Raw genomic sequence first — 115343 nt, 5'->3', positions numbered from 1 at the left:
GGTCCCTCTAGCAAAGCACGGACCATTTAAAGGCTTGTACCCAGAAATTGTGGATTTTAATGTTTTTGAATCTTATCAAAAACAAGGGGTAGGCAGTCAGCTTTTAAAAGCAGCCGAAGAAAAGGCACGAGAAATAGCTGCCGTGGTGACATTAGGGGTAGGTTTACACAATGGTTATGGATCGGCCCAGAGACTGTATGTAAAACAAGGCTATATTCCAGATGGATCTGGTGTTTGGTTCAATAATCAAAATTGTGCGATGAATGTGCCTTGTTGTAACAATGACGATCTTGTTCTTTATTTGTCTAAGGAACTTTGACCCTCCCGTGGTAAGTACCTTTAAAAAAGGATTAATCCCGCAGCTTGTTTGCATGTTCTCATCACCTGTTCAACAAGCTAGCTCGCTACTTTCGTATAAGCGAATTTGGGGAGTTTTTGAAAAAATAGCCATAAAAAATGACTAGAAACGATCAGTTTCTAGTCATTTTTTTGTAAAGAAAGTAAGGACAATGTTTTTGTATCAATAAAATATTCATTTAGGACAGTGCAATAGGCGCTTATATTTCTTTTAAAGTGATTTCGACCACTGGTACCAACACATCTGGGGGGCAGACGGGTAAGCTGAGAACAAGGTCCTCTTTGTTGATGATGGCTTCCGTTGACGTGAGAACTTCCTCGGGATCAAATCCTCGATAAAACAACTCGGAGCCATCATGTAAGAAACGGATATGCTTCACGCATCCTGCAAGTCCCGGAAGATGCAAGGATTTGTAGGGGTAGGAGAAGAGGTGCAAGTAAAGTTTATTCCCGTTTTGGGTGTAACGACTGTCAATAGGCGGTTGAAAAGTGCTGGCACCACAGCCGATAATCGCTTGCTGATGATAATGCATCCATGAACCGATGGCTTCTAAATGGCCGCGAGTTGGTAAGTTGATTTCTCCACGAGCATTCGGACCGATATTTAAGAGAAAGTTCCCATCTTTTGCTACTGTGTCAATCAGCATTTTGGTCATCATTTCACTGGATTTCCAGTGCTGAGCATCACGATCATAGCCCCACGTTTCGTACATCGTTTGGCACGCTTCCCATATTAAAGGCAATCCATTCGCTTCTAATGGTTTGTCTGGTTGGAATTGCTCAGGGGTGGTAATCCCTCGGCCCAAATCCAAACGGTCATTCAGTAACATCTCCGGCTGTAGACTTCGGCAAATTTCTTCGATCCGCTTACTATCCCAATCGGCGGCACCCTTGCCTTTTGACCAGCCCCAATCTCGATGGCTATAAGGAAAATCAAACCACATATAATCGATGGTTCCATAATTGGTCAATAGTTCGGTGACTTGACCAGCCAAAAAATCTTGATAACGGCGCATGTCCCGCTGGTCATTGGCTTGACGGGCTTGAATAGTCTCTCGTTGCGGATGCAGGCCGTCGAGCGTGAAATCTGGATGATACCAATCGATCAGCGAATGATACAGTCCGACCTTAATGCCGACCTTGCGAAATGCCGGCAGCAGTTCTGCTAAGAGGTCTCGCTTGAATGGGGTGTTGGTTACTTTGTAGTCGCTGAGAGCGGTGTCCCAAAGGGCAAAACCTTCATGATGTTTCGTCGTGAAGACCATGTATTGAAAACCAGCCTTCTTTGCGGTTTGAGCCCATTCCTCCGCGTTGAAAAGATCAGGATCAAACTGAGAAAAATAGTTCTCGCGATAGGTGGTGGGTTCAATTTTTTCTGTCGTCATAAACCATTCGTGTCGAGCGCCAATACTGAATAGGCCGAAATGGATGAATAAGCCAAACCGATCATGGAGGAACCAGTTTGGATCAGGGTAGTTGGCAGGCCAATTCTTATACGTTCTCATTAAAAATCACTCCTTTTTCACTCACTTAAAGAAATTCTGTATTCGTCATGACTGTTTCTTGAATTTTCCAGCCATCTGCTTCCTTAACGAAAGTATGGTAAGCCTCTGTGATGTGATCACGGTAGGAAGAATCTTTTGGGCTGATCGTTTTCTGCTGCGCCGCGACCAGCATGGATCCTGTCTCTTGTTTAACGACTTCAAAAGAAAGCAGCGTGTGCTGCAGCTGTTCTTCTGCAAAAAAATCAGCCAATTCTTGGCTCGTCTCTGCTCGCGCCGCTGCCACGAGCGTGGCGGCATAAGCTGTCGCATCTTGGTCAGAGGCTGCTTGTAAATTTTCTTTCAGCACTGCCAAACAAGCCTCCGCCGCTGCTTGATTTGTAATATTACCTGTCATCTCCAGTTTTTCTGAAGGTTGGGCATGAACTGGAGCAGAAGAATCGGTTGTTAGAAAATAGAGAAAGAATAGGCTAACAACAGCCAGCAAACTCACGATGATGGTTCGGCGCAGCAAGGATGTTTTCATAATTTCTCACTCCTTCTTTTAAACATCAGAAATTTTCCCCGCACTATAGATTCCATGAAATAAATTGCGACCCACAGAAGTGTTGCCGCTGAAAGGGGTCACCATTGGTAAGGACGGTTGAGTCAATTCTTCCAAAGTATCGAGCTCCCCGTCCAAGAAGGCAGTAAGCCGCCAGAGTGTCGTGTCACAGCGCATCAGCAGGGCCCCATAGCGCAGATCGATAATCTCAAAACCGAAAGGTCGATTCCAGTCGAACCAGACTTGACGATGGGCTTCATAAAGGGATTGCAAGGCGGATTTATAGACACTGAGCTCATCGACTGCTTGGCGCAATTCCGTGAAGTCCTTGCTTTTATAGGCACTGGTGATTTGGTCGGTAATACAGGCTTTTTGTGCCAAAACATCAGCCAGCTGCTGATAAAAGGCAAACATCGTTTGTGTGTCCCGTGTTGATTTCACAGCGGCCAACTCTTGAGCCAATCCTTGATAGTGGGATGCTAAAGAAAGATCGGTTAAGTTTTCTTGATACAAGCCATACAGCAAGTCTTGGTAGAGCAGTAGCTTGCTGGGGTTTTCTCCGTGAGGATTGTTTTCTGGTACACCTGCAGTTTGATCAAAACGATCAAGCAGCAAGAAATCGCTACTAACTGACTGGTGAAAGAGCTGAAATTTTTTAGTTAATTTCTCTAACGAAAGGTCGTTTCCAAACTGCGCTTCACTGAAATATTGCAAACCTAGTAGCGCAGCAATCAATGGTGTTTCGGCTCCGTCGTCGCCCCAAAGTGTGGCATAAACTTCCTGAACATCGTTTTCTTTGGCGGCTTGCAAGGCATGACGCATGGTGGCAAAACTTTTGCCATAGTTCGGCGCCAAACCGTTCCAAGTCCAGATACCTCCAGCAAAGACGATCGGCTGTTTTAATTCCCGATGTTTCGCAAACATTCGCTGATAAGAGGCATGATCATGGTGGTAATAATCCCAGTAAACCATTTTGACAGCAGGAAGGTCAGCAAACAATTCTGTTGGAAAACACACGTCTGGATCGTAATAATCACCAGTAGGTGCACCGATCCTAAAAAACATATCGCTCCACATCATCGGCTTAAAACCCACTTTTTGACAAAGCGCAGCTACCCGCTGCAGATGTTCGGCCATAATCGAGAAACGGTCTTTTAAACCGTGCAATACCAAATATCTTCCTTTCCCCAATTGGTGTGCTTCATCCATGCCAATGTGTAGCTGATCCGTCGTAAAACACGAACGGATCGAACGGATCGCTGCTTCCAAAAAGGTATATGTTTCTTCTTCTCCCACCAGTAAAATATCTTCCGTGTCCCGAATGTTTTTAGTAAATCCCCATTTTAAGGGATTCGTTAAGTGTGCCAATGTTTGAATCGCCGGAATCAAAGTTACACCTATAGATTGCGCGTAGCTATCAAGCTTCTTTAACTCACCTTGTGTATAACGGCCTCGTAAATGACCAAAATAAGGATACTCTGGAATTTCATAAGTGTCTTCCATATAAAGCATGAGGCGATTAAGCCCCATCTTGCTTGTCAATAGAATAAAGCGTTGCAGTTTTTCAACGGTCATTACTGCATTGCGGGACAGATCGATCATTGGTCCAATTGCTTCAAAATGCGGCTGTTCTTCTAAGACATAGACTGGGCGGTCTTCATGCACCCATAAAGTTAATGCCCGAAATAAATGGGCCTTTTCTTGATAGTAAATGATTGTTGCTAGCGGACCATGGCAAATTTTCAGAGAACCGGGCCGTTGAATCAGCTGTAATGGATGCCCTTGCGGTGATTCTCGCAACGCTAGTTCCGGTAGTATGTTACTAAAAAAATCATCAAGATTTTCATTACTTTGGATAAAAATGTCTTTCATTACGAACGTCCCTTCTTAAGTTTCTTTTATCAGCAATGATTCTGAACGTTGGATCGCTTGAAAAGAGAACCAACTATTTGGAAAAAGGAACAAAGGAACAAAGCCGATGACTAATAAAATCGGTAAAAAAGTCAAAATGATTGTAGTTACTAAGATTCCCAAAATCATCGCAATCGTTTGGGGAATACTGATAACCATCAGTATTACTGCTTGCTTAAAATAGTGAAGAAGGGGCAAGTCATAACGCAAATACACTGGCAGCAGATACAAGCTGATCAAAAGGGCACTGATAAACAACAGCAGCAAAAAAAAGTGAATCAAGCTATTTTGGATAAAGGTACTAGAGATGCGCAATTCTAGCCATAAGAAAAGCAGCAAACCCGCTTGCATGGCTCCTAATTGATTGGCGCGACGGAAATTTTTTTTCACGACAGTTCTGAACCAAGGCTTCAAAGCCGCTGGTCGTCCCTTTTTTTGGAAACTGTTGAAAAAAGCTTGGATAATCGTAGCGGTGGCAGGGAAAATGCCTAAAAATATCCCATATCGAAATACCCAGTAAAACCAAAGAAACTGCAATTTTAGGCAATGGAGGAGCCATTCACCGACTTGATAGGAAACATGATAAAGACCATTGGATTGTTTCATAAAATCCTCACTTTCTTACGGATAACCATTTTGTATCCGCTTTAATTGTTGTCCTTATCGTACCATTGATCCATGGATAATGGGCATGGATGAAAAAATCACACATCCCATACAGGAAAAACACAGCAAATATATTTGATCCGCTTTATTTCTCCTAACGCTTTTATGGAAGGAAGCTTTTTTCGTTACAAATTTTACAAACGCTCTTGCTTGGTTTAACACAGTAAAAAAAGTTACATATTGTTAGATGGACTTTTTTTCGTTTACATTTAGAACAAAGAAAGGAGTGCAAATGTATGATAAAAATTCGCGGCGATATTGAAGAAGCCAAGGAGAGAGAGCAAGCAGCGTGGGTCCCGGAAACAGAAATGCTCAAGCAGCGTCTGGAATGGTTTCAAGACTTGAAATTCGGAGTAATCTTCCATTATGGGCTGTATGCTGAAGCGGGGATCGTTGAATCATGGCAATTATCTGAAAAAGATGAATGGGCTAGAGAAAACCAGCCCTATCGAGAAACTATCGAAGCACTGCGTTTGGATTATTGGCAGTTGATTAATCGATTTGAGCCGAAGAAGCTGGATACCCGTAAATGGGCCAAGATCTGTAAGAAGGCGGGATTTAAGTACTGTTTATTCACAACAAAGCATCATGATGGGTTTTCGATGTTTAACACAATGGAGTCAGAGTTTAAAATCGGCGGGAAATTAAGTCCCTTTAAACGCGATATTTTACAAGAAGTGTTTACGGCGTTTCAAGAAGCAGGGATTGCAACAGGAGCCTACTATTCTAAAGCTGACTGGTATTCTCCTTTTTACTGGTTGGATGATGATACCGTCAAAGGCCGTCATGCCAGCTATGACACCCACCTTCACCCAGAAATCTGGGCGCGCTATGTGTCATTTGTGCATCGTCAGATTGTAGAGATTACTTCCAATTACGGAAAAGTCGATTTTCTTTGGCTAGATGCCGGTTGGTGCGGGCAAGGAAAAGAAGACCTACAAATGGATCGTTTAGCTGAGATTGCACGTGAGAAACAGCCGGAATTGATCATCGTTGATCGAATGATGGGTGGCCGTCATGAAAACTATGTGACACCAGAACGCAAAATTCCTGCATTAGCAGAAATTCCTAAAAAAGTTTGGGAAAGCAATATCCCGATTGGGAATGATTGGGGATATGTGCCGAATGATACCTTCAAGAGCAGCCAAGAACTGCTGGAAACCTTGATTGAGGTAGTCAGCAAAGGGGGAAATTTGATTTTAGGTGTCGGCCCAACACCTGATGGCGAATTTACATTCGAAGAGACCCAACGCTTAGAAGAAATCGGCAATTGGTTGGCGCTATATGGTGAAGGCATCTATGAAACGCGGGCGAACCCAATAGCTTGGCCAAATGAATGGCATTTGACCTATCAAAAAGAGGGCAAGGCTCATTTTGCATTTCGCAGTATCGCTGCAGGCGCTTTCGAACAGATTCCTTTAACAGAGATTGGTGCAACTGAAGAAGACGAGCTAATTGATCTAGCCACTAAAAAAGCGTTACCAGTCTATAAAAACGCTACCGAACCGTACCTCTTATGGTCGGATATCAGTCAGCCGAACGTTGGGGCAGTTGGGATTCGCGTTTCGACACATAGGGAAAAAAATACACATTGATTTGAAAGCGAATACAATTCATGATAAGGCTAACACCAAGCAAGGAGGAGGAAGAATGGAAACAGCGCCAATCAGACAAACCGTTTCAGTACCTAAAACAAAGAAACAAGATATAAAAATGAAGATCAAGAAAAATCGGCAATTGTACTTGTTTGTGTTGCCAGCATTTTTGATTATTTTGATTTTCTCTTATGGACCGATGTATGGAATCATTATTGCATTCAAGGATTATATGCCTTCATTAGGGATTTTGGGCAGTCCTTGGGTTGGATTTAAACATTTTCAACGTTTCTTCGATTCCTATTATTTTTGGGAACTCATCAAAAATACTTTAGGAATCAGTATCTATTCGTTGGTTGTCGGTTTTCCGCTGCCGATCATCCTGGCATTGGCTTTGAATGAGATCAAAGACGGCCCGTTTAAAAAGATTACCCAAACAGTCACTTATGCCCCAAACTTTATTGCTGTGGTGGTCATGGTTGGTATGGTCATTGCTTTCTTATCTCCTTCAACAGGGATCATCAATCACCTATTAGAATTTTTGGGTTTCGAGCGGATCAGCTTTATGACTAATCCCCGTTGGTTTAAAACGATTTATGTCCTGTCCGGAGTTTGGCAAGGAACGGGATGGGGGTCTGTGATTTATCTGGCAGCTCTATCTGGAGTCGATACGCAACTGCACGAAGCGGCAACGATCGATGGCGCTTCTCGTCTGCAACGCGTTTGGTATATCAATATTCCAACGATCATGCCCACGATGGTGATCTTATTGATAATGAGCTTCGGCAGCTTGATGTCAGTTGGGTTTGAAAAAATCATCTTGATGCAGAATCCTTTGAACATGCAATCCTCGAATGTGATTGCGACCTTTGTTTACCAGCAAGGGCTGTTAGATGCGCAGTACAGTTTTGCTGCGGCAGTCGGCCTATTTAACTCATTGATCAATTCCGTATTGTTGATCGTAGTCAATCATATTGCCAAACGTTTAAGCAATTCTAGTCTATTGTAGGAGGGAGGACCAAAAGTGAAAACAACTTCTTTAATAAAAGATACCCGTGCTGATAAAATCTTTTTGATCTTTGTTTATGTGTTTTTAGCAATTTCATTGCTGATCGTTTTATATCCGCTGATCTATATCGTCAGTGCTTCGATCTCAAATCCGCATCTGGTAAACTCAGGTGAAATGTGGCTTTTACCAAAAGGAATCACCTTCGAAGGCTATCGAACATTATTGGGCAACAGCAGTATCTGGCGTGGCTATTTGAACACGATCTACTATACAGTGTTAGGAACATCGATCAATCTCTTGGTAACTTTGCCTTGTGCCTATGCGTTATCGCGAGAGGATTTTTATGGGCGACGGGCCTTCACCAATTTTATGCTGGTCACCATGTTCCTGTCTGGTGGCTTGATTCCCAGCTATTTGCTGATTCGCAGCTTAGGCATGCTGAATACCGTTTGGGCATTGGTGATTCCAGGGGCCGTCTCAGTTTACAATGTGGTTGTTACACGAACGTTTTTTCAATCCACAATTCCGCGAGAGATGGAAGAAGCAGCGATTGTGGATGGTTGTTCCGATTTTCGGCTATTCATGCAGATCGTTTTACCATTATCAACGCCGATCATTGCGGTAATGGCTTTGTTCTATGGCGTCGGACATTGGAACAGCTTCTTTAACGCATTGATCTATCTTTCTGATCGATCGATGTACCCGCTGCAGATGATTTTAAGAGAAATTTTGATTCTTCAAGATATGTCTTCAAATACCGTCAGCAATGTGACTTCAGAAATGGCGAACATGCTATACAGCAAACAGCAACTCGCTCAAGTCATCAAGTACGGTGTCATGATCGTTTCTTCGTTGCCGGTAATCATCGTCTATCCGTTCTTACAAAAGTATTTTGTCAAGGGCATGATGGTCGGTTCAATTAAAGGATAAAAAAATCAAAGGAGGAAGAAAATGGGATTAAAAAAGAAACTTTTAGGAATGGCGGGTGTCGCTTTATGCAGTACCCTCGTCTTGGGTGCCTGCGGCAATTCTTCAGATGAGGGAACTGGAGAAAAGAAAGAGGTTGCTATCAATCATGACAGCCAATTTCCAATCATCAAAGAAGGCGAAGAGCTGGCCTTGAATATCATGGCACCAGGTGTGGGAATGGCCGAGTGGGAAGACATGCCGACGCTACAGGATTACCAAGAAAAAACCGGTATCAAACTGACTTATACGACACCGCCATCGGCTGACTTTAGTACGAAACTGAACTTAGCCTTTGCTTCCGGCGACTTGCCGGATATCGTTTACGGTGCTGGTTCGCAAGCACTGACGGCTTCGATGGAGATCGATTACGGTTCACAAGGGATTTTACTTCCCTTAGAGGAGTATATCACGCCAGAAATCATGCCAAATCTTTATGCACTGACGCAAGAAGATCCCTCAATCTTGAAATCGATCACCACGCCAGATGGGCACATTTACTCCTTACCAATGATCTCTCGGAATGCGACTTCAATCTGGTGGCAAGGCCCGATGTGGTACAACGGCACGTGGCTAGATAATTTAGGCGTATCAGAACTGCCGAAAACCACAGAGGAACTGCAAGAATTGTTGACGCGTTTCAAAGACGAAGATCCTAACGGAAATGGTCAAGCAGACGAGATTCCATTGACGGATGTCGATATGAACTCGACACGTGTTTGGTTGATGGCCGCCTTTGGCTTACGGACTCGCGGGATTCAAGTGGACGATGATGTGGTCTCCTACACACCGACATCAGAAAACTACAAAGCATTCTTGGAATACATGAATACACTTTACGATGAAGGCTTGCTGGATAAAGAAGTTTATGGACAGTCAGATGAGCAGAAAAAAGCGAAGGGTGAAAACAATCAACTAGGGCTTTTTGCCGACTATTTCAGCTTCTTTACTACTGGTCGCAGTGAGGCAGAGGCGATGAACGATCCGATGTTCCAACCGTTGACCTCTGAATGGGCACCAGAAGCCAAGATTCCTGGCAGTCCACGAATCTCTCGGGGAACTTTTGCATTGACCAATGTCAATCCTTCCCCAGAAGCTTCCATGCGTTGGGTGGATTACTTCTATTCGGAAGAAGGCACAAAATATATTGAACAAGGGCCAGAAGGTGTTCTTTGGGAGTACCAAGAAAATGCGGATGGCGAAAAAGTCCGGGTTTATGTGGATGGCATTGATACAGACAACACGGAAGACGAACGCGGCAAAATCACGCCGGCATATGGATTGACTACACCAAACATTGTCATTGATACAACAGGTGAATACCATATTCGCAAAACGGCTGATGAAGAACCAGATACTCGTTTTAGTGATTGGGTTGCACAAGAAACGGCAGAAAAGATGGAAGACATCGCTGAAGTACCATTCCCGCTACTGTATTTAACGATTGAAGAAAATGACAAAGTAGCAGCCACTGCCACTGATTTGACAACTTATGTAGAACAAATGGAAGCGAAGTTTATCACAGGTGTCGAGCCATTAGACAATTGGGACGATTATGTGAAAACGATCGAAGCAATGGGCATTGACGAATATGTCGAAGTCTATCAAACGGCCTATGACCGTTGGAAAGCAAACTAATATCATACGATAAGGGAAACGGGTCGAGACAATCAATCTCCACCCGTTTTTTTTCAAAAAATAGATAGAGGAGTCAAATGAAAAATGAGAGTTATGCAGCCTTACGAGTTTGAACGCATCCGAAAAATTTTCTACAAATTAAAACAGTACCGTGTACGCTATCAACAGCCAATAGACCCGCTTTTTTTAAAACAAGAGGATTGGGTACCGTATGAGCAAGGGAGTTATTTCGGAGAAAAAAACACCTATTATCAGCTGAAAGGCAGCTTTCAAGTTCCCAATGATTGGGTAGGGAATCCTTGTGTCTTACAAGTCTATTCAAGCCTCTCAGAGTGGGACAACACCACCAATCCCCAAATCAAAATTTATTTGGACGATACCTATGTCCAAGCTATCGATGTCAATCATCGAGAGGTCACTTTGGCTGAAGGATATCAACAAAAAGCAGTCAAACTGAAGATTGATCTGTTCTCGGGCCGTTCCGATAAACCATTCCCACTGCATATCAACTTATTGGCATTGGATCCTGTCGTCAATGAACTCTGGTTTGATTTTTATACGCTGTTTGATAGTTGGCGTGCCATTCGTGCGTTTGGCGGTGACGAAGCATTTTATCAACAAGTTCTTGGTCAAGTCGCCAATGTCTTGGATTTTCGTACGCCCTACTCAGCGGCATTCTATGAAAGTCTCGCAAAAGCCAAGCAACTGCTTGCGTCATGTTACTTACCAGCGCATACACCAAAACAAAAAGTGACGGCTGTCGGCCATACCCACATCGATCTGGCGTGGCTTTGGACGGCACAGCAAGCAATTGAAAAAGGTGAGCGCAGTTTCCAGACGGTCTTGAAATTGATGGAGGAGTATCCAGATTACACGTTTTTTCAAAGCCAACCACAACTGTATCTCTCCATGAAAACACATTATCCTGAACTTTACGCTGCAATCAAAGAAAAAGTTCGAGAAGGAAGATGGGAAGTTGACGGGGCGATGTGGGTGGAAGCCGATTGCAATTTGACTTCAGGGGAATCGCTGGTTCGTCAGATCCTTTATGGCAAACGGTTTATGAAAGAGGAATTTCAAGTCGATAGCCGCATCTTATGGCTACCGGATGTCTTTGGTTATTCAGCCGCCTTGCCGCAAATTTTACGCAAAACAAATACGCCCTACTTTATGACGACGAAGCTGTCATGGAACCAGTTCAATCAAATTCCTTATGATTCCTTCTATTGGCAAGGAATTGATGGCAGCCGCGTTTTGACGCATTTTATTACCACCATCAGTGAAGGATACAGTCCAAGAGATTATTATACGACGTATAATGGATTGCTAGATCCTTACACGATCAAAGGCAGTTTTGAACGTTATCAGCAAAAAGATCAGCACGACGAAATTTTGATTGCCTATGGGTACGGTGACGGTGGCGGAGGCCCGACGAAAGAGATGCTAGAAGTCCAGAAACGGCTGCAAAAAACATTGCCGGATATGCCGACGATTACTGGCAATCATGTGGGGGGCTTTTTTGATCGACTGGCAGATTCTTTTAAGGAAAAATCTGGCCCAGTCTGGTACGGCGAATTGTACTTTGAATACCATCGTGGAACACTGACTTCGATTGGCAAAAACAAGAAGGCCAATCGCCAAGGAGAATTTTTCTTACAGACGATTGAAAAACTTTATAGTATTTGTGCAATCAATCGTTATCCGCAAGCTGAATTAGAACAACTTTGGAAACAGCTGCTATTTAATCAATTCCATGACATTCTGCCGGGAAGCTCGATCAAAGAAGTTTATGATCAGACGGATCAAGAATATCAACAGCTCTTTGATAAAGGCTGCAAGCTGATCGAAGCTTTGATTCCAGCGGCGCAAGCAGCCGAAGCTACGTCATGGCATGTCTTTAATCCGCTGGGACAAGAGCGGACGGGTCTGGTCTATTTAGACGATCAGACAGGGATCAAAGAAGCTTACCTGACTCAGCGGACCCATGATGACCGACTCTTAGTCAAAATTCTCGCCATGGCTGGATTGAGCTGCAAAACATTGACCCCTGTCTCAGCTGTGCCTTTATCAAAGCAAGTGGCAATGCGGCTGGAGGAATCGTTTGAAACGGCGGATTTTAAAGTGATTTTTGACAAACACTTTGACATCATCTCTTTATTTGACAAACGGCAGCAGCGAGAAATCGTGCCAAAAGGCGAGCGGTTGAATCAGTTAGTGGCTTACGAAGATCTGCCAATGGATTATGATGCGTGGGACATTGATATTTATTACCAGAAGAAGCCTTATCCTGTGAAGGAAGTTCTCTCAGCCGAGGTCGTTGAGCAAGGGGAGATTCGCGATACCTTGAAGATCAAACGTCAGTTTGAAGATTCTTTTATTACGCAATGGCTGCATTTTTACCATGGCACGGGAAGAATCGATTTTGAAACAACGGTTGATTGGCACCAGCATCAACTGCTGTTAAAGGCATTGATGCCGATTGATGTTAACACATTGGAAGCAACGTTTGATATTCAATTCGGGCAGGTAAAACGGCCTGTGCATCAAAACACGACATGGGACCAAGCGCGTTTTGAGAGCTGTGGACAAAAATGGGTAGATCTCTCAGAAGGGAATTATGGGGTTAGTATTTTGACGGATTCGAAATATGGGTTCAATACGGATTATCAAAAAATCGGGCTTTCTTTGATCAAATCGCCGATCGATCCGTATCCTGAAGCGGATCAAGGCCTTCATGAGTTTACCTATTCCTTGTACGCCCACGAAGGAACTTGGCAAGACGCGCAAACGATGGAAGAAGCTTTGGCATTGAATGTTCCCGTTCTAACCGTTCCAAGTGTGCCACAACTATCAGCAGAAGCTTTTCTAGCAGTCGATCAAAAGAATGTCTTGCTGGATACGGTGAAAAAAGCCGAAGATGAAGAGGCACTGATCGTGCGGTTGTATGAATATCACAATCAAACCACCGCCTGTCAATTGCGTTGCCAAAAAAGAATCAAAAAAGCGGTTTTAACGAATCTTTTGGAAGAAACCGTCGCTGAACTGCCGATCGAGCCGCTTGATGCCCAAAGCATCACAATCCATTTCCAGCCATTTGAGATCCAGACCATCATGCTTTATTTAGAAGACTAAATAGAAATGGAGAAGCATATGATTGAGACACTTTTACGACAAATGACATTGAAAGAAAAAATCGGCCAGCTGAATCAGCGTCTGTATGGTTGGGAAGTTTATGAAAAAACTAACGGAAAAATTATGTTGACTGAAACCTTTAAAAAAGAAGTAGCTCGTTTTGGCAGTCTTGGCTGGATTTACGGCGTGTTTCGAGCTGATCCTTGGTCAGGTAGAAATCAGCAAACAGGCCTGACGACCACGGAGTCCTATGAGCTATCACTTATGATTCAAACTTATTTGCAGGAGCACACTCGGCTGGGGATTCCGGCCCTTCTCAGTGAAGAGTGTCCTCACGGGCACCAAGGTTTAGAAGCGACGACGTTTCCGGTCAATTTTAGTGTTGGTTCTAGTTGGAATCCAGAGCTGTATCAAGCGGCCCAAACCATCACTGCTCAAGAGATTCGGGCAAAAGGAGCCCATGTTGGCTTGGTTTCCGCATTGGACATTGCTAGAGATCCTCGTTGGGGGCGAACAGAAGAATGTTTCAGTGAAGATCCGTTTTTGACCAGTAGCTTTACCAAAGCAGCCGTCAGAGGATTACAAGGATCAAAAACAACGATAGAAAAGCAGAACGTTTTAGCGGTATTGAAGCACTTTGCTGCCCAAGGTGCAGGAATTGGGGGACACAATGCAGGGCCAGTGGCAATTGGTGATCGGGAATTCCGCGAGATCCATCTGCCACCAATGAAAGCGGGGATTGCTGCTGGGGCCTTGGGGTGTATGGCTGCATACAATGATCTAGACGGTATCCCATGCCATGCCAATGCTTATTTGCTGCAAGATGTTTTACGAGAAGAAAGTGGCTTTACGGGAATTGTGATGGCCGATGGGTGTGGGCTGGATCGAATTGCTGACTGGCTGGGGAGCCACCCACAAGCGGCCGCCAAATCCTTGACCAGCGGTGTGGATGTTAGTTTATGGGATGAAGTTTTCCCAGTGTTAGAAGAAGCTGTCCTTGAGGGGCTACTTGCGGAAACGGCGATCGATGATGCAGTCCGTCGTGTGCTTCTTTTGAAAGAAAAACTTGGCTTGTTTAAAGAAGCAACGCCCCGTGTTTCATTGCCCCGTAAAGAAAAGGCGCAACAAGTTGCCTTGAAATTGGCGGAGGAATCGATTGTTTTACTAGAGAACAATGGTATTTTGCCTTTGAAGAAAACGCGACAAAAGATTGCCGTCATCGGTCCTCACGTTAAACAGCTCTATCATCAGCTGGGGGATTATACGCCATTCAAGGAAGAAACAACATGTACGACCCTTTGGGAAGGTTTGACCAGTTTAAGTACGCATCAAGCTGACTTCTTCTACGAGAAAGGCTGCGAAATCTCTAGTGGCACACTGGCTCAACGAAGGCAAGCCTGTCAGATTGCAGAAAAAGCGGATGTCGTCTTAGTGACGATCGGCGGCTCCAGTGCCCGTGATTTCACAACGGATTTTGACAAAAACGGTGCCGTCTTAAGGGGATCTCAGGAAATGACCAGTGGAGAAAACATCGACTTGGCTACCCTCGATTTGCCGCAATGCCAGTTGGATTTACTGTTTGCGTTGAAGAAGAGTAAAAAGCCGCTGATTGGGATCGTGATTTCCGGTCGACCGCATTGCTTAGCTCCTTTGCAAGACTTGTTCGATGGGGTGCTTTACGTTGGCTATCCCGGCCAATATGGAGGGGAAGCGATTGCTCGGATTCTTTTTGGTGAAACGGTACCTAGTGGGAAATTAGCAGTTTCTATTCCTGATACAGTTGGACAACTGCCTGTCTGTTATAATTATCGCAACACAGCGTTTCAAAAAGACTACCTCGATCAAAAAGGCGCACCAGTATATTCTTTTGGTTATGGGCTTAGTTATGCCTCTTTTATTTGCAGCTCGGTTTCGGCTGAATATGCAGGGGAAGGCATTATCGTCAGTGGCACACTTGAAAATCATTCTACTGTGTCTGGTAAAGAAGTGGTCCAATGCTATCTAAAAGAGTATACAAAAGCATATGTGCCGAGGAAAAAAGTCTTATGCGGCTTTCAAAAAGTATGGGTGCCTAGTCAAGGACAAGCAACTTTTCAACTCGTGATCGGTGAAGCATCATTGCAGCAGCTGGCAATTTCCTTGGAAGAAACAACATCGTTTTGTCTGGAAGTCGAAACAGCAGGTCAGCAGTATCGATTTGTATTTCAACGGTCCAACCCTGACCGCACGTGGCAGGTAATTCAGAAAGGAGCAAAAGAATGATTCACTTTCCAAAAAACTTTTTATGGGGAGCGGCCGCGTCAGCACCGCAAACCGAGGGGGCCGCAGTGGTTGACGGCAAAAGTCCCTCTACATGGGACAAATGGTTTGAGTTGGAGCCGTCACGCTTTTACGATGGTGTCGGACCAAGCGACACCTCAAATACCTACTATCAATACCGGGAAGACGTAGCAAACATGAAGGCCATGAACTTGAATTCCTATCGGACATCGATTGCATGGACCCGCTTATTACCAGATGGAAAAACATTGAATCAGACGGCAGTCCGGTTTTATCGGGCATATTTTCAGGAAATGCTGGATCAAGGCATCGAACCGATCATTAATTTGTTTCATTTTGACATGCCTTGGTGGCTGATGGAAAAAGGAGGTTGGGAGGCACGGGAATCCGTGGACCATTTTGCATTTTATGCAAAAACTGCTTTTGAACAATTTGGCGATTTAGTGAAAAAATGGGCGACCTTTAATGAACCATTGGTGCATATTGAATGTGGGTATTACGGAGATGCTCATTGGCCGCAAGTGCGTGATTTCAAGCGGGCAATTCAAGTTGGTTATCATACCTTGTTAGCCCATGCGAAGGCAGTTGCTGAGTTTCGTAAAATCGCACTTCCTGATGGAGAAATCTGTATCATCTTGAATTTGTCACCTGTTTATCCAAAAAGTCAAGAAGCGGCTGATCGAGAAGCCGCTGAATGGGCAGATCTCTTGTATATTCGCAGTTTTTTGGACTGTGTCGTTTATGGACAATTTCCAGAAAAGCTAACGAGCTTATTCAAGGAGCATCAATTGTCCCCTGAATATGAAGCAACAGATGCGGAAATTTTTCGTGAAAATACCGTAGATTTTATTGGTTGCAATTATTATCAACCGTTGCGGATCCAAGCACCACTTCCGCAGAAGGCAGCATCCGGTCCCTTTGAGCCACGTCAGTTATTTCGTGGGTACGATTGGCCAGAGAAAAAAATCAATCCTCATCGCGGCTGGGAAATCTATCCAGAAGGGATTTACGATATCGCGATGCGTCTAAAGAATGACTATCAAAACATGCCATGGTTTGTTTCCGAAAATGGCATGGGGGTATCTGAGGAAGAACGGTTCATGGACGCCACGGGGCAGGTCAATGATACGTATCGGATCGCCTTTGTTGAAGACCATTTGCGTCAGCTGCATCATGCAATCGAAGACGGGTCTCCTTGTTTCGGTTACCATATGTGGACCTTTATGGATTGCTGGAGCTGGTTGAATGCATATAAAAACCGTTATGGGTTTTATCGAGTGGATTTGAAAAATGACTTCAAGCGTTATCCCAAAGCGTCCAGTTTTTGGTTGGCAGAAGTAGCTGCCAAGAATGCCCTTGATTGATCAAAGTGTCCTTAGAAGAAAAAATACCGCAGGAAAACTTTCCTGCGGACTTCTTTGGCTATGAATATTTTATAAATACTTCTCACGAAAATCGGCAATGGCTTGGCGTGAGGCATAGATATTGCGTGCCAGCTTTTCATTCTTGCTTAAAAAGACATAGAAAAGGACATCGACCGCCAATAGGTGGGCGATAATCGAATTCGTAGCAGCACTACGTTGGTTGGCTTCTTTGGAACGGGACACTTGCAGGGGAACATCCGCCAACTTTGTTAACGGATTACTGCCAAATCGGGTGAGTGACAGAATCGGGACGCCAAGATTTTTAACGATTTCTGCTAAGTGAACCATCTCAGGCGTGTGTCCACTGTTGGAAATGACCCAGAGGAGACTTTTTTTCTCGTTTTTGACGAGTTGCGGCAACAAGAGATTGTAGTCATTTTCAAACACGACGATTTTGCCTAAACGGGTCCATTTTTGTTGGATATCTTGTGCGATCAATGAAGAAGCACCGATCCCGCAGACAAAGATTCGCTCACGAGTCGCGATCAGTTCAGCGGCAGCCAACATCAGCTGTTCTTCTAACAATTGGGCCGTCTCATTCATAGTCACCTGTGCATTGTGGCTTAATTTAGATGTGATGGCATGAAAGGGCTCATTTAATTCAACATCGGCATAGCCCAAGTTTTCATTGGCATTTTGGCGCAAGCCGGATTCCGCAGATAATTGTATTTTTAAATCTGTCAAACTAGCAAAGCCGGTTTTTTTCGCAAAGCGTACGACAGTCGGCGCACTGATCCCAGTGGCTTCTGCTAATTGACTCGCAGTCATCGACGGCACTTTTTCAGGATTGGCCTCCATGAATGCGAAGAGTTTCTTCTCAGAAAGCGATAATTCATTTTTCATGCTCTCGATTCGGGAAAGAACGCTCATCCTTACACTTCCTTTAGATAGAGTAGTATCCTAAGTATAACATAAGTTTTGGAGGAGCTTTCAAAAGAAACGAAAAGAATAGGTAGATAAACTTGCTTTTTTCCTTAGAATCAAGTAAAGTAATTACGTGTGAAAAGCACAGTACCTGTTACTTGGTTTAACGAATCACCAACGTTTTACTCAGTCGCAGGGGAAAAAGAAAAAGAGGTGAAAAACATGGCAATTTCAAAAGAACGCAAAAACGAAATCATCAACAAATTTGCACGTCATGAAGGAGATACTGGTTCTCCAGAAGTTCAAATCGCTGTTTTAACAGAAGAAATCAACCATTTGAACGAACATGCACGTATGCACAAAAAAGACCACCATTCATACCGTGGGTTGATGAAAAAAGTTGGACATCGTCGTAACTTATTAGCTTACCTACGTCAAAAAGACGTACAACGTTACCGCGAATTAATCCAAGCTTTAGGATTACGTCGTTAATCAAACAAAGAAAAGTGAGGTTCAACCCGAATCTCACTTTTTTGCTATGAATCACTGCGACTGGGCGGCGCAAGCCGCACAGAGCAGATGATGAATAGTACTAGGCGATGGAAACGAGCGTAGTGACCAAGCAGCGGAATCGCTGCGACTGGGCGGCGCAAGCCGCACAGAGCAGATGATGAAACCTACTAGGCGAGAGCAGCGAGCGTAGTGATCAAGCAGCGGAATCACTGCGACTGCAGTGTCGGCTAAAACAGCTGATGCAGTCTGACAGGTGATCTCGAGCCATCTAAAAAGTGAAACACCGAAAGAGCGGCCTTTTGACTGGTGAATCAAAAAGCGCAGCTAAAAAGAATTTTGGGTCCTTGTAAGCAGCATCCTACTAACCAAATGAAAGCAGCGGAACGACATTCCGATTTTTTCATTTGTTTAGTAGTGACTTGCTGGGATCCGATGAAAAGGAGCAGAACATGACAGAAAAACAAGTATTCAAAACAACTTGGGGCGGCCGCCCATTAGAAGTAGAAGTTGGCCAATTAGCCAAACAAGCAAACGGAGCTGTATTGGTTCGTTATGGCGATACGGTTGTCCTAAGTGCAGCGGTTGCATCTAAGGAAGCAAAAGATACCGACTTTTTCCCATTAACAATCAATTACGAAGAAAAAATGTATGCTGTAGGGAAAGTACCTGGTGGCTTTATCAAACGGGAAGGACGTCCAAGTACGGAAGCAACCTTGACTGCCCGCTTGATCGATCGTCCGATCCGTCCAATGTTTGCGGAAGGTTTCCGTAACGAAGTGCAAGTAACAAACATCGTAATGAGTGTTGAGCAAGATTGTACGCCAGCAATGGCGGCAATGTTAGGTTCTTCTTTAGCATTGTCTATTTCAGATATCCCGTTTGACGGACCGATCGCTGGTGTTGATGTTGGTCGGGTCAATGGCGAGTACGTCTTGAATCCAACAGTAGAACAAGCAGAACAAACCGATATCGAATTGACAGTAGCTGGAACGAAAAAAGCCATCAACATGGTTGAATCAGGCGCGAAAGAAGTTTCTGAAGAAGACATGTTAGGTGCGTTATTATTCGGTTTTGATGCTATCCAAGAATTGGTTGCCTTCCAAGAAGAAGTTGTCGCAGCTGTGGGCAAACCAAAAATGGAAGTCAAATTGTTACAAGTAGATGCTGACTTGAAAAAAGAAATTTTCGACGGCTACTACCAAACAATGAAAACTGCTGTTATGACTGAAGAAAAATTGGCTCGTGAAGACGAGATCGATAAAGTCAAAGACACAGTGAAAGAAGTGTATGCAGAAAAATTTGCTGGACATGAAGAGGAAGCACAATTCTTGAAAGAAGTGAAACAAATCGCGGAAGATCTTGAAAAAGATGTGGTTCGCGAATTGATTACTATCGACAAGATTCGTCCGGATGGTCGTCAATTAGACGAAATCCGTCCACTGGCATCAGAAGTTGGCTTATTGCCACGTGTTCATGGTTCTGGTCTATTTACTCGGGGACAAACCCAAGCATTGTCCGCTTGTACGTTAGCACCTTTAGGAGAACACCAAATCATTGATGGATTAGGGGTTGAAGAATCAAAACGATTCATCCACCATTACAACTTCCCTCAATTTTCTGTTGGTTCGACTGGTCGTGCCGGCTCACCAGGACGTCGTGAAATCGGTCATGGTGCATTAGGCGAACGTGCCTTAGCACAAGTGATTCCTGATGAAACAGACTTCCCTTACACAATCCGTCTCGTTGCAGAAGTATTAGAATCAAATGGTTCTTCTTCTCAAGCAAGTATCTGTGCAGGAACCTTAGCATTGATGGATGCAGGGGTGCCAATCAAAGCACCAGTTGCAGGTATCGCAATGGGACTTGTATCTGATGGTGAAAACTACACGATCTTAACTGATATTCAAGGCTTAGAAGATCACCTTGGCGATATGGACTTTAAAGTTGCTGGAACCAAAGATGGGATCACTGCGTTACAAATGGATATCAAGATTCAAGGAATCACTGAACAAATCTTGACAGAAGCATTAGATCAAGCGAAAAAAGCACGGATGGAAATATTAAATGAATTGACATCAACATTGGCTGCTCCTCGTGAAGAGTTAAGCCAATACGCACCGAAGATCGAAATGATCCAAATCGATCCTGCGAAGATCAAAGATGTAATCGGTAAAGGCGGCGACACCATCAATGGCATCATTGATGAAACTGGCGTGAAAATCGATATTGATCAAGACGGAAAAGTTTCGATTGCTTCTGCTGATGCAGAAATGATCCAAAAAGCTATCAAGATCATTGAAGAATTGACGAAAGAAGTAAAAGTTGGCGAAGTGTACCTTGGGAAAGTTGTCCGTGTTGAAAAATTCGGCGCGTTTGTCAACTTAATCAAAGGCAAAGACGGCTTAGTTCACATTTCACAACTTGCGAACGAACGGGTCAACAAAGTAGAAGACGTTGTCAAAGAAGGCGACGAAATCTTAGTGAAGGTCACAGAAATCGACAAACAAGGCCGTGTGAACCTTTCAAGAAAAGCACTATTGAACGAAGATAAAGCAGAGCAAAAATAAGCTGCTACTTCTAAATCATAAGCAAAGTCTAGGAAACTGGACTTTGCTTTTTTTGTGTCTAAGTAGCACATCTTCAAAAGGGTCTTACTTGACAGGAGTTATTTTTTGCGTTACCGCGAAAAATAAGAGATAATTCAGAATATTGTCTTTGCCATGCAAGCAATAATTCTAAGATGTTAAACGCATCTTATTTAGGATAAGGAGTACGATATGAAACAAACATTTCCAACTGATTTTTTATGGGGAGCATCGATTTCCGCTCACCAAACCGAAGGAGCGTATCAAACCGATGGCAAGGGACTGAGTGTCCAAGATACTCGTCCAAGAGACAACCACAAGATCGCGGATTTTACTGTGGCTGTCGACCATTACCACCAGTACAAAGAGGATATCGCCTTGTTAGCAGAAATGGGGATCAAAATTTTCCGCTTTTCGATCGCTTGGTCGCGAATTTTTCCAGAAGGGCGCGGTACTATTAATCAAAAAGGCTTGGATCATTACAGCGATGTCATTGATGAATTGCTGAAACACGGCATTCAGCCCTTTGTAACGTTGAACCATTTTGACTTGCCGCAAGCATTGGAAGACGAAGGCGGCTGGACAAAACGCAGCACCGTTGAGGCATTTGCCGCATACGCCAAAACGCTGTTTACAGCCTATGGGGATCGAGTGACGCACTGGCTGACGATCAATGAACCAAATATCATGCTGCTGGTGGATCAAAAAATATTAGGGAAAAAGATTCCATTATCAGAAAAATACCAGCAATTTCATCACCTGATGATCGCTGAAAAATATGCTTTCGAAGCGTGTCATGAAATCGTACCGAATGGCAAAATCGGACCGGTCCCAAATATTTCCTTGGTCTATGCGGCGACTAGTCGACCAGAAGACAACCAAGCAGCGTTGTATTTCAACAGTGTCCGGAACTGGGCGTACCTTGATTTCGCCTGCTTCGGTCGTTACAATACGGTCTTTCAAGATTATTTGAACCAAAATGGGCTCACGATTGACTTTGGTCCGGAGGATAAGGCGTTGATGGAACGGGCTAAGCCTGACTTTGTCGCGATGAACTTCTACACCACAGTGACAGTGGAGCAGCCGACGGAAGCTGGGGACATGAAGAACGGTATCAGCGATCAGCAAAGTGAAGACATTATGGAGCGTGGTTTTTACAAAGGGTTCACCAATACGTTCTTGAAGAAAAATGCCTTCAATTGGACCATCGATCCCTTGGGGCTGAAAACGACGTTGCAAACACTTTATGATCGTTACCACTTACCGATCATCATTACCGAAAACGGCTTAGGGGCCGAAGACCATCTAGAAGCAGATGGCACGGTTCATGATCCGTACCGCATCGACTATTTATCGCAGCATATCAGCCAATGCTTAGCCGCAATCAATGCTGGGGTGGATCTGATCGGATACAGTCCGTGGTCTGCCATTGATTTGATCAGTGTACATGAGGGGATTCGAAAACGGTATGGCTTCATTTACGTGGATCGCAATGATGCACAGGAAAAAGAACAAAAACGAGTGAGAAAAGACAGCTTTTATTGGTATCAAAAGCTGATTGAAGAAGGGGCGATCCCTTCGTTGGAGGAGTAACGATGACAAGTGTTTTTACCTTTTTAGAAACGCGTTTGATGCCGCCTTTGAATAAGTTGGCGAATTTACGCTTTATTCGCGCAATCATGCAAGCAGGGATCATTACGGTCCCTTTTACGATCGTCGGATCGATTTTTTTAATCATCAATAATTTACCACAAATCATTCCACCACTGGCTGGCTTTTTTGAACAAACGATTTTACGATTTTCACCACTTTATAGTGTCGTAACTACCATGTCTGTTGGCTCGATTGCTGTTTTTTATTGTTTAGCAACAGGGTATTATTTAACTGAGATTTATCATAAAGAAGAGCATTTGACTATGAGCAGTTTTGTAGGGGCGTTATTAAGTTTGTTTGCCTTTTTAATGACGATCGTCCAAGTCGATATCACAGATGGTGCGGCACAATTGCTGCAGTCAGAAAGCGAAACCGCCATTGTTTATAATGGGGTCGCTTTAGGCGGTTGGATCACTCGCTTCAGTGGAGTAGGGATCTTCATCGGGATTATCACTGCAGTACTTGCTACGTCAGTCTATCGTTTTTGTGTAAAAAGAAAGATCACCATCCAGATGCCTGAAGGGGTTCCCGATGGAGTCAGCAAAGCATTTGCGTCATTGATCCCAGCGATTTTGATTGCCTTTTTGATGGTGGCGATCAATGGAGTACTGGCGGTTTTCCACACGGATCTTCACGGATTGCTATCCAAACCATTTGAATTCGTGAAGGAGTTGACGGGTTCTTGGTTAGGAATCATCGTGATTATGCTCCTTATCCACCTCTTATGGGCAGTGGGGGTTCATGGGACGGCAGTTATTAAAAATAGTTTCATCAATCCCATCCTATTGGTGGCTCTAACTGAAAATATCGATGGTGCCAATAATATTTTTGCTGGGGATTTTGTGAACATGTATATTTTTATGGGCGGCGCAGGAAGTACACTTGGATTGGTTTTATTGATGCTGTTTGTGGCAAAATCACAACAGCTCAAAGTCTTAGGAAAAGCAGCGATCTTACCGGGGCTTTTTAACATCAATGAACCAGTGATCTTCGGGGCACCGATCGTCTACAATCCGTATTTGATCATCCCCTTTATCGTAACACCTTTGATCAACGTGACGATTGCTTACTTTGCTAGCTCGTTTGGCTTTGTCGATAAAGTCATTACGGGAATTCCCTGGATTTCACCGGTGGGCATAGGGGCGTTTTTAGGAACCGGCGGTGATTTCCGAGCCATCCTGATCGCTTTGATCAACTTAGGGGTTTCCATTCTCTGCTATTATCCATTCTTTAAGATGTACGATGGCAAACTCTACACGGAACAACTTGCCAATCAAGCATAAGTAGAAAAAACAGCAAAACGCCCGTTGATGGACTTCTAGTGAAGTGCCAACAATGGGCGTTTTTGCTAGTGCAGATAGTGGTCACGTATGCAAAGACTGTTGATACAAGACACAATCATCGCAATCTTTGCGGGTTGGTTTGGCTTGCTGGGGTGTTTCTTTGTGTAATGGCAAAAGCATACGCAATCCGTTTAAGATAACTAAGATCGTGCTTCCTTCATGACCCACGACCCCTAGAGGTAGCGTGAGAAATTCAAGGAAGTTTGAAGCGATCAGCAACAAGATGACACTGATAGAAAAGACGATGTTTTGTTTGATGATCCGCTGTAATTTCTTAGCCAAACGGTGACTGTCGACCAAGCGCAGCAAATCATTTTTCATCAAGACGATGTCCGCCACATCCATTGCGACGTCGGTTCCTTCGCCCATAGCGATCCCTACACTTGCGGTCGCTAAGGCGGGGGCATCATTGATCCCATCACCGACCATCGCATTGATTTGGTAGGTTTCTTTCATTTCTTTGATCCGAGTGGTTTTCTCATCAGGCAGGCAATCACTTTCGTAGTCAGACAAGCCGATTTCTGCTGCGATCACTTTAGCAGTACCTAAATGATCACCCGTCAGCATCGTCGTGTGAATTCCTTGCTTATTGAAGTAGGCAAGACTCTCACGAGCTTCAGGACGGGGCTGATCCAATAGTGCTAAATACCCTGCTAATACACGGTCTCGATTGATATAAATCAAGGTTTTTCCGGCTGCTTTCAATTCTTGGATGCGGGTTTGCTCACTGGCAGCAACAGAGGTTAAATCGACTTCTTTTCCAATCGTCCAATGGGCAGCTTGGTAAGTGGCGGCTAGACCGATCCCCGCTTGTTCTTCCACGGCTAATTCCAATGGCTTTTCATCGTGAAAATACGCCAAGATCGCTTCAGCCAATGGGTGATTTGATTGTTTTTCCATCCCGACGATCAGTTGGGGAATAAAGGGTTCATCCAGCAACAGATGAACATCAGTGACAGCAGGTTTGCCTCGAGTCAGCGTTCCGGTTTTGTCAAAAGCGATCGCTTTGACATTGGCAAAGGCATCCAAGGCTTGTCCGCCTTTGCATAAAACGCCCAAACGAGCAGCGTGAGAAATGGCTGCTAACGTCGCAGGAGTAGCAGAGGCGACTAAGGCACAAGGGGATGCCACTACTAGTAAGACCATGCCACGATAAAAACTTTCTTGGAACCCCCAATTCGTGAAAAACGTACACAAAACGATCATTAGTGGGACGGCGATCAGGACGATCGGCACATAGATCCGTTCGATTTTTTCGATCAGGGTCGCCGTTTGACTTGGCATTTGCTGCGCTTCTTCCACCAATTGAATGATTTTTGCAAAGCGGGTGTTTTCACTCGTTTGAGTAACTTCAATGTACAATGGCTGCCCAAGGTTGATGGTTCCCCCAAAGACTTCACTGCCTAAACGTTTCTCGACAGGAATGGATTCGCCACTGATGGCCGCCTCATCGACACTGCTGGTTCCTTGGATCACGATACCGTCGATCGGGATCGCACTGCCTTTTGCCACCATAATCGTATCTTTTAACTGAAGGGCTTCGACTGGTACTTCGACGAGCTCCCCAGATTCAATCATTTTTAAGGCAGTCGTTGGTTGCAGTGCCATTAATGAACTAATTTCTCGCGTACTTTTGTTGGTCGTATATTCCTCAAGGGCACCGCTCAAACAAAAGATAAAGGTCAGCATCGCCCCTTCAAACCAATGGCCAATGATACAGGCACCAATGGCGGCTAACGCCATCAGTAGATCGACGTTCAACCGTTTGTCGTGCACCAATTCTTGCGTGCCTTCCCAGGTTTGTTTCCAACCCCCGGCAAGAATCGCTAATAGATAAGGGACAAAGCTATAAGGAATGGAAAAAGATGCCATAAGAAAGCCAGTTGCCATCAATAGCAAACAAGCAATCGTTGAAAAAACAGCCGACGATTCGGATTTACTCATAAGAAACGCCTCCTTTTGAATGTAGTCTAGGAATGAAAAAACCGATCCTTTTCTCAAGAAACAATCGATTGTTCCTCCCTCAACTTGAGCATAGCACATTCGAAAACAAGATGGTAAAAAAACAACGTACCTGATAATGAAAGTGATTATCAAGTAGCGATTAAATAACGCTACTATCCAAATGATAAATGGAAACTCACTATTATAGAAAAAAGAACACAAAAAAAGCAGCACAATAAAAAACGAATTGTACTGCTTTTACTTATTTGATGTGGTAGTCAGCGATTGGATCTCTCAACGCAAACTATACTTTGCTAAGGGAATTTGACGTGCTTCACACCACTCTTTGACAGCGCCAGAAAAAATCAGCTGAACCTTGGTGAGGTCTTTAGTGCTTGTCTGTCCTGCCATTGTGTAGAGCATCTGCAGCTGTTCCTTCCATGATTGTAAGGTGACGATGGTTTCTTCTTTGCCTTTTGACAAAAGCAGCACGAGGATCGTGGCGGATAGTCCTACACTATCCGCACCAAGGCAAAGTGCTTTGAAGATATCGTAAGCATCCCGAACGCCGCCTGAAGCGATGCGGGTAAAGGGCTGTTGGATCTCATTTGCTTCCAGCAAGGAAATCACGGTGGATTGACCAAAGGTGTCTAAATACGCCAATTCACGTTTTTTTCGACGAGCATTTTCGATTTGAGTAAAACTTGTGCCGCCGCTGCCAGCAACATCAATCGTTTGTACGCCGATCGCCAGTAACTGCTGAATCGTTTCACGGGACATCCCAAAGCCGACTTCTTTGACGACAACAGGAACGGCAACGGAAGCAATCGTTTTTTCCAATAAGGACAGCCATTGGCTAAATTGACGATCGCCTTCGGGCATCACTAATTCTTGTGGTGCATTAAGATGGATCTGCAAGGCGTCGGCGCCAAACAGTTCTACTGCCCGTTGTGCATTTTCAACGGGACTGCCCGCACCAATATTGGCTAATAAGAAGCCGTCAGGATTGGCTTTGCGGACGATGCGGAAAGAATCGGCGACACTTGGGTCTTTTAAGGCAGCCGAAACGGAGCCGGTTGCCATCATCAAATCACAGGCTTGCGCGATCTCTGCTAACTCTTGATTGATTTTTAAGGTTTTTTCACTGCCGCCTGTCATGGCATTGATGAAAAAAGGGCTGGAAAATGAGCGGTCAAAGACAGTCGTCGTAATTGCCACATCAGCCACGTCAATTTGCGGAAAGGACTGGTGGACCAAGCGAACTGCATCAAAATCGTTGCTGTGTTCTTTATGGAACGCTTTTGCTAAGGAAACATGTTCATCTTTTCGATTCATGATAGGTCCTCCCGGTAATGGTAAACATGCAGCGGCAAGGGGGTGATCTCGGCTTTTTCCCACGCACTCATCAATGGTAAAATACCGGTTTTCTGGTCAACGATCACGATGCCGCAATCGCCACCGCCGGCACCGGAAGATTTGGCTGCACCACAATAATTTTCTGCTAGATCACAAAGCTTTTTAAGTGCGGGGGTTTCAATCGGTACACCAGTTAGTGCGGACAACTCCCGCAGGAGCTTTCGATTTTCCGTGATCATTTTTTTGATCGTGCGACTGTCTTCATTTAAGAAGCCGTCGATCAATCGATTGACGCAGTCTTTGCTGGCTGCTAAAAAGGCAGCATAGGCGTTTTCTTTTTCTTCTTTGGATTGATAGACTTGATCCACTAAATCAGAGGTGGAGGCAGGAGAGCCTGTCCAACCAATCAATAGTCGAAGCGATTTCGGAACCGTCAAGGGACGGATCGATAATCCTGGCCAATCGAAAGCGATCAATTCTGTTAAGGTATGGTCCTTTTGTTTGGCTAAGACCCAGTCGTGATCGAAGGTTGAAAAAGCGATCCAGCCGCCATAACAAGAGGCCGCAATATCACCGCACGACCCATTGCCTTGAACAGCGAGATGGGCAAGAGCCGCAATTTTGAATTGGGTCAACCGATCCATTTCCATTTGATAGTACAGATTCAATGCTTTGACCGTGGCAACAGTCACGGCACCGCTGGAACCGAGGCCATATTTGCGACCATTCGAGTTATCCAGTTCACTGGTCACTTTTAAATCGTAAAAGGAAAGGGGGATGCCTTTTTCTTGGGCATATTTTTCCGTCAGACGAATGGCTGCCAAAATATAGTGGAAAGGATTATCCCGATGGTCTAAGACTAATTCGCCTTTGCGACGCGTCCAGCGAATCGGCAGGTCGCTGTATTGGGCAGACTGGATGCTGCCGTTTTTACGGGCCTCTTCCACATTGACTGTAATAAATTGGTCAACGGCAACGATGATTGCAGGATGACCAGGTTCGACAACGGCGTATTCACCAGCAATAAATAGTTTTCCGGGAACGGATAGTTCAATCATTTCGACACTCCTAATCGATGGCTTCTTAATGGCTTCTTAGTTGATGGCAGAAGATTCTTCCACCGGTAAAAAGGCTAATCCTTTACCCGCGTGAGCAGTTACTAATTGTTCTGAGGCAAAGTGAGCACTTAATTCACGTAAAATCGTTTGTTCTTCTTGTTTTTGGCATAAAACTTTGACATTGGGACCAGCATCCATCGTGAAATAGCAAGCCAATCCTTTTTTTCGCAGCATTCGGACACATTCCATGGCTCGTAAAGATTCAGAAGACCAATAAGTAAAAGGTGGTTCGGCGGCTAAGGTCGTTCCATGCATTTTCAAGGCGTTGGCCTCGGTCGTTTCACCTAAAGCAGTAAAGTCTTTCTCGGCAATCGCTTGTTTCATTTTCACGAGATCAGTTGCGGTGGCAGTAAGCCAACCCGGATAAAAACTCGAGGTTTCAACGGTTCGACGCATCCCCTCACGACTGGAAACTTCTTTGGCTTGTGCGTTGATCAAAATAAAGATCATACTCAATTCTTCTTCCCAGCCATTCGACGGCACTTGCGTGGCAAAAGAAGTCTCATCGGTGCCTTGATGCCATTCAGCAAAGCCGCCGTAGATACTCCGACACGCCGAACCAGAACCGCGACGGGCCAAACGGGATAACTCTTGCTCCGACAAGTTTAATTCCAGTGCTTCACTACAGGCACCCGCCAAGGCCGCTAATCCACTGGCAGAAGAGGCAAGTCCGGCAGCGGTTGGAACAAAATTTTGACTTTCCACCGTGGCATACCACGGGCAGTCCGCTTTTTTTCGTACCAGATCCAAAAAGTCCGCAACTTTTTTTGTGGCAGCGTCTGTTTGAACCACGCCATCCAATGTAAAGCGATCTTGCGTAAAATCGGGTGAAAAAGCCACCGTTGTTTCTGTGTAAAAAGCATCGAGGGTCAGGGACAAACTATTGTTCATCGGTAAAATGAAAGTTTCATCTTGTTTTCCCCAATACTTGATCAATGCGATATTCGTGTAGGCGCGAGCCTTTCCCTTATACATGTTCATAAACTCCTAATCCTTGTATCCATGCCGCACGAGCGCCATTGGACAATAAAATACGGCTGATATTCTCAGCCTGTTCCTTCGTTTTGGTTAGTGCAATCATACAGCCGCCCCGGCCCCCGCCGGTCAGCTTTGCCCCGTAAGCACCGTGTGCCAACGCTAAGGAAACCAACTGATCCAGTTGCTGATTGCTGACCCCTAGCTGCTGCAGGGCCTGATGGGCGTTGTTCATGCTTTCACCTAATACTTCTAATTGATTGGCTATGATGGCCTCTTTAGCTTTTTTGGTTTCGATCCCTAAACGCTGGATTGCTTGACTAGCCAGCTGCTTGCTGGTTTCAAAAAGATGGGCGACACTTTTGACTGCTTCTCTCGTTTGCCCTTTGATTCCAGTATCAGCGACGAGCAAATAACCGTCGATCGTGAGGGGAAACGAAGTGATGGGATGCCCTTTGATAAAGTAAATGGCATCTGTCCCACTGGCTGCCGCAGCATCGATCCCGCTAGGATTGCCATGAGCGATTTTTTCAGAAAAGTTGACATAGGTCATCAATTCTTCTTTTGTAAAGTCTTTTTTGATCCAATCAAAAAAAGCGCGAGTCAGTGCAACAGCGACCGCCGCGCTAGAACCCATTCCCCGTTCAGAAGGGATAGTGCTGACGATGGAGGTTGCAAAAGGACCCGTGTGGAAGTCTTGTTGCAGACGATGCAGCAAGTCTTTGACATTTTTTAAGTGGTTGGGGACTTCTTCAAGCAGACCGTGATAGTAACTTGAAATCAAGGTGTTTGTTTCATTTGCTGTGATCTCGACTTGTACTTTTGCTCCCGCAAAAGGGAAAGCAATTGCTGGTTCACCGTAAACAACTGAATGTTCACCCATTAAGATGATTTTTCCTGTAGCTATGCCAGTACCAATTGACATTATTTTCCTCATTTCTCTAGGGAGCTTACCCCACATGATTCATTTATCGTTTGTCAGTCAATTGTAACTATCTCCTGACAAAAACACAATTTAATTAAAGATCCTTTCCTATTTTACTAGAAGAAGGCTCTTTCGTTAAGCATTCCGTATGAGATTTCAAAAAAAAGCAAAAATCTTTAAACTTTTATTGAAAAAATTCTTGATCTGTGCTTCAAAAGTTTCAGTTGACGGCACAAGATATAGTGTTGTATAGTTGATATCGCAAATGCAACATACAATATTTAGTGATGAGTGAGTTGGGGGATATGAGCGTGATCGTATTAGCAGGAACGATTGGTGCCGGTAAATCAAGTTTGACCGCATTGATCGCCAATCATTTTGGCAGTCAAGCCTTTTATGAATCGATCGATGACAATGAAGTATTACCATTATTTTATGCAGATCCAAATAAATATGCGTTTTTACTGCAAATCTATTTCTTAAATAAACGATTTGAAAGTATCAAGCAAGCCATGAAAGACGACAATAACGTCCTGGACCGTTCCATTTATGAGGATTCACTGTTGTTCCATTTAAATGCGGACCTTGGGCGAGCGACCGATACCGAGGTCAAAGTCTATGATGAATTGTTAGCCAATATGTTAGAAGAGCTGCCGTATGCAGCTCACAAAAAGCATCCAGATCTTTTGGTGCATATTCGCGTTTCTTTTGAAACGATGCTCAAGCGTATTGAAAAACGTGGGCGGGAATATGAGCAGTTGACCTTTGATCCTTCGTTATACGACTATTACAAAGAGTTGAACAAACGCTACGATCAATGGTACGAAGAGTACAATGAGAGTCCAAAGATCCAGATCGATGGCGATCAATTCAATTTTGTCGAAGACCCGCAAGCGGCACAGGCCGTTTTAACGATGGTGGAAGAGGCCTTGAAAGACGCCCGTAAATAAGTAATAGCCGATACAGCCAGGAAAGTCCTTTGATTGGGCTTCTGGCTGTTTTCTTTTATAATAGAAGAAAGCAAGAGTGGAGGATGGATTGTGGAAAACAAACATGTCTTTTATGACGGAAACTATGAATGGATTCAAGTCGACCAACAAGACGCAAAAAGCGTGATGGCACTGCAAAAACAATATCATTTGTCTGACGAGATGCTTACGTACTCTTTAGATAAAAACGAACGCGCGCGGGTCGAATATGATGCCGAAGAGGAAGCATTGCTGCTGGTTTTCAATGTACCTCAGCAAGAAAAGCGTGAAAATCATTTTGAGACCAGCCCGATGACGTTTATTTTAAAAAGGAAGCAACTCTTTACTTTTGCATCCCACAATACCCGTTATGTGATTCCAATGATGGAGCGCTTGATCCTGCAAAACCCGCTGCAAACGCCCATTCATTTTTTGTTTCAAAGCTTGTTCTTGATTTCTGGCACGTTTTTTCCGTTAGTCGAAGAAGTCAATAGTGAGCGGATTCGCTTGAATCAGCGACTACGGGAAAAAACAACCAATAAAAACTTACTGCAAATGTCTGATTTGGAAGTTGGACTGGTTTTTTTAGTGTCTGCCACGAAACAAAATGCGGTCCTCTTGGAGCAAATCAAAGCATTGTCCATTTATCGTTTGATGGATGATGATGAGCGGGAACAACTGGATGATGCCTTGATCGAAGCCAAACAGGCAGTGGAAATGACCCAACTGGCATTCCAAATTTTGGAACAATTATCTGGTACCTACAATAATCTATTAAACAATAACTTGAATGATACCATGAAGTTTTTGACCGTTTGGTCCCTCTTATTGACTGTGCCTTCCATCGTCACCAGTTTCTTTGGCATGAATGTTCCGCTGCCTTTTACCAATAGTATTTTCGGTTGGGGGATTGCCTTGTTGATCAGTTTAGTGTTATCCGTCTGGATGTTGATTGCTTTATGGCGCAGAATTCGTTAGTCGATCACCAAACCTAGACCGGCGGCGATGACCAAGGCTTGTTCTTGATCGACTGTTAGTCCTCGCAAGTGTTCAAAGGACAAAGCGATCTTTTGAAATTGATTGGTCCGAAAATCTAAAGTTGCTAATTTTGTGTGAAACCAGTTGCTATTGTTCAACTGGTTTTCTTGTAGCGTCAAGTGTTTCCAATCCATCTCATAAAACTCACTGTCGCTTAGTTGGCTCTGACGAAACAGCATCGTCCGTAAATTGGTATTGCTAAAAGAAGCAAAGTTTGCCACGCAATCTTCAAAGGTACAGTCACGGAAATAGCTTTCCGCAAAATTCGTACCAGTCAATTTACACTGTTTAAAGTGAACGCGATGAAAGCTGGCACCAAAACATTCCAGATTAGAAAAATCGCAGTTCTCAAAGAGAACATTTTGACACTCCCATTGACTCAAGCGTGTTTTTTGCATCGTCACTTTCTTGAAATGACATTGCTTCAAGATAAGGTTTTTGCAAGTATCATAGCTATAATCACCGCCTTCGAACAACCCACCTTCGAAAAGCAGTTCTTCTTCTAAATAAAAATCCTGTGGCTCTAATGCCGACAATAAGGGCGGTAGTGGCAATACGATTTTTTTCTTCATCAAGATCCCATCCTGTATGTTTTTCTCTCAGTATAACACGGCGAATCGATGCCGCGATAGTTACGAAAAAGCGGTGGGGTATTGTGAAATTTATTCAATCGGTTTGCAGAATGCTTTTATAACAAGGAAAACCTTTGATTTTGAATACATATTTTTTCACAATCTTTTTACTTGCAAGACGAAAATAATTTTGATATAGAAACTTAACCCGATGAAAGTGACGTATATCAACGAAAAACTGTCACAAATTTTTAAAATCGCGAAAAAGTTGATAGTTTTCAAATTCACAAGCGAGCTATAATGACAATGTAAACAAAAGGAGGAAATTTTCCATGACAAAAACAGTTATTATCGGTGCAAACCACGCGGGGATTGCAGCTGCCAATACACTATTAGATAACTACAAAGACCAAGAGGTCGTAATGATCGACCGTAATACAAACTTAAGCTACCTAGGTTGTGGGACTGCTTTATGGGTTGGACGTCAAATCGATTCATACGAAGGCTTGTTCTATACAAAACGTGAAGATTTTGAAGCAAAAGGTGCAAAAATCCATATGGAAACAGTGGTTGACCATATCGATTTTGAGAAAAAAGAAGTACACGCTGTGACCAGTGAAGGTGAAACGATCGTTGAATCTTATGACAAAGTTGTCATCGCAACTGGATCTGTTCCGATCTCACCCAAAGTACCTGGACGTGACTTGAAAAACATCCATTTCTTGAAAAAATTCCAAGATGGACAAACGGTTGATAAAGAGTTAGCCTCAGAAGACGTGAAAAACGTTGCCGTTATCGGTGCTGGTTACATCGGTGTTGAAATTGCTGAAGCAGCAAAACGCCGTGGTAAAAATGTGTTGCTTTTTGATGCAGCGACACGGGCATTGCCAAACTACTACGACAAATGGTTCACAGAAGATATGGACAAAAACTTAGCTGACAATGGTATTGAATTGCATTTCGGTGAATTAGCACGTGAATACAAAGGAACAGAGAAAGTAGAAGCAGTTGTAACAGACAACGGCGAATACCCAGTTGATCTAGTGATCAATGCGATCGGTTTCTTACCAAACAATGAGCTAGGCAAAGATCATTTGGAATTGTTTGCTAACGGCGCGTACTTAGTGGACCGCCATCAACGGACAAGCGATGCAGATGTTTACGCAGTCGGTGACTGTGCAACTGTGTACTCAAATGCTTTGCAACAAACAACGTATATCGCATTAGCAACGAATGCCGTACGTTCAGGGATCGTCGCTGCCCATAATATCGGCGGAACGTCTCTAGAATCAACAGGTGTTCAAGGATCAAACGGGATTTCGATCTTCGGCTACAACATGGTTTCAACTGGCTTGTCAGTCGAAGCTGCCGAACGTAATGGCATGAAAGTGAAATACTCTGATTACGAAGATACCCAAAAACCAGGCTTCATGAAAGAAAATGCGACAGTTAAGATCCGTATCGTCTATGAAGAAGAAACACGCCGCATCGTTGGTGCACAAATGGCGTCACGTACATCTGAAATCGCAATGGGCATCCACATGTTCTCACTAGCGATCGAAGAAGGCGTAACGATCGACAAGATGAAGCTATTAGATATCTTCTTCTTGCCTCACTTCAATCAACCATACAACTACATCACGATGGCTGCGTTGAAAGCAGAATAAGAAACACGAAAGTCGGAGCGTATGCTCCGGCTTTTTTTTGAAACAATCATGAAAACTGTTGACAATAAGAGGAAAAAGCAGTATACTATAAAAGTTGAGAAATAAAAGCAGAAGCACCCGCTTCTCGCCTGAGTGAAGATATCGCTGGGCAGAATAGGATTCCTACCATTTATTTGTGTGGAGTACGTGCGGGTTCGTGAAGAACTCGTTTTTTTATTGTCTGATTTCGAATCGACAAGCTTTTCTTTCTCTCAAAAAACTCGGAGGTGAATGACCATAGCAAAGGATATGATGGTAAACGACGGCATTCGTGCACGTGAATTGCGTTTGATTGATCAAAACGGCGAACAACTTGGTGTAAAGAGTAAAGCTGAAGCATTGCAAATTGCAGAACGAGCAAACCTTGATGTGGTATTGGTGGCACCAAATGCTAAGCCGCCAGTAGCAAGAATTATGGATTACGGGAAATTCCGCTTTGAGCAACAGAAAAAAGACCGTGAAGCTCGTAAGAAACAAAAAGTAATCAACATTAAAGAGGTTCGTTTAAGTCCAACGATCGACGTCAATGATTTCAATACAAAATTGCGTAATGCACGTAAATTCCTTGAAAAAGGGGACAAAGTGAAAGCTTCGATCCGTTTCAAAGGCCGTGCCATTACCCATAAAGAAATTGGTCAGAAAGTGTTAGATCGTTTGGCGGAAGAAACTGCTGATTTGGCAACTGTTGAGCAAAAGCCAAAAATGGATGGCCGCAGTATGTTCTTAGTATTAGCACCAAAAAACGATAAATAATGACTCACTGAGTTTCAGTTTAAAGTCAGATAACGAAAGATTTTGAGGAGGAAATTAGTTATGCCAAAACAAAAAACACACCGCGGATTAGCAAAACGCGTAAAACGCACTGGCGGCGGCGGATTGAAACGCTTCCGTGCCTTTACCAGTCACCGTTTCCACGGCAAAACAAAAAAACAACGTCGTCAATTGCGTAAAGCTTCAATGGTTTCAGCTGGCGATTACAAACGTATCCGTCAACAACTAGCACGCATGAAATAATTGCGTAACCCAAGCTTCACGTATACAAACAATTATCGATTTTCATATTAGGAGGAATTATACATGGCACGTGTTAAAGGTGGAACAGTAACTCGTAAACGTCGTAAAAAAGTGCTTAAATTAGCAAAAGGTTACTACGGTTCTAAACACACTCTATTTAAAACAGCAAAAGAACAAGTAATGAATTCATACAACTACGCATACCGCGATCGTCGTCAAAAGAAACGCGACTTCCGCAAATTGTGGATCGCTCGTATCAACGCAGCGGCTCGTATGAATGGCTTAAGCTACTCAAAATTGATGCACGGCTTGAAATTAGCTGAAATCGACATCAACCGCAAAATGTTAGCTGACTTGGCTGTAAACGATGCAACAGCATTTACTGCATTAGCTGACCAAGCAAAAGACGCTTTAAACAAATAATCAATCGTTGGCAACAACGTTAGCCCCGCTCTTTGAGCGGGGTTTTTTTGTTTTTCTCGATGACCGAGGAATGGTTTCTCACTATCTTTCATACGTTTCTTTCCATTAAGCGAAAAATAGATTATACTTTTGAAAGCGGTTATTTTATTTATCTCACGACTTTTCCACGAACACTGCAGCAAAAGGAGCTTACGATGGCGATTGATTTATGGCGGCATTTTAAAAAAGGATTGACGGTATATATTGGGATTGGAATTGCGGTCTCATTTTTGAGTGCCGCGAATGTCTTTTATTTTCAAAAATTACTCGATTCATTTGGCAAGACATTTGATTGGTCAGTTATTTTTATCTATGGGTTAACGCTTGTACTGGTACCGCTTTTGTCCTATCTCGAGCAGAAACCCAAAACGAAATTGCACAACAGCATGTATTTCTATCTCAAAGAACAAGCTTTAGTGAAAATCAGCAAGATTGCCTATTCTGAATACTTGCAGATTGGCTCTGGAGCACTCTTACAGAAAACTGAAGCGGGAGCAGCGGCGGGTAGAAATATCCATTTGAATTTTTATGGACGCTTGTTTAAAGAATTGCTTCCCGAAACACTGTTTAACTTAGCTTTTATTGCTATGATCGATAAAAGGTTGATTCCAGCGATCCTTGTGGGCTATCTAATGGTGTTTATCGTGACCAATTTGCTTTTGAAAGTTTTACGCTCTCTCAAAGAACATGCGCTAGTTTCAGAAGAAGCCATGAACAGCACCTTTATCCGCGGATTAACGGAAATGGTCACGTTTCGGATCAATAAACGGTTTGAAAAAGAGATCGCACAATATAAAAATATGTCTGCTGATACAACAGAACGTTTGACGAAAATGACGATGATCCATGAGTTTTTCTTTGGTTTTTTTGCAGTTTTAGTCGCATTGATCAAAGTCGCAATTGTGGTATTGGCATTTACAAATCAGATTACGGTCAGCTTGGGTGGTTTAGCAGCATTGATTATTTATGTGGATCGAATCTACACGCCTGTTGCAATATTTAACGTGATTTTTGTTCAATACAGCTTAGATAAAGTTGCCTTTGCACGGTTAAATGAATTTTTCTATCTGCCAGAGGACAAAGCATTAACACAAGGAGATGCATTGTCTGAAACCATCAACTACATCACAGTTAAGGATCTATCCGTCATACTTCAAGAAAAGAAAATCTTAACCGATAGCACACTGGAGCTGAAGCGGGGAGCGATTTATGGGTTAGTAGGAGAAAGCGGCGCAGGAAAATCAACGCTGGTCAAAACGATTTTAGGCTTGTATCAGCCGACGACCGGTGCGGTCCTGATTAATCACAAAAATTTAGTTGCTTACAACTTAAATGATTACTATCAGCATGTCTTTTATCTATCGCAAGATGCGCCAATATTCCAAGGAACGCTGAAAGAAAATATCATTTTTGATAAGGAAATCGCAGACGAGGAAATCATAGCGGTATTAGAAAAATGTCAATTAGGCGCATTCTATCAGGCACTCAAGGGAGGACTGTCTGCTGAAATTGGAGAAAAAGGAGCCAACCTTTCTGGTGGGGAAAAACAGCGGATCGCTTTTGCCCGATTGTTTTTCACAAACGCAGAAGTCATTGTCCTTGATGAAGCCACATCGGCTTTAGATGAAGCAACAGAAGAAAAGCTTTTTGCAGCGATCAAAGACCAATTAAAAAATAAACTAGTCATCATGATTACCCATCGTCCGAAAAACTTGGTTTATGCGGATGAGATCATTGAATTGAAAAAAACACAGGTTGAAGCGGCTTCATCATAAAAGCAGCTTCAACCTGTGTTTTGATCAGCGCATCAGTAAATGCGGCAGTGTACTAAGCCATGCGATGATGCCGACAATCAAGGCAAAGACCAAGACGATGACTGTTTTTGAGAGGAAATCTTTTTTGATGTCCCGCTTTTTCCTAATGGCATCGAGGTCTTGATTTTCCATGAAGGCAACGATCTCTTTATACGTTTTGATATTTTGGGTTTTCTTGATTTTTTCGATCTTCAATGCGGCATACATGGAGACGAGCCAAAAACATAGAGGCGGGGCAATCCACCAGTGTCCTGGTAAAAAGAGAGCAGGCCCAACAGATAATGCGGCCAACAATGTAAAGACCAACATTGTTTTCGTGTAGCGATCCATTGCTGTTTTCTCAATCGTTTCTTTCATTTGTTCAACATCCCCTTTGACTAATTCATCTAAAGAAACATCAAATAGAACACTGAGCAATAATAAGTTGTGAACATCAGGATAACTTTTTTCATTCTCCCAATTTGAGATCGTTTGTCGGGAGACATAAAGTTTTTCTGCCAGCCCTTCCTGAGAGAGACTTAATCGTTCCCGATGTTTTTTTATTTGTTTGCTTAAGTTCATTTTATCCGCTCCTTCTACCATTAGTGTAGGCCAATGTCTGCTTTTTAACGATCAAATGTCTTTGACAATGCCTTGAAATCAAGTGTCAAAATGTTTTTACAGTTGGGTTTGGACTTTTTATAACAATATTATTTTTAAACTTAAGATAATAAGCAAAGGTATTTTTTTCTTCACTTTGTTTTTTATTTGTATCGATCTTTCTCTAGTAAAAAAAGAGAATTTGAACTATCTAGTATCATCTTATATACTCGATCTTTCTCTATTATTCATCAAATGAAGGGGGAAAGAAAGGAAAAGAGAATATTTATTTTCCTATCTTCTGTACTACGATTTTTAACATAAAGGAAGAAAAATGCTTTTTAACAGGAAAAGACCAATCTAGTAACCACGCTAGATTGGTCTTTTTGTAAGTTTAGCAAGATACTCGAATAAATAGGCGACTTCCTCAATACAACCCAAAACTAGCTAACCAAGCCAGAATCACTGCTAAGGGACCAGTGAGTAAGCGAGAGAACAAAACGGCAGGGACACCGACTTCTACGGTGTAAGGCTCAGCTTCGGCTAATGTGAGACCGACAGGGGTAAAATCTGCACCGGCTTGAGAATTGATTGCAAAAAGAGCGGGTAGTGCCATGGCGGGAGCGATCGTGCCTTTGCCAATCTCTACTCCTAACAATACGCCGACGACTTGAGCAATGACGGCACCTGGGCCTAGAACGGGTGAAAGAACTGGAATTGAACAAATAAGAGATAAGATCACGAGACCAACGATACTACCAGATAAGGGAGTGACACCGCTAGCGATGATGTCGCCAATGCCTGTATAATTGATGATCCCTACTAACATACTGACAAATGCCATGAAGGGAAGAATATTTTTGATTACGATTTCGATCGTATCACGACCCGCTTGGTAAAAGATTCCCACAATGTTGCCGACGGAACGACCAAGGCGATTGATGAAACCTAGAAGCCCTCCTTGTGATTCAGCGACTTTTGCTTTAGCAGCAGTGACCTGTTCTTTTTTAGTAGGTGTTGGTTCTTCCACTTTTTCGCTTGTTACCGAAGATTCTGTCATTGCTTCATCAGAGCTGTAAACGTCATCTATGGTGACGCCTGAGACAAAATTCTTTTCATTGATAAATTTCATTAACGGACCTGAAGGAGTAGTAGGATGGAGATTGACGGTCAAGACATTTAATTTGGGATAGACACCGCAACGGGCAGTCCCTCCACAATCAACAACCGCACAGATCATTTGACTTGGTTCCACTTTTTCTTTAAATCCGTCGATTGCTTCCACACCCAATTGTTCAGCAATTTTTTTCGCCACTGGATGGATACCTCCGCCTGTGATGGAAGCAACGACGTTTTTTTCAGTCGTGGGTTCTAGCGTTAGTGGACCACCCCAACCCTTCGTTCCATGTTTGACAATAACCGTTTTTGACATTGTTTTTCCTCCTCTTTCCAATGAACATCATTCAGTGGTTTCTTTCCACATCAGTTTCGTTAATAATTCTGTGACAACGCCTCGAATGGTGATAACAACAAGACCGACTAGAAAATAGCGGACAGCTAACGGCATGGTGGATAAGCCTAAAGTAGTTAAACCAGAAGCAATACCAGTCCAAACAAATAATTCACCGGCATTTGCATGGGGAAATAAGCCAGTGATGGGATGGACCAAAGAAACAGCTGAATCGTAGAAAGCCGGTTTTTGCTTTTCTTTCAAAAAACGCCCAAAGGAGTAACACATTGGGTTCGTAAGGAAAAAAACAGCGAGAAGCGGAAAAATACTATAGCGTAAAATGATATTTCGGGTACAGATTTGAGCGAACTTGGAAACGCGTTCCTCCCCAATCAATGCAATCAGTGCATTGACGAATGTGAGTAAAACAATCAAAGTTGGTAAGATACCAGTGATCAAACCCACTAAGTTTTCCCCACCAGCATCAAAAATACCAATAAAATTTTCAGCAATCATTACTAGGAAATCCATTTACACTACCTCCAGTCGATTTTTTTCAGATTGAATCAATTGAATTGCTTGTTCAAAAGCAGCTTTCCTTCTTTTATTAGCAAGTAATGGCATTGTTTCCGTTGTTTTCTTTCCGATAAATTCTTGATGTTCTTTAAACCGGGCAAAGATCGTGATGCCAGCCATTTCTTTATAAGTCACGATACAATCCTGTTCATCTGTAACGACTAGCAGGACGATGCCGCGACCTAGGTTAAATTTTGCCTTTGAGATTCCTACACCCAAAAAACCAGTATTTCGTTTTTTTAATTCGTTTATTTCCTTCCCATAGTTTTTGTGCTGCAAGTAGGACAAGAAAATCTGAATGAACCAACAACCGGCTAACAATAAAACAAGTTCCTTGTATTCCTCCATCAAGTAATCCCTCATTTCTCAATTTGTTTGGAAGCGCTTTATAAGAAAAGCTTAAATTGTGAATTTGTGAAAGTCAATATGAAATTCACATATTCTTCATGTTGGAACATATGTTAAGTTTGTGAAGAAAAGGGAACGTTAGGTAAAGATGCATCGTTCGCAGCTGAATTTTATTGGAAGCGTTGACAAGGGAATCTTGGCCTACTAGTATAAGGGTGTATCATATGTTACGTGAAATATATTTTGTTAAAGGAGAGCTGAGAATGACTATTTATCAACAATTATTGGAGAGAGAAGATCACGGAATGCCAATCAAAATTGGCGTAATCGGTGCAGGTCAAATGGGCTTTGGAATGATTGCACAGATCGCGACGATCCCGGGAATGGCTGTAACAGGGATCAGTGATATTCGGTTAAATTTTGCACAAAGTGCGGCGGAAGCTTACCGTGCTTCCTCCACAAGCCAACATGAAATTCTAACAGTTACTGATTTCAAAGAGGTGATCTACTCAGAAGACGTTGAAGTGATCGTCGATGCGACTGGGGTACCTGAAGTAGGTGCAAAAATTGCGATGGAGACGCTTTTAGCTAAAAAACACCTTGTTCTACTAAATGTTGAAATTGATATTACGATCGGTCCTTTGATGCATCGGCTTTATCGGACTGCCGGTTTAGTGTATACCGGATCAGATGGAGACGAGCCGGCAGCGACAACCGAACTTTTTGAATTTGCGAAGTCTATGGGGATGGAAGTTTTAGTAGCAGGGAAAGGGAAAAATAACAAACTTAACATTGCCGCTAATCCAGATACTTGCCAGGAAGAAGCAAAGACGAAAAAAATGGCTTCTCATATGCTTGCTGCTTTTAAAGACGGTACGAAGACGATGGCTGAAATGAATTTACTGTCAAATGCGATTGGCTTTGTCCCGGATAAAGTAGGGATGCACGGCGTTGCTGGTGATCAAGAGTCCGTTTTGAAGGATTTGAACCTGCAAGAAAAGGGTGGCATACTGAATAAATTTGGGGTTGTAGAATATGTCGATGGCTTGGCTCCAGGTGTTTTTGTAATCGTCAAAGGTCAAAATGAAGGAGTCAAACATGAACTGAATTATTTGATGCAAAAAGAAGGAGATCATCATCTCTTGTATAGACCCTTCCACTTAGCAAGCTTAGAAACACCAATCACCATTGCAAAAGCTGTCTTGCAAAAAGATCATGCGATCGTTCCATTAGGGGCACCAATTTCTGAAACAGTAGTTGTTGCGAAAAAGACAATTAAACCAGGAGAGCGTTTAGATGGGATCGGCGGATATTGTGTGCGTGGAGTTTTAGAAACCCATGCCGACATGACAACAGAAGGACATATCCCGATTGGTTTGATTTCAGGAGAAGTAGTAGCAAAACGCACCATCGAAGCAGGCACATTTTTGACAGAAGACGATGTGGAGTTAGACCAATCAACAACCGTCTGGAAGCTTAGAAAATTACAAGATAGCACATTTGCGTAATTCTTTTTTGAAAATCGCCGTTTTAAAACGTGTTAAAATCAATAGTAATAAAGTATTTATACTATTGGAGGAAAAATAAATGGGCTACTCGGATGATAAACGATTACTTGTAGAATTGGCATCAATGTATTACAACGAAGGAGCAAAACAAGAAGAAATCGCCAAAAAGTTTAGTATCAGCCGCTCACTGGTCTCTAAGTATTTAGCGAAAGCACGTAGTTTAGGATTAGTAGAAATCATCATCCATGATGAATTGCTGCACCCATTTCAACAACTTGAACAAAACATTCAGCGACAATATGGACTAAAAGAGGTCATTTGTGTTCCATCAACCGGAGAAGAATCTTTAAACAAACGATTAGGCATTGCGGCAGCAAAATACCTGACGCGCATCACTAAAGCAGATGCGACGATTGCGATTTCTGCTGGAACTACGATCCATGAAGCAGCCGTCAATTTTTCTGCAAAAAACCATTTACCAAATGTGCGCTTTATCCCCTTAGTAGGTGGACTAGGCAGAGAACACGCAACTTTACAAGCCAATGTTCTTTGTGAACTTTTCGCAAGTAAGTGTGGTGCAGTTGCAGTGGAATTACATGCGCCAATCACGGTGGATTCAGCAGAGGCTCGAGAGGTCTTCTTGAATCAATCCTTTATAAAAAATGTGTTTAAAAAAGCAAGAAATGCTGATATTTCTTTGGTGGGAATCGGTGGGACGCCCGTCTATTCGACCATGACAAAAGCTTATCTTGCGAAAGAAGAGGGCATGAAGCTTGAGTTTACCAATGGGACGATCGTCGGCGATATTTGTTATAACTTTATCGACGAAGTGGGCGCATTAGTGGATTGTGAATGGAACAAACGAGTATTGTCGCTGGAGGTGTCGGATCTAAAAAGGATTCCTTTAAAGATTGCTGCAGCGGGTGGAAAGGATAAAGTGAAGGGCATTAAAGCAGCCTTAACTGGTGACTGGGTTGATGTGCTGATTACGGATGAAGACACCGCAAAGGCTCTGTTGAATGGATAGAGTGAATCCTCGTGCTGCTTAGATGAACTTTTAGGCAAAACAAAAGGAGAAAACAAATGGAAAAAACGAAGTATTTTTCGATTGAGAATAGTGCAAATCTCTCAAATGAAACGTTTAAAGAGATTTTTTACAAAATGTGGGAAATTCGCTTTTTTGATGAAAAAGTAGATGAACTGTTTGCTCGAGGCTTGATCCATGGAACGACCCATTTGGCTGTAGGGCAAGAAGCGACTGCTGCAGGAAGCAGTGCCGTCTTAAAAAAGACCGATTGGATCACCTCGACCCATCGTGGGCACGGGCATACACTTGCCAAAGGAACCAATGTCAACGAAATGATGGCGGAATTGTTTGGGAGAACCACAGGGACGAATAAAGGCAAAGGCGGCTCAATGCATATCGCTGATTTGGATACTGGAAATTTGGGCGCAAACGGTATTGTTGGCGGTGGGTTTCCGATTGCCGTCGGCGCAGCTTTGACCTCGAAAATGAAAAAGACGAAACAAGTCGCTTTGTCTTACGGTGGCGATGGGTCTACCAATGAAGGAAGTTTTCATGAAGCAGTCAATTTGGCTTCAATCTGGGATCTACCAGTAGTCTTTTTTATTGAGAATAATAAATATGGTATGAGCGGTTCTGTTGAAAAAATGACGAACATCCAACAGTTATCAGAGCGAGCAAAGGCCTACGGAATTGAAGGGATCACAATTGATGGAAACAATCTGATAGAAGTGATCGAGACCACCTATCAAGCAGTTGAAAAAGCTCGGCGCGGCGAAGGACCGACATTGATCGAAGCTATGACCTATCGTTGGAAGGGACATTCGAAGTCAGACGCGAAAAAATACCGGACCAAGCAAGAAGAAGAGCAGTGGCGCAAAGAAAAAGACCCAATCCAACAAGCCAAAACAACCTTGATCGCAGCGGGAATTTTTACTGAAGATGAGGCAGAGGAAATTCGAAAAAAAGCCAAACAAGCCATCAATGATGCAGTGACCTTTGGTGAAAACAGTCCCGTCGTTGCCGTGGAAACGATGTTTGAAGATGTATATGCAGAGTAGGAGGACATCATGAGAGAAATTACTTATGCGGAAGCCGTGAGAGAAGCTCTTGCGGAAGCAATGCGAGAAGACGAAGCTGTGTTCATGTTAGGGGAAGATATCGGTGTTTATGGAGGCGCTTTCGGCGTTAGCCGTGGGATGGTGGAAGAATTTGGTGAGGAGCGGATTCGATCCACCCCAATTTCTGAATCAGCAATTGCAGGTGCGGCAGTTGGCTCAGCTATGACGGGCATGAGACCGATTTTTGAAATTCAATTTTCTGATTTCATTACGATCGCCCTCGATCAAATTGTAAACCAAGCAGCAAAAATTCGTTATATGTATGGTGGAAAAGCACGAATTCCTCTTGTAATGAGAACCCCCGGTGGTTCAGGAACTGGGGCAGCAGCGCAGCATTCCCAAAGTTTAGAAAACTGGACGGCTCATATCCCTGGTTTAAAGGTGATCCAGCCAGCAACGGCTTATGACGCCAAAGGCTTACTGCATGCAGCGATTGAGGATGATAATCCAGTAATGTTTTATGAACACAAATTGTGTTATCGCACCTCGTCGGATGTGCCGCAGAAAAAATATACGATCCCTATTGGGGTTGCGGATATTAAAAAAGTAGGAACAGATATTACCGTCGTTGCTACAGGAATTATGGTGCATAAAGCACTAGCTGCAGCGGATATTTTACAAGAGAAAAATATCAGTATTGAAATTGTCGACCCTCGAACATTGGTGCCTTTAGATAAACAAACCATCATCGATTCAGTGATGAAGACTGGGCGTGCGGTGGTCGTGACCGAAGCAGTCAAACGCAGTGGTTTCAGCGCTGAATTAGCAAGTGTGATCTCAGAAAGCGAGTCTTTTGACTTTTTAGATGCGCCAATCGTTCGCTTAGCAGGTGCAGAGATTCCGATGCCGTATCATCCTGACTTAGAGAAAAAAGCAGTACCACAAGTTGAGGATATTGTTGAAGCATGTTGCAAACTGATGGCGGATAAATAGGAGGGAAAGTATGGCACATGAGGTTTTGATGCCTAAATTAAGCTCAACGATGACTGAGGGAACCATTACGACTTGGCTAAAAAATGAAGGCGATACCATTGCGATCGGTGATCCAATCTTTGAAGTAATGACAGATAAAATCGCCATTGAAGTAGAAGCCTATGAAGAGGGGATTCTCTTAAAGAAATACTTAGCTGATGGGGAGAGTGCGCCCGTTAATTCAATTATTGCTTATATAGGAGCAGCAAATGAAACGGTCCCACCTCAGATGCCTTCAAGTGAAGCAACTCAACCAGACCAAGCTAAGCAGAATCAAACAAATACAGAAACTGAAAAGACAGCACCTCGTACCAATGATCAAATGATGCGTACCATACGGGCAACTCCTTCGGCTAGACGTTTGGCAAGAGAGCGTGGGATCGATTTGACTACTGTTCAAGGAAGTGGACCGAGAGGCAGAATCCAAGCTTTGGATATTAAGGCCATCAATAAACAACCAACTGTCGAACCACAGGTTGAGGAAGTGGTATCTGAGAGTGCGCTCATTCCATGGAGTCCGTTACGAAAAGCAATTGCAGAAAAAATGGTAGCGAGCAAAACGACCATCCCCCATGTTACCATGACAGCGGAAGTCAACTTGACGAAAGTTATTGACCTACGAAATCAGCTGTTACCGATGATCGAACAAAGAACAGGTGAACGTCTTTCTTATCTGGAAATTTTTGCCAAAGCAACCATGATTGCCTTGAAGGATTTTCCGCTATTCAACGCCCACGCCACGGATGAGGGGATCAAACGATTTTCAGCGATTCATCTTGGAGTTGCCGTTGCTCTTTCAGAGGGATTAGTCGTTCCGGTCATTTCGACAGCTGATCAGCTCGGTCTAGCTGATTTGACCACGGCAATCAAAGAGAAAACGAGAAAAGCTCGTGAAGGAACATTGACGAATCCCGAAATGTCTGGTGGTACGTTTACGATCAGCTCATTAGGAAAAACAAAGGTCAAGCAGTTTACGCCGATTATCAACAAACCAGAAGTAGCGATCTTGGGCATTGGTGGGATTTATGAAAAAGCTATCTTCAATCAGACTGCTGTCGAAGTGAAAAATCAATCCTTTGTTGAACTGAATCTTTCATTTGATCATCGTGTCGTAGATGGGGCACCAGCAGCGGCATTTTTAACAAAAATCGTGACATTACTAGAAGATCCACTAGGCTTCTTATTGTAGAAAGTGGGGGAATTTATGGAATATAACACAGATACCTTGGTCATCGGATCAGGTCCTGGCGGGTATGTGGCAGCGATTCGGGCGGCGCAATTAGGTCAACAAGTCACGATCGTAGAAAGCAATGCTATCGGTGGGGTCTGTTTAAATGTGGGATGCATTCCTTCTAAGGCGCTGATCCATGCCGGACACGTCTATCAAGAATCAAAACATAGCCATTATCTTGGAATAACCAATCAGCAGACAACGTTAGATTTTCAGACACTCCAGAAATGGAAGGAAGAAACCGTTGTCCAAAAGCTCACTTCGGGCATTCGTGGACTGCTACTCAAAAATAAAGTTCAAATCGTTAAAGGTTATGCCCGGTTTCTTTCACCAAATCAAATAGAAATCAAAGGTAAGGGAGAAAAAAACATTCAGTTCAAGCAGGCGATCATCGCCACAGGAAGTCGTCCAATCGAGATTCCCGGCTTTGCATTCGGCGGCAGAATTTTGGACTCTACCGGGGCATTGTCTTTAAAAGAAGTGCCCAAAAAGTTGGTGATTATTGGTGGCGGTGTGATTGGCACTGAACTTGGAAGTGCCTATGCAGATTTAGGCGCAGATGTCACGATACTGGAAGGATCGGAGCAACTGCTTCCTTCTTACGAAAAAGACTTAGTGGCGGTGGTCGAAGCGTCCTTTGCTAAAAAAGGGATCAAAATAGTAACAGGTGTAATGGCAAAATCAGTAAAAAGCCATGATACAGGTGTGGAAGTAACGGTTCGTGCCGATCAAAATGAAACAATACTAACAGCTGATTACGTACTGGTCACAGTGGGACGCAAACCAAATACAGAAGATCTTGGTTTAGCTCAGGCGAAGATCGAGACAGGAACGAACGGATGGATACGTGTCAATCAAAAATACCAAACGTCACAAGCCCACATTTATGCCATCGGTGATGTTATTGAAGGACCAGCACTTGCTCATAAAGCGAGTTATGATGCGAAGATAGCTGCAGAAGTCATCAGCGGGAAAAACGTAGCAAAAGATTACCGAGCCATTCCTGCAATTTGTTTTACAGATCCAGAAATCGCTACTGTAGGCAAAACTTTAGCAGAAGCGAAGACTCAAGGACTGGCAGCTGATACTGCGAGCTTTCCATTTCAAGCAAATGGTCGTGCTTTGTCACTGAACACCTACGAAGGCTTTGTTCGCTTAGTCTTTGATAAAGACTCAGAAGTAGTCATTGGTGGACAAATCGTGGGACCTGGAGCTAGTGATTTGATCGCTGAAATCACGTTGGCAATTGAAGCAGGACTTACGTTAGAGGATATTGCGCTGACGATCCATGGACATCCAACACTTTCGGAAGCTATAATGGATACAACAGAATTGGCATTAGGTCTACCCATTCATCTATAACGAATAAGTGAAAAAAAGCATGAAGGAGGCATTCGATTGTATAAAAGTACGGTGAAAGAAATTGGTGAGTTGGTTGAAGCTTTTGAAGAGGAGATGTTGTTGATATTGTTTGGTCCAGCAGCAACGGAAGAGTTGAAATCAATCTGTGTGCTTCATGAAACAATTGAACAACAAGAAAATGTTCTTCAACCTGGAGTGAAGCTTCAATTAGGTGAGGCGACTTATACAATAAAGAAGGTTGGCAGTGCAGCCAACCAAAACTTTAATGAGCTAGGACATATCTCTATCTATTTTCGTGATGGAGAAAATGAAATTTTACCAGGAGCAATTCTAGTAGAACCGGGAGCTTACCCTAAGTTGACGGTGGGGGACATCATTAGAATAGGCAATTGATAAAAAATATTTACCAGAATCGTCTGCAAGTAAAGTCGCTTTTATCAGGGCATTACCTGCAGGCGATTTTTTGATGAACAATATTTGTTTACCAGTAAGCATATCTCCCCATAAAAACGTCTGCTTTGTGCTATACTGAGGCTTTGTAAAAATAAGTTTGTACAAGCAAGCAGCAACGGTTTTTTCATTGATTGCTTGCAAGAAGGAGCGTATACGCAGTGAAAAAACTAAAGGTTCAAGATTTAATTGCAGTGGGGATCTATACAACGATCTATTTTCTTTTAATGAGCGTCTGTCTATTGATTTTGCGTTTTGTGATCCCAGGTTTTCATAATTTATTTATTCCAGCAGTCACCGCTTTGTTTTCTGGCATTATCTATCTGATTTTATTGAATAAAGTACCGAAATTTGGCGCAATCACCATTATGGGTACCGTGGTAGGGCTCTTTTTTTTGATTTCAGGACATTTTCCATTGGCCTTTTTGCCCAATATGATATGTGCCTTAGCAGCTGATTTGATTCAATACAAAACAAAGCTCAAAGAGAACGTTCGCGTACTGGCGAGTTATATCGTCTTTAGTTTTGGCTTGATGGGCCCGATCTTGCCCCTGTGGTTTATGAAAAATGCCTACATCGATTCATTAGTGGCTCGCGGAAAAGATGAAACCTACATTGCCGGCGTGTTTGCTCATACCTCCAATGTGATGTTGGGGCTTTGTGCATTGGCCGTTTTGATTGGTGCGGTGGCTGGTTTAGGCATTGGTAGCCGCTTGATGGAAAAACATTTTCAACCAACAATCCAATCGCATAAAGGGTGAGGAATGTGTCGAAAACAAGGTTTGATCCCCGCAGCAAATTGGCGGTGATTCTCTTTGCTAGTTTTACTATGATGGTGTCCATTAGCTGGATCGATGAGTTTGTCTTTGTCACGTTCTTGCTGCTGCTATTTTTAGTCAGCGGCTTTTGGAAAAAAGGCCTGCTGTTCTATGGCGTGTTTGTCTTGCTGACACTGGCAGATAGTTTTTTGTTTCGCCAAGGAAACCACCTATTGATCGTGTTGCTGGATTTCTTTTCCGTCGGTTATCGCCGCTTATTGCCAACGATCATGGCGGCGGCTTTTGCCATTAGTGGGACGAAGAACAGTGAGTGGATGGCGGCGTTGCAAAAAATGCACGTGCCCAATGTATTATTAGTCCCGCTGGCAGTCTTATTTCGTTTTTTTCCCACATTGGTACAAGATTTCAAAAGTATTCGCCAAGCGATGCGCTTTCGCGGCATCTCGCTGTCGGCAGGATCGATCTTGCTTCATCCACTGCAAAGTGCGGAGTATTTTTTGATCCCATTACTGATGTCGGCTGAAAAGACCGCAACCGAACTGTCGGCTACGGCGCTGGTTCGCGGGTTAGCATCAGAAACTCCCCATACCACCGTCCACGAACTGAAGCTGCGCTGGTGGGATGGCTTGGTCTTTTTAGCATTAGGCGGCTTTATCGTGAAAAGGATGTGGCTTGGATGATCACACTAGAACAAGTGTCAGTGAAACGAGAAAATCGAACCGTATTATCTGAGCTTTCTTTGACAGTCGCAGCTGGGGAAGTTATCGTTTTGTGCGGCGCTAGCGGCAGCGGAAAATCGACCTTGCTCAATGTTTTGAATGGCTTGATCCCTGAGCTGTATCCCGCCGAAGTGCAAGGAAAGATCCGTGTCGGAGAAACAGACTTGCCAGTTGCCGATTTCTCCCATTATGCCCAGACGATTGGCGTCGTCTTTCAAAACCCCAAGACTCAATTTTTCACCACGGATGTCTATTCGGAGTTAGCTTTTTCGATGGAAAATGCGGGCGTCGCACCAGAAAACATTCGGCAGCGAATCACCGAAGTAGCACAGCAGTTTTCCCTGACCCCGTTGCTTGATGCTAGTGTCTTTGACCTATCTGGTGGGGAGAAGCAGCTGATTGCTCTCGCTGCAGCCACGATGCTGCCCCATGATGTGTTCTTATTGGATGAGCCTTCCAGTAATTTGGATCAAGAAGCGATCCAAAAGTTGACTCAAGGATTGGCTTCTTTAAAACAACAAGGGAAAACCATTGTGATCGCCGAACACCGCTTGGCGTATTTGGCGCCACTGGCAGACCGCTTTTGCTTATTAGAAGCAGGGCGGTTGCGGGCGTCCTATCCAGCAGCTCAGCTGTTGTCACTGCCCGAGGAGGCAATTCACGAGTTGGGATTGCGAAAAGTAGGCGAGGCGGCATTGGAAAATCAGCACTGCCGAGAATCTTTGCCAGAAAAGTCTGGATTAAGGGCAACGCATCTGCAGATCAAGCAATCGAAACGCTCAGCAAACAGCAGAAATTGGGCGCTTAACTTGCCTGAACTACAATTGCCGACGAAGCAAGCTGTGGGGATCGTTGGACCAAATGGTGCTGGCAAAAGTACGTTGGTGCAAGTCCTGTCAGGATTGAAAAAATGCCCAGAAGCAGTATTTGCCATCAATGGACAAAAGCGGACCCAAAAGCAGCTGCTGCAGGAAAGCTTTCTTGTGATGCAGGATGTTAACTTGCAGCTGTTTTTTGAAACGGTGGAAAAAGAGCTGCTGATCAAAGCCCAAAACCCAGCTCGTTTTGAAGAAATTGTCTCATTGTTGCACTTAACACCACTCCTTGCCCGACATCCGCAAAGCTTGTCGGGTGGGGAAAAACAACGAGTTGCGATTGGCAGTGCCTTGCTTTCTGGCAAACGTTTGTTGTTTTTCGATGAACCAACGAGTGGATTAGATTTGCAGCAAATGGAGGAAGTCGCAAAACTACTGCGAATAGTTGCCAAAGAAGTTGATTTATTAGCCGTGATCAGTCATGATCGTGAGTTTTTAGCTGAAACATGTCCTTACATGATTCAACTCGAAAAAGGAGAACTTGTTGGCACGTATCAGTTGGCAAAAAATATGGAATAACTGAAAGACGGAGTGAACCTTGGTTCATGCCGTCTTTTTTTGGTCGAACATGAAAAAATCTTCATGTTTTTTTCTTTCAATCAGTTAGGAAGTTTTGAAAAAATCCGTTATGATAGAAGCAAAACCAGAGGAGGAGCGCATATGACTTTGAAGATCTTGCTAGTAGAAGACGAAGAAAGTTTAGCCAGTTTTATCCAGTCCGAATTGACTTTTGAGGGATATGGCACGGTCTGGGCCAAAGATGGGCAAGAGGCATTGACCTTGTTCAATCAGCAAGCAAATGCTTTTGATCTGATTTTATTGGATTGGATGCTGCCAATCTATGATGGCATCACAGTGGCGCGGCGGATACGCAAAGAAAGCGACATCCCGATTTTGATGATGACCGCCAGAAATCAAACCGCCGATGTGGTGACGGGGCTTGATGTTGGGTTAGATGATTATTTAACGAAACCTTTTGAAATCGAAGAACTGTTTGCCAGAATTCGCGTGATCGAGCGGCGGCTGCAAAGAGAAGCCCAACAACAAAAGAACCAGCAAAACCAATTAGTGGCGGGGGAGCTGATGATGGACATCGCCAAGCACTTGGTTCAGGTTGCCGGTGAAACCATTGAGTTGACGCCCAAAGAGTTTGGGATTTTATATGAATTGATGAAAGAGCCGGAAGTCGTCAAAACCAGAGATGACCTATTGAATGAGATTTGGGGTTATGAATACGACGGTCAAACGAATGTTGTAGATGTCTATATCCGTACACTGCGGAACAAGCTGGATGTTTGCGGCAAAGGCAAAATGATCGCAACCGTTCGAGGATTAGGCTATGTCTTGAGGACCGACCATGAAGAATAAGTCAGTCAACCAACGTAGAAAAACAGCCCAGTTTCAATTGACGAGCCGCTTTTCCTTGATACTCTTTGGTCTGCTGATTCTCTTCAATCTGCTGTTTATTTTATTATCCGTAGGTTATTTGTTTGAACATATCGAAAATCGTGCTAGCAACATTCTTGAAGCCATCGAAAAAGGTGAGGCATCAGGGGATACCTGGGACACTCTCGTCAATGCCTATGTTTCGGCAGATGAAGAAGACGCCCTGCAAGTGTTCTTAGCCGATGGCAGTGTCGTTTCATCAGAAGATGCGGAAGAGATTTTTGCCGATATCAATCAAGGACGAGTGATGCCATTTCTCGAAGACATCGTTTTTACAGAGGATGGCATCTATTACACGAAAACCCAAGAAGTCGATGGGGATCAGGTGACGATCGCTATCAATGGGGAGGATAGTGTGGAATTAGCCTATGGTCTCTTTATGATCAGCAGTTTCTTGAATCTGATCGCTGTTGTGATTGGCAGCCTGCTGATTTATTGGAGTGTCGGGAAATGGAGTCAGAAACTTACCGGCATGGCGCAAGAAATTGCTGCCATTGAACAAAGCCGACAAGGAGAATTGTCAGTGTCTGAAGAACCCATCGAGATTCGTTCGGTGGCCTTGGCTTTCAATAAATTGTTGAAAGAACAGCGTGAGACGATCGAACGGGAAAAACGATTCGTTGCCGATGCTTCCCATGAGCTGCGCACACCTTTGGCTGCGATTCGCGGACATGTCCAATTGATCCAGCGGCGTGGAACCAAACATCCCGAAGTCATTCCTTCCTCGATGGCATTTATTGACAAAGAGTCGAAGCGTTTGGAAACATTGAGCAATCAATTGCTAGACCTAGAAAAAAATCAATCCCAAGAAGAAATGACCCTTGTTAATGTTTCCCAGATCGTCCGAGAAGAGTGTGAAAAACAAGCGACGATCGTTCCGCAATCGATTGAATATTTTGTGGAGAACCAATGTATGAAGCGAGGACATAAACGTGACTTCCAGCAAATCATCCAAAACCTGTTAGAAAATGCCGCGAAGTATTCGCCTGTTGATCAGCCGATTCATGTGACCTTGACACAAGAGCAAAGGCAGTTGTCTTTAACCGTCGCCGATTTTGGCATTGGGATTCCCGATGACAAGAAAGCCTTGATTTTTGAACGGTTCTATCGGGTAGAAGATTCTCGTTCTAGCCAGATTGCCGGTTCAGGCATTGGGCTTTCACTGGTAAAACAGCTGGCAGACAAATATCATGCCAAAATCACCGTGATAGACAATCAACCGCAAGGCAGTATCTTTAAACTTGCCTTTCCAAATGAAAGAGAAAGATGAAGATTTTTTTAGATTTTCTTCAAGCAATTTTGATTCTTTTTCTTTGGGAACTTGTTATTCTAAATATATAGAAAAAAGGAATACACAAACAATTGGAGGAATGAAACATGAAAAAAACAACTATTTTATTCGGAATTGCCGCATTAGGGTTATTGGCAGGATGTACACAAAACAACACGGGAAATTCAGAACCTGCGCAAAACAGCAGCTCAAGCACAGCAGTTGCCTCATCAAGTGAAACAACCTCATCACAAGCAGCGGACAGCTCTTCAAGCAGTGCAGCGATCGCCAATGGGGGCTTGCCTACCGTGACCGTAGAAGAAGCGATCCAAGTATTCCAAGACAAATACCCAGATGCAGCGATCACTTCGATTGATTTGGATACTTCTTTTGGCAATTACTTCTACCAAGTAGAAGGCGTGGATGACATGAATGAGTTTGAATTAAAGATCGATGCAGAAACCAAAGAAACTTCTGAAGAAAGAACGGAAAAATTGGATGCCGATGAACAAAACGGTGTCAAAAAAGATGCCGATCAATTGGACCTAACCAACTTGCTTTCATTGGAAGAAATTTCTGATATCGCCGTGAAAGAAGCTGGCGGTGGTCAAGCAACAGATTGGTCCTTAGACAAAGAAATGAATGTAACCTATTGGGAAGTCAAAGTAGAAGATGGCAACAAACAAACAGATGTGAAAATCAATGCCCAAACAGGTGAAGTACTTGAAACAGAATTGGATGACTAATCCTTTTACGCAGTAAAAAAGATAAGCCGCTATCGTCTATGCGCAAAAGACGATAACGGCTTATTTCTTTACGTATGCTGTTTGACTTCAGTTAACGGTTTGACGCGACCACCAATTTTATCTGCAAATGCTTCGGACTGCTTCCGATCTTCAAAGACCCATAACTTGTCTGGAATTTTTTCACGAGTGCGACGACCATCTTTGCCAATGTAACCATGCAAAACTTTAATCACGTACATCGCCATCATCCTTCCCTGAAATTACTTTTGATTATACGAAAGCCGTTTCAAAAAGCAAGAATTTTGACTTAAATGAGTGATCAGAATTGATTATTCCCCTGACAGGGCAGCATAATCAGCAAATCGTTGATGGATTTCAGGAAAACTACGCTTCAGCTGCACGATGCGATTGGTCTCTTTTGCTAAAAAACAATGCTTTGAAGTCCCCGTCGTAGCCAACTGACCATCGCTAGTTTTGTAGATCTCATAGCGAAAATCCAAACGCGTGCCCGTATATTTGTCGACCAAAACATCGATTCGCACCTCATCTTCGTAACGAATCATCGTTTTGTATTGCGCACTGACTTCCAGCACGGGAACGATCAAGCCAGCTTCTTCGATCGTATGATACGGTAAATCCAAAAACGCCAGTAATTCCACGCGGGCCTCTTCAAACCAGCGGATATAATTGGCGTGATGGATGATCGCCATTTGATCGGTCTCATAGTAGTGTGGTTGACGGATATAGCCTGAATATAAAGACATAGAAACAGCTCCTTTCATAGAAACAAAACCTTCGTTATTCAGCATAACGCAAAAAGAAAGAAAAGCAAACAGAAGGAGAACTTCTTTGCGTTGACTACTAGAGAAAACGCTACTTGAAAGCAGCGGAGTGAAAAAGACAGTGAAACACCTTGACTTTTTCATAGCTTTCTTGTAGTTTATAGATAATATCAAAAATCAGTGAAGGATCGAGTACTTTATTCTATTCCTTAAAAGAGAAAACTGCCCCGGCTGAAAGCAGTTTAGGACGTGTAAAGGAAAGACAATCTGGAGATGAACAGAAGAAAAGCTGTTCCGTGACCGAGCGTTAATCGAGCGAAGGAGAAGAACATTTCTCGAATTTAGGTGGTACCGCGTGTAATCAAAACTCGCCCTTGTATAAAAAAACAAGGGCGAGTTTTTTGCTGTGAATCACTGCGACTGGTCCGCAAAGCGGAACAGAGCAGATGATGAACAGTACTAGGCGACCGCCGGGAGCGTAGTAACCGTACTAGGAATCACTATGATTGGCTTGCGAAGCAAGACAGAATAGATGATGAACAGTACTAGGCGACCCTAGGGAGCGTAGTAACCATACTAGGAATCACTGGGGTTGGCTTGCGGAGCAAGACAGAATAGATGATGAACAGTACTAGGCGACCCTAGGGAGCGTAGTAACCATACTAGGAATCACTGGGGTTGTCTTGCGGAGCAAGACAGAATAGATGATGAACAGTACTAGGCGACCTAGGGAGCGTAATAACCGTACTAGGAATCACTGGGATTGTCTTTTGGAGCAAGACAGAATAGATGATGACCAGCAGCAACCAACCACTAAAAGCGCAATAACCCAAAAGCCAAACACGAGAACAACCCACCCACATCAATGAGCAACAAGCAATAGGTGAATAAGCAAACAAGCAATGAAAGCAAAGAACATGGGCAACCATGAAACAAATAGGAGGATGCATACGATGAGTTACCAACGTCCAAAAGGAACCAACGATATTTTGCCAGGAGAATCCGAAAAATGGCAATTTGTGGAAGAAACAGCACGTTTAGTGTTTCGCGATTACCAATTCAACGAAATTCGGACACCGATTTTTGAGCACTTTGAAGTGATCGCCCGCAGTGTCGGGGACACAACGGATATCGTTTCAAAAGAAATGTATGATTTCTACGATAAAGGAGAGCGTCATGTGACGTTGCGTCCAGAAGGCACCGCACCGATCGCTCGTTCTTATGTCGAAAACAAACTATTCGGACCAGAACATACGAAGCCTTATAAAGTGTTTTACATGGGACCAATGTTCCGTTATGAACGTCCGCAAAAAGGCCGTTTGCGTCAATTCCACCAAATCGGTGTCGAAGTTTTCGGTTCAGCAAATCCAGCGACCGATGTTGAGACAATGGCGATGGCAATGGATTTTTATCGTCAATTAGGACTGAGTCAATTGCGCTTGGTCATCAATTCATTAGGTGACAAAGAGACACGCCAAAACTATCGTCAAGCGTTGATCGATTATCTAGCGCCCCATGAAGCGGAGCTTAGTGAGGATTCAAAACGCCGCTTGCATGAGAATCCTTTGCGGGTCCTTGACAGCAAAGACAAGCGAGACCAAAAATTTGTGGCAGATGCGCCATCAATTTTAGACTACTTAACGCCAGATGCCAAGGCACATTTTGAAACCGTAACGAGTATGCTGGATGCGTTGGAGATCCCTTATGAGGTCGATTCGAATATGGTGCGTGGTCTGGATTATTATACCCACACGATTTTTGAGATCATGAGTGATGCACCAAAAATGGGGGCGCAAGCCACCATCTGTGCCGGCGGTCGTTACAATCATTTAGTGGAAGAGCTAGGTGGACCAGAAACACCTGGTTTTGGTTTTGCTTTGGGGATCGAACGTTTATTGATCACTATGGAAGCCGAAGAAGTTGTGATTCCTGCTTTGAATGAGTTAGATGCGTATGTGGTTGGTCTGGGACAAGAAACCAATTTAGAAGCGCTGAAAGTCGTGCAAGCGATCCGTAATTTCGGCTTTTCTGCCGATCGTGATTTCATGGATCGTAAAGCCAAAGCCCAGTTCAAATCTGCTGATAAACAAGGGGCACGGTTGGTTCTGACTCTAGGCGAAACAGAATTAGCAGAACAAGTGATCAATATCAAATCCATGGCAAGCCGTGAAGAAAAACAATTTCCGTTAGCGGATCTTTATGCCCGCTTCGATGAGATCTACGATGAAATGACAACCAAAATGTTTGAGTGAGGAGAAAAAGAATGACAAAACGTACAGTATATTGCGGGTTAGTAAATGAGACCCATTTAAACCAGAAAGTGACGCTAAAAGGCTGGGTGCAAAAGCGCCGTGACTTAGGTGGCGTGATTTTTATTGACTTACGCGACCGGGAAGGGATCGTGCAAATCGTCTTCAATCCTGAGGTTTCGAAAGAAGCCTGGGAAATCGCGGACAAATGCCGCAGCGAATATGTATTAGAAGTAACGGGTCAAGTCATCAATCGTGCACCAGAAGCCATCAATCCGAAAATGGTGACAGGTGCCTATGAAGTGATGATCAGCGAAATCACGATTTTAAACACTGCAAAAACACCAGCCTTTTTGATTGAAGATGATCAAACCGTTGGCGACGAGATTCGCATGAAATACCGTTATTTAGACTTGCGTCGTCCAAAAATGACGAACAACATCGTGATGCGGGCGAAAACGACGCAAGCGATCCGCAATTTCTTAGACACGAACGACTTCTTAGATATCGAAACACCTTATCTAGGAAAATCAACACCAGAGGGCGCGCGGGATTATTTGGTTCCTTCACGGATCTATCCAGGTCATTTCTATGCGTTACCACAATCACCACAAATTTTTAAACAGTTATTGATGGGCGCCGGCTTCGATCGCTACTATCAAATCGTACGTTGCTTCCGTGACGAAGATTTGCGGGGCGACCGTCAACCAGAATTTACCCAAGTCGATATCGAAACCTCTTTCTTGACGGCAGAAGAAATCCAAACCTATACGGAAGAGCTATTGGCAAAAGTGATGCGAGAAGTCAAAGGCATCGAAGTTACCTTGCCATTCCCACGGATGACCTATGATGAGGCAATGGGACGCTACGGCAGTGACAAACCAGATACACGGTTTGACATGGAGCTTATCGACTTATCAGAAGTTGTGAAAGACGTTGATTTTAAAGTCTTCCAAATGGCTCTTGAAAAAGGCGGCGTTGTGAAAGTCTTGAATGCCAAAGGGGCTGCAGACAAATACTCAAGAAAAGACATGGACAATCTAGGCCATTACGCTGGCCAATTTGGTGCCAAAGGATTGGCATGGGTCAAAGTTGAAGAAGATGGATTGAAAGGACCGATCGCTAAATTCTTGACGGAAGCAACCGACGCGATTATTGCAGCAGCCAATGCGGAAGTTGGCGATATTCTGATGTTTGGTGCCGATTCCTTTGAGATCGTTTCAGCAACGTTAGGTGCGATCCGTAATAAATTAGGAAAAGAATTAGGCTTGATCGACGAGAGCAAATTCAACTTCCTATGGGTTACTGACTGGCCGCAATTTGAATACGATGAAGAAGCAGGCCGCTATGTTTCTGCTCACCATCCATTCACATTGCCAAAAGAAAGCGATCTGCCATTGTTAACGACAGACCCTTCAAAGGTCTATGCGCAAGCCTACGATATCGTGCTAAACGGTTACGAGTTAGGTGGCGGATCATTGCGTATCCATACACGGGAAGTGCAAGAGCAAATGTTTGAAGCGCTAGGCTTCTCACGTCGCGAGATGCAAAATCAATTTGGCTTCTTATTGGATGCTTTGGATTATGGTTTCCCACCACATGGCGGCATCGCCCTTGGGTTAGACCGATTAGTCATGCTCTTGGCTGGTGAAGAAAACATTCGCGAAGTCATTGCCTTCCCTAAAAATGGGAAAGCGGCTGATCCAATGTCACAAGCGCCAAGTACCGTTTCGCCAATGCAACTGTTTGACTTGAGCATTGATGTAACAACGGTTGAAGAAAACGAATAAGCGTTAAACCCATGATGAAATGAGTGATGAAATAGAAATTGGTGAATGAATGAAAAAAGTTCATGAGAATTCACCCATTTCTTTCATTGCTCGTTTCTTTTTTTATGTGCTGAAGTATAATAAAGGCAAATCAAAAAAGTGAGGCTATGAAATGCAATGACTCCTCTGTTTAAATGGCTCCCTCATCCGGAATATGCCAACAAACTTTCATTCTCGATCGTGTACGCACTGCTGGCATCGATTGCGGTCAATTTTTTCTATCAGCCGGGCAACATTTATTCCAGCGGCATTACCGGTGTCGCTCAGATCATTACTACGATCTCAAGAGAATGGATCGGATTTTATATCCCCTTATCCCTTGCGCTATTATTGTTGAATGTGCCATTATTTTTTCTTGGCTGGTTTAAGATCGGCCACAAATTTACGATCTTTACTGGAATCACTGTTTTATTGACATCCTTATTCGTGCAAATTTTGCCAGAAGAAACCGTCACGACGGACCCGATGATCTGTGCGATTTTCGGTGGTGCCATCAATGGAGTGGGGATCGGCTATGCCTTGAAGAATGGTCTTTCTTCCGGAGGGCTGGATTTTGTCAGCATAGCCATCCGCAAACGGACAGGGAAGACGATCGGCTCGATATCGATTTTCTTTAACATTGTTATTTTGTTCGCCGCCGGAATCTTGTTTGGCTGGCAATATGCGTTGTATAGTGCGATCGCGATTTTTGTCAGTGGAAAAGTGACGGATGCGGTCTTTACGAAGCAAAAGAAAATGCAGGTGACGATCATCACTCGCAACCCAGAAGAAGTCATTCAAACGATCCAAAAACATATGCGGCGAGGCATTACCATCATCAATGAAGCCGAAGGGGCCTACAAGCATGACAAACAAACGGTTTTGCTGACGGTAGTCACACGCTTTGAACTGCCGATGCTGCGCAGTGCTATGAAAGAAGCCGATCCAAAAGCCTTTGTTAGTATTGCGGAAAATGTCCAGATTTTGGGTCGGTTTTATGAAGAAGAACTGTAAAAAAGGAGTTGAAAAAAGTATTTCTTTATAGAAGTACTTTTTTTTCGCCAAAAATTAATTTTTTTGAAATATAGCAGATGTTGCTAGCTTTATATGGGGGATTTCTGGTAAATTATGAGAGTATGGAATCAATAGCGTTCATGCTGAAATTGTTTTTTTATGAAACAATTGGATCAATTAGAGAAAAGTGGTTGAAAAATGAATAAACGTTTAAGCACAAGCCGCTATATTACCGGGTTTGACGGCATTCGAACCTTGGCAGTCATCGGCGTTATTTTATATCATTTACTACCTACTCATATGCGAGGCGGGTATTTAGGAGTTCCAGTATTCTTTGTCGTATCAGGTTATTTAATCACTGACTTGCTGAGGCAAGAGTGGGATCAAAACGGCAAAATCAAAGTCAAAGATTTTTATATTCGGCGGATGAAACGGCTCTATCCAGGAATGGTGGTGATGCTGCTTATCTCAGCAGCGTATATCACTTTGTTCCAGCGAAACCTGCTGAATAATTTGCGCGGGGTTTTTGTTAGCTCGCTGCTGTATTACAACAACTGGTGGCAGATCAATCATGGGTTATCCTATTTTGATCGGTTCGGCAATGAATCCCCCTTTACCCATCTGTGGTCACTGGCTGTGGAGGGACAGAACTATCTGATTTGGCCTTTAGTGTTTATTTTGTTGATGAAAATCGGCAAGCAGAGGCATCGCGCCTTTAAATTTACTGCCGCAGTCACGATTTTATCGGCAATTCTGTTAGCGGTCCTTTACACACCAGGCGCTGATCCGACACGGGTCTATTATGGAACAGATACGCGGCTCTTTTCGATCTGGATGGGGAGTGCCTTAGCATTCATTTGGCCAAGTACCCACTTGAAGAAAGAGATACCGCAAAAAGCCAAACGGGTCTTAAATATCTCTGGTTTTGCTTCCTTGGCTGGTCTGATCGCAGCGTTCTTTTTCTTAGATGATCATTTGACCTTTGTCTATTATGGCGGCATGTTCTTGATCAGTATCCTATGTACGATTCTTGTGGCAGTCACCGCTCATCCCGGAGCCAGTTTGAATCGTGTATTGAGTAATCCGATTTTCAGTTATATCGGCAAGCGCAGTTATGGGATCTATTTGTATCAATTTCCAGTGATGATTTTTTACGAAGCAAAAGTGGGAAATATCGGTGAGAACGTGCTGATGCACACGTTAGTGGAACTATTCTTGATCTTGTTTATCAGTGAATTGTCCTATCGGTTTATCGAAAACCCAATGCGTAAATTCCAGTACAAAGATACATTCAGAACGGTCCGCGGTTGGTTCAGTAAACCAATTTTTAGTTGGAAAAAACCGTGGTTAGTGCCCAGCTTACTCATTACCCTCGTTGCTTTGTTTGGCGTCGTGACTGCACCGACGAATTATGTCGATGCCCAGCAGCAGCAGTTGAAAGACAACATTGCGGCCAATAAAAAAGCGGCAGAGCAATCGCAAAAGAACGCGAATGCTGAAGGAAATGAAGCGGATGATGAGGCGAACACGAGTGAAGATGAAAAAAATATCATGGAAAAGTATGATTTAACAGCAGCCCAAGTGAAAAAAGCGGAATCTCTTGAAATCACGGCTTTTGGTGATTCTGTGATGCTGGATGCAACGGCTGACTTGAAAGAAGTCTTTACCCAAGCGGTAGTTGATGGGGATGTTGGGCGCCAGCTGTATGCGAGCCCTGAATTGATCAAAGACTTGAAAGAAAAAAATCTTTTGCGGGATACCGTCCTTGTGGGGCTAGGGACGAATGGTTCCTTTACAGAAGCCCAATTTGACAGCTTTATGAACGAGATCGGTGATCGCAAAGTCTACTGGATCAATGTACGGGTACCGACACAGCGTTGGCAAAATGAAGTCAATCGGATGTTGGAGCGCATGGCGGAAAAATACGACAATATGACCTTGATCGATTGGTATGATTTGAGTAATGACCAAGAGTCCTGGTTCTATGAAGATCGGGTCCATCCAAATCCAGATGGCATGGATCAATACGTGAAGCTAGTTGCCCAAACGATTTTACAAGAGGAATAAACAAGAAAAAGACAAACCTTATGCAATCATAAGGTTTGTCTTTTGTCTTAAACGGTATTTTGTAAGAGCATCGTTTTTTTAATCCTTTTCTATCACCGTTAACAAAGACTCAAATAAAATCGCACTAGAAGCCGATCCGGGATCGATATGACCGATGGCACGTTCACCAACATAAGAGGCACGGCCTTTTTTAGCCACTAGTTCTTTGGTATGCTCTTTCGCTGCTTCGATCGTGTCTTTGGTCAATTCACCTTTTTTCAAGGCTTCTGCGACAGGTTGCCACACATCGACCATCGTTTTGTCTTCAAACTCAGCTTTTCCCCGCATTTTGATGCCGGTCAAGCCTTCTTCAACGATCGTACCTAATTGTTCAAAGGAGTCGATTGTTTCTAGTTCCTTCGTTGCTTTGGTCATATTCATAAACGCCGAACCATAAAGGGGACCCGAAGCGCCGCCGACTTTTGAGATCATTGCCATCGAGAAGACTTTAAAGGTATCACTGATCGTCGTTGGCTTTTGTTTGGCATAAGCATCTTGATAAGCGGCTACGCCGCGTGCCATATTGTTGCCATGGTCACCGTCGCCGATCGGTGTATCTAAATCGCTTAAATAGGCCTTGTTTGCTTCGATTTCTTTCGTGAAGGTATCTAACCATGCTTGCACCGTTTCTGTTGTCAATTGCATCTCTATTCGCTCCTTTACCAGGCTATTGTTGTGACGGCTTCATTTAACGCATCGGTGTGATCCGTTTCGCTGAAGTCGATCAAGGTCAGTGAAAGTCCCTGCATATCGATGGAAGTCATGAAATTGCCGACTTTATGGAAGGAGACAGGGATGTCTTTTTCTGCGAGTAATTTCGCGACATCATTGGCAAAAACGAACAACTCCATTTGCGGCGTACCACCCATACCGTTGATCAAGACACCGACTTTTTCTGGGGTCTTTTCATAATCCGCTAAGATTTTTTCCACCAACTCTTGTGCTAATTCACGTGAGGGTTTCAGTTTTTCTCGACGGTAACCAGGTTCGCCGTGAATGCCCACGCCATACTCGATCTCATCATCGGCTAAGTCAAAACCTGGTTTCCCAACTTCAGGAACTGTTGCCGCTTTTAATGCGACCCCAATGGTTTTGATCGATGCAACCAAGGCATCGCCCAGTGTTTTTAATTCACTTAAGCTGGCACCATTACGAGCAGCTGCGCCTAAAATCTTGTGGACTAAGACCGTACCGGCAACTCCTCGTTTGCCAGCAGTATAGGTGCTATTTTCAACAGCGATATCATCATCAACGACCACGATCTCCGTTGTGATCTCTTCCATTTCTGCCATATCTTTGGCCATCTCAAAGTTCAGGATATCGCCAGTATAGTTTTTTACGATCAACAAGACGCCTTGTCCTTGATCAGAATCTTGGATAGCCGTCAAAATCTGGTCGGGGGTCGGGGAGGTGAAGACATCGCCTAAAACGGCGGCGCTAAGCATCCCATCACCGACAAAGCCAGCATGGGCCGGCTCATGTCCGCTCCCACCGCCAGATACAAGACCGACTTGTTCTTTTTGATTATTTTTAGCGATCACCCGTGAGTCGGCGACTTGATGGACCAGTTCAGGATAACTGCCTACGATACCAGCCAACATTTCTTCTACGATCATTGAGGGATCATTAATGATTTTTTTCATGCTTCATGCCATCCTTTCTCGGCTGCTTTTTTTGCTTCTGCAACGATTTGTGCCAAATCATCACTAAAACCAGCGGTGATCGCTGCAGCAAAGGCACCTTCCACCAGCGGCGCGTCGATCAGGTGATAGCGTTCTTGTTGCTGAGGTTCTAGCATGTCGTAAGCAAGTTCGGCATTCAAAACGGCACTGCCTAGATCGGCAAAGACTAAGATCAGTTCAGCATCTGCGGATTCGTTGACGGCATCCACGATTTTCGTGGCGTCAGAACCCAGCTCTCCTTCTGCTGTCCCGCCTAAAGAATAGATCGTGACTGACTCGCCATCAGCCATTTCTTCGATCATCTGTTTTAATCCTTCGGTGAGTTGCTGACTGTGAGAAACGAGTAAAATACTTTTTTTCATCCAATTTCACCAACACTTTCTGATTAAATTTGGCTGTTTGACAAGGGGGTTGCCTTTTCCAAAGAAACACCGTCCTTGTTGAAACCGCCTACAGGTTCAGTATACCAAATTTCTTTCTTCTTGTATGGTTGCACCTATGGAGAGGACAAAAAAACAGCATCGTCTTTCTGGACAAAGCAAGAAAGAGCGATGCTGCAAAATCAATTAGGATTGTTTAACGAGCACTTTGGCTGAAAAACGCTTCGTTAGGAAAGAAAGCCCCACGTACAGGCAGATGTTCAATGCCATCATGCCAAGGAAGTAAGGCAAGGTCACGGCGGTCAAGAAGCCGACTTCCAGCAATCCGTGGAAAAGCATTGCTGCAACATAGATCCCCACGGTAGTGGTAATCGCTAAGAACAATCGCAATGGATTTAATGGCAAGCAAGCGCGAATCACAGCGATACAGCTGATCCCGATCAACAAATAGTACAACAAGGTCGTCGTATCAAATTGCGACCAACCGTAGTCGGTTTGTAAAAAGCGGATCGCAAAGTAATTGACTAACACCAACAAGGCATTTGGCAACGCATTGAGCAAGACTGTCGGCAAGTAACGCCCCTTGATTGGTGCTTTGTTTTCTTCAAAGGAAAGGAAGAAAGATGGATAACCTTCAATTGCTAAGTCGATCAATGTGATTTGGATCGGCAAGAACGGAAAGGCGCTGGATGTCAGGATACAAACCAAAGAGAGCAAGAAGCTGTAAATCGTCTTGATAAAGAAGATTCCCGACGCTTTGGTGACGTTATTGACGACGCGGCGTCCTTCAAATAAAACATCTGGCAACGTAGTAAAGTCAGAATCCAATAAGACAAAGTTAGCGATTTGACGAGCCGCACTGTCGCCAGCAGCCATCGCAATACTAACGTCGGCTTCCCGCAGCGCCAACACGTCATTGACGCCATCGCCCGTCATAGCAACGGTCCGTTGATTGGCTTTTAATTCTTGGACAAGCAGTTTCTTTTGTTCAGGGGTCACACGACCAAAGACCGTATAGCGTGTCGCAGCTTCTCGGACTTCTGCTTCGGTCGTTAAGGTAGAAAGATCGATGGCTTGATCGGCATTCGCAAGACCTGCACGATGGGCGATCGCTGCGACAGCTATTGGATTATCGCCAGAGATCACCTTTAGATCGATGCCTTGATCGGCTAAGTAAGCCAAGGTTTCTTCAGCGTTTTGACGGATGATATCAGATAAAATCAAGATAGCCACCGCTTGTGCATTGGTTGGGTCAAAGGATGTTGGCGCTTTTGGATTGGTCTCTACGGCTAAAATCAACACCCGCAGACCTGCTTCTTGCGCTTCTTTGACTTGCGGTAACGCAGCAGAGCCAGCGACTTTTTCAGGTGCGCCAAGATAGACATTTCCTAGATGTTCAAAAGCCACAGCACCCCATTTGCGCTGTGAAGAAAAGGCAGCGACGTCGATCGGCTGATGATCCGTTAGCTCAGGACAGCCTTGACGCAATGCTTGCATCGTCAAATTGTTATCCGTACTGGCTGCCAAATAATTCCCTAAGAGCATGTTAGGGTCGCTGTCGGCTTGGAGAGGAACGATCGATTCGAGAACCATATGGCCTTCCGTCAACGTCCCCGTCTTATCCAGACAAAGGGTATCGACATGCGCTAAGGTTTCAACGGCATACATGTCTTGGACCAAAATCCGTTTTTTTGCCAATTTAATGACACCTGTCGTCAAGGCGATACTGATCAGCAGGACAAGTCCTTTTGGTAACATTCCTAATAAGGCAGCGGCAGAAACGACGACGGATTCCTTGATCCCAGCATCTCGCATCATAAAGGCTTGGAAGAACAAAATCACCCCTAAAGGAACGATTACATAGCTGGTGAATTTGGATACACTACGGATCGAAGCAAGCAGCTCAGAGCGGATCGGTTTGTGGACCTTTGCCTCATTGCTTAGTTTCGCTGCGTAGTTTTCTGCACCGACATGAAGGACTGTTCCTGTCATTTCACCGCTGACGATGAAACTCCCTGAGAGTAAGGAAGCACCTGCTTCTTTGACAACCAGATCGGCTTCACCAGTCAGCATCGCTTCATTGACTTCGACTAGTCCAGAAAGCACCGTCATATCAGCGGGGATTTGGTCCCCAGCACCAAGAATAACTACGTCCTCTAAGACCAATTCTTTGGCTGAAATCTCATGGATTTGGGCATCTCGAATCACTCGTACCGTTTGCGGTGAAACAAGTGAGAGTTTTTTTACTAAATTACGCGCGTGCAATTCTTGGCTGATCCCAATGGTGATATTCACAAAAATAATCGCTAAGTAGAACATGTTGGAATAGGCGCCTACGGCAAATAAAAAAACGCCAATCAATAGATTGAGAAAATTGAATAATGTCAGTAAATTGTCTTTGATGATCGCAGCAGTTGATTTACTGGTTTTTGTTTCATAATCATTGTGCAACCCCTCTTGGGTTTTCTTGGCGACTTCTGCTGCAGTCAAGCCGGTGGGTAATTGAGTCATAAGCATCTCCATTTCATTTGTTCATTTCTTTCTAATTCCTTTATCTAGTCTAGCATTCGAAAAAGGCAATGCAATCGTTGCGAGGAAAATAACGATAAAATTAATTAAAATCTTAAACAATCAACACGTGTTCTTTTAAAGAAAGAAAAAAACTGGGGGAACAAACCGCACCATCGACTTTTTTCTGGTGCTTACGTATAATAGGGGAAGAGAAAAAGCCGAGAAGCAGATGCTTAGCGGACAAAAGAGGGTAGCGAGCATGTCTTTAAAAGAAAAAATTATTGCAGAAAGCAAGCGGCTTGGCATCGACAAGATCGGGTTTGCTTCAGCGGAGCCGTTTTTGGCATTGGAGCCTTCCTTGCGGGAACAAAAAGCCAAAGGCCATACCTCTGGTTTTGAGCATCCCGTGATCGAAGAGCGTATCTATCCTGAACGGACATTTGAAAATCCACAAACGATCATTGCGATCGCTTTAGCTTATCCGACAAAAATCAAAGAGAAAGTCCCGCGGGATGAAAAACGTGGCATGTTTGCCCGTGCCTCGTGGGGCATCGATTACCATGATATTTTGCGAGAACGGTTGGATCGCTTGATCGCCTTTATCAAAGAACAAGCGCAAACGATGGAAGAACAAGTCGAATGGCGTTTCGCACCGCAAGTCGATACAGGGGAATTGGTGGATGTGGCGGCAGCGCAGCGGGCGGGTCTTGGCTTTATCGGTCGTAATGGCTTGCTGATCACAGAAGAATTTGGTTCGTTTGTTTATCTCGGGGAGATCGTCACTAATATCTCTCTTGAACCAGATGAAGAAGTCCCGTTTGGTTGTGGGGATTGCATGCGTTGTGTGACGGCTTGCCCCACCAAAGCGTTATTGGGCGATGGTCGGATGAATGCCCAACGCTGTTTGTCCTATCAAACCCAGACGAAGGGCATGATGCCAGAAGAGTACCGCAAAAAGATGCATAACGTGATTTACGGTTGCGATATTTGTCAGCTGGTCTGCCCTTATAATCGGGGGAAGGACTTCCATTTTCATCAAGAGATGGAGCCTGAAGTCGATACTGTTTATCCAAAACTGCAACCGATGCTGTCTTTATCAAACAAAGCCTTCAAAGCACAATTTGGCCATCTATCTGGCTCTTGGCGGGGGAAAAAACCGCTGCAGCGTAATGCCATCATCGCCTTAGCCAATGTGGGAGACCGCAGTGCCTTGCCAGCGATTTGGCGCTGTGCGACAGAAGACGTGCGCCCAGTGATTCGAGGAACGGCTTATTGGGCCATTGGCCAGTTGGGCGTCAAAGAACCAGAAATGTGGTTAGAGCGACTGCAACGGTGTGCAGAGTTAGAACCCGAAGAAGAGGCGCTACAAGAATTGCAGCCTGCCATCGAACGATTGCAAGCAGTCATTACCAAAAGGCAAGAAAAAGAGCTATAAAAAAGCAAAACGAGCCCGGGGCCGTTTTGCTTTTTTGTTTAATCTAGTACGTCATCACTTTCGACGATTTCTTCTGAATCCAGTTCAAAATCAGGTGCTGGATGCACACGTTCAGGCAGTTCCATTTCTAACTCGCCGTCTTCTGTATACTGATTGTCAGTATCGGCAACGTCAATTAAAATTTCTTCAGGAAGCTCTTGTTCTAGACGATAGCCTTCTGCATGACGCGCATCGAGTAATTCCAAAAGATGTTGCCACTCGTCTTTCGAGATCACTACAACGTCAATGCCGTCTTTGTTTTGTACCTCTACAACAGAGGAAAGATCGGTGCCGACCGTTTTAATGATCGATTCCAACGACCATTTACTCGTTTCTAAGTCAATTTTTTGTGCCATAAGAATTACTCCTTTTTGTGAAAAATTTTGTCCTACCTTAATTGTAACGGGAAAGTTGCAGAAAACAAAATAGCTTGATTGGGAATCGTCGCTGATATGCGCAAGAACATTTGCACAGCGGCTTTAACCAAGGTAAGATAAGAGCAAGAAGGGAAGGAATAAAAATGACAGAAAAACAGACATTTCATGTGAATGGGTATTTAGCACTGGTTGTGCTAATCGGGTTATTAGTTGGCGGCGGTTATTTGTTTTATCATGGGTTCGTAAATGAGAGCGTTCTCGAAATCGTTCTCAGTATTCTTTTATGGATCGTTTCGTTTCTTTTCCTTAGTTCGTTAACGATCGTACAACCCAACCAAGCCAAAGCGATCCTCTTTTTTGGACAATATTTAGGAACCATTAAAGACAACGGCTTGTTTGTGACAACCCCATTAACCCAAAAAATCAATGTTTCATTGAAAGTCCGCAACTTTAACAGTTCGCTGTTGAAGGTCAATGATTCAGACGGAAACCCGATCGAGATCTCGGCAGTGGTGGTATTTAAAGTTGTAGATACCGCTAAAGCATTGTTTGATGTCGATTATTACCAAGACTTCATTGAGATCCAAAGTGAAACAGCGATTCGTCATATTGCGACGCAATACCCTTATGACACGTTCAATGACGATGATCTGACGTTGCGAGGCAATACAAGTGAAGTCTCGGAGGAGCTGGCAAAAGAATTGCAGGAACGATTAGCTGTTGCTGGGGTCGAAGTCATAGAGACCCGCTTAAATCACCTCGCGTATGCGACTGAGATCGCTAGTGCGATGCTGCAGCGCCAACAAGCTAAAGCAATTTTATCAGCACGGCAAATCATTGTTGAAGGGGCCGTCTCCATGACACAAATGGCGTTAGAACAAATCGAAGACGGACAGGACATCAATTTCACAGATGACCGCAAAGTCCAACTGATCAATAATTTATTGGTGTCGATCATTACCGATAAAGGCACTCAGCCGGTGATCAATACGGGCGATGTCAAAGAGAAAGGAGTGTAGCATTTGAAGAAACTTTACATCAAACAGAAGGTTTTCAGCATTGGCGAAAAATTTACCGTGACCGATGACTTACGAAACCCTCGCTATTATGTCGAAGGCAGTTTTTTTAAGATCCCGAAAAGTTTTACGATCTTCAATGAGCAGCAGCGACCGATCGCGGAGATCACCAAAAAAGTGTTCAGTTTATTACCAAAATTTTTTGTGGAAGTCCACGGCCAAGAAGCGATCGTTTTAGAAAAACATTTCACATTTTTTAAAGCCCGCTATTCCATCAGTGCAGAAGGCATCGATGTGGATGGCAATTGGTGGGATATGGATTTTGTGGTCAACCGCAACGGCAAGCGGATCGCAGAGATCCACAAAAAATGGATCTCTTGGGGCGATACCTATGAAGTTGTGATCTATGAAGAAGATCTTGATGACCTGATCATTGCATTAGTGGTAGCCATCGATCGCGTCAAAGCAGATGATGCCGCAGCGTCAAGTTCAGCAAGTAGTTAGAAAAAAAGGAGCGATGTGCATGTTATACGGTTCGATTGAAGCAGGCGGCACAAAATTTGTGTGTGCCATTGGCGATGAAGAAATGACGATCAAGGAAAGAGTGAGCTTTCCGACAACGACACCTGAGGAAACAATGCCTTTAGTCATTGATTTCTTCAAACAATACCAAGCAGATTTAGCAGGGATTGGGATTGGCTCATTTGGGCCCATCGATATCCATCGCGATTCTGCCACTTATGGGTACATTACCTCAACCCCGAAATTGGCATGGCAAAATTTTGATTTCATCGGTACCATGAAAAAAGAATTTCCGATCCCTATTTCTTGGACAACAGATGTAAATGCGGCTGCCTATGGTGAGTATGTCTTCGGCAGTGGCAAAGGATTGAGTAGTGTCGTTTACTACACGATCGGTACAGGTGTTGGCGGCGGTGCCTTACAAGAAGGGCGCTTTATCGAAGGATTTAGTCATCCAGAAATGGGGCATATGCTGGTCGTCCCTCATCCAAAAGATGACTTTGCTGGCAGCTGTCCATTTCATGGCAACTGTTTAGAAGGGATGGCCGCTGGACCAGCCATCGAAAAACGCTTAGGGAAAAAAGGACAAGAGGTTGCAGAAGATGATCCTTATTGGGAGATCGAAGCCTCCTATATTGCTCAATGTGCCTACAATACAACCTTGATGTTTTCTCCAGATGTGATCATTTTTGGCGGTGGAGTGATGAAACAGCGCCATATGCTGCAAAACGTCCACGACGCATTTGCAAAATTGGTCAATGGGTATGTCGAAACGCCTGAGTTAAGCAAATATATCGTGACCCCAGCATTGGAAGACAACGCTGGAACCCTCGGTTGTTTGGCATTGGCTCGAGAAGCGGTCTTACATTCATAAATAAAAAAAGATCATACTCTTTGGGTATGGTCTTTTTTTGCAGCGTATCAGTGGCGCTTTTGGCGACTTTTTGTATACTTAAGCTGAGGTGGAAAAGAATGAAATTAGCTGTTCGAAAAAGAAAAATCGGGAATATTCCGGTCTTAGAAGTCGTACCAGAAGAAATGATTTACGAGCCGCTGCCATTGATTATTTACTATCATGGCTGGCAGACGAGTAAAGAATTAGTGTTGACACAAGGCAGAAAGTTGACTAGAGAAGGTTTTCGGGTGGTCTTGCCAGATGCAGCCAATCATGGGGAGCGCAAGACCCAGCTATCGGAGATTCCTTCTTTAACTTTTTGGCAAAGTATCCAAACCAATCTATTTGAGTTTTCTTACTTAGTCGATTTTTTTGAAAACCTTGGTTTGGTCAACGGTCAGATCGCAGTTGGCGGTGTCTCCATGGGAGGGATGACCACGTGTGGTTTATTATGCCAGCATCCAGAAATCACAGCGGCAGCTTGTATCATGGGTTCTCCTTCCATGTTGAAATACCGTGACCGCATCCAAATGCACGCCGGCGCTGCTGGGTTCTTTGTACCCGAGGATTATGGTCAGCTTTTAAGCTGGATGGATGCTTACGATCTGTCTTCTCAACCAGAGAAATTAGGACAGCGTCCCCTTTTATTTTGGCATGGTACCCAAGATGAGAAAATTCCTTATGCTGATGTGGAAGCCTTTGTGGCAGAAAATCCAGAAGCAAATCTGCAGTTTATCTCGCGAGAAGAACGCCATCTGGTGCGTGGAGAAACGATGGATCAAGTCACAGCTTTTTTCGTGGCAGAGCTCAATAAAACCAATCCATGACACTGTTTGCTCAAAGAAAAAGATTGTGTGAAAAGGTACAAGCATAAAACTCGTTTTTTGTCACGCGATAACCTATACTGTAGGGTACAAAAAAAGGAGGAATTGGTTTGACATACCGCGTTTTATTATTTTATAAATATACAACAATTGAAGATCCGGAAAGCTTCGCCAAGGAGCATTTAGCATTTGGAAAAGAAATTGGCATCAAGGGCCGTATTTTAGTAGCCAATGAAGGGATCAATGGCACGCTTTCTGGAACGGTTGAAGCAACAAATCGCTATATGGAAAAAATGGAAGCTGATCCCCGTTTTAAAGGGATTTTTTATAAAATCGATGAAGTAGAAGAACATGCGTTTAAAAAGCTATTCGTTCGTCCGCGCAAAGAATTGGTTTCATTGAACCTGGAAGATGACATCGATCCATTAGAAATGACTGGAAAATATTTAGATCCTAAAGCGTTCAAAGAAGCTTTGTTAGATGAAGATACCGTGGTGATCGATGCCCGTAACGATTATGAATATGACTTAGGCCATTTCCGGGGAGCCGTTCGTCCCGATATCCGCAGCTTCCGTGAGTTGCCGCAATGGATCATCGATAATAAAGAAAAATTTATGGATAAAAAAGTCGTTACTTATTGTACTGGTGGTATCCGTTGTGAAAAATTCTCAGGCTGGTTGCTGCGAGAAGGCTTTGATGATGTGGCCCAACTTCATGGTGGTATCTTTGCTTATGGGAATGACCCAGAAGTTCAAGGCGAGCTTTGGGATGGCAAAATGTACGTCTTTGATGAACGCATTAGTGTGGAAATCAATCATGTGGATAAAAAAGTTATCGGTCGCGACTGGTTTGATGGCACACCTTGCGAGCGCTATGTAAACTGTGCCAACCCAGAATGCAATCGCCAATTTTTGACTTCTGAAGAAAATCAAGCTGCCCATTTAGGTGCCTGTAGCTATGATTGTGCCATCCACGAACACAACCGTTACGTGGAACAACATGGGATCACAGAAGCGGAAAAAGCTGAACGGCTAAAAAACTTTGCAACAAACAATGAAACAGTCACTGCCTAAAACGACAACTGTTTCACAGGAAATAATTGAATAGAAGGGTCGCACGTGAGTCCGAAAACTGGTTTCGCTCAGTCAAGTTTTCAATCTTCCGTGCGACTTTTTGAATGGACAAAATTGGAAACGACCGTTTTTTAATTATCTGAAAAATCTAACTATTCCAATTGTTCTTTTTTCTTTCCTATCGAGAAAAAACGCAAGGCTCTCGCATATTTCACGATTTTAGAGTAAACTATACCTAATTGTGGAAGAGGAAAGAGGAATTCAGATGAAAATTGTTATTGCTGGTGCAGGTGCTATGGGCAGCCGTTTTGCTATTATGCTAAAAAGAGGCGGAAATGACGTCACGTTGATCGACGGCTGGCCGGCGCATATCGAAGCGATCCGTGAACACGGATTACGAGCGAACTTAAACGGTGAAGAGATCGCAGTCCCTTTTTCGATCTATTCGCAAAATGAGATCCCAACGACTGTACAAGCAGACTTGATCCTGGTCTTTACTAAAGCGATGCAACTGGATCAAATGATGCAAACGATCAAACCGATGATCGGAGAGCAAACGAAAGTCTTATGCTTATTAAACGGGATCGGTCATGAGGACACTATTGAAAAATATGTCAGCACGGATAAAATCTTTTTAGGAAATACCATTTGGACGGCGGACTTGATTGGTCCTGGTAATGTTCGCTTGTTTGGGGATGGTTCTGTAGAACTGCAAAATATCGAACCGGGCAAAGAAGAAGATGCCCGTCAATTGGCGGCAGTCTTGGCTGATGCTGGGTTAAATGCGTCTTATTCTGAGAACATTCGCTACTCCATCTATCGCAAAGCCTGTGTCAACGGCACACTAAATGGTTTGTGTTCGATTTTAAATGTGAATATTGCCCAATTCGGACAAACCTCAACGGCGCGTGCGATGGTCCAAACGATTGTGGAAGAATTTGCGGCAGTTGCTACCCATGAATCTGTTGAACTGGATGTATCCGAAGTAGTCCACCATATTGAGGAAACCTATGATCCAGAAGGCATCGGAATGCACTATCCATCCATGTATCAAGATTTGATCAATAATCATCGCAAAACCGAGATCGATTATATCAATGGCGCAATCTCACGAAAAGGCCGCAAGTACCAAGTGCCAACGCCTTATTGTGACTTTTTGACTCAAATGATCCATGCTAAGGAAGATATTTTAGCAGCAGAATAACCTAAGTAAATCTATTCTAAACATGCAAAAACGGCGTATCCTTTTAGGGTTCGCCGTTTTTTTTGTCCATTTATTGAAAATGTGTTGTTGTAGAGTGCATTCAAAGGTGACGCTATTGAGCAGGCAGATCCGCCATAAACCGTTCGCTACCTTGAAAGACCGCTAATTGATTGACACCAAAGGAACGCAATAGATCGCTCATCGCTGCAAAATCTAACCGATAGTCACTGGCTTTATGGGCATCAGAGCCGAGGGTGAACAATTTACCACCGACACTTTGATACAGCGGGATTGCATATTGATAAAGGTGGGCATTTTGATAGGGGCCAAAGCTCTTCGCGTTGATTTCCATCGCTAAGTCACGGGCAACGATTTTTTTGAAGATCGTCGTTAACTCTGTTTCAAAATGGGCGGCCAATTCCTCAGCTGTAAATTGGAAACGACGCAAGCCATAATCAAAGTGGGTCACGATGTGCCCGTCAGAAAACGAGTCCAACACGTGGGCCATTTGGTCAAAGTATTGTTTGGCGACTGCAAATTTGTCCTTGTTCAACACGGCATCGTCCATATAATCAAAGGTACCGTTTTGATGGATACTGATCAATTTCAAGTCATAGGGATGGCTTTCAAGATAGCGCAAGATTTCTTGTTCTTGACCAGGCACGACACCAATCTCGATGCCTTTTAAGAGTTTCGTCGCTGTGGTCTCTTGCAGCTTCTGGTGGGTATTTACTAGTAATTCATAGTCAGGAATATCATCACGGAATCCCGAATAGGGGTTCTTCAAATCGAAATGATCTGTCGCAACGAAGTAGGCAGGCTGGTAAGCAAGATAATTCTCAAACTGTTCATCTGAATCAAAAGACAAAAATGTATGCAGATGTTGATCATAATAATTCATAAACAAGACTCCTTTTCTTGAATACGATACCACAAAAAAGCAGAAGAAACTATGATTGGCTGAGAAAAGGTTTTCTCTTAGGCAATTTTTCGCTTATAATAAATAAGAATAGAGCGAAGGAGTCGGTCAGCCATGAGTATGTATCTTGAAATTCCTGAATTTGAAAGTGAATTTCGTTTTCGAACGTTTCTAAATGATGGTTTGACCATCGTTTATCCCCATGTCCATAAAGAAATCGAGATCATTTACGCTAAGCGCGGCACGGTGAATATTGGTGTTGACGATACGATTATTGAGTTGAAAGAAGGGGATCTATATCTTTTTTCCAGCGGGCAGCCCCACTACTTTCTTGCATCACCTGAGAGTGAACGCTATGTCTATCAATTTGATATGCAGCTTTTTGAAGAGCCGCTGCTGCGAGAAAATGAAGTATCCTTGATGACACTCTTTGAAGAAGGGGAGCCCCACAGCAAAAATTGGCCAGCGAGTTTTACGGAAAAAATAACAGGTCTCTTGATCGAGTTGTATCAGTTGGAAGAGGAAAATGTTGTTGGGAAGCGTTATTTGACTCTCGGGCTGCTTTACCAGTTGATCGGGGAGTGCTATCAAAGTTTGCCAAAGCGCAAACAAGCCGTCAATCCGCTAAAACGAACGGCCGCACAATACAAAGAAACCTTGCAGCGTCTGAATGATGTCTTTGAGTACATCGAATCTCATTACCAAGAAGTCTTGACGATGGAGGACACCGCAAGACATGTAGGGTTTAGTCCCCATTATTTCACGCGTTTCTTTAAAACCAATACTGGCAAGACCTTCATGCAGTTTTTGACGGAATACCGCATCAATCAAGCCAAATTTATCTTGGCCAATGAAAAGATCCCCATGGCAGAAGTCGCTGAAAAAGCAGGTTTTGCCAGTGTTAAAACATTTCACCATGTCTTTAAGGAAGCCGTTGGTCAATCACCGTTGCAGTACCAGAAACAACTGAATCAAAATTGATAGAAACAGCCGATGAGCCTTTGCTTGTCGACTGTTTTTTTGTCAATTTGGCACTATTTTTTTCTCGATAATGTTTTTTTAAGCGCTTTGCATAAATTGTGGAGTGGTTCTTTTTGTTAAAGTTTCATAAGATAATTTTCGGGAATTTTTTCAATGGAAACTGGGAAGAACTGCTTTCGATGTTTCGCTATAATGAGGGGGTAGAAAATAATAAGCGTTTTCAGGAGGAAAGATATGACAGTTAAAGTTGGAATCATTGGGTGCGGTGGGATCGCAAACGGCAAGCACATGCCTGCCTTGTCTCAAGTAGAAGAAGTAGAAATGGTTGCCTTTTGTGATCTGCTGGTTGAACGTGCAGTTGAAGCGAAATCAGCATTTGGGACCGAAGATGCCCAAGTATTCAGCGATTATCAAGAAATGTTGGCACAAGCTGATCTAGATGTGATCCATGTGTGTACACCAAATGCCTCACATGCTGAGTTGACGATTGCCGCACTAGAATCGGATTGTCATGTCATGTGTGAAAAACCAATGGCAAAAACAGCGGCAGAAGCCAAAGCAATGATCGAAGCAGCCAACCGAACAGGGAAAAAACTCACGATCGGCTACCAAAACCGTTTTAGAAAAGATTCTCGTTATCTTCATGAAGTGTGCGCCGAAGGACAATTAGGAAACATTTATTTTGGGAAAGCTCATGCGATCCGTCGTCGGGCTGTGCCAACTTGGGGTGTTTTCCTTGATGAAGAAGCGCAAGGCGGCGGTCCGTTGATCGATATCGGTACCCACGCATTGGATCTGACCTTATGGATGATGAACAATTACAAACCAAAATTTGTTGTCGGAAAAGCGTATCATGAGTTGTCGCAAACCAAAAATGCCGCAAATGCTTGGGGCCCTTGGGATCCAGAGAAATTCTCAGTAGAAGATTCGGCCTTTGGTTTTGTGGTCATGGAAGATGGCGCAACGATTTTCTTAGAAGCTAGCTGGGCGCTCAACAGCTTGGATGTGAAAGAAGCCAAAACGACACTGATGGGCAGCAAAGCGGGTGCGGATATGAATAACGGTTTGACCATCAACGGAGAAGACCACAGCTTGCTGTATGAAAAAAATATCGAACTTGAAACAGGCGGCGTTGATTTTTATGAAGGAAACGGGGAAACGCCAGAAATTTTAGAAGCACAATCGTGGATCCATGCGATCATCAACGATACCGAACCAGTGGTCAAACCTGAAGAAGCAATGGTCGTGACGGAGATTTTAGAAGCGATCTACAAATCATCGCAAACCGGTGAGCCAGTCTACCTATAAGAACTGCTGGAAGAAAAGGAGCGAGCATAAATGACAAAACCGAAAATCGCTTTACAGCTTTGGAGTATTCAAGAGGACTGCAAGACAGATCTTTTTGAAGCGTTGAAAACAGTTAAACAAAACGGCTATGACGGTGTTGAATTTGCCGGTTATCATGGACACAGTGCTGCTCAGATCAAAGAAATGCTGGAGCAGTTGGATTTGGCGGTCGCGGCTTCCCATATCCCGTTTGAAGCATTGCGAGATCGTTTTGAAGAAACCGTCACTTTTGAAAAAACGATTGGCAATCAACGGATCGTCATTCCGTATGCCAGTTTTGATTCTTTGGAAAAATGGCAAGCCTTTGCTGCGGAGCTGACCCAGATCACCCAAAAGTTGCAAGCAGAAGGGCTGACTTGCTACTACCACAACCATGCCCATGAATTTACTGAAGTTGCTGGAGAATCTATGATCGATGAACTGATCAAAGACAATCCGCAACTGCGTTTGGAAGCCGACCTTTACTGGTTATCCTTTGCAAACGTGGCTGTTTTACCTTGGCTAAAGGAACGCGAAACGAAGGTCGGCTTGGTTCATATCAAAGATATGCAAGAGCAGCCGCAGGAAAGCACCGAGATCGGCAATGGGATTTTACCAATCAAGTCGTATGTAGAAGCAGCTAAAGCATTAGAACTACCATGGTTGATCGTCGAGCAGGAAGCGTTTCAAAAATTCGCTCCTTTAGAAGCCAGCGGGATTGATTATCTGCAATTAAAAAACATCGTAGAGGAGGTCTACCAATGATCCACGTTACGGTATGGAACGAGTTTCGTCATGAAAAAACGAATGAGACCGTCCAAAAAATGTATCCAGAAGGAATCCATGGTCAAATTGCCAAGTTTTTAGAAGAGGATGATTTCCAAGTGCGAACGGCGACCCTTGATGAACCAGAACACGGGTTGACGGAGCAAGTATTGGCTGACACGGATGTGTTGGTTTGGTGGGGCCATATGGCGCACGAAGAAGTCGATGATGCTATCGTTGCTCGTGTGCAGCAGCGTGTATGGGAAGGAATGGGACTGATCGTCTTGCATTCTGGTCATTTTTCGAAAATCTTTAAAACCTTGATGGGAACGTCGTGCGATTTGAAATGGCGAGTAGACGATCAGCATGCGCGGATCTGGAATGTCAATCCAAGCCACCCAATCGTTGAAGGAGTCGGCGAATGGATCGAACTAGAGCAAGAGGAAATGTATGGCGAGCACTTTGATATTCCAGCGCCGGATGAATTGATCTTTGTCAGCTGGTTCCCCGGTGGTGAAGTTTTCCGTAGCGGCTGTACATTCCGCCGTGGGAATGGCAAGATCTTCTATTTCCAGCCTGGTCATGAGACATTCCCAAGCTATTACAATCCCAAAGTGCAAAAAGTGATCCAAAATGCGGCTCGCTGGTGTGCACCAACAGAAAATCGTTACCCAACATATGGGCATTTTCAAGCAATTGAGGAGGAAAGAAAATGAAATTAGGTGTTTTTACCCCGTTATTCAATCAACTTAGCTTTGAAGAAATGATCGATGAAGTAGCGAAAAAAGGGCTGCAAACCGTCGAGATCGGTACCGGTGGTTCTCCAGGCAATGCCCACTTAGACATTGACCGTTTACTAGCAAGTGAAGCAGAGCGAAAAGAATACTTAGCGAAATTAGCTGATAAAGGATTGGAAATCTCAGCTTTGAGCTGTCACAACAACCCAATCTCTCCATTAAAAGCAGAAGCGCAAGAAGCCGATGAACTTTTGCGCAAAACCATCAAATTAGCCAGCTTAATGAATGTACCTGTTGTGAACGGATTTTCAGGCGTTTCAGGCGGAAATGCAACAGATACACAAGTCAACTGGCCAGTATTGCCATGGCCGACGGAATACGATGACAATTATAATTATCAATGGGAACAAAAACTGATTCCTTATTGGAAAGGCATCAACACGGAAGCGGAAGCGGCTGGTGTTAAAATTGGAATCGAACTTCATGGCGGCTTTTTGGCACATACCCCTTATACGATGTTGAAACTGCGGGATGCTGCGGGTAAAGCCATCGGCTGTAACTTGGATCCAAGTCATTTATGGTGGCAAGGGATCGACCCAGTGGCAGCGGTCAAAATCTTAGGGGAAGCCGATGCGATCCATCACTTCCATGCCAAAGATACGTATTTGGACCAAGACAATATCAACATGCATGGCTTGACGGACATGCAGCCATATAGCAATGTCAAAACCCGAGCTTGGACCTTCCGTTCAGTCGGTTGCGGCCACAGCTTACAAGTTTGGTCAGATATTATTTCTGCACTTAGAATTTATGGGTATGATTATGTCTTGAGTATTGAGCATGAAGATCCAATCATGTCCATAGATGAAGGACTAAATCGTGCCATCAGCAACTTGAAGACGATTATGATCCGTGAAGAAGCTTCATCCATGTGGTGGGCATAAGAAGAAAACCGAGGAGTGTCAGACATGAGTGCAATCAATTTTGCAGTAATCGGATATGGCGGCATGGGTGCGTACCATGTCCACAATATCTTACCAAATGAAAACGAACGAATCCACATCGTAGGAACTTACGATATCAATGAAGAACGTCAAGCGATCTCACAAGAAAAAGGCCATAAGATCTTTAAAAGCTATGATGAAGTCTTAGCCGATGAGACGATCGAAGCAGTATTGATCGCCACACCTAATGACTTGCATAAAGAGTTATCGATCGCTGCATTGAGAGCAGGCAAACATGTTGTTTGCGAGAAGCCTGTTGCGCTGAATACTGCGGAACTAGATGAGATCGTGGCGGTTGCCCAAGAAACCGGCAATACCTTTATGGTTCACCAAAACCGACGTTGGGATCCTGATTTTTTACTTGTACGCGAACTGTACCGTAATGGACAGATCGGCGATTTGTTCCAATTAGAATCACGGGTCCAAGGGGCAAACGGCATCCCAGGAGACTGGCGTCATGTGAAAAAACAAGGCGGGGGAATGCTCTTAGACTGGGGCGTTCACTTGCTGGATCAAATGCTATGGCTGATCGACAGCCCAGTGAAAGACGTCAAAGCGGATCTTAGCTTTGTGTTGGGGGAAGAAGTCGATGATGGGTTCTTCGCTTTGATTACCTTTGAAAATGGGGTCAAAGCAATCGTGGAAGTTGGAACCTCCAATTACACGCAATTGCCTCGCTGGTACATCAAAGGAACGGAAGGAACAGCCACCATCACCGATTGGGATCTAAATGGTGAAATGGTTCAGGCAACAGGTCGCGAAGACGTGGCCGCACCAAAACCAGTTCAAGCAGGCGTTGGCTTGACGAAAACGATGGCACCGCCATCGGAATTGGCAGCCAAAGAGATTCCTTTCCCGAAAGCCGAAGCGGATTTTGAACCTTTCTACAAGAATTTTTACAACGTTGTACGCAACGGTGCCGAACCTATCGTTAAAAACGAAGAAGTTCGAGCAGTGATGCAGTTGATCGAACGCATTTTTGCCACAGCGTAAGAGAATAGAAAAAAGCACTAGCTGAGGGAGTGGTCTCTCTTCGCTACGTGCTTTTTTTGTGTAATGGAACGACAACAGTCATTCCGATACGTAAAAATTGAACAATAAATCTTGAGGATAATTTCCCCATCGATCGCCGAAAATGGTCAAACCACCAGCGTTTTCGGCAGTTGCAGGTGCAGCAATTTTAAAGGTGAAAAAGTCACTGTGGTCTAAGTCGATTTCATTCAGGTTGTGATCTGTTAATTTTTCTCCATCGAGGGAAGTATCATAGCGATTGATGCGTAAATGCTTAAGCAATCCATATTGACTGAACTCATCGATCCACCATTGCGGAGTCAGAGAACCTCTGACATCCGAAAAGTTTCCTGGTACGGTGTAACTACCGATGCAGTGATTGTTTAAGTAAAAGGAAAGATCACTGGGCCAATAGTTATTCGAAATTGGGAACTCTGAAGCGATCTCCATACTGATTTCCAGTAATTCGATTTTTTCACCATTTTTCAAAGGATTTGGGATTTTGTATTCTAAAAAACCGTTATTTAGCCAGATGATACTTGCATCAACACGTTCTTGATCCAGAAAAGATTTTGGATCATCTAAGGCGCCAATCAAGCGGTCTTTGGTCGCCATTCCACAAGAAGGCTCAGCTTTAAAATCGGTGAAGTGGCCGATTTTCACAGATTGGGAGGTTAGATTCATTTCTGGAAACACTTTTGCTGGGAAATTGATATTGATGAAATCAGTTTTTAGAGACAAATATTTTTTCTTCCAGTCTTGCCCCGATCCTTTTTCGGTTTTGATCAACTGAGCTTCTTCGAGTTTACGGATATGTTTGGTCATTAAAGCATTGCTGATTGCTAATTTTTGTCCAATTTCACTGATGCTTTTCTTCTTATCGCCTAATTCTCTTAAAATCGCTAAGCGAGTTTCATTTGCCAGTGCTTCGTAGATCGGTAAAGATGCGTTCGTTAAATCCAATTCCATAGCGATCACCTCGTTATACTAAAATGTTTAATGAAAAGATGGTTTAATTATAACACAACCTTGTGGGTTTACAAAATAGTAAAATGATATAATTTTTGGTTATACCTTGTTAAAATAATGTTGACAGCGCTTTATATTTATAGTAACTTTACGGTGTAAACATTATTTGACGATAGTCTAACGATTATGTTTATTGATAATTGGATGTCATTTTACTTTTTAGTTAAATTAAAAGGAGTGTAAAAAATGAAAGTAAGTAAATCTATTGTTTTAGTAGGGACAAGCTTATTATGTACAGTGTTGTTAGCTGCTTGTGGCGGGAGTGGTAGCTCAAGTAATAATTCAGAAATTTTGCTTTGGTCTTCGACGACAGGACCAGACGGTGAAAAAATCAAAAAAACGATTGATCAATACAATGAAACAGACCCAGACTTTAAAGTGAAGTTAGTAAGCATGCAAGGTGACACCTTTACTTCAAAGTTGACGACTGCGGGGAAATCGGGGAAAGGTGTTCCTGATTTGGCTTTGATTGCCTCAGAAGCTTTGCCTACGTACAAACACCAAGACATGCTTGAAACTTGGGATGACATGATCGATGGGACAGAATTGGCACGGGAAAACTACGTTGAAGCTGCTTGGGACACTGGTGTAGTGGATGATAGTCAATATGGGATTCCGGCAACCATGGGTTCGTGGGTGATGTATTACAACCAAGATTTGGTGGATAAATATGTTCCAGGAGCGTTGGATGATGGCGTAGTGACGTATGAAGAAATCAGACAAGCTGGGGAAAAAGCAAAAGCAGATGGTATCTATAGTTTTGGCTATACATGGGGCATGCAGAATTATTCGAATCTCTACCAACAAATGGGTGGGGAATGGCAAGATGCACAAGGAAACATCAATATAGATAATGAGTATTCTTACAATGCCGTTCAAGAGTTTAAGGATCTGTACGATGCCGGCTACATGGTCCCAGATGGTGAAGATGCAAATAAACTTTTTGCAAACCAGCAACTGATTTTTCTTCCAGAAGGAACATGGATGCTAAGTAATATGGAAGAAATCAGTGACTTCACTTGGGGCCAAACATTTACTCCTCAATGGGATGCGGAACATATCATTCAAGGTTCAGGCGTCGATCAGTTTGCAATGTTCAAAACGAACGAGGAACGTTCCGATGAAAAGAAAAGTGGCATGGTCGACTTTCTGACTTGGTTACAAGCAAACCAATTAGAGTGGGTCAAATCAGGTGCAAATCCTACTTCCTTAGCTATGCTAGACAATGAAGAATATGTTGAGATGCCACAATCCTTCTTATTGAAGACAGAAAAAGGACAAGCGGCAATTTCTGTTAACGCAGTTGATGGCTTATCGTATATCTTTGGTGAATATGATAATCGCTCATGGGACATGATCACAGGAAAAGCAGATATTCAAACGACTTTTGGTGAGATCCAAAAAGTTGTAGAAGAAAAGATGAAATAATCTTCTCACATAGAGGCTGTGGCAGAAGGAAGAGCGACCATAAAAAGAATTCAGTCCATTTTTTGATAGGGGAGGAATTCTGATAGGCTTAAAGGGCTGTCACAGTTGTTTCTTGTTGAGAGCTGCACTAGAAATACAAGGAAGGATGGGTATTGATGAAAAAAAGGTTAAATGGCTGGCCAATCGTTTTTATTGGTCCGCATATGCTCCTTTTTCTTTTATTCTTTTTAGTTCCTGCAGTGATTGGGATCTATGTTTCTTTTACTGAATGGGATCTGTTCAGTACACCGATTTTTGTCGGGTTTGATAATTTTCAAACGATTTTGTTTGATCAAGACTCGTTGTATCATACGCAATTTTTTAATGGAATGAAAAATACGCTGTTTTTTGCGGCAATCTCCGTTCCGTTATGTATTGTAATTCCCTTGTTACTAGCGGTTGCATTGTCTGCTAAACCAAAAATGATGCGTTTTTTTCAATCGATTCTCTACCTGCCAACATTATTTGCAATCTCTGCCGTCATGATTATTTGGGGGTTCCTTTTGAGCAAATCTTTTGGGCCAATCAAAGAAGTATTCGGTATCGACATCAATTTTGTAGGCACGCAACCATGGGCATGGATCGCTATTTTGATCGTGACAATTTGGTGGACATTAGGTGGGAATCTAATTATTTATGTTGCTGCATTAAATGGCGTCTCTAAAGAGCAGTTAGAAGCAGCAGAATTAGATGGTGCAAATAGTATAACGAAATTTTTCCGTATTTCTTTGCCGAGTATTCGCAACCAGCTTGTTTTTACCACGGTCATGACGACCATCGCTCAGTTTAATATTTATGGTCAGCCACTAATGTTGACGGGTGGCGGACCCAACAATTCTACTCGCGTGTTGATGATGTACATCCAAGAAAATGCTTTTGGTAGTAGTACCTCGGTTGCAGGAATTTCTTCAGCGATGGCTATTTTACTAGGTTTTGTAATCATGGCAGTTTCGATTGTGCAATTTATGGTCATCAAAAAAATGGAAAGATAGGAGGGATGAAGATGCGAGAAAACAAACTAGGGAAAAGAATTGCCTTTATTTTGCTAGCGATCGTCTGTGTGATTTGGCTCTTTCCTTTGATATGGGCAATTTTTACCTCGTTTAAATCGGAGGCAGAGATTCAAAAGGTTGGGTTCAGTTTGATTCCGCAAGATTGGACGCTGGCTAACTTTTTGGGCTTGTTACAAGGCAATGATTCTTCTCCTGTGTTCCGTTGGTTTGTGAATTCAATGATTATTTCAACTTCACATACGCTGTTAGTTATGGTGATCGTCTCGTTTGCAGCCTATGGCTATACACGACTCACCTTTAAGGGGAGAGATTTGATTTTTGCCTTATTGTTAGGAACGATGATGTTTCCCGGGGTGGTCAATTTGATCCCGAATTTTAAAATCGTTGATACGTTAGGTTGGACCAATACATTTCTGGCAGTCATCGTTCCTGGAGCAGCAGGTGTTTATAACATTTTTCTCGTTCGGCAGTTCATTTTAGGGATTCCTAAAGAATTGGATGAATCGGCTGTGATCGATGGGGCCAACGAGTTTCAAATCTTTTATCATATCATTTTACCGTTGATCAAACCTGTATTGACGGTGGTTGCGTTATTTAGTTTTACTGGCTCATGGAATGACTTCTTGTGGCCATCGATCGTGATAAACGATATTGATAAATTACCGATTACACCGGGGCTGCAATTGCTACAAGGGCAATACATGACCTATCCGGGAATTGGAACTGCTGGAGCAATCTTAGCCTTGATCCCTACCTTTTTATTGTATTTGGTGGCGCAAAAAAGCTTTATGGCGTCAATGTCGTTGCAAAGTGGCATAAAATAATTTGTTTTTGGAGGAAATATGAGTAGAGAAGAATACCCGAGACCGCAATTTGAGAGAGAGAATTGGTTAAGCTTAAATGGTGAATGGCAATTTGCCTTTGATGACCAAAATCTTGGTTTAAAAGAAAAGTGGTACACAAACGAAGCAAACTATCCGTACAAGATCAATGTTCCCTTTGTCTATCAAAGTGCATTGAGCGGCATTGATCATCGAGAAGTGCACGACGTTGTATGGTATTATCGGACCTTCGATGTGCAAGTCCCTGAAAAAAGTCGTGTCCTTTTGCATTTTGGGGCGGTGGACTATGAAGCAGATGTGTTTGTCAATGGAAATCATGTGAAAAATCATTGCGGAGGGCATACCTCGTTTGATATAGACATCACGGATGCTCTAGTATCTGGACAAGAGCAAATACTGAGTGTGCGAGCATTTGACCCGCATTTTGATGAAAGCATTCCACGGGGGAAACAATTTTGGGAAGAAGAATCAGCAGGAATCTGGTACACAAACTCAACAGGGATCTGGCAGCCAGTCTGGCTTGAAGTAGTTGCCGAAACCCATCTGCAACAGGTGAAATTTACGAGTGATTTTGATGCTGGCGCCGTTAAGATCGATGTAGAACTGAATCAGTTACAGCCACAAGTAGTCTTAGAATATCAAATCTATTTTAAAGGTGCTTTAGTTACCAGCGGAAAGGCAGACTTTATCACTTCTAAGTTGAGTTTGGCGGTTGATATTTTCCAGCAAGAAATTTTTCGGACGAATTTTCACCACGAAGGCTGGTCTTGGACACCTGAAAAACCGCAATTATTTGATGTAGAATTGACTCTTAGAGAAGCAGGGAAGGCCATCGATCAGCTAAAAAGTTATTTTGGTATGCGTAAAATACATACAGAAAACGGTATGATTTACTTAAATAACAAGCCTTACTACCAGAAGTTGGTTCTCGATCAAGGCTATTGGCCGAGCGGCTTGTTAACTGCACCAACAGATGAGGACTTTAAACAAGACATCTTATTGGCCAAAGAAATGGGATTTAATGGTTGCCGAAAACACCAAAAAACAGAAGACCCACGCTTTTTATACTGGGCAGATAAATTAGGATTTCTTGTTTGGGGAGAGTGTGCGGCGCCGGCAATCTATACCGATCTTTCGGTAACGCGCTTGATGCAAGAGTGGACAGAAATCATTACTCGGGATTATAGTCATCCTTCGATCGTTACTTGGGTCCCAATCAACGAGAGCTGGGGTGTGCCAAAAATCTCATTTGATCGTCAGCAACAGCATTTTTCTCAAGCGATGTATCACTTTATCCATTCGTTAGACCAGCAACGGTTGGTTATTTCAAATGATGGTTGGGCGATGACGGAGACCGATATTTGTGCGATTCATAATTATGCGCATGGGCAAGAATCTGAGCGGCAAAAATATCTATACTTTAAAGACAGTCTCAGCACGAGAGAAAAATTGGTGAGTCGAGTATCGACCCCCTGGCCGATTTTCGCTGGAGGATTTTCTTATCAGGATCAGCCTATTTTATTGACCGAGTTTGGTGGTATTGGCTTCGATGTTTCGGGGCAACCCGGTTGGGGCTATACCTCAGTGGAAAATCAACAAGATTTCTTGAAGGATTATCAGCGAATCATGGTGGCTGTTTATGACTCTGTCGGACTCTGGGGCTATTGCTACACTCAGTTGACAGATGTCGAACAAGAAATCAATGGGTTACTGACCTATGATCGCCAACCAAAAGTTGATTTGGCAGCAATTAAAGAGATCAATGAGCAGTTTCATCCACCGCAGGTAGAATAAAATGATTGGTAAGGAAAGGGGCGATGTCCGATGGGGAAATCAGCAGCTTGGCTCAGTGGAGTAAGTATCTTGATTGCTGCGCTTATGATAACCGGTTGTAGCGCTGGAACTGATCCAGGGGAAGAAGTGTCCGATTTTACTTCAATTATCGATAATGATGGGGCAGATCCTTGGATCTTGCAAACGGAAGCGTTCTTTTATTATACCAAAACGACTGGGAATAATTTAACGCTTTGGCGTGCTGAAAACCTCTCTCACGTTGCTGCTGGTGAAAAAAAGATCATCTGGGAAATGCCAGCAGAATTTGAAAGTATCTGGGCACCTGAGCTTCATTACTTAGATGATCGCTGGGTGATGTATTTCGCGGCTAATCGTCCTTCAGAAACGCATCGTATGTACGCATTAGTCAATCATCAAAAAGATCCTTACATGGGTGAGTGGCAATTGGAAGAGATCAAAGGGATGGATGATAAATTTGCGATTGATGGAACAGTCTTAGAGATCAATGACAAACGCTATTTCCTTTGGTCGGGCTGGGAAGGGTATGAAAATGTTGCGCAAAATCTTTATTTAGCGGAAATGGCCTCCCCTACGGAAGTGATCGGGGAGAAACGACTTATCTCAGAACCAGAATATGAATGGGAAATGCGGCAAACACCATTGATCAATGAAGCCCCTCAAGTGATGATCAAAGACGAATCAGTCAATTTGGTATACTCTGCCAGTGGAAGCTGGGACAATGATTACGCTCTTGGTCTTATGACCCTAGATGTGGCTGATGATCCGCTAGAAAGAGCGAACTGGCAAAAGGAACCAGCGCCGATTTTCCAACAGACAAACACTGTCTATGGACCTGGTCATAATGGATTTGCCAAATCAAAAGATGGTTCTGAAGACTGGCTGATTTATCATGCTGCTCGGTGGGATCATTCGGGCTGGAACCGTTCGATCCGCTTACAAAAGTTTGGTTGGGATCAAGAGGATAAAATTCTACTGGAAGCTCCTTTTGATGAGTGGCATGTTCAAGCGTTGCCAAAAGCTGAGCCCAATCGACTGCGATTAACTGCTAGCCGTGCTTTGCTGGAGGGCGATTTAGTGCTTGTCGAAGATGAGGCAGCACTCTCTAAGAAAGTCGTCCAAGGCTTTGAATCAACGACTGACAAAATTATCTTTGCTCCGCAGATTGAAGAAGCAGACGAATTTCTGGTGATTGCCTATGTCAAAACCACTGATTATCTCTCCTTGAATGACCCAATTCAGGTCAGGATTGAAACGAAACAAGCAAACCACGTGGTGGATGTCTATCCTTCCGAATATTATCAACCGCTACAAGTCCGCATGAAGTTACCGAAAGGGGCGCAGGAAATCACCCTTTCGTCTGAGATTGGGGTGGATACGCTAAGTATTGATCGTTTAGAAATCGTCAAATTCAAATAAAAAATAGTGAGGAAGTTTTCCAATCCAAGCGATGGGTAATGATCGTTTGACTCCTGCTACTTTGTCTCTAGACAATGTGGCAGGAGTTTTTTTATCCTCGCAAATTCCCAACTCCTACCGCCATAGCCTAAAATTCCATGTATAATAAAGAAAACGACCGTTTTATTTGGCGGAGGGAAAAGAAAAAGCAAAAGAGGTGCAAACTATGAGGATGAATCAAGAAAAGCTGACTTCATCAAATGGGAAGGATCAGCTTTTTGTCAAAACGTGGCTGACAGAAGAACAGCCAAAAGCAGTCGTGCAAATCGTCCACGGAATGATTGAGCACATTGAACGTTACCACGAGTTTGCGGAATGTTTAACTGCACAAGGCTATGCGGTGGTCGGTCATGATCACTTAGGGCATGGGCAATCCGTGAAGGACACACAGGCTTATGGGCATTTTGGTGAAAAAGAGGGTGCCAAACATTTAGTGGCAGATGTGGCAATAGTCCATCAGTACGCCGCTGCTTGCTATCCAGACCGACCATACTTTATCTTAGGTCACAGTATGGGATCGCTGGTTTTGCGGAATTATTTGTTTAGTCAGCCACATCCATTGACAGGAGCGATCATCATGGGCACCACGATGGAAAAAGCCGTGCTGATGCAAGGAGGTAAACTCGTTACGAACTTGTTGCGGCCGTTTGCCGCTCAGCAATGGCCTTATCACGTAATGGAACAGCTAGTTTTTGGCCGGCACAACCGGCGTTTTCGTCCCAATCGGACCGCCAAAGATTGGTTGACCAGTGATCCGCAGCAAGTGGATCGCTATTTGAAGGACCCTTACACCCAATTTCATTTTTCTTTAGCAGCTTACAAGGATCTCTTTACATTGACACAAGCTGCCAGTGATCCGGATCAACTGCGCAAGATTGATTCAGAATTGCCGCTGCTGCTGATTTCAGGTGGAGACGATCCTGTTGGGCACTATGGCAAAAGCGTCCGCCAATTGGCTCAGCAACTGAAGCAAAATGCTGACGTGACGATGTATTTGCTCGAACATGGCCGTCATGAGATTTTGAATGAGCGCAACCGCGAGATCGTTTACAATGAAATTTCTCGCTGGCTATTTGAAAAAATGCCGAAATGACGAACGTTAAGAAATTGGTAGTCTTTTCTGAAAATTCAAAATTATTTTCTCTTTTAAGGCTTTTTTCATTTTCGGCTATCTGTTATAATGATTTTCACATCTAACATAAAGGAGAGATTTTTTGTATGACAGTTTATAACTTTTCAGCTGGTCCTGCCGTATTGCCCCGTCCCGTATTGGAGAAAGCACAATCCGAACTTTTGAATTACCGCGGAAGTGGGATGTCCGTTATGGAGCTGAGTCATCGGTCCTCCTTGTTTGAAGCAATCATTAAAGATGCAGAAGCACTTTTACGAAAATTAATGGGAATTCCTGAAAACTATCAGGTACTGTTTTTACAAGGCGGCGCGAGTCTCCAATTCAGTATGATCCCTTTGAATCTTGCACAAAACAAAAAAGCCTTATACGTAAATACCGGTTCTTGGTCGAAGAAAGCTATTGAAGCAGCAAAAGCGCTTGGAAACGTGACGGTGGAAGTCATTGCCTCTAGTGAGGATCAAAACTTTACTTATATTCCAGAAATTTCAGAAGATGCGATCGATCAAGAAGCGGCTTATTTGCATATCACCACGAACAATACCATTGAAGGGACGGCCTTTCAAACGATTCCGCAGGCTGGCAATGTGCCGATCGTAGCAGACATGTCCTCAAATATTTTAGCCAATGACTATCGCGTAGAAGACTTCGGTGTGATTTATGCTGGGGCCCAAAAGAATATTGGTCCTGCAGGGTTGACGGTAGTGATCATCCGAGAAGATTTACTCAATGATGATGCTGTTTTCGCTCCAATGCTGGATTATCGTCTACAGGCTAAAAATGACTCATTGTACAATACACCACCAACGTATGCTATCTATATTGCTAAATTGGTGTTTGAATGGTTGGAAGAATTAGGCGGCATTCCTGCAATTTTAGAACAAGACCGCCAAAAAGCGGCGCTTTTATACGAAACGATCGAAGCCTCTGCTCTTTACAGTAGTCCTGTGGCTGTTGATAGCCGTTCACTAACGAATATTCCTTTTGTAACAGGGGATAAAGCATTAGATCAGCGCTTCAATGAAGAAGCTGTCAAAGCTGGTTTTGAGAACTTGAAAGGGCATCGTTCCGTTGGAGGAATGCGAGCAAGCTTGTACAATGCCTTTCCATTAGCTGGCGTTCAAGCGTTAGTCGACTTTATGAAATCATTTGAAGCGGAGGTCAAATAAATGTTCCAAATCAAAACATTCAATGCGATCGCACCAGAAGGATTACAGCGTTTAGAAAAAGAAAAGTATGCCATCAACGAGAGCGACCAACCGCAAGGGATTTTGCTGCGCAGCCAGAAATTGCACGATTACGCTTTTCCTGAAAGTGTCTTAGGTATTGCTCGTGCAGGGGCTGGGACCAACAACATTCCCGTCAAAGCATGTACTGAAAAAGGGATCGTCGTCTTTAATACACCCGGTGCCAATGCCAATGCGGTCAAAGAATTAGTGATTGCTAGTCTGCTCTTAAGTGTCCGCCCGATTTTACGAGGTGCCCAATGGGTCCAAACCTTGAACGGTGATAATGTGGAAGAACAAGCAGAAGCACAAAAAAGTCAATTTGCTGGAACAGAGTTAGAAGGTAAAAAGTTAGGAATCATCGGCCTTGGTTCTATTGGAGCGATGGTTGCCAACGATGCTTATCGTCTAGGGATGGAAGTAGTCGGTTATGATCCTTACGTGTCAGTGGATACTGCTTGGACGATCTCTCGTCGGGTCAAGCGTGCCAATGATATTGCGGAAGTCTTTTCAACCTGTGATTTTATTACGGTTCATGTGCCGCTAATGGAAAACACGCATCATCTCGTCGGGGAAGCCGAACTTGCGAAAATGAAACCAACAACGAAGCTATTCAACTTTTCCCGTAAAGAAATCGTCGATACAGATGCCGTTTTACGTGCCTTAAAAGCCGACCGTTTAGCGGGCTATACGACTGATTTTGCAGATGAACAATTGCTGCACAATGAAAAAGTACTCGTCTTGCCGCATTTAGGTGCATCAACAGAAGAAGCTGAAGTCAACTGTGCCAAGATGGCAGCCCGAACATTGAAAAAATTCTTGGAATTCGGGACCATCAAGCGCTCGGTGAATTTTCCAACCGTTGAGATGGCTTTTCATTCGCCTTATCGTCTGACGATCATCAATCGCAATGTACCGAATATGTTAGGTCAGATTTCGTCGATCATTGCGGAATCTGGGATTAATATCGACAATATGCTGAATCGTGGACGGGAAGACTTTGCTTACACCCTAGCCGATGTCGCTTCTGAAGATGAAGCCTTATTGAATCAATTAGCCGATAAACTGCGGGAGAACGAAAATATCGTTCGTGTACGGGTCATCAAGAATCAGGAGGTTGGGTATTAATGGTTCAAGTATTTCCGTTTAAAGCCATTCGTCCAGAAGCCTCATTGGCAGAACAAGTGGCCGAGCTGCCTTATGACGTGGTCAATTCACAAGAAGCCGCAGCGTTTGCGCAAGGCAATCCTTACAGCTATTTCCACATCGACCGTTCGGAGATCGACTTGCCAGGAATCGATCCTTATGATCCACAGGTGTATCAAAAAGCGGCAGAAAATCTTGCATCTTTTCAAGAAGCAGACTGGTTGATCCAAGAAACGGCGCCCGCATATTATTTGTATGAATTGACGATGGCTGGCAGAAGTCAAACTGGGCTTGTCGCCTGTACCTCGATCGATGATTATGTCGCTGGGAAAATCAAGAAACACGAGTTTACCCGACCAGAAAAAGAAATCGATCGGATCAATCACATTCTGGCATGTGATGCCAATACAAGTCCGATTTTCTTGAGCTATCGCCAACCAGCAGCAGTCAAAGAAGCAATCGATGCGTGGCAAGCAGAGCATGCGCCGATCTATGATTTTGTCAGCTATCATGAGGTGCAGCATCGTGTTTGGCTGATCGATGATCCAGCGCTAGTCGCCTCTTTTGCCCAGCAGTTTCAGGCTGTAGATGCCCTCTATATTGCGGATGGACATCACCGTACAGAGTCAGCAGTTAAAGTTGGCTTGCAAAAGCGAGCCGATGGCCAAAGCAGCCAAGAAAGCGACCGCTTTTTAGCAATCTTATTCCCAGAAAATGAATTAGCGATTTGGGAATACAATCGGGTTTTGCGGGTACCAGTGCCAGAAACCTTTTTTGAGCAGGCAGCCCAGCATTTTACGATTCAAGAAACTACAACGAAGAAACCAGCGCAACGTGGTTCGATTCATCTGTACCTAAACCATGCGTGGTGGGAGTTGACCATCAAACCGGAAGCTGTGCCGCAAGATGCGGTAGGACAGCTGGATGTGTCGCTTTTACAACAATACGTGCTGGCTGATATTTTCGCGATCCAAGATGTGCGGACAGACAAACGCATTGATTTTGTCGGCGGGATTCGTGGTCCAGAAGAATTGGAGCGTTTGGTGGATAGCGGAGAATGGACATTGGCTTTTTCCATGTATCCAACGCAAATGGCCGATCTTTTGGCAGTAGCCGATGCGGGAGAAATCATGCCGCCAAAATCAACTTGGTTTGAACCAAAACTGTTGAGCGGTCTGTTTTTACATGATTTAGAAACGAATTAACCAAAAAAGCTTACGAGGCTACCTCGTAAGCTTTTTTCGATATTAGAAGTTGCCGAGTGTTTCGATGATCAAGCGGACATTCAAGACCGTCAGTGCAATGGCACAAATCCAGCCTAAGGTAGAGACCCATAGCGGATTCTTGAAGCGTTCCCCCATAATTTTTTTTGAGCTGGTAAAAAGAACCAGCGGAATCATCGAAACGGGTAAGGCGATGCTTAAAAAGACTTGCGAATAGATCAGCAGATCGTCCAGAGCTTGTTCGTTGCCGCCAAAGTAAATTGTACAAAGCAAGACGGGGATCACCGATAAGCCACGGGTGATCAGACGTCGCGCCCAAGTAGGGATCTTCATATGGATAAATCCTTCCATCACGACTTGGCCTGTCAGTGTCCCAGTGATCGTTGAATTTTGACCGGATGCCAAGAGCGCTACGGCAAACAGAACGCTCAAGACTGGACTGGCGACAGCGCCAGCAATGGAGGAATCTTGCAATGCATTGAACAGCGCGGAGAAGGTGCCGACTTCTTCGCTATGACCAAAGAACAAGGCGCTTCCTAAGATCAAAAGCAGGCAATTGACCAAAAACGCAGCGGATAATTGGATATTGGAATCCCAAGTAGCGAACCGCACGGCCGTTGCCACTTCTTGGGTATCGCTGCGATCGATTTTTCGTGACTGGGAGATCGAAGAATGCAGATAGAGATTATGGGGCATCACAGTCGCACCAACGATCCCCAATGCCATTGTCAGCTGCCCATGGTTCAAGACTTGTTTTTGCGGAATAAAACCTTGCAAGACAGCCGGTAGATCCGGTTGAGCAATAATGACTTCGTAACAAAAGACCAGCATAATGACCAAAATCAGTGTCATGACGATCGCTTCGATTTTACGGAAACCTAGTTTCATTAAAAAGAGCAGAAGCAATACATCGAAAATCGTTAAGATGACCCCAACTAATAACGGTAAGCCGAATAGTAGATTGAGAGCGATCGCTCCTCCGATCACTTCCGCGATATCCGTTGCCATGATAGCCAATTCGGTGACGATCCACAAGACAAAGCCTAAACCTTTGCTGGTGTGTTTACGAGTTGCTTGCGCAAGGTCCATCTGGGTCACGATCCCTAGCTTGGCTGCCATGTATTGCAGTAGCATAGCGATCAAACTGGAAATCAAGATCACAGAAAGTAAGAGATAGCCATATTCAGCACCGCCTCCGATCGAGGTGATCCAGTTTCCTGGGTCCATATAGCCCACGGCTACCAATGCCCCAGGACCAGAGAACGCTAAGAGATTGCGCCAAAAGCTGCCGTTTTTTGGGATGGCAACTGTATTATTTATTTCTTCCAAGCTAGGACCGTTGGCCGCTTGGATCAATTTTTTTTCTTCATTCATCGTTTCACATCCTATCTTTTTAGGTATACCTAAAAACAAATCTATTGTATTCCTCATTTATGGATTTTTCAAGAGAAACCTTTTGGAAGTCAGAAGGAAGGACAAAAAAACAGCAGCCAAGGGGATGGCTGCTGCCTGTTAGGTTTTCTTATAAAATTAGTCGGCGCGTAAAGCGATCGCTGCATCTTTTTTCGCTGCCATTCGAGCTGGAATGTGGCCGCCAATCATGGTTAGAACGGTGCTGACGGCAATCAAGATCAGGCCGTGGACCGGATTTAATTGAGCAACATTTTCGAGATCAGTCATACTATATAAGATCGCGTTGATCGGGAATGTAGCTAACCAAGCAATTAGGACACCTAAAGCCCCTGAAGCGATCCCTAAAATACAGGTTTCGGCATCGAAGACGCGGGTGATGTCTTTTTTACGAGCACCTAATGCTTTTAAGACCCCAATTTCTTTCGTGCGTTCTAGTACAGAGGTATAAGTGATGATACCGATCATGATCATGCTGGTTACCAAGGAGATTCCTGCAAAAGCGATCAAGACATAGGTGATGGCATCCATCAAGCCACCAGTCAATTGAGTCATCGTACCGGCTAAATCGGAATAAACGATTTGGTCTTCTTTGTCTTTGCCTTTGTTGAAGTCATCCAAGTAATCAAGGATTTTTTCTTTGGCACTGAAATCATTTGGATAGATCATAATGCTGTTTGGTAAATCACTGCCGCCGAGATAAGCGATCAATGAATCTTTGGCACTTTCGTCAACGGGTTCATTCGTCATCACGTTGGTGTCGCTATCTTTTTGTGCTTGGACGATCGCTGAGTCTTGGTTTTCTTTGATCACTTCTTGCGCGAGGGCATCACTGTAGGCAATGCCGGTTGAAAGCAAGTTCATCGTAGAGTTTTGCTTGATACGTAAGATTCCGCTGATCGTTAATTCTTTGTTGTTGCTGTTATCGAAAACTTCATTTAAATCTTGGTTTGGAATGAAGTTTCCAGTCGGCAATTCGGTGTAAAAGGCATCATTAGACGCCAATGTGATTTTTGTTCCCACGATATCGTCGAAGGAAACCGTGTCACCATCTTCAATATCAAAACCGAGATTGATCAATGCATTGACATTCGTTACGTTGTTTTCATCGACGATCAAAACGACATCTGTGCTGGCACTTGGGTAGCTGCCTTCTAAAAGGTCATAGTTGTCTTTCAAGAAATTGCCGTTATCCTCTGATAACTGCTCAGGGAAAGTCGAAACCCCAATACCGGTTGAGGCACTCATGGCAGACATCATGGCATTGGTCTGTTCATTGTCAGGCGACGCGTTGGAGAAGCTGACTTGTTCCACATTGTCATCGATCTTGCGGAAAAGATTCAATGAAGTTGAACGAGTGTAGCCGATATTGTTACTTAACTCAGGATCAATGTCGTTGATGTAATCGAGAAACTCTTGATCGATTTTGTTGATATGAGTTGCACGATCCGTATCACTTAATTTGGCAGTGACCTCTTTATCTGAAGGGAAATCTTCAGATTTATCCCGCGTACCCATCGCTGATGGATCTTGTTCAGTGGCCACTTGTGAGATCGTGATCGGAAAACGAGCTAATGTTTCTGACTGGGTATTGTCGATTTGTTTTTGGAATCCCGTTGATAGTGACAAAACAATGGCGATTCCGATGATTCCGATACTAGAAGCAAAGGCTGTCAAGAAGGTGCGCCCTTTTTTGGTTCGGATATTGTTAAACGACAAACGTAAGGCCGTCATAAAACTCATTTTTGTGTGCTTTAATTCGAATTGGTCTTTCTTTTGTCCTTCAACATGGGGGTTCGAATCTTTAATGATTCGTCCGTCTTTGAATTCAATGATCCGTCCAGCGTATTTGTGGGCCAATTCAGGATTATGAGTAACCATGATGACCAATTTTTCTTTTGATAGTTCTTGGATCAGTTCCATGATTTGGACACTTGTCTCTGAATCTAAGGCACCTGTAGGTTCATCACAAAGGAGGATATCAGGATCATTTGCTAAGGCACGGGCGATCGCTACCCGCTGCATTTGACCACCAGAAAGCTGATTTGGTTTTTTGTGCATATGTTCAGCCAAGCCCACACGCGTCAAAGCATCGGTTGCTTTGGCTCGTTTTTCTTCTTTTGACACACCGCTCAAGGTCATCCCAAGCTCGACGTTGTCGATGATGCCTAAATGACTGATCAAATTGTAGCTTTGGAAGACAAAGCCGATCGAATTGTTCCGATAGGCATCCCAGTCGCGGTCTTTAAAGGACTTGGTTGATTTGCCATTGATGATCATATCACCAGAGTCGTAATTATCTAAGCCGCCGATCACGTTCAACATGGTTGTTTTCCCAGAGCCGCTTGGCCCTAAAATAGCAACAAACTCTTGTTTACGAAAGGCGACGGTGACGCCGTCGAGGGCTTTCGTAGTACTGGCGCCAACTGTATAATACTTCTTGATATCTTTTAATTCTAACATGGGGTCACTCTTTTCTTGCCGTTTTCACGATTATTTTCATTATGTAACCACGCTATCATAATGGTTAACAAAAATCAACGATTATCATTGTTTAAACAAATAATTTATACTAAACTAAAGACAGAAAAGAGGGAGAGTATGGAAAAAGCGTTAGGAACATTCAATATGGCGGTGTTTGCGGAGATCTTTTCGCTGATGGGAAACATATTGTTTGAAGAAATCGGTCTGGAAGATTTAAAATTGACCAAAATGGAAATCTTGGAACTCGTGGTGATCTCTAGTAATGAAGGAATTACGATGTCCGAGTTGGCTCAGCAAATCGGTACGTCAAAAGTCCAAATCAGTCGTTCGATCTCGGGGTTGGAAAAGGCTGGCTTTGTGGTACGCAAAACCAATGGCGTCAATCGTCGCAACGTCAATGTTTATTTGGAAGAAGCTGGGAAGCAGTTGTTTATCCAAAAGAAAAAACAAGTGGAAGACCGCTTGAATGCCAAAACCGCTCAAATGGCTGCGGGAGATATCCAGCAATTGAGTCAGTCGTTGACGGAGGCAGTGGGGATCTTGCGGAAATATGACATTTTACGGACTGGCAATCAATGTGAGAAGAAGACACCGTTTGATTAAAAAAGGGTGAAGCAATCGTTTGCTTTTTAATTGCTGGATTAATTTTATATTTACCTGTATTATCGATTTATCAGATAAAGCAACCGATTGCGTTTTTCTCTTGTTTTGACTTCTGATTTGTGCGACAATGGGTATATCAAACAAGTCAAAGGAGTCTGCTATGAATACTACTGCCATCTATCATCGTCCCGAAAGTGAATTTGCGTATTTGTACGAGAAGGATAAAATGCATATCCGTTTGCGTACCGCCCGTCAAGACATCCGCCATGTCCAGCTGCTTTGCGGTGATCCTTACACACTGTATAAAGAAGCGTGGTACCAACAAAGAATTGAAATGCAAAAAATTCTTTCCACGGACTTGCATGATTATTGGCAAGTATCGGTCGGAGCAGAATTCCGCCGTTTGTCTTACGGCTTTTCCATCGAAAGTTACGATGGGTTGCATGTCTTCTATGGGGATCACGGGGTCTACCCCTTTGAACAGCAATATTTAGAAATGAACAACAATTATTTTCGGATGCCTTACTTCCAAGAAGCCGATCGTTTCAAAATTCCCGAGTGGGCGAAAGAAACGGTTTGGTATCAAATTTTCCCTGAGCGCTTTGCAAATGGGGACCCATCAAATGATCCTGAAGGTGTGTTGCCATGGGGCTCAAAAAATCCCGATCGCCAAGACTTTTTCGGTGGGGATCTACAAGGAGTCATCGATCATTTGGATTACCTTGTCGATCTAGGCATCAATGGGATCTATTTCTGTCCGATTTTTGAGGCCTATTCGAATCACAAGTATGATACCATCGATTATTTGGCCATCGATCCTGCTTTTGGTGATAACGATACCTTTAAACGATTAGTGGAGGAATGCCACAAACGCGGCATCAAAGTTATGCTGGATGCTGTTTTCAACCATATGGGGGATACTTCGCATCAATGGCTAGATGTCATCAAAAACGGCAAAGATTCGCCGTTTGCTGATTGGTTCCACATCAATGAGTTTCCTGTCAACTACAAAGAAGGGGAAAACTTTGAAGATGCTTATGACATCACCTATGATGTTTTTGCCTTTACGCCGCATATGCCGAAACTCAATACGGAAAATCCCGATGTGCAAGATTATTTGTTGAAGATCGCTCGTTATTGGATCGAAGAATTTGATATCGATGCTTGGCGCTTGGACGTGGCTAATGAAGTTAGTCACTTCTTCTGGAAAAAATTCCGCCAAGTGTGTGATGAGGCCAAAGATGATTTTTATATCCTTGGGGAAATTTGGCATTCTTCTCAACGCTGGTTACAAGGCGACGAGTTTCATGCAGTGATGAACTACGCCTTTACAGATGCAATTATTGAATATTTTGTCAAAGACGAGATCTCCATGACGAAAATGGTCTCGGAATTAAATAACCAGCTGATGTTGTATCGGGAGCAAACCAACCAAGTGCAGTTCAATATTTTGGATTCTCATGATACCCCGCGTTTGTTAACTTTGGCTCGGGGAGACAAAGACTTGATGCGCCAAGTGATGGCCTTTACGTATCTGCAACAAGGAGTTCCTTGCCTGTATTACGGCGATGAGATTGGTTTGACCGGTGATATGGATCCGGATTGTCGTAAATGTATGATTTGGGATGAGGAAAAGCAAGATCGTGATTTGCTGCATTTCACCCAGTCATTGATCAAACTACGCAAAGACAACCAAAAAGTCTTATCTGAAGGTTCCTTGAGTTGGAACTGGGTTTCGGAAGAAGATGGCCTGATCATTTTCGAACGAGAGTTGGGGGCACAGCGGATCATCGGTATTTTCAACACTGGCGAGGACCAACTTACACTCTCTCGTCCTGATTCAATTTTGATGGAACAGTTTGTCCAACTGGAAGATGAGACGATGATCATCGATAACAAAGGCTTTGCTATCGTGAAAGTAAATAACGAAGAATCGAATGAAGCATAAAAATGAGGCAAGAATTGCATATGCAATTCTTGCCTCATTCAATGTTTTGGGTATTTTTAATTTCCCCATGCACGTTGGAAAGAATCTTCCCCAAAATTCCTTCTGTCGGTATTATATCCTATAACACCTAAATGTGACAAATGATAACCCTTAAATATAGGTAGTTTTTTCCTGAAACGGGGAAAACGATTGAAAATTTAGATAGTTCTGCCTTCTTTTTGCGCTTCTTTCCACGAAAGGCCTTTTCTTTTTTACAAGATATGATAAACTAGTAAAAATGTATTTTTATTCGAGGAGTGATTTGATGAGTACAGGGTATCACATAGCAGTTGTCGGAGCTACCGGCGCAGTAGGAACAAAAATGATTGAGATGTTGGAGAAGACCACGTTGCCGATCAAAAAAATAACGTTGTTGGCATCCAAACGTTCTGCTGGGAAGACCCTTGTGTTCAAAAATGAGCCGCTCGTTATTCAAGAGCTGACCGCAGATTCCTTTGCGGGAGTCGATATTGCATTGTTCAGTGCCGGTGGTGGCATTTCAAAACAATTTGCTCCAGAAGCAGTCAAACACGGTGCAGTCGTAATCGACAATACCAGTCATTTTCGGATGGATCCGAATGTTCCTCTAGTCGTTCCTGAGGTGAATCCTCATGCATTAGCGCAACATAAAGGAATCATTGCCAATCCGAATTGTTCAACGATTCAAATGATGGTGGCATTAGAACCGATTCGTCAAAAAGTCGGTTTATCGAGGGTCTTGGTTTCAACGTATCAAGCAGTTTCAGGTGCTGGCGCACAAGCCTTGGCTGAATTGACTCGTGAATCTCAAGAACTATTAGCCGGCAAAGCCGCTGATGAACTAAACCCTGAGATTTTACCAGCAGGCAGCGATAAAAAGCACTACCCAATCGCGTTTAACGCCTTGCCACAAATCGATGTCTTTGCTGAAGACGATTATACTTACGAAGAGTGGAAAATGATCAATGAAACGAAGAAGATCATGGAAGATGCGCAGATCAAAGTAGCAGCTACGTGTGTGCGAATCCCTGTGTTTAGCGGTCATTCGGAGTCGATTTATATCGAGACCAAAGACCATGCCAGTGTTGAGGAAGTTAGGCAGTGGATCAGCGAAGCCCCAGGAGCTGTCTTGCAAGATGATCCGAGTCAACAAGTGTACCCGCAAGCTTTGACCAGTGTGGACAAAACGGAAACCTTTGTTGGTCGGATTCGCAAAGATTTGGATGTCGAAAACGGCTTGCATTTATGGGTCGTTTCTGATAATTTGCTGAAAGGTGCGGCATGGAACTCTGTTCAAATCGCCGAAAGCCTGCATCAGCAAGGATTAGTTCATGTGTAAACCATAAGTTTTTCAGAAAAGTGTGGTGAATGCCACGCTTTTCTTTTTTTTGTTGTATAATAATAGGGACGGCTTATGCTTGGGAAATAATACAGTAGAAAAAAATTAAGAGGTGAATAAAAGTGGAAACGATAAAAATCATTCCTCTTGGCGGTGTACGCGAAAACGGAAAGAACATGTACATTGCTGAAGTTGGCGAGGATATATTTGTGCTGGATTGCGGTGTCCGTTATCCAGAAAATGAATTATTAGGGATCGATACAGTGATTCCAGACTTCACATATTTAGAAGAAAATGCCGACCGTGTGGCTGGTGTCTTCTTGACCCACGGGCATGCAGATGCGATTGGTGCATTGCCTTATTTCTTGGAGAATATCCAAGTACCGGTCTTTGGGACCGAGTTAACGATCGAACTAGCAAAATTGACCGTGAATAAAAATGAAGCTACCAAGCGCTTCAAAGATTTTCATGTGATCGATGAACATTCGGAGATCGACTTTGGCCATGCGACCATCAGTTTTTTCCGTACGACCCACTCTATCCCTGATTCTGTTGGAATCAGCGTAAAAACAGAAGCTGGCAATATCGTTTATACAGGAGATTTCAAGTTTGACCAAACAGCGATCCCTATGTATCAAACCGATTTTGGCCGCTTAGCGGAAATTGGAAAAGAAGGAGTCTTAGCATTGCTAAGTACGTCCTCAAATGCCGAAAATCCAACGCCGATTGCTTCTGAATTGACGATCCAAGATGAAGTTTATGACAATATCCGTTACTGGGAAGGTCGGATCATCGTCGCTAGCGTTGCTAGCAATTTGCAACGGGTGCAACAAGTATTAGATGCGGCGTTTCGTTCTGACCGCAAAGTCGTTTTGACTGGTCAAGATTTTGGTCGGATCATCAAAACGGCCATGAAGTTAGGGAAATTAAAATTACCTGCCGAAGACTTGCTGATCACCCAAAAAGAAATGAAAAAATACTCAGACGAACAGTTGTTGATTTTAGAAACAGGACGCATGGGGGAACCAATCAAAGCGTTGCAAAAAATGGCCAACGGCTCTCACCGGACGCTGCGTATCAAAGAAGGAGATCTTGTTTACATCACGACGACGCCGACAACGGCAATGGAAACGGTGGTTGCGAAAACGGAAGATATCATCTATCGCGCTGGCGGTACCGTGAAACAGATCTCGGATAATTTCCGTGTTTCTGGTCATGCCAACCCGAATGATCTGCAGCTGATGTTGAATATGATGAAACCGAAGTACTTTATCCCTATTCAAGGCGAGTACCGCCAATTAGCCGCCCATGTGGACTTGGCGCAAGAAGTCGGGATTCCGATGAAAAATATCTTCATTACTGCACGCGGGGATGTTTTAGAATACAAAAAAGGCGAAATGATCGCCGCAGGTGCGGTTCCAGCTGAGAACGTCATGATCGACGGGATCGGTGTCGGAGATATTGGGAATATCGTCCTGCGAGACCGCAAAGTCTTATCTGAAGATGGAATTTTCGTTGCAGTAGTGACGATCAATCGTCGCGAAAAGAAAATTATTTCTGCCCCTCAAATCACTTCTCGCGGGTTTGTCTACGTGAAAGCCAGCCGTGACCTGATTCGTGAAAGTGGCGAGATCGTAGAAGAAATCGTAGAAAAACACCTTCATGATGAAGAGTTTGAATGGAGCAAATTGAAACAAGATATTCGTGATCGTTTGAGTCGTTTCTTGTTTGAACAAACCAAACGCCGTCCAGTTATCTTGCCGGTCATCATGGAATCAAGCCAAAGAAATCGCAACCGTAAATAATTCGTTTTGACCTACTGACAAAAGCAGGTGAAAGAATAGCCGTTTGACGGCCGATTTCTTTTCACCGAAGCTTTTGTCTTTTTTTGTGAAGAAAACAAGCGGCGTTTTTTTTCAATAAATACCCCTTATTTTGATCGTGAATGGCAGATAAGGATTGACGGCGAATGGATTTCGATCAATAATACAAAGTTGTCCCCCTAAGACTAGAGGAACAAAATAAGCAAAGAGAGGATGGTCGATTTGTGAATAGTTATCAAGAAAATCCCGTAGTACTACAGAGAAAGTGGTGGATTCTCATTGCTGTTTCGATGTTTACCTTTATGTCAACACTGGATGGGAGTATCGTAAATATCGCTTTGCCGACGATCTCGGCAGATATGGGTGTCCCTATGAATCAAGCGGAATGGGTCGTATCCGTCTACTTGATGATCGTTTGTGCCTGCCTTTTGTTATTCGGTAAAGTAGGTGATAGTTGGGGCAAGATCAAAGTATTCCGCTTGGGAATGTTGATCTTTATTATCGGTTCGCTGTTATGCGGGTTTAATCATTCCTTAGCATTTCTGCTATTTGCCCGAGTCGTGCAAGCGATCGGAGCCAGCATGACGATGGCGACGAATACCGGAATCATTACTGAAGTCTTTCCTATGAGTGAACGAGGGCGCGCCTTAGGGATGATCGGTGCCTTTGTTTCGTTAGGCTCCATCGCCGGTCCTGGATTGGGCGGAGTGATTTTGGCGCATTTTTCTTGGCCGTTTATTTTTTGGATCAATGTTCCAGTCGGTATTCTGACAATGATTGCTGGAGAAAAGGTGTTGCCAAAAGATATCACCATGAGTCATGATTCCATCGATAAAACCGGGTTTGTGCTGTTTTCAATTGCAATTATCAGCTTCTTCGGCGGCATTTTTCTTGGACAAGAGCGTGGCTTTCTAACATGGCTGCCGCTGCTGTTGGTGGGGATCGCCTTAGTGGCATTCATCGTCTTTTTGCGAGTAGAAGCGCGTGTGAGCAAACCGCTGATTACCTTTGGGATCTTTCGTAATAAAATTTTCACCATGAGCCTGATCACGGCGTTGCTGATCTTTTCTGCAAACTTTTTTGTCAATGTCGTGATTCCCTTTTACTTGCAAAGTGCCCGAGGCTTAACGCCGAGTGTGGCAGGAATGCTGATGATGGTCTTTCCTTTGATGATGGTCATCGGGTCACCACTTAGCGGCTATTTGACGGACCGTGTAGGACCGGAGATCTTGGTCTTAGCTGGCTTAGCGTTGCTGTCCATCACTCAGCTGATGTATATGTTTATGAATCAGCATACGCCGATTTGGTACTATGTCGTCGCTACTGCCATCATGGGGTTAGGCAATTCGTTGTTCCAATCCCCCAACAATACGATGGTGATGAGCAGCGTCACCAAAGAAAATCTTGGGGTGGCAGGTAGTCTAAATTCCTTTGCCCGTAACTTGGGCATGGTCTTAGGGATATCCTTAGCAACGACGATTCTTTATGCCGCAATGAGTCAAGCCTATGGGAAGCATGTGACGACCTATATCGCAGGTCGGGCAGATATTTTTGCCTATGGCATGAAAATCACCTTCTTTGGGGCGTTCCTTCTTTGTATCACGGCGTTATTCTTAACAGTCTGGCGCATCTATAAACAAGGCGGACGTAAGAAAACGCTATGATCGCTTGAAGTCATCAGGTCGAACTGTTCTATTCCTTATTCAGAAAGGGTAGAACAGTTTTTTTATTTTTCTTGACAAGAACCAGAAAAAGGACGGATGTAATAAAGCTGCCAGAATTTGTGCTTTTGGATTTCTGGCGTTATCTGTTATAATGAAAAATATTAGACTGTATTACTTAGATGGAAAGGGGAATGTTGTATGAAACTTACGTATCACGGACACTCGGTGCTTGCTATCCAATTAGCGGATGGCCAAAAATTGTTGTTTGACCCTTTTATTACTGGAAATGCTCTGACTGATTTGGATGCAGACACAGTGGAAACCGATTGGCTTTTGATCACGCATGGTCATAGCGATCATATTGGGGACATGGTGCCGATCGCCAAAAGAAATGAAGCACCAGTGATCAGTGTCGTTGAAATTTGCCGCTATGCAGCCCGCAAAGGCGTTGCTGAGACGCATGGCATGAATATGGGAGGCTCTTTTGAGTTCCCGTTTGGCAAAATCTCAATGGTGGAAGCGAAACACAGCTCTGGTCTTGAAGAAGACGGAACGATGATCTATATGGGCAATCCAGTGGGGATCATTTTAGAAGCAGAAGGCAAAACCATCTACCACGCTGGCGATACTGCCCTCTTTAGCGATATGGCGATGATCGGTGAACGTTTCGACATCGATGTGGCGTTTTTACCGATCGGGGATAATTTTACGATGGGCGTTCAAGATGCTGCAACAGCAGCGGCGCTTTTAAACGCGAGCAAAGTAGTACCGATCCATTACAATACGTTTCCAATGATCAAGCAAGATCCGCAAACCTTCGTGAATTTATTGCCGGCAGGTGTGGGCCAGATCCTTGCAGTCGGTGAGACATTAGAAGTTTAAGCAACAGGAAGATTCGTAGTAGGAATAGGGGATAATTATGGCGACAAAACACGACTTGATTTTAGCGCATATCGAGAATCTGCCTGTAGGCGATCGCATCTCGGTGCGGGGAATCGCAAAAGACTTGAATGTCAGTGAAGGAACAGCCTATCGGGCGATCAAAGATGCGGAAAATATCGGCTTGGTTTCAACGATCCAACGTGTGGGAACCATTCGGATTGAACGGAAACTAAAGAAACACATTGAAAAACTAACTTTCGGCGAAGTCGTCCAAATCATTGAAGGCGATGTTTTGGGTGGCGCAGCCGGTTTAGACAAAGACTTGAACAAATTTGTTATCGGCGCCATGAAGGAATCGGCAATGGAACGCTACATCACGCCTGGTTCCTTAGTGATCGTCGGAAACCGTAACGAAGTCCACAAGTTGGCACTGGAAGATGGCGCAGCCGTCTTGATCACGGGGGGCTTTGAAACCTCAGAGGAAATCTGTCGCTTAGCAGACGAATTGGAGCTGCCGATTTTACAAACGACCTATGACACCTTTACCGTGGCAACGATGATCAACCGTGCCTTGAGCGACCAGCTGATCAAAAAGGACATCATGCTGGTGAGTGACATTTATATGCCATTGGAAAAAACCAAGTATCTACACACCTTTGATACGGTCAAGGATTACAAACTGCTTTCGGAGTCTACCAACCACTCCCGCTATCCAGTCGTCAACAAGAATATGCGGGTCGTTGGGATCATCACAGCCAAAGATGTCCTAGAAAAGCCTGACACGCAGATCATCGAACGAATCATGACCCGGGAACCACGGGTCGTAAAAAAAGAGATGAGTGTGGCCTCTGCCAGCCATCAGATGATTTGGGATGGCTTAGAAGTGATGCCCGTCGTAGCAGATGACCTTTCTTTGATTGGGATCGTTACACGCCAAGACATCATGAAAGCGATGCAGATGGTCCAACGACAAACTCAAATTTCAGATACGATTTCAGACCAAATCTCGGGACAGATGCAAGTCATCGAACAAGATTTTGAAGGGAACAAATTGCCGCAGCCACATTTCAGCTTTGCGGTGACGCCTCAAATGGTCAATGAAGTCGGAACGATCTCTTTTGGTGTCTTGAGTGAAGTGATCGCGAATACGGCAAAACGTACCATGCAGTTGAATCAACGGCGCAATAGTTGGATCGAGCAAGTCAATCTGCATTACTTCCGTTTGATCCAATTAGAAAGTGAGATCATCATTCAACCGAAGATTCTAGAACTGGGGCGACGTTCGGCGAAAATCGATATCGAAGTATCGATCGAAAATTCCTTAGTGGCAAAAGCGATCGTGGTATGCCAAGTAATGGAACGCCCATAAATCATCGAAAACGGAACTTATGGAAAAATTTTAGAGAGAAAGTTGAGACCATTCATGAAGGTACAAGAAGAAATACTTGCAACAATCAAAGCATTCGACCGGATCATTATCCATCGGCACCAACGCCCTGATCCAGATGCATTAGGATCACAAGTGGGTTTGGCAGAAATTTTACGAGCTAGTTTTCCTAAAAAAGAAATCTATCAAGTCGGCGGACCTGTTGAAGGATTGGATTACTTGGCGCTGATGCAGACGATCCCTGATGATTTGTATAAAGGAGCGTTGGTGATCGTTACAGATACGGCCAATGCACCACGGGTCAGTGACCAACGCTATGATCAAGGGGCGAAATTGATCAAAATCGATCATCACCCTAATGATGAGCCTTACGGAGAGCTGGTCTGGGTCAATACAAAAGCCAGTAGCTGTAGTGAGATGATCGTTTCATTTTGGCAAATGTTTCAAAACGAGCTGACGATGACGCAAGAAGCGGCTCGTCTGCTGTATGCGGGCATTGTTGGTGATACTGGACGGTTTTTATATCCGGCAACGACAGCGACAACGCTGCGCTTAGCGGCTGAACTATTGGATTACGGTTTTGATGCACCGAAGATCAATCGGCAATTGGATCAAGTCTCTCGCAGTGTTGCTCGCCTTTCAGGGTATGTCTACGAAAACATCGAGATCGATGAGATTGGTGCTGGCAAAGTGATCCTATCACAAGAATTGCAGCAGCGTTTTGGCGTAGTGGATTCGGAAACCTCAGCAGTCGTTTCCTTACCAGGGAAAATCGACGAAGTGATGGCTTGGGCGATCTTTGTCGAACAACCAGAAGGCTATTATCGGGTGCGGATGCGTTCGAAAGGTCCAGTGATCAATGAGATCGCCAAACGCCATCATGGCGGCGGACATCCCCTTGCCAGTGGAGCAAACGCAAAAGACCTTGAAGAAGTTGCCGTGATCTATCAAGAGATCCAAGCAGCGATCAAAGAATTTCAAGCAGAATAAACACTTTTACAAGAACATTTGCCAATAGAAAAAGGGCGTGCCAAAAACTTTCGGCACGCCCTTTTTTAGACAAAACGCAGCGCAGGCTCATCACTGAACCCGCACTGCGTTTTTTTTGTTTATTTTTGAGAAAAGCGCGGCTTAGCCCCGTAGATCGTCTAAAAATTCGGTTTTGCTTTTCGTTTTCTCGTCTTTCATTTTGATGACTTTGGCTGGTGAGCCAGCAACGACTGCGCCAGCAGGGACATCTTCCGTTACCACAGAACCGGCAGCGACGACTGCACCTTCGCCGACACGGACGCCTTCAAGGACGACGGCATTTGCACCGATCAAAACATTGTCTTCAATGATGACTGGGCTTGCTGAAGGTGGCTCAAGAACGCCAGCCAAGACAGCACCAGCGCCAATATGGGCTTTTTTCCCAACGGTTGCTCGGGCGCCTAAAATCGCACCCATGTCGATCATGGTTTCTTCACCAACGACGGCACCAATGTTGATCACGGCCCCCATCATGATAACGGCATTTTTTTCAATGATGGCTTGGTCACGGATAAAGGCACCTGGTTCGATACGGGCATCGACTTTCGTCAAGTCCAGCAAAGGGATCGCTGAGTTGCGGCGATCATTTTCCAGATAGTGATCGGTGATTTTGTCTTGGTGCGCGGTTAAAAACTCAGCCACTTTTTGACTGTCACCAACCACGAAATAGAAGGTGCCGTTACCAAACAATTGGATGCCATCTGCTTGGACGTTACTAAGATCTCCATTGATATAGACTTTTACAGGTGTTTGTTTATTTGCTTCTTTGATGTATTTTGCTAATTGATAAGGATCGGAAAATTGTAATTCTGTCATGAGAGACCACCTTTACTTGTCGATTAGATTTTGCATGGAATAAAAACCAGCTGGTTGGTTGGCTAAAAATTCCGCTGCTTTTAGCGCACCATTGGCGAAGATTTCGCGGGAGAGCGCTGTGTGTTTTAATTCAATGATTTCATCCTGCCCAGCGTAGATGACAATGTGTTCTCCAGGAATCGTTCCGCCGCGAACGGCGTGGATGCCCATCTGCTTGCGGTCATTTACTAGATCACTGCCTTCACGCCCGTAGAGATACTCTTTTTTCGTTTCGCAGCTGTCATTGATACTATCTGCCAACAGCAAAGCTGTACCACTTGGTGCATCGAGTTTTTGATTATGATGCTTTTCGATGATCTCAATGTCAAAGTCAGCTTCTAATGCGGGGGTGATACTTTGTAGTGCTTTGATCAGTACATTGATCCCCAACGACATATTGGCAGAATAGAAAACTGGGATCACTTTAGCAGCCAACGGCAGCATCATCTGCGTGTCTTCCGTCAAACCAGTTGTAGCAACCACGATAGGCAGATGCTGTTCGACACAATAGTTCAATAAGGCAGGGACATTGCTATAATGAGAAAAATCAATCACCAAATCGATCGGCTGCGTGATTTTTTCTGGACGATCATAGATTGGAAAGGGACCATCTAATTGCTCGGTACGATCCAAGCCGGCGGCCACTTCTAACTGAGGGTGCTTTGCGATCAGGCTTTGCAACACTTTGCCCATACGACCGTTTGCACCGCTTAATAAAATCTGTTTCACCAAAAACTCCTCCTTACAGCAATCCGTAATTGGTCATTTCTTCTTCTAAATGAACGAGGGTCGCATCTTCTGGGACACCCAAAGGCAAACGATAATGCAATTCGCATTTGCCTAGCAAGGAGACCGCTGCTTTGATCGGCACAGGATTTACTTCACTGAAAATCGCATCGATCAACGGTTTTTGTCGCAATTGCTCTTTGATGGCGGCTTTTACATCACCATTTAAGAAGTCAGCAACGAGTTGTGCCGTTTGTTTCGGAGCGATATTGCCGATCGTTGAAATCACGCCAGAGCCACCTAAAGCTAGAATTGGGGTTACTTGATCGTCATTTCCTGAGTAGATCGCAAAGTCATCATCCGCAAGACGAGCGATTTCTGCGATTTGCGAAATGTCGCCGCTGGCTTCTTTGATGCCTTTGATATTAGGGATTTTTTTTAGTTCTGCCACGGCTTCAGGTGTTAAATTTAAGCCGGTTCTTGAGCTGACGGAGTATAAGATCACTGGCAGCTCAACGCTTTGACAGATTGCTTCATAGTGAGCGACTAAACTTTTCTTGGTCGCTTTGTTGTAGTAAGGTGTTACAACCAATAATGCGTCAGCACCAACGCGCTGTGCTTCTTTTGAAAGATGGATCCCATGTTGGGTATTGTTGGAGCCTGTTCCTCCGATAACGGGGATTCGACCAGCAACTTGTTTTACCACCGCTTCGATCACCGCGATATGTTCTTCATCGTCTAACGTGGATGCTTCACCGGTCGTACCGCATGCAATGATTGCATTCGTTCCTTGCTGCACATGCCACTCCGCTAACTCCTTCAGCTTATCGAAATCCACCGAACCATCTTGAAGCATAGGGGTAATCAACGCAACGCCAGAACCTTTGAATATTGTCAAACTACGACACATCCTTTCAACCAATTTATTTTTCGTTACTCTACGTATAAGTGTACCAAAACGAGGGGTAAAATTTTCAATAAAAATCGAAACATTTCGACAATTTATACTATAGATTATTCGAATTATATACTATAATATTAAACAATATCAATGAAAAACTGAATATTCGCTGGTTTTTATGGATATTTTTAAAAGGAATGTATAGAAAGGTGTTTTAACATGCAAGTATCGCAAACAGTCACAGAATTAACCGAAGACGTGGTTCGTTTTCGTCGTGAATTACATACAATCCCTGAATTAGGGTTAACTGAGTTCAAAACAAAGGAATACTTGCTGCGTCAGTTGCAATCCTTTGGGATCAAAGAAATCTATCCAGTGATTGAAACCGGCTTGATTGCTGTCTTTCGCAGTGAGCGTCCAGGAAAGACGCTGGCCTTTCGAACGGATATCGATGCACTACCGATCAAAGAAGAGACCGGTGTTTCCTTTGTTTCCAAACATGAAGGAAAAATGCATGCCTGCGGGCATGATGGCCATATGGCAACGATGCTGGGGTTTGCCAAATACTTAGCGACGCATCCTGAAGTGATTCGTGGAACGATCGTTTTGATTTTCCAACCAGCCGAGGAAAGCCCCGGTGGTGCTCAATTGATGATCGATGAAGGCATCTTACGAGATTTTGGCGTGGAAAAAATCGTGGGGCTGCATGTCTTCCCAGATTTTCCCGAAGGAGTCATTGCGAGTCGGAAAGGTCCGATGATGGCCCGTAACGGCGAGATCAATCTAACGATCAACGGCACGAGTGCCCATGGTGCCCAGCCTCATCAAGGACATGATGCCATTTTAGCTGCGGCTGCGATCATTCAAGGATTGCATTCGATCATTTCACGCAATATCAGCCCGCTTTCTGCTGGGGTCATCACTTTTGGGAAGATCCATGGGGGAGATGCGGAAAATATCATTCCCGGCAAGGTCGTTTTAAAAGGAACGATGCGGGCGTTTGAAGATGAAGTCTATGAAACGATGACGCGCAGAATCACCACTGTCGCACAAGAAATCGCCAAAGGATATGATTGCACGGCGGATGTTGAATTCGAACATCTTTATCGTGTCGTGGACAATGATCCTGAGATGGTGGAAGTATTGGAAAAAGTGGTCGGGGAGAGCTACCGAGAAACACCGCCATATATGTTGGCAGAGGATTTTTCGATGTACCAAAAGGAAATCCCCGGCGTCTTTTTCTTTGTCGGTACCCGAAATGAAGAAAAAGGTTATGTCCACCCTTTACACAGCAGCAAAATGAATTTTGACGAAAAAAATCTATTGCAAGGCATCGAATGCTACGTTCGTTTGATCGAGGCGTTGAACGAGCCGACAGACAAGGAGTAAAGCGATGGCAAAAGAAATCAAGAACAATCACTTATACATTGACGGTTGCGATACCGTTGAGCTGGCAAAAACCTTTGGAACCCCCCTTTACGTGTATTCCGTTTCGGAGATTCGCGAAGAATGCCAAAAGATTCAGGCGCAGTTTTTGACGCGCTACAGCAAGACACGAGCAGCATATGCCGCCAAAGCTTTCTGTACCACAGCGATGCTGCAAGTGATCAAGTCAGAAGGACTTTCATTAGACGTGGTTAGCGGTGGGGAGCTGTATACAGCGATCCAAGCTGATTTTCCAGCAGAACACATCGAGTTTAACGGCAATAACAAATCCATTGAAGAATTAGCAGCCGCCCTTGATTATGGCGTGGGACGGATCATCGTTGATGGCATTCAAGAAGTCGGCTTGATCCGCGCGTTATGTCAAGAAAAGCAAGTCGTTGCTAAAATCTTGTTGCGCATCACACCCGAGGTTTCGGTCAGCACCCATCAATTTATCTCGACCGGACAAAAAGATTCAAAATTCGGGATTCCTTTAGATGAAGAAATCTTATTTCCGTTAGTGGAAGAAGTGATTCAAGCACCTGAATTGGATTTCTATGGCCTGCATTTTCATGTCGGCAGTCAATTGTCGGACAATCGCTCACATCTAGCGGCAGTTGATGCGGCTTTGGCCCTTGTCCAAACCATTCATGAACGTTTTGATTATTGGATCAAAGAACTAAATGTTGGCGGCGGCTTTGGCGTTCGATACACAGATGCAGATATTCGCCAACCCTACAGCTATTTTTTAGATCCTGTGATGGAAAAAATCGACGCCTTTTATGCGCAGCACCAGAGCGAACGTCCGACCATCGTTATTGAACCCGGTCGCAGTATCGTCGCAGAAGCAGGTATCAGTTTGCACACCATCGGCAGTATCAAGACATTGCCGGGAATCAGAACATACGCCAGCATTGACGGTGGCATGACAGACAATATTCGTCCTGGTCTTTATCAGGCAACTTACACTGGGATCTTAGCCAACCGCGCTTCCGAAGCAGCGACACAGAAGATCACCATTTCTGGTAAAGCTTGTGAGAGCACAGACATCTTAGTAAAAGATCTTGCATTACCGCCCGTTGAAACTGGGGATCTGTTTGCTACGTTCGCAACAGGAGCTTACGGCTATTCGATGGCCAGCAGCTACAATAATTTACAGATACCCGCAGTCGTCTTTGTGGAAAATGGCCAAGCGGAATTAGCCGTTAAACGCCAGTCCTACGAGCAAATGCTGCAAAATGAAGTGGTTCCTTCGTTTCTAAAAGAAGAAGCTTCCAGCAAGTAAAATTTTGAAAAGCAGGTGACAACATGACGATTCCTTATACAAAAATGCAAGGTGCGGGGAATGATTTTATCGTAATCGATAACCGCACATTGAAATTCTCCCATGAACAACTGTCGCAATTTGCTGCTCAAGTTTGCCATCGGAAATTTTCTGTCGGCGCGGATGCAGTCATGGCAGTGGATTTTCCCACAGGAACCGCTGATTTTCGGATGCGGTTTTACAATGCTGATGGGACCGAAGCAGAAATGTGCGGCAACGGCGCTCGCTGTATTGCCCGTTATGCCTTTGAGAAGGGAATTGCTGGCGAGCAGATGACCATCGAAACAGTTGCTGGCGATGTCCCCGCATGGCGCTTGTCGGCAAAACACTACAAAGTAACCTTGAATCCACCGACCGTGACTACATTTGATCAAGCGTACCCGAATCCAATGGTTTCTTTCGTGGACTATGTGGAATTGGGTGATCCAGGAATCCCTCATGCGGTGGTTCACTATCCTGGTCTGGCAGAAACTGAGTTGGAACAGCTGGCTGAACTTGCCAAAGAGATACGCTATTGGGAGGTTTTCCCCAAAGGGGCGAATGTCAATTTCTATGAAGAAGATGACAAGGGTGATCTGATCGTTCGCACGTATGAACGAGGGGTGGAAGGTTTTACCTATGCGTGCGGCACAGGTTCTGGTGCCACTGCGTATGTCGTGACCAAACGTCACCAGCAAGCGGCAGCGAATGTCTTGCTGCACGTGTTAGGTGGCGAGTTAACGGTAGAAGTTGATGTTGATCAGGGCGCATTAGAATTGATCGGTGATGCGGTTATGGTATCTGAAGGCTTGATTTTAGATGAGAATTTGACTGTGTAAACGCTGTGAAAATCATTGTAAAAAGATGGTTTTTTCGTGAAAAAAAGAATTGACATTCATTTGAGGCTATCGTATAGTTAAACACAAATTAAAAAACACGCGATGATAAGAAGAGTAAGTCAGTTTCGATTGGATCAGAGAGCTCGGATTGGTGAGAAAGAGCACAGCCGTTTGACTGAAGATGGCCTTGGAGCGTTTGGACGTGAGCAAAAGCAAGCGTGCAGCGGGATTGCCCGTTACAGCAAAGCAGTTGATAAACTGATAAGGTTGGCAGCTTGTGCCAATGAATTAAAGGTGGTACCACGAACATGGTTGTTTCGTCCTTTCTCTATGATGGAGAAAGGACGTTTTTTTATTATAAAAAGGGGGAACTAAAAAATGAAACAGTTGAAAAAGGGAATCGTTGGGTTAGTTGCTGCTGCTGTCTTAATTACATTGGCAGCTTGTGGCAATACTAGCAGCACAGAGGATACACAGTCTGGTGAAAACAGTGTAGATGCAGTGGAAGAAAAAGTCGTTGGAGTGGCACCAGGACCATATGGGGATATGGTGACAGAGGTGATCTCTCCATTACTGGAAGAAAAAGGGTATCAACTTACGACCAAAGTGTTTAATGATTATATTCAGCCGAACAATGCCTTGGCGAATGGCCAAATCGATGCCAATTTGTTTCAACATACGGCCTATCTAGAAAAATTTTCGGCAGATAACCAGTTATCCCTTACGGCATTACAAAAAGTGCCCACACTGGGAATGGGCATCTATTCGAATCAACTGTCCAGCTTGGATGAGTTAGCAGACGGGGCGACTGTTTCGATTGCCAATGATGCCTCAAATTTAGCTCGGACCTTGCAACTGTTAGCTGCCAATGAGTTGATCACCATCGCAGACAATATCGACGAAACGAAGGCAACGGTGAATGATATCGAAGAAAATCCGAAGAATCTGACATTTAAAGAATTAGACGCAGCCCAATTGGCTCGTTCGTTAGATACAGTTGATTTAGCTTTAGTACCAGGAAACTTCGCTTGGGCGGCTTCTCTTGATCCTGCAGATGCTTTGGCGTTGGAGTCGTTGAAAGAAGAATATAAAAATGTCTTTGTGGTGTCCTCCGAAGAAGAAGACAGTGATTTTGCTAAGGCAGTTACGGAAGTATTAGAAAGTGATGCATTTAAAGAAGCGATTGCCGAATCACCGTTCAGCAACTTTGATCAACCGAAATTTTGGACTGAGTAAGAAGGGCATATCTTATGGCAAAAATAGAAGTAAAACAAGTATCAGTGACATTCACTCATAAAAAACAAATCAAAAAAGCAGTGGATTCCGTTGATTTTTCCGTTCAAGCTGGAGAAGTATACGGGATCGTCGGATT

General features: G+C 43.8%; 100 protein-coding genes and 3 other annotated features (2 of these 103 only partly in view). Of the genes, 71 read left to right on the top strand and 29 right to left on the bottom strand.

The window, feature by feature from the left end:
- Positions 1–319, top strand: the 3' portion of a protein-coding gene (locus IGJ17_RS14260) for a GNAT family N-acetyltransferase (RefSeq protein WP_005233764.1). It extends 182 nt beyond the left edge of the window; only the last 319 of its 501 coding nucleotides appear in the window; its start codon lies beyond the left edge, outside the window; it ends in the stop codon at positions 317–319.
- 238 nt (positions 320–557) lie between these two features.
- On the opposite strand, the gene IGJ17_RS14255 is transcribed toward IGJ17_RS14260, so the two are convergent.
- The 4 genes from IGJ17_RS14255 to IGJ17_RS14240 are packed head-to-tail and all read right to left on the bottom strand — an operon-like array spanning position 558 to position 4920.
- Positions 558–1862 (bottom strand): alpha-L-fucosidase, encoded by a 1305-nt coding sequence (locus IGJ17_RS14255; protein ID WP_016612908.1) that lies wholly within the window; start codon positions 1860–1862, stop codon positions 558–560.
- A 25-nt stretch (positions 1863–1887) separates the two neighbouring features.
- Positions 1888–2385 carry a hypothetical protein gene (locus tag IGJ17_RS14250; RefSeq protein WP_016612906.1) on the bottom strand — a complete coding sequence of 166 codons (498 nt, stop codon included), beginning with the start codon at positions 2383–2385 and terminating at the stop codon, positions 1888–1890.
- Positions 2386–2403: 18 nt separating this feature from the next.
- Positions 2404–4275 (bottom strand): beta-N-acetylhexosaminidase, encoded by a 1872-nt coding sequence (locus IGJ17_RS14245; RefSeq protein ID WP_429961559.1) that lies wholly within the window; start codon positions 4273–4275, stop codon positions 2404–2406.
- Positions 4276–4290: 15 nt separating this feature from the next.
- Complete coding sequence (locus IGJ17_RS14240; RefSeq protein ID WP_016612904.1) at positions 4291–4920, bottom strand: DUF624 domain-containing protein; 630 nt, start codon at positions 4918–4920, stop codon at positions 4291–4293.
- A 296-nt stretch (positions 4921–5216) separates the two neighbouring features.
- Between IGJ17_RS14240 and IGJ17_RS14235 the strand changes: the two genes are divergently transcribed.
- From IGJ17_RS14235 to IGJ17_RS14205, 7 genes are all read left to right on the top strand, one after another.
- On the top strand, positions 5217–6575 hold the full coding sequence (locus IGJ17_RS14235; protein WP_016612903.1) for an alpha-L-fucosidase: 1359 nt from the start codon (positions 5217–5219) through the stop codon (positions 6573–6575).
- A gap of 55 nt (positions 6576–6630) precedes the next feature.
- Entirely contained in the window at positions 6631–7584 is a 954-nt protein-coding gene (locus IGJ17_RS14230; protein ID WP_008379472.1) for an ABC transporter permease, read from the top strand.
- Positions 7585–7599: 15 nt separating this feature from the next.
- Positions 7600–8514 (top strand): carbohydrate ABC transporter permease, encoded by a 915-nt coding sequence (locus tag IGJ17_RS14225; RefSeq protein ID WP_008379474.1) that lies wholly within the window; start codon positions 7600–7602, stop codon positions 8512–8514.
- Between the two features lie 21 nt (positions 8515–8535).
- Positions 8536–10188, top strand: a complete 1653-nt coding sequence (locus IGJ17_RS14220; RefSeq protein WP_429961558.1) for an extracellular solute-binding protein — start codon at positions 8536–8538, stop codon at positions 10186–10188.
- An 84-nt stretch (positions 10189–10272) separates the two neighbouring features.
- Positions 10273–13320, top strand: coding sequence for an alpha-mannosidase (locus tag IGJ17_RS14215; protein WP_429961557.1), 3048 nt, complete (start codon positions 10273–10275; stop codon positions 13318–13320).
- Positions 13321–13326: 6 nt separating this feature from the next.
- A complete protein-coding gene (locus tag IGJ17_RS14210; RefSeq protein WP_429961556.1) occupies positions 13327–15582 on the top strand; it encodes a glycoside hydrolase family 3 N-terminal domain-containing protein in 2256 nt (751 codons plus the stop codon).
- Entirely contained in the window at positions 15579–16964 is a 1386-nt protein-coding gene (locus IGJ17_RS14205) for a glycoside hydrolase family 1 protein (RefSeq protein WP_016612898.1), read from the top strand. The genes IGJ17_RS14210 and IGJ17_RS14205 overlap by 4 nt, the downstream gene beginning before the upstream one ends.
- A 69-nt stretch (positions 16965–17033) precedes the next feature.
- Here the strand turns inward: IGJ17_RS14205 and IGJ17_RS14200 are convergent, their stop codons facing one another.
- On the bottom strand, positions 17034–17894 hold the full coding sequence (locus IGJ17_RS14200; RefSeq protein ID WP_008379484.1) for a MurR/RpiR family transcriptional regulator: 861 nt from the start codon (positions 17892–17894) through the stop codon (positions 17034–17036).
- Positions 17895–18110: 216 nt separating this feature from the next.
- On the opposite strand from IGJ17_RS14200, the gene rpsO reads away from it, so the two are divergent.
- The 4 genes from rpsO to celB all read left to right on the top strand — a co-directional run bounded on the left by rpsO (position 18111) and on the right by celB (position 23922).
- Positions 18111–18380, top strand: a complete 270-nt coding sequence (gene rpsO / locus IGJ17_RS14195) for a 30S ribosomal protein S15 (protein WP_005228072.1) — start codon at positions 18111–18113, stop codon at positions 18378–18380.
- Between the two features lie 470 nt (positions 18381–18850).
- A complete protein-coding gene (gene pnp, locus IGJ17_RS14190) occupies positions 18851–20968 on the top strand; it encodes a polyribonucleotide nucleotidyltransferase (protein WP_008379486.1) in 2118 nt (705 codons plus the stop codon).
- Positions 20969–21178: 210 nt separating this feature from the next.
- Positions 21179–22579 carry a glycoside hydrolase family 1 protein gene (locus IGJ17_RS14185; protein ID WP_074536709.1) on the top strand — a complete coding sequence of 467 codons (1401 nt, stop codon included), beginning with the start codon at positions 21179–21181 and terminating at the stop codon, positions 22577–22579.
- 2 nt (positions 22580–22581) lie between these two features.
- Positions 22582–23922 carry a PTS cellobiose transporter subunit IIC gene (celB, locus tag IGJ17_RS14180; protein WP_034872146.1) on the top strand — a complete coding sequence of 447 codons (1341 nt, stop codon included), beginning with the start codon at positions 22582–22584 and terminating at the stop codon, positions 23920–23922.
- 81 nt (positions 23923–24003) lie between these two features.
- Here celB and IGJ17_RS14175 read toward each other — a convergent pair whose 3' ends face one another.
- The 5 genes from IGJ17_RS14175 to mvk all read right to left on the bottom strand — a co-directional run bounded on the left by IGJ17_RS14175 (position 24004) and on the right by mvk (position 30300).
- Positions 24004–25926: a heavy metal translocating P-type ATPase gene (locus IGJ17_RS14175; protein ID WP_221928391.1), complete on the bottom strand. Its 1923-nt coding sequence runs from the start codon at positions 25924–25926 to the stop codon at positions 24004–24006.
- Positions 25927–26220: 294 nt separating this feature from the next.
- Positions 26221–27261 (bottom strand): type 2 isopentenyl-diphosphate Delta-isomerase, encoded by a 1041-nt coding sequence (gene fni / locus IGJ17_RS14170; RefSeq protein ID WP_016621890.1) that lies wholly within the window; start codon positions 27259–27261, stop codon positions 26221–26223.
- The gene (locus tag IGJ17_RS14165) at positions 27258–28340 is read right to left on the bottom strand and encodes a phosphomevalonate kinase (RefSeq protein WP_005233792.1); all 1083 of its coding nucleotides are present in this window, start codon (positions 28338–28340) and stop codon (positions 27258–27260) included. The genes fni and IGJ17_RS14165 overlap by 4 nt, the downstream gene beginning before the upstream one ends.
- A gap of 36 nt (positions 28341–28376) precedes the next feature.
- Positions 28377–29375, bottom strand: a complete 999-nt coding sequence (mvaD, locus tag IGJ17_RS14160; protein ID WP_034872145.1) for a diphosphomevalonate decarboxylase — start codon at positions 29373–29375, stop codon at positions 28377–28379.
- Positions 29368–30300, bottom strand: a complete 933-nt coding sequence (mvk, locus tag IGJ17_RS14155; protein ID WP_176374300.1) for a mevalonate kinase — start codon at positions 30298–30300, stop codon at positions 29368–29370. Before mvk ends, mvaD begins: the two co-directional genes overlap by 8 nt.
- A gap of 305 nt (positions 30301–30605) precedes the next feature.
- Between mvk and IGJ17_RS14150 the strand changes: the two genes are divergently transcribed.
- Together IGJ17_RS14150 and IGJ17_RS14145 are read left to right on the top strand one after the other, a co-directional pair.
- Positions 30606–31250, top strand: coding sequence for a deoxynucleoside kinase (locus tag IGJ17_RS14150; protein WP_429946803.1), 645 nt, complete (start codon positions 30606–30608; stop codon positions 31248–31250).
- A 90-nt stretch (positions 31251–31340) separates the two neighbouring features.
- Entirely contained in the window at positions 31341–32246 is a 906-nt protein-coding gene (locus IGJ17_RS14145) for a magnesium transporter CorA family protein (protein ID WP_008379505.1), read from the top strand.
- Here IGJ17_RS14145 and IGJ17_RS14140 read toward each other — a convergent pair.
- Positions 32243–32878 (bottom strand): pentapeptide repeat-containing protein, encoded by a 636-nt coding sequence (locus IGJ17_RS14140; protein WP_429961555.1) that lies wholly within the window; start codon positions 32876–32878, stop codon positions 32243–32245. The two genes, IGJ17_RS14145 and IGJ17_RS14140, sit on opposite strands and share 4 nt — an antisense overlap.
- A gap of 332 nt (positions 32879–33210) precedes the next feature.
- Here IGJ17_RS14140 and nox point away from each other — a divergent pair, with 332 nt between their 5' ends.
- The 5 genes from nox (at position 33211) to IGJ17_RS14115 (ending at position 37835) form a co-directional block, all read left to right on the top strand.
- The gene (gene nox / locus IGJ17_RS14135) at positions 33211–34545 is read left to right on the top strand and encodes a H2O-forming NADH oxidase (RefSeq protein WP_081117741.1); all 1335 of its coding nucleotides are present in this window, start codon (positions 33211–33213) and stop codon (positions 34543–34545) included.
- A 99-nt stretch (positions 34546–34644) separates the two neighbouring features.
- Positions 34645–34768, top strand: a sequence feature (ribosomal protein L20 leader region).
- A 47-nt stretch (positions 34769–34815) separates the two neighbouring features.
- Positions 34816–35337 carry a translation initiation factor IF-3 gene (gene infC, locus IGJ17_RS14130; protein WP_005228103.1) on the top strand — a complete coding sequence of 174 codons (522 nt, stop codon included), beginning with the start codon at positions 34816–34818 and terminating at the stop codon, positions 35335–35337.
- A gap of 60 nt (positions 35338–35397) precedes the next feature.
- Positions 35398–35598, top strand: coding sequence for a 50S ribosomal protein L35 (gene rpmI / locus IGJ17_RS14125; protein WP_003128650.1), 201 nt, complete (start codon positions 35398–35400; stop codon positions 35596–35598).
- Positions 35599–35661: 63 nt separating this feature from the next.
- Positions 35662–36021: a 50S ribosomal protein L20 gene (rplT, locus tag IGJ17_RS14120; RefSeq protein ID WP_003128653.1), complete on the top strand. Its 360-nt coding sequence runs from the start codon at positions 35662–35664 to the stop codon at positions 36019–36021.
- 194 nt (positions 36022–36215) lie between these two features.
- Entirely contained in the window at positions 36216–37835 is a 1620-nt protein-coding gene (locus tag IGJ17_RS14115) for an ABC transporter ATP-binding protein (RefSeq protein ID WP_074536807.1), read from the top strand.
- 24 nt (positions 37836–37859) lie between these two features.
- Here the strand turns inward: IGJ17_RS14115 and IGJ17_RS14110 are convergent, their stop codons facing one another.
- The 4 genes from IGJ17_RS14110 to IGJ17_RS14095 all read right to left on the bottom strand — a co-directional run bounded on the left by IGJ17_RS14110 (position 37860) and on the right by IGJ17_RS14095 (position 40827).
- A complete protein-coding gene (locus tag IGJ17_RS14110; RefSeq protein ID WP_429961554.1) occupies positions 37860–38435 on the bottom strand; it encodes a helix-turn-helix transcriptional regulator in 576 nt (191 codons plus the stop codon).
- A gap of 445 nt (positions 38436–38880) precedes the next feature.
- Positions 38881–39885: a PTS glucitol/sorbitol transporter subunit IIB gene (gene srlE, locus IGJ17_RS14105; protein ID WP_074536805.1), complete on the bottom strand. Its 1005-nt coding sequence runs from the start codon at positions 39883–39885 to the stop codon at positions 38881–38883.
- A gap of 27 nt (positions 39886–39912) precedes the next feature.
- Positions 39913–40434, bottom strand: coding sequence for a PTS glucitol/sorbitol transporter subunit IIC (srlA, locus tag IGJ17_RS14100; protein WP_074536804.1), 522 nt, complete (start codon positions 40432–40434; stop codon positions 39913–39915).
- Positions 40435–40827: a transcriptional regulator GutM gene (locus IGJ17_RS14095; protein ID WP_194188211.1), complete on the bottom strand. Its 393-nt coding sequence runs from the start codon at positions 40825–40827 to the stop codon at positions 40435–40437.
- A 263-nt stretch (positions 40828–41090) separates the two neighbouring features.
- On the opposite strand from IGJ17_RS14095, the gene IGJ17_RS14090 reads away from it, so the two are divergent.
- From IGJ17_RS14090 to IGJ17_RS14030, 13 genes are all read left to right on the top strand, one after another.
- The gene (locus tag IGJ17_RS14090) at positions 41091–42335 is read left to right on the top strand and encodes an NAD(P)H-dependent oxidoreductase (RefSeq protein ID WP_429961553.1); all 1245 of its coding nucleotides are present in this window, start codon (positions 41091–41093) and stop codon (positions 42333–42335) included.
- 79 nt (positions 42336–42414) lie between these two features.
- A complete protein-coding gene (locus IGJ17_RS14085; protein WP_074536801.1) occupies positions 42415–43362 on the top strand; it encodes a sugar-binding transcriptional regulator in 948 nt (315 codons plus the stop codon).
- A gap of 56 nt (positions 43363–43418) precedes the next feature.
- On the top strand, positions 43419–44420 hold the full coding sequence (locus tag IGJ17_RS14080) for a thiamine pyrophosphate-dependent dehydrogenase E1 component subunit alpha (protein WP_194188210.1): 1002 nt from the start codon (positions 43419–43421) through the stop codon (positions 44418–44420).
- 9 nt (positions 44421–44429) lie between these two features.
- Positions 44430–45413 carry an alpha-ketoacid dehydrogenase subunit beta gene (locus tag IGJ17_RS14075; protein WP_194188209.1) on the top strand — a complete coding sequence of 328 codons (984 nt, stop codon included), beginning with the start codon at positions 44430–44432 and terminating at the stop codon, positions 45411–45413.
- 10 nt (positions 45414–45423) lie between these two features.
- Positions 45424–46641, top strand: a complete 1218-nt coding sequence (locus IGJ17_RS14070) for a dihydrolipoamide acetyltransferase family protein (RefSeq protein WP_194188208.1) — start codon at positions 45424–45426, stop codon at positions 46639–46641.
- 15 nt (positions 46642–46656) lie between these two features.
- Complete coding sequence (lpdA, locus tag IGJ17_RS14065) at positions 46657–48045, top strand: dihydrolipoyl dehydrogenase (protein ID WP_194188207.1); 1389 nt, start codon at positions 46657–46659, stop codon at positions 48043–48045.
- Between the two features lie 36 nt (positions 48046–48081).
- Complete coding sequence (locus tag IGJ17_RS14060) at positions 48082–48438, top strand: PTS glucitol/sorbitol transporter subunit IIA (protein WP_005228129.1); 357 nt, start codon at positions 48082–48084, stop codon at positions 48436–48438.
- Between the two features lie 218 nt (positions 48439–48656).
- Positions 48657–49256 (top strand): MptD family putative ECF transporter S component, encoded by a 600-nt coding sequence (locus tag IGJ17_RS14055; protein WP_429961552.1) that lies wholly within the window; start codon positions 48657–48659, stop codon positions 49254–49256.
- Positions 49253–49954 carry an energy-coupling factor transporter transmembrane component T gene (locus IGJ17_RS14050; RefSeq protein ID WP_194188206.1) on the top strand — a complete coding sequence of 234 codons (702 nt, stop codon included), beginning with the start codon at positions 49253–49255 and terminating at the stop codon, positions 49952–49954. Before IGJ17_RS14055 ends, IGJ17_RS14050 begins: the two co-directional genes overlap by 4 nt.
- Positions 49951–51387 (top strand): ABC transporter ATP-binding protein, encoded by a 1437-nt coding sequence (locus tag IGJ17_RS14045; RefSeq protein WP_086316578.1) that lies wholly within the window; start codon positions 49951–49953, stop codon positions 51385–51387. Before IGJ17_RS14050 ends, IGJ17_RS14045 begins: the two co-directional genes overlap by 4 nt.
- Positions 51388–51528: 141 nt before the next feature.
- On the top strand, positions 51529–52236 hold the full coding sequence (locus IGJ17_RS14040) for a response regulator transcription factor (RefSeq protein WP_086316577.1): 708 nt from the start codon (positions 51529–51531) through the stop codon (positions 52234–52236).
- On the top strand, positions 52226–53584 hold the full coding sequence (locus IGJ17_RS14035; RefSeq protein ID WP_244732450.1) for a sensor histidine kinase: 1359 nt from the start codon (positions 52226–52228) through the stop codon (positions 53582–53584). The genes IGJ17_RS14040 and IGJ17_RS14035 overlap by 11 nt, the downstream gene beginning before the upstream one ends.
- A gap of 107 nt (positions 53585–53691) precedes the next feature.
- Positions 53692–54330 carry a PepSY domain-containing protein gene (locus IGJ17_RS14030; RefSeq protein WP_429961551.1) on the top strand — a complete coding sequence of 213 codons (639 nt, stop codon included), beginning with the start codon at positions 53692–53694 and terminating at the stop codon, positions 54328–54330.
- Between the two features lie 68 nt (positions 54331–54398).
- Here IGJ17_RS14030 and IGJ17_RS14025 read toward each other — a convergent pair whose 3' ends face one another.
- Together IGJ17_RS14025 and IGJ17_RS14020 are read right to left on the bottom strand one after the other, a co-directional pair.
- The gene (locus IGJ17_RS14025) at positions 54399–54569 is read right to left on the bottom strand and encodes a hypothetical protein (protein ID WP_008379536.1); all 171 of its coding nucleotides are present in this window, start codon (positions 54567–54569) and stop codon (positions 54399–54401) included.
- A 90-nt stretch (positions 54570–54659) separates the two neighbouring features.
- The gene (locus IGJ17_RS14020; protein ID WP_008379539.1) at positions 54660–55094 is read right to left on the bottom strand and encodes an acyl-CoA thioesterase; all 435 of its coding nucleotides are present in this window, start codon (positions 55092–55094) and stop codon (positions 54660–54662) included.
- Between the two features lie 189 nt (positions 55095–55283).
- Positions 55284–55491: a binding site (T-box leader), on the top strand.
- Positions 55492–56065: 574 nt separating this feature from the next.
- Here IGJ17_RS14020 and hisS point away from each other — a divergent pair.
- From hisS to IGJ17_RS14000, 4 genes are all read left to right on the top strand, one after another.
- Positions 56066–57364 carry a histidine--tRNA ligase gene (gene hisS / locus IGJ17_RS14015; RefSeq protein WP_034872142.1) on the top strand — a complete coding sequence of 433 codons (1299 nt, stop codon included), beginning with the start codon at positions 56066–56068 and terminating at the stop codon, positions 57362–57364.
- Between the two features lie 11 nt (positions 57365–57375).
- Positions 57376–59151, top strand: coding sequence for an aspartate--tRNA ligase (gene aspS / locus IGJ17_RS14010; protein ID WP_429961550.1), 1776 nt, complete (start codon positions 57376–57378; stop codon positions 59149–59151).
- A gap of 156 nt (positions 59152–59307) precedes the next feature.
- Complete coding sequence (locus tag IGJ17_RS14005) at positions 59308–60183, top strand: YitT family protein (protein ID WP_005233887.1); 876 nt, start codon at positions 59308–59310, stop codon at positions 60181–60183.
- Positions 60184–60381: 198 nt separating this feature from the next.
- Positions 60382–62250, top strand: coding sequence for an acyltransferase family protein (locus IGJ17_RS14000; protein WP_005233891.1), 1869 nt, complete (start codon positions 60382–60384; stop codon positions 62248–62250).
- Between the two features lie 78 nt (positions 62251–62328).
- On the opposite strand, the gene dhaL is transcribed toward IGJ17_RS14000, so the two are convergent.
- The 4 genes from dhaL to IGJ17_RS13980 all read right to left on the bottom strand — a co-directional run bounded on the left by dhaL (position 62329) and on the right by IGJ17_RS13980 (position 66862).
- Positions 62329–62934, bottom strand: a complete 606-nt coding sequence (gene dhaL / locus IGJ17_RS13995) for a dihydroxyacetone kinase subunit DhaL (protein ID WP_008379548.1) — start codon at positions 62932–62934, stop codon at positions 62329–62331.
- A gap of 14 nt (positions 62935–62948) precedes the next feature.
- Complete coding sequence (dhaK, locus tag IGJ17_RS13990) at positions 62949–63932, bottom strand: dihydroxyacetone kinase subunit DhaK (RefSeq protein WP_010750002.1); 984 nt, start codon at positions 63930–63932, stop codon at positions 62949–62951.
- Positions 63929–64333, bottom strand: coding sequence for a dihydroxyacetone kinase phosphoryl donor subunit DhaM (gene dhaM / locus IGJ17_RS13985; protein WP_005228160.1), 405 nt, complete (start codon positions 64331–64333; stop codon positions 63929–63931). Before dhaM ends, dhaK begins: the two co-directional genes overlap by 4 nt.
- 204 nt (positions 64334–64537) lie before the next feature.
- The gene (locus IGJ17_RS13980) at positions 64538–66862 is read right to left on the bottom strand and encodes an HAD-IC family P-type ATPase (RefSeq protein WP_429961549.1); all 2325 of its coding nucleotides are present in this window, start codon (positions 66860–66862) and stop codon (positions 64538–64540) included.
- 259 nt (positions 66863–67121) lie between these two features.
- Here IGJ17_RS13980 and queG point away from each other — a divergent pair, with 259 nt between their 5' ends.
- Positions 67122–68297, top strand: a complete 1176-nt coding sequence (gene queG, locus IGJ17_RS13975; RefSeq protein WP_142437840.1) for a tRNA epoxyqueuosine(34) reductase QueG — start codon at positions 67122–67124, stop codon at positions 68295–68297.
- Positions 68298–68335: 38 nt separating this feature from the next.
- On the opposite strand, the gene IGJ17_RS13970 is transcribed toward queG, so the two are convergent.
- Positions 68336–68692, bottom strand: coding sequence for a hypothetical protein (locus IGJ17_RS13970; RefSeq protein WP_008379558.1), 357 nt, complete (start codon positions 68690–68692; stop codon positions 68336–68338).
- Positions 68693–68856: 164 nt separating this feature from the next.
- Between IGJ17_RS13970 and IGJ17_RS13965 the strand changes: the two genes are divergently transcribed.
- The 6 genes from IGJ17_RS13965 (at position 68857) to IGJ17_RS13940 (ending at position 74247) form a co-directional block, all read left to right on the top strand.
- Positions 68857–69732, top strand: coding sequence for an SPFH domain-containing protein (locus IGJ17_RS13965; RefSeq protein WP_008379560.1), 876 nt, complete (start codon positions 68857–68859; stop codon positions 69730–69732).
- Positions 69733–69735: 3 nt separating this feature from the next.
- The gene (locus tag IGJ17_RS13960; RefSeq protein WP_429961548.1) at positions 69736–70233 is read left to right on the top strand and encodes an LURP-one-related/scramblase family protein; all 498 of its coding nucleotides are present in this window, start codon (positions 69736–69738) and stop codon (positions 70231–70233) included.
- Positions 70234–70252: 19 nt separating this feature from the next.
- A complete protein-coding gene (gene scrK / locus IGJ17_RS13955) occupies positions 70253–71125 on the top strand; it encodes a fructokinase ScrK (RefSeq protein ID WP_002347415.1) in 873 nt (290 codons plus the stop codon).
- Positions 71126–71223: 98 nt separating this feature from the next.
- A complete protein-coding gene (locus IGJ17_RS13950) occupies positions 71224–71973 on the top strand; it encodes an alpha/beta fold hydrolase (protein WP_429961547.1) in 750 nt (249 codons plus the stop codon).
- Positions 71974–72080: 107 nt separating this feature from the next.
- Positions 72081–73043 carry a rhodanese-related sulfurtransferase gene (locus IGJ17_RS13945; RefSeq protein ID WP_087664604.1) on the top strand — a complete coding sequence of 321 codons (963 nt, stop codon included), beginning with the start codon at positions 72081–72083 and terminating at the stop codon, positions 73041–73043.
- A 265-nt stretch (positions 73044–73308) separates the two neighbouring features.
- Positions 73309–74247 (top strand): 2-dehydropantoate 2-reductase, encoded by a 939-nt coding sequence (locus IGJ17_RS13940; protein WP_008379573.1) that lies wholly within the window; start codon positions 73309–73311, stop codon positions 74245–74247.
- Between the two features lie 112 nt (positions 74248–74359).
- Here IGJ17_RS13940 and IGJ17_RS13935 read toward each other — a convergent pair whose 3' ends face one another.
- Positions 74360–75148: a PHP domain-containing protein gene (locus IGJ17_RS13935; protein WP_060791485.1), complete on the bottom strand. Its 789-nt coding sequence runs from the start codon at positions 75146–75148 to the stop codon at positions 74360–74362.
- Between the two features lie 132 nt (positions 75149–75280).
- Between IGJ17_RS13935 and IGJ17_RS13930 the strand changes: the two genes are divergently transcribed.
- The 6 genes from IGJ17_RS13930 (at position 75281) to IGJ17_RS13905 (ending at position 80972) form a co-directional block, all read left to right on the top strand.
- Positions 75281–76147: an AraC family transcriptional regulator gene (locus IGJ17_RS13930; protein WP_429961546.1), complete on the top strand. Its 867-nt coding sequence runs from the start codon at positions 75281–75283 to the stop codon at positions 76145–76147.
- 234 nt (positions 76148–76381) lie between these two features.
- Positions 76382–77455 carry a Gfo/Idh/MocA family protein gene (locus IGJ17_RS13925; RefSeq protein WP_429961545.1) on the top strand — a complete coding sequence of 358 codons (1074 nt, stop codon included), beginning with the start codon at positions 76382–76384 and terminating at the stop codon, positions 77453–77455.
- 30 nt (positions 77456–77485) lie between these two features.
- Complete coding sequence (locus tag IGJ17_RS13920; protein ID WP_086316569.1) at positions 77486–78238, top strand: sugar phosphate isomerase/epimerase family protein; 753 nt, start codon at positions 77486–77488, stop codon at positions 78236–78238.
- The gene (locus tag IGJ17_RS13915; protein WP_005228207.1) at positions 78235–78954 is read left to right on the top strand and encodes a ThuA domain-containing protein; all 720 of its coding nucleotides are present in this window, start codon (positions 78235–78237) and stop codon (positions 78952–78954) included. Before IGJ17_RS13920 ends, IGJ17_RS13915 begins: the two co-directional genes overlap by 4 nt.
- Positions 78951–79919, top strand: a complete 969-nt coding sequence (locus IGJ17_RS13910) for a sugar phosphate isomerase/epimerase family protein (RefSeq protein WP_005233928.1) — start codon at positions 78951–78953, stop codon at positions 79917–79919. The genes IGJ17_RS13915 and IGJ17_RS13910 overlap by 4 nt, the downstream gene beginning before the upstream one ends.
- A gap of 24 nt (positions 79920–79943) precedes the next feature.
- Positions 79944–80972: a Gfo/Idh/MocA family protein gene (locus IGJ17_RS13905; protein WP_060791480.1), complete on the top strand. Its 1029-nt coding sequence runs from the start codon at positions 79944–79946 to the stop codon at positions 80970–80972.
- 78 nt (positions 80973–81050) lie between these two features.
- On the opposite strand, the gene IGJ17_RS13900 is transcribed toward IGJ17_RS13905, so the two are convergent.
- On the bottom strand, positions 81051–81959 hold the full coding sequence (locus IGJ17_RS13900; RefSeq protein WP_008380365.1) for an ArsR/SmtB family transcription factor: 909 nt from the start codon (positions 81957–81959) through the stop codon (positions 81051–81053).
- A 246-nt stretch (positions 81960–82205) separates the two neighbouring features.
- Between IGJ17_RS13900 and IGJ17_RS13895 the strand changes: the two genes are divergently transcribed.
- The 9 genes from IGJ17_RS13895 to IGJ17_RS13855 all read left to right on the top strand — a co-directional run bounded on the left by IGJ17_RS13895 (position 82206) and on the right by IGJ17_RS13855 (position 93317).
- The gene (locus IGJ17_RS13895; RefSeq protein ID WP_061053285.1) at positions 82206–83447 is read left to right on the top strand and encodes an extracellular solute-binding protein; all 1242 of its coding nucleotides are present in this window, start codon (positions 82206–82208) and stop codon (positions 83445–83447) included.
- Positions 83448–83602: 155 nt separating this feature from the next.
- Positions 83603–84478, top strand: coding sequence for a carbohydrate ABC transporter permease (locus IGJ17_RS13890; RefSeq protein WP_016612866.1), 876 nt, complete (start codon positions 83603–83605; stop codon positions 84476–84478).
- An 11-nt stretch (positions 84479–84489) separates the two neighbouring features.
- Positions 84490–85323, top strand: a complete 834-nt coding sequence (locus tag IGJ17_RS13885; RefSeq protein WP_042890647.1) for a carbohydrate ABC transporter permease — start codon at positions 84490–84492, stop codon at positions 85321–85323.
- An 18-nt stretch (positions 85324–85341) separates the two neighbouring features.
- Positions 85342–87135 carry a glycoside hydrolase family 2 protein gene (locus IGJ17_RS13880; RefSeq protein WP_429961544.1) on the top strand — a complete coding sequence of 598 codons (1794 nt, stop codon included), beginning with the start codon at positions 85342–85344 and terminating at the stop codon, positions 87133–87135.
- A gap of 30 nt (positions 87136–87165) precedes the next feature.
- Entirely contained in the window at positions 87166–88572 is a 1407-nt protein-coding gene (locus IGJ17_RS13875; protein WP_429961543.1) for a glycoside hydrolase family 43 protein, read from the top strand.
- A 205-nt stretch (positions 88573–88777) separates the two neighbouring features.
- Positions 88778–89704 carry an alpha/beta fold hydrolase gene (locus IGJ17_RS13870; protein WP_429961542.1) on the top strand — a complete coding sequence of 309 codons (927 nt, stop codon included), beginning with the start codon at positions 88778–88780 and terminating at the stop codon, positions 89702–89704.
- A 125-nt stretch (positions 89705–89829) separates the two neighbouring features.
- Positions 89830–90909, top strand: a complete 1080-nt coding sequence (serC, locus tag IGJ17_RS13865) for a 3-phosphoserine/phosphohydroxythreonine transaminase (RefSeq protein ID WP_005233933.1) — start codon at positions 89830–89832, stop codon at positions 90907–90909.
- Positions 90910–92094, top strand: a complete 1185-nt coding sequence (locus tag IGJ17_RS13860) for a phosphoglycerate dehydrogenase (protein WP_005233935.1) — start codon at positions 90910–90912, stop codon at positions 92092–92094.
- The gene (locus tag IGJ17_RS13855) at positions 92094–93317 is read left to right on the top strand and encodes a DUF1015 domain-containing protein (RefSeq protein WP_429961541.1); all 1224 of its coding nucleotides are present in this window, start codon (positions 92094–92096) and stop codon (positions 93315–93317) included. Before IGJ17_RS13860 ends, IGJ17_RS13855 begins: the two co-directional genes overlap by 1 nt.
- 42 nt (positions 93318–93359) lie before the next feature.
- On the opposite strand, the gene IGJ17_RS13850 is transcribed toward IGJ17_RS13855, so the two are convergent.
- A complete protein-coding gene (locus tag IGJ17_RS13850) occupies positions 93360–94709 on the bottom strand; it encodes an Nramp family divalent metal transporter (RefSeq protein WP_008380385.1) in 1350 nt (449 codons plus the stop codon).
- A gap of 156 nt (positions 94710–94865) precedes the next feature.
- A complete protein-coding gene (locus tag IGJ17_RS13845; protein ID WP_008380388.1) occupies positions 94866–97208 on the bottom strand; it encodes an ABC transporter ATP-binding protein/permease in 2343 nt (780 codons plus the stop codon).
- Positions 97209–97346: 138 nt separating this feature from the next.
- Between IGJ17_RS13845 and IGJ17_RS13840 the strand changes: the two genes are divergently transcribed.
- The 8 genes from IGJ17_RS13840 (at position 97347) to IGJ17_RS13805 (ending at position 107883) form a co-directional block, all read left to right on the top strand.
- Complete coding sequence (locus IGJ17_RS13840; RefSeq protein ID WP_429961540.1) at positions 97347–97832, top strand: MarR family winged helix-turn-helix transcriptional regulator; 486 nt, start codon at positions 97347–97349, stop codon at positions 97830–97832.
- A gap of 160 nt (positions 97833–97992) precedes the next feature.
- A complete protein-coding gene (locus IGJ17_RS13835) occupies positions 97993–99780 on the top strand; it encodes a glycoside hydrolase family 13 protein (protein WP_429961539.1) in 1788 nt (595 codons plus the stop codon).
- Positions 99781–100084: 304 nt separating this feature from the next.
- On the top strand, positions 100085–101137 hold the full coding sequence (locus IGJ17_RS13830; protein WP_005233942.1) for an aspartate-semialdehyde dehydrogenase: 1053 nt from the start codon (positions 100085–100087) through the stop codon (positions 101135–101137).
- A gap of 122 nt (positions 101138–101259) precedes the next feature.
- Positions 101260–102942: a ribonuclease J gene (locus IGJ17_RS13825; protein WP_005228243.1), complete on the top strand. Its 1683-nt coding sequence runs from the start codon at positions 101260–101262 to the stop codon at positions 102940–102942.
- Between the two features lie 242 nt (positions 102943–103184).
- Positions 103185–104624 carry an MFS transporter gene (locus tag IGJ17_RS13820; protein WP_429961538.1) on the top strand — a complete coding sequence of 480 codons (1440 nt, stop codon included), beginning with the start codon at positions 103185–103187 and terminating at the stop codon, positions 104622–104624.
- A 198-nt stretch (positions 104625–104822) separates the two neighbouring features.
- A complete protein-coding gene (locus tag IGJ17_RS13815; RefSeq protein WP_005228247.1) occupies positions 104823–105506 on the top strand; it encodes a metal-dependent hydrolase in 684 nt (227 codons plus the stop codon).
- Between the two features lie 37 nt (positions 105507–105543).
- Positions 105544–106875 carry a DRTGG domain-containing protein gene (locus tag IGJ17_RS13810; RefSeq protein ID WP_005228249.1) on the top strand — a complete coding sequence of 444 codons (1332 nt, stop codon included), beginning with the start codon at positions 105544–105546 and terminating at the stop codon, positions 106873–106875.
- A gap of 54 nt (positions 106876–106929) precedes the next feature.
- Positions 106930–107883: a DHH family phosphoesterase gene (locus tag IGJ17_RS13805; RefSeq protein WP_016609391.1), complete on the top strand. Its 954-nt coding sequence runs from the start codon at positions 106930–106932 to the stop codon at positions 107881–107883.
- 141 nt (positions 107884–108024) lie between these two features.
- Here the strand turns inward: IGJ17_RS13805 and dapD are convergent, their stop codons facing one another.
- The 3 genes from dapD to dapA are packed head-to-tail and all read right to left on the bottom strand — an operon-like array spanning position 108025 to position 110401.
- Positions 108025–108738, bottom strand: a complete 714-nt coding sequence (gene dapD / locus IGJ17_RS13800; RefSeq protein ID WP_005228253.1) for a 2,3,4,5-tetrahydropyridine-2,6-dicarboxylate N-acetyltransferase — start codon at positions 108736–108738, stop codon at positions 108025–108027.
- Positions 108739–108750: 12 nt separating this feature from the next.
- Entirely contained in the window at positions 108751–109506 is a 756-nt protein-coding gene (dapB, locus tag IGJ17_RS13795; protein WP_429961537.1) for a 4-hydroxy-tetrahydrodipicolinate reductase, read from the bottom strand.
- 13 nt (positions 109507–109519) lie between these two features.
- On the bottom strand, positions 109520–110401 hold the full coding sequence (dapA, locus tag IGJ17_RS13790; protein ID WP_008380503.1) for a 4-hydroxy-tetrahydrodipicolinate synthase: 882 nt from the start codon (positions 110399–110401) through the stop codon (positions 109520–109522).
- Positions 110402–110623: 222 nt separating this feature from the next.
- Between dapA and IGJ17_RS13785 the strand changes: the two genes are divergently transcribed.
- The 5 genes from IGJ17_RS13785 to IGJ17_RS13765 all read left to right on the top strand — a co-directional run.
- Entirely contained in the window at positions 110624–111793 is a 1170-nt protein-coding gene (locus tag IGJ17_RS13785; protein WP_061053233.1) for a M20 metallopeptidase family protein, read from the top strand.
- Positions 111794–111797: 4 nt separating this feature from the next.
- Positions 111798–113114 carry a diaminopimelate decarboxylase gene (gene lysA / locus IGJ17_RS13780; protein WP_005233959.1) on the top strand — a complete coding sequence of 439 codons (1317 nt, stop codon included), beginning with the start codon at positions 111798–111800 and terminating at the stop codon, positions 113112–113114.
- Between the two features lie 23 nt (positions 113115–113137).
- Positions 113138–113971, top strand: coding sequence for a diaminopimelate epimerase (dapF, locus tag IGJ17_RS13775; RefSeq protein ID WP_005228261.1), 834 nt, complete (start codon positions 113138–113140; stop codon positions 113969–113971).
- A 93-nt stretch (positions 113972–114064) separates the two neighbouring features.
- Positions 114065–114299: a binding site (T-box leader), on the top strand.
- Between the two features lie 50 nt (positions 114300–114349).
- Positions 114350–115207: a MetQ/NlpA family ABC transporter substrate-binding protein gene (locus tag IGJ17_RS13770; protein WP_086316560.1), complete on the top strand. Its 858-nt coding sequence runs from the start codon at positions 114350–114352 to the stop codon at positions 115205–115207.
- A 14-nt stretch (positions 115208–115221) separates the two neighbouring features.
- Positions 115222–115343: the beginning of a methionine ABC transporter ATP-binding protein gene (locus tag IGJ17_RS13765; RefSeq protein ID WP_086316559.1), read on the top strand. 904 nt of this gene lie beyond the right edge of the window; the window shows 122 of its 1026 coding nt (coding positions 1–122); the start codon lies at positions 115222–115224; its stop codon lies off the right edge, out of view.

The sequence above is a fragment of the Enterococcus sp. DIV1096b genome, assembly GCF_050498765.1.
Lineage (GTDB): Bacteria > Bacillota > Bacilli > Lactobacillales > Enterococcaceae > Enterococcus_D > Enterococcus_D entomosocium.
Note: the sequence above shows the minus strand (reverse complement) of the source record. Positions and strands in the feature narration are given on the sequence as shown.

Excerpts from the sequence above, each read along its gene's own strand:
- dapD (WP_005228253.1), bottom strand. The coding sequence starts at position 108,738 with ATGACAGAATTACAATTTTCCGATCCTTATCAATTAGCAAAATACATC.
- IGJ17_RS13850 (WP_008380385.1), bottom strand. The coding sequence starts at position 94,709 with ATGAATGAAGAAAAAAAATTGATCCAAGCGGCCAACGGTCCTAGCTTG.
- IGJ17_RS14095 (WP_194188211.1), bottom strand. The coding sequence starts at position 40,827 with ATGGAGGAATACAAGGAACTTGTTTTATTGTTAGCCGGTTGTTGGTTC.
- IGJ17_RS13890 (WP_016612866.1), top strand. The coding sequence starts at position 83,603 with ATGAAAAAAAGGTTAAATGGCTGGCCAATCGTTTTTATTGGTCCGCAT.
- pnp (WP_008379486.1), top strand. The coding sequence starts at position 18,851 with ATGACAGAAAAACAAGTATTCAAAACAACTTGGGGCGGCCGCCCATTA.
- lpdA (WP_194188207.1), top strand. The coding sequence starts at position 46,657 with ATGGAATATAACACAGATACCTTGGTCATCGGATCAGGTCCTGGCGGG.
- IGJ17_RS14235 (WP_016612903.1), top strand. The coding sequence starts at position 5,217 with ATGATAAAAATTCGCGGCGATATTGAAGAAGCCAAGGAGAGAGAGCAA.
- IGJ17_RS13845 (WP_008380388.1), bottom strand. The coding sequence starts at position 97,208 with ATGTTAGAATTAAAAGATATCAAGAAGTATTATACAGTTGGCGCCAGT.
- IGJ17_RS14220 (WP_429961558.1), top strand. The coding sequence starts at position 8,536 with ATGGGATTAAAAAAGAAACTTTTAGGAATGGCGGGTGTCGCTTTATGC.
- srlE (WP_074536805.1), bottom strand. The coding sequence starts at position 39,885 with ATGTCAAAAACGGTTATTGTCAAACATGGAACGAAGGGTTGGGGTGGT.
- IGJ17_RS14185 (WP_074536709.1), top strand. The coding sequence starts at position 21,179 with ATGAAACAAACATTTCCAACTGATTTTTTATGGGGAGCATCGATTTCC.
- IGJ17_RS13900 (WP_008380365.1), bottom strand. The coding sequence starts at position 81,959 with ATGGAATTGGATTTAACGAACGCATCTTTACCGATCTACGAAGCACTG.
- rpmI (WP_003128650.1), top strand. The coding sequence starts at position 35,398 with ATGCCAAAACAAAAAACACACCGCGGATTAGCAAAACGCGTAAAACGC.
- IGJ17_RS13830 (WP_005233942.1), top strand. The coding sequence starts at position 100,085 with ATGAGTACAGGGTATCACATAGCAGTTGTCGGAGCTACCGGCGCAGTA.
- IGJ17_RS13770 (WP_086316560.1), top strand. The coding sequence starts at position 114,350 with ATGAAACAGTTGAAAAAGGGAATCGTTGGGTTAGTTGCTGCTGCTGTC.
- dapF (WP_005228261.1), top strand. The coding sequence starts at position 113,138 with ATGACGATTCCTTATACAAAAATGCAAGGTGCGGGGAATGATTTTATC.
- IGJ17_RS14020 (WP_008379539.1), bottom strand. The coding sequence starts at position 55,094 with ATGTCTTTATATTCAGGCTATATCCGTCAACCACACTACTATGAGACC.
- IGJ17_RS13965 (WP_008379560.1), top strand. The coding sequence starts at position 68,857 with ATGACAGAAAAACAGACATTTCATGTGAATGGGTATTTAGCACTGGTT.
- IGJ17_RS13815 (WP_005228247.1), top strand. The coding sequence starts at position 104,823 with ATGAAACTTACGTATCACGGACACTCGGTGCTTGCTATCCAATTAGCG.
- aspS (WP_429961550.1), top strand. The coding sequence starts at position 57,376 with ATGACAAAACGTACAGTATATTGCGGGTTAGTAAATGAGACCCATTTA.
- IGJ17_RS14215 (WP_429961557.1), top strand. The coding sequence starts at position 10,273 with ATGAGAGTTATGCAGCCTTACGAGTTTGAACGCATCCGAAAAATTTTC.
- dhaK (WP_010750002.1), bottom strand. The coding sequence starts at position 63,932 with ATGAAAAAAATCATTAATGATCCCTCAATGATCGTAGAAGAAATGTTG.
- IGJ17_RS14150 (WP_429946803.1), top strand. The coding sequence starts at position 30,606 with ATGAGCGTGATCGTATTAGCAGGAACGATTGGTGCCGGTAAATCAAGT.
- IGJ17_RS14110 (WP_429961554.1), bottom strand. The coding sequence starts at position 38,435 with ATGAACTTAAGCAAACAAATAAAAAAACATCGGGAACGATTAAGTCTC.
- IGJ17_RS13810 (WP_005228249.1), top strand. The coding sequence starts at position 105,544 with ATGGCGACAAAACACGACTTGATTTTAGCGCATATCGAGAATCTGCCT.
- IGJ17_RS13870 (WP_429961542.1), top strand. The coding sequence starts at position 88,778 with ATGAGGATGAATCAAGAAAAGCTGACTTCATCAAATGGGAAGGATCAG.
- IGJ17_RS14115 (WP_074536807.1), top strand. The coding sequence starts at position 36,216 with ATGGCGATTGATTTATGGCGGCATTTTAAAAAAGGATTGACGGTATAT.
- IGJ17_RS13875 (WP_429961543.1), top strand. The coding sequence starts at position 87,166 with ATGGGGAAATCAGCAGCTTGGCTCAGTGGAGTAAGTATCTTGATTGCT.
- dhaM (WP_005228160.1), bottom strand. The coding sequence starts at position 64,333 with ATGAAAAAAAGTATTTTACTCGTTTCTCACAGTCAGCAACTCACCGAA.
- IGJ17_RS14030 (WP_429961551.1), top strand. The coding sequence starts at position 53,692 with ATGAAAAAAACAACTATTTTATTCGGAATTGCCGCATTAGGGTTATTG.
- lysA (WP_005233959.1), top strand. The coding sequence starts at position 111,798 with ATGGCAAAAGAAATCAAGAACAATCACTTATACATTGACGGTTGCGAT.
- IGJ17_RS14080 (WP_194188210.1), top strand. The coding sequence starts at position 43,419 with ATGGAAAAAACGAAGTATTTTTCGATTGAGAATAGTGCAAATCTCTCA.
- IGJ17_RS13860 (WP_005233935.1), top strand. The coding sequence starts at position 90,910 with ATGTTCCAAATCAAAACATTCAATGCGATCGCACCAGAAGGATTACAG.
- serC (WP_005233933.1), top strand. The coding sequence starts at position 89,830 with ATGACAGTTTATAACTTTTCAGCTGGTCCTGCCGTATTGCCCCGTCCC.
- fni (WP_016621890.1), bottom strand. The coding sequence starts at position 27,261 with ATGAATCGAAAAGATGAACATGTTTCCTTAGCAAAAGCGTTCCATAAA.
- IGJ17_RS13880 (WP_429961544.1), top strand. The coding sequence starts at position 85,342 with ATGAGTAGAGAAGAATACCCGAGACCGCAATTTGAGAGAGAGAATTGG.
- IGJ17_RS14175 (WP_221928391.1), bottom strand. The coding sequence starts at position 25,926 with ATGAGTAAATCCGAATCGTCGGCTGTTTTTTCAACGATTGCTTGTTTG.
- IGJ17_RS13885 (WP_042890647.1), top strand. The coding sequence starts at position 84,490 with ATGCGAGAAAACAAACTAGGGAAAAGAATTGCCTTTATTTTGCTAGCG.
- hisS (WP_034872142.1), top strand. The coding sequence starts at position 56,066 with ATGAGTTACCAACGTCCAAAAGGAACCAACGATATTTTGCCAGGAGAA.
- IGJ17_RS13930 (WP_429961546.1), top strand. The coding sequence starts at position 75,281 with ATGAGTATGTATCTTGAAATTCCTGAATTTGAAAGTGAATTTCGTTTT.
- IGJ17_RS13950 (WP_429961547.1), top strand. The coding sequence starts at position 71,224 with ATGAAATTAGCTGTTCGAAAAAGAAAAATCGGGAATATTCCGGTCTTA.
- IGJ17_RS13840 (WP_429961540.1), top strand. The coding sequence starts at position 97,347 with ATGGAAAAAGCGTTAGGAACATTCAATATGGCGGTGTTTGCGGAGATC.
- celB (WP_034872146.1), top strand. The coding sequence starts at position 22,582 with ATGACAAGTGTTTTTACCTTTTTAGAAACGCGTTTGATGCCGCCTTTG.
- IGJ17_RS14000 (WP_005233891.1), top strand. The coding sequence starts at position 60,382 with ATGAATAAACGTTTAAGCACAAGCCGCTATATTACCGGGTTTGACGGC.
- srlA (WP_074536804.1), bottom strand. The coding sequence starts at position 40,434 with ATGGATTTCCTAGTAATGATTGCTGAAAATTTTATTGGTATTTTTGAT.
- IGJ17_RS13940 (WP_008379573.1), top strand. The coding sequence starts at position 73,309 with ATGAAAATTGTTATTGCTGGTGCAGGTGCTATGGGCAGCCGTTTTGCT.
- mvk (WP_176374300.1), bottom strand. The coding sequence starts at position 30,300 with ATGTCAATTGGTACTGGCATAGCTACAGGAAAAATCATCTTAATGGGT.
- IGJ17_RS14085 (WP_074536801.1), top strand. The coding sequence starts at position 42,415 with ATGGGCTACTCGGATGATAAACGATTACTTGTAGAATTGGCATCAATG.
- dhaL (WP_008379548.1), bottom strand. The coding sequence starts at position 62,934 with ATGCAATTGACAACAGAAACGGTGCAAGCATGGTTAGATACCTTCACG.
- IGJ17_RS13855 (WP_429961541.1), top strand. The coding sequence starts at position 92,094 with ATGGTTCAAGTATTTCCGTTTAAAGCCATTCGTCCAGAAGCCTCATTG.
- rpsO (WP_005228072.1), top strand. The coding sequence starts at position 18,111 with ATGGCAATTTCAAAAGAACGCAAAAACGAAATCATCAACAAATTTGCA.
- IGJ17_RS14230 (WP_008379472.1), top strand. The coding sequence starts at position 6,631 with ATGGAAACAGCGCCAATCAGACAAACCGTTTCAGTACCTAAAACAAAG.
- IGJ17_RS13935 (WP_060791485.1), bottom strand. The coding sequence starts at position 75,148 with ATGAATTATTATGATCAACATCTGCATACATTTTTGTCTTTTGATTCA.
- nox (WP_081117741.1), top strand. The coding sequence starts at position 33,211 with ATGACAAAAACAGTTATTATCGGTGCAAACCACGCGGGGATTGCAGCT.
- queG (WP_142437840.1), top strand. The coding sequence starts at position 67,122 with ATGTCTTTAAAAGAAAAAATTATTGCAGAAAGCAAGCGGCTTGGCATC.
- IGJ17_RS14090 (WP_429961553.1), top strand. The coding sequence starts at position 41,091 with ATGACTATTTATCAACAATTATTGGAGAGAGAAGATCACGGAATGCCA.
- IGJ17_RS13835 (WP_429961539.1), top strand. The coding sequence starts at position 97,993 with ATGAATACTACTGCCATCTATCATCGTCCCGAAAGTGAATTTGCGTAT.
- IGJ17_RS13785 (WP_061053233.1), top strand. The coding sequence starts at position 110,624 with ATGCAAGTATCGCAAACAGTCACAGAATTAACCGAAGACGTGGTTCGT.
- scrK (WP_002347415.1), top strand. The coding sequence starts at position 70,253 with ATGTTATACGGTTCGATTGAAGCAGGCGGCACAAAATTTGTGTGTGCC.
- IGJ17_RS13925 (WP_429961545.1), top strand. The coding sequence starts at position 76,382 with ATGACAGTTAAAGTTGGAATCATTGGGTGCGGTGGGATCGCAAACGGC.
- rplT (WP_003128653.1), top strand. The coding sequence starts at position 35,662 with ATGGCACGTGTTAAAGGTGGAACAGTAACTCGTAAACGTCGTAAAAAA.
- IGJ17_RS14075 (WP_194188209.1), top strand. The coding sequence starts at position 44,430 with ATGAGAGAAATTACTTATGCGGAAGCCGTGAGAGAAGCTCTTGCGGAA.
- IGJ17_RS14200 (WP_008379484.1), bottom strand. The coding sequence starts at position 17,894 with ATGAGCGTTCTTTCCCGAATCGAGAGCATGAAAAATGAATTATCGCTT.
- IGJ17_RS14005 (WP_005233887.1), top strand. The coding sequence starts at position 59,308 with ATGACTCCTCTGTTTAAATGGCTCCCTCATCCGGAATATGCCAACAAA.
- IGJ17_RS14035 (WP_244732450.1), top strand. The coding sequence starts at position 52,226 with ATGAAGAATAAGTCAGTCAACCAACGTAGAAAAACAGCCCAGTTTCAA.
- IGJ17_RS13920 (WP_086316569.1), top strand. The coding sequence starts at position 77,486 with ATGACAAAACCGAAAATCGCTTTACAGCTTTGGAGTATTCAAGAGGAC.
- IGJ17_RS14205 (WP_016612898.1), top strand. The coding sequence starts at position 15,579 with ATGATTCACTTTCCAAAAAACTTTTTATGGGGAGCGGCCGCGTCAGCA.
- IGJ17_RS13805 (WP_016609391.1), top strand. The coding sequence starts at position 106,930 with ATGAAGGTACAAGAAGAAATACTTGCAACAATCAAAGCATTCGACCGG.
- IGJ17_RS14210 (WP_429961556.1), top strand. The coding sequence starts at position 13,327 with ATGGAGAAGCATATGATTGAGACACTTTTACGACAAATGACATTGAAA.
- IGJ17_RS14070 (WP_194188208.1), top strand. The coding sequence starts at position 45,424 with ATGGCACATGAGGTTTTGATGCCTAAATTAAGCTCAACGATGACTGAG.
- IGJ17_RS14165 (WP_005233792.1), bottom strand. The coding sequence starts at position 28,340 with ATGATTGAACTATCCGTTCCCGGAAAACTATTTATTGCTGGTGAATAC.
- IGJ17_RS14255 (WP_016612908.1), bottom strand. The coding sequence starts at position 1,862 with ATGAGAACGTATAAGAATTGGCCTGCCAACTACCCTGATCCAAACTGG.
- IGJ17_RS13905 (WP_060791480.1), top strand. The coding sequence starts at position 79,944 with ATGAGTGCAATCAATTTTGCAGTAATCGGATATGGCGGCATGGGTGCG.
- IGJ17_RS13915 (WP_005228207.1), top strand. The coding sequence starts at position 78,235 with ATGATCCACGTTACGGTATGGAACGAGTTTCGTCATGAAAAAACGAAT.
- IGJ17_RS13910 (WP_005233928.1), top strand. The coding sequence starts at position 78,951 with ATGAAATTAGGTGTTTTTACCCCGTTATTCAATCAACTTAGCTTTGAA.
- IGJ17_RS14045 (WP_086316578.1), top strand. The coding sequence starts at position 49,951 with ATGATCACACTAGAACAAGTGTCAGTGAAACGAGAAAATCGAACCGTA.
- IGJ17_RS14245 (WP_429961559.1), bottom strand. The coding sequence starts at position 4,275 with ATGAAAGACATTTTTATCCAAAGTAATGAAAATCTTGATGATTTTTTT.
- IGJ17_RS14140 (WP_429961555.1), bottom strand. The coding sequence starts at position 32,878 with ATGAAGAAAAAAATCGTATTGCCACTACCGCCCTTATTGTCGGCATTA.
- IGJ17_RS14240 (WP_016612904.1), bottom strand. The coding sequence starts at position 4,920 with ATGAAACAATCCAATGGTCTTTATCATGTTTCCTATCAAGTCGGTGAA.
- infC (WP_005228103.1), top strand. The coding sequence starts at position 34,816 with ATGACCATAGCAAAGGATATGATGGTAAACGACGGCATTCGTGCACGT.
- IGJ17_RS13895 (WP_061053285.1), top strand. The coding sequence starts at position 82,206 with ATGAAAGTAAGTAAATCTATTGTTTTAGTAGGGACAAGCTTATTATGT.
- mvaD (WP_034872145.1), bottom strand. The coding sequence starts at position 29,375 with ATGTATAAGGGAAAGGCTCGCGCCTACACGAATATCGCATTGATCAAG.
- IGJ17_RS13970 (WP_008379558.1), bottom strand. The coding sequence starts at position 68,692 with ATGGCACAAAAAATTGACTTAGAAACGAGTAAATGGTCGTTGGAATCG.
- IGJ17_RS14040 (WP_086316577.1), top strand. The coding sequence starts at position 51,529 with ATGACTTTGAAGATCTTGCTAGTAGAAGACGAAGAAAGTTTAGCCAGT.
- IGJ17_RS14250 (WP_016612906.1), bottom strand. The coding sequence starts at position 2,385 with ATGAAAACATCCTTGCTGCGCCGAACCATCATCGTGAGTTTGCTGGCT.
- IGJ17_RS14025 (WP_008379536.1), bottom strand. The coding sequence starts at position 54,569 with ATGTACGTGATTAAAGTTTTGCATGGTTACATTGGCAAAGATGGTCGT.
- IGJ17_RS13980 (WP_429961549.1), bottom strand. The coding sequence starts at position 66,862 with ATGACTCAATTACCCACCGGCTTGACTGCAGCAGAAGTCGCCAAGAAA.